General features: G+C 69.6%; 102 protein-coding genes, 2 pseudogenes and 2 riboswitches (1 of these 106 running past the window's edge). Of the genes and pseudogenes, 53 read left to right on the plus strand and 51 right to left on the minus strand.

Features of this window, described 5'->3' with window-relative positions; all coding sequences use genetic code 11:
- Positions 1-29 precede the first annotated feature (29 nt).
- Both sigJ and Vlu01_RS20975 read right to left on the minus strand, forming a co-directional pair.
- Positions 30-914, minus strand: a complete 885-nt coding sequence (gene sigJ / locus Vlu01_RS20970) for an RNA polymerase sigma factor SigJ (RefSeq protein ID WP_204002240.1) — start codon at positions 912-914, stop codon at positions 30-32.
- 177 nt (positions 915-1091) lie between these two features.
- Positions 1092-1820, minus strand: a complete 729-nt coding sequence (locus Vlu01_RS20975) for a CBS domain-containing protein (protein WP_204002242.1) — start codon at positions 1818-1820, stop codon at positions 1092-1094.
- Positions 1821-2004: 184 nt separating this feature from the next.
- Between Vlu01_RS20975 and Vlu01_RS20980 the strand changes: the two genes are divergently transcribed.
- The 4 genes from Vlu01_RS20980 to Vlu01_RS20995 are packed head-to-tail and all read left to right on the plus strand — an operon-like array spanning position 2005 to position 5408.
- Positions 2005-3015 carry a hypothetical protein gene (locus Vlu01_RS20980; RefSeq protein WP_239096030.1) on the plus strand — a complete coding sequence of 337 codons (1011 nt, stop codon included), beginning with the start codon at positions 2005-2007 and terminating at the stop codon, positions 3013-3015.
- Positions 3012-3467, plus strand: a complete 456-nt coding sequence (locus Vlu01_RS20985) for an ABA4-like family protein (protein ID WP_204002243.1) — start codon at positions 3012-3014, stop codon at positions 3465-3467. The genes Vlu01_RS20980 and Vlu01_RS20985 overlap by 4 nt, the downstream gene beginning before the upstream one ends.
- A 4-nt stretch (positions 3468-3471) precedes the next feature.
- Positions 3472-4785, plus strand: a complete 1314-nt coding sequence (locus Vlu01_RS20990) for a sensor histidine kinase (RefSeq protein WP_204002245.1) — start codon at positions 3472-3474, stop codon at positions 4783-4785.
- Complete coding sequence (locus tag Vlu01_RS20995) at positions 4782-5408, plus strand: response regulator (RefSeq protein ID WP_204002247.1); 627 nt, start codon at positions 4782-4784, stop codon at positions 5406-5408. Before Vlu01_RS20990 ends, Vlu01_RS20995 begins: the two co-directional genes overlap by 4 nt.
- Before the next feature lie 39 nt (positions 5409-5447).
- On the opposite strand, the gene Vlu01_RS21000 is transcribed toward Vlu01_RS20995, so the two are convergent.
- Entirely contained in the window at positions 5448-5750 is a 303-nt protein-coding gene (locus Vlu01_RS21000; protein ID WP_204002249.1) for a MoaD/ThiS family protein, read from the minus strand.
- Positions 5747-6862: a WD40/YVTN/BNR-like repeat-containing protein gene (locus tag Vlu01_RS21005; RefSeq protein WP_204002254.1), complete on the minus strand. Its 1116-nt coding sequence runs from the start codon at positions 6860-6862 to the stop codon at positions 5747-5749. Before Vlu01_RS21005 ends, Vlu01_RS21000 begins: the two co-directional genes overlap by 4 nt.
- Positions 6863-7087: 225 nt before the next feature.
- Here Vlu01_RS21005 and Vlu01_RS21010 point away from each other — a divergent pair, with 225 nt between their 5' ends.
- The gene (locus Vlu01_RS21010) at positions 7088-7513 is read left to right on the plus strand and encodes a hypothetical protein (RefSeq protein ID WP_204002256.1); all 426 of its coding nucleotides are present in this window, start codon (positions 7088-7090) and stop codon (positions 7511-7513) included.
- A 15-nt stretch (positions 7514-7528) separates the two neighbouring features.
- Entirely contained in the window at positions 7529-10126 is a 2598-nt protein-coding gene (locus Vlu01_RS21015) for a caspase, EACC1-associated type (protein WP_204002257.1), read from the plus strand.
- 63 nt (positions 10127-10189) lie between these two features.
- On the opposite strand, the gene Vlu01_RS21020 is transcribed toward Vlu01_RS21015, so the two are convergent.
- From Vlu01_RS21020 to Vlu01_RS21035, 4 genes and pseudogenes are all read right to left on the minus strand, one after another.
- A complete protein-coding gene (locus tag Vlu01_RS21020) occupies positions 10190-10696 on the minus strand; it encodes a hypothetical protein (protein ID WP_204002258.1) in 507 nt (168 codons plus the stop codon).
- Positions 10686-12488 carry a RyR domain-containing protein gene (locus tag Vlu01_RS21025; protein ID WP_204002259.1) on the minus strand — a complete coding sequence of 601 codons (1803 nt, stop codon included), beginning with the start codon at positions 12486-12488 and terminating at the stop codon, positions 10686-10688. Before Vlu01_RS21025 ends, Vlu01_RS21020 begins: the two co-directional genes overlap by 11 nt.
- Positions 12489-12784: 296 nt before the next feature.
- A pseudogene (locus Vlu01_RS21030) lies at positions 12785-12952 on the minus strand (arabinofuranosidase catalytic domain-containing protein); the annotation flags it as partial.
- A gap of 227 nt (positions 12953-13179) precedes the next feature.
- Positions 13180-14469, minus strand: coding sequence for a serpin family protein (locus tag Vlu01_RS21035; RefSeq protein WP_204002260.1), 1290 nt, complete (start codon positions 14467-14469; stop codon positions 13180-13182).
- Positions 14470-15014: 545 nt separating this feature from the next.
- Here Vlu01_RS21035 and Vlu01_RS21040 point away from each other — a divergent pair.
- Both Vlu01_RS21040 and Vlu01_RS21045 read left to right on the plus strand, forming a co-directional pair.
- Complete coding sequence (locus Vlu01_RS21040) at positions 15015-16043, plus strand: S1 family peptidase (protein ID WP_204002261.1); 1029 nt, start codon at positions 15015-15017, stop codon at positions 16041-16043.
- 200 nt (positions 16044-16243) lie between these two features.
- A complete protein-coding gene (locus Vlu01_RS21045; RefSeq protein ID WP_204002263.1) occupies positions 16244-16810 on the plus strand; it encodes a hypothetical protein in 567 nt (188 codons plus the stop codon).
- On the opposite strand, the gene Vlu01_RS21050 is transcribed toward Vlu01_RS21045, so the two are convergent.
- Complete coding sequence (locus tag Vlu01_RS21050; RefSeq protein ID WP_204002266.1) at positions 16706-17380, minus strand: PadR family transcriptional regulator; 675 nt, start codon at positions 17378-17380, stop codon at positions 16706-16708. The two genes, Vlu01_RS21045 and Vlu01_RS21050, sit on opposite strands and share 105 nt — an antisense overlap.
- Positions 17381-17434: 54 nt before the next feature.
- Here Vlu01_RS21050 and Vlu01_RS21055 point away from each other — a divergent pair, with 54 nt between their 5' ends.
- Positions 17435-18583, plus strand: coding sequence for a serine hydrolase domain-containing protein (locus tag Vlu01_RS21055; protein WP_204002270.1), 1149 nt, complete (start codon positions 17435-17437; stop codon positions 18581-18583).
- 63 nt (positions 18584-18646) lie between these two features.
- Here the strand turns inward: Vlu01_RS21055 and Vlu01_RS21060 are convergent, their stop codons facing one another.
- Entirely contained in the window at positions 18647-18904 is a 258-nt protein-coding gene (locus Vlu01_RS21060; protein WP_204002273.1) for a hypothetical protein, read from the minus strand.
- A 402-nt stretch (positions 18905-19306) separates the two neighbouring features.
- Here Vlu01_RS21060 and Vlu01_RS21065 point away from each other — a divergent pair, with 402 nt between their 5' ends.
- The 3 genes from Vlu01_RS21065 (at position 19307) to Vlu01_RS21075 (ending at position 21091) form a co-directional block, all read left to right on the plus strand.
- Positions 19307-20029: a hypothetical protein gene (locus tag Vlu01_RS21065; RefSeq protein ID WP_204002276.1), complete on the plus strand. Its 723-nt coding sequence runs from the start codon at positions 19307-19309 to the stop codon at positions 20027-20029.
- A gap of 131 nt (positions 20030-20160) precedes the next feature.
- Positions 20161-20886: a hypothetical protein gene (locus Vlu01_RS21070; protein ID WP_204002279.1), complete on the plus strand. Its 726-nt coding sequence runs from the start codon at positions 20161-20163 to the stop codon at positions 20884-20886.
- 58 nt (positions 20887-20944) lie between these two features.
- The gene (locus Vlu01_RS21075; protein ID WP_204002281.1) at positions 20945-21091 is read left to right on the plus strand and encodes a hypothetical protein; all 147 of its coding nucleotides are present in this window, start codon (positions 20945-20947) and stop codon (positions 21089-21091) included.
- A gap of 202 nt (positions 21092-21293) precedes the next feature.
- On the opposite strand, the gene Vlu01_RS21080 is transcribed toward Vlu01_RS21075, so the two are convergent.
- On the minus strand, positions 21294-21797 hold the full coding sequence (locus tag Vlu01_RS21080; RefSeq protein ID WP_239096031.1) for a MarR family winged helix-turn-helix transcriptional regulator: 504 nt from the start codon (positions 21795-21797) through the stop codon (positions 21294-21296).
- Positions 21798-21905: 108 nt separating this feature from the next.
- Between Vlu01_RS21080 and Vlu01_RS21085 the strand changes: the two genes are divergently transcribed.
- The gene (locus tag Vlu01_RS21085) at positions 21906-22346 is read left to right on the plus strand and encodes a MarR family winged helix-turn-helix transcriptional regulator (RefSeq protein ID WP_204002283.1); all 441 of its coding nucleotides are present in this window, start codon (positions 21906-21908) and stop codon (positions 22344-22346) included.
- Positions 22347-22874: 528 nt separating this feature from the next.
- Entirely contained in the window at positions 22875-23453 is a 579-nt protein-coding gene (locus Vlu01_RS21090; protein WP_204002285.1) for a hypothetical protein, read from the plus strand.
- Between the two features lie 27 nt (positions 23454-23480).
- Here Vlu01_RS21090 and Vlu01_RS21095 read toward each other — a convergent pair whose 3' ends face one another.
- From Vlu01_RS21095 to Vlu01_RS21105, 3 genes are read right to left on the minus strand one after another with little or no spacing between them, the layout of a single operon-like run.
- Positions 23481-24791, minus strand: coding sequence for a serine/threonine-protein kinase (locus tag Vlu01_RS21095; protein ID WP_204002286.1), 1311 nt, complete (start codon positions 24789-24791; stop codon positions 23481-23483).
- A 53-nt stretch (positions 24792-24844) separates the two neighbouring features.
- Entirely contained in the window at positions 24845-27004 is a 2160-nt protein-coding gene (locus Vlu01_RS21100) for a UvrD-helicase domain-containing protein (RefSeq protein WP_204002287.1), read from the minus strand.
- Positions 27004-33423: a DEAD/DEAH box helicase gene (locus Vlu01_RS21105; RefSeq protein ID WP_204002288.1), complete on the minus strand. Its 6420-nt coding sequence runs from the start codon at positions 33421-33423 to the stop codon at positions 27004-27006. The genes Vlu01_RS21100 and Vlu01_RS21105 overlap by 1 nt, the downstream gene beginning before the upstream one ends.
- Before the next feature lie 262 nt (positions 33424-33685).
- Here Vlu01_RS21105 and Vlu01_RS21110 point away from each other — a divergent pair, with 262 nt between their 5' ends.
- Complete coding sequence (locus Vlu01_RS21110) at positions 33686-36217, plus strand: GmrSD restriction endonuclease domain-containing protein (protein ID WP_204002289.1); 2532 nt, start codon at positions 33686-33688, stop codon at positions 36215-36217.
- A 22-nt stretch (positions 36218-36239) separates the two neighbouring features.
- On the opposite strand, the gene Vlu01_RS21115 is transcribed toward Vlu01_RS21110, so the two are convergent.
- Positions 36240-36632 carry a hypothetical protein gene (locus Vlu01_RS21115; RefSeq protein ID WP_204002291.1) on the minus strand — a complete coding sequence of 131 codons (393 nt, stop codon included), beginning with the start codon at positions 36630-36632 and terminating at the stop codon, positions 36240-36242.
- A 112-nt stretch (positions 36633-36744) separates the two neighbouring features.
- Here Vlu01_RS21115 and Vlu01_RS21120 point away from each other — a divergent pair, with 112 nt between their 5' ends.
- From Vlu01_RS21120 to Vlu01_RS21130, 3 genes are all read left to right on the plus strand, one after another.
- Positions 36745-37017 (plus strand): hypothetical protein, encoded by a 273-nt coding sequence (locus Vlu01_RS21120; RefSeq protein WP_204002293.1) that lies wholly within the window; start codon positions 36745-36747, stop codon positions 37015-37017.
- Positions 37010-37621 (plus strand): DUF6879 family protein, encoded by a 612-nt coding sequence (locus tag Vlu01_RS21125; protein ID WP_204002297.1) that lies wholly within the window; start codon positions 37010-37012, stop codon positions 37619-37621. Before Vlu01_RS21120 ends, Vlu01_RS21125 begins: the two co-directional genes overlap by 8 nt.
- A 153-nt stretch (positions 37622-37774) precedes the next feature.
- Entirely contained in the window at positions 37775-40078 is a 2304-nt protein-coding gene (locus tag Vlu01_RS21130) for an ATP-binding protein (RefSeq protein WP_204002300.1), read from the plus strand.
- Between the two features lie 25 nt (positions 40079-40103).
- Here Vlu01_RS21130 and Vlu01_RS21135 read toward each other — a convergent pair whose 3' ends face one another.
- The 3 genes from Vlu01_RS21135 to Vlu01_RS21145 all read right to left on the minus strand — a co-directional run bounded on the left by Vlu01_RS21135 (position 40104) and on the right by Vlu01_RS21145 (position 41811).
- Positions 40104-40571 (minus strand): hypothetical protein, encoded by a 468-nt coding sequence (locus Vlu01_RS21135; protein WP_204002303.1) that lies wholly within the window; start codon positions 40569-40571, stop codon positions 40104-40106.
- 365 nt (positions 40572-40936) lie between these two features.
- Complete coding sequence (locus tag Vlu01_RS21140; protein WP_204002305.1) at positions 40937-41311, minus strand: hypothetical protein; 375 nt, start codon at positions 41309-41311, stop codon at positions 40937-40939.
- A complete protein-coding gene (locus Vlu01_RS21145) occupies positions 41308-41811 on the minus strand; it encodes a hypothetical protein (protein ID WP_204002307.1) in 504 nt (167 codons plus the stop codon). The genes Vlu01_RS21140 and Vlu01_RS21145 overlap by 4 nt, the downstream gene beginning before the upstream one ends.
- Before the next feature lie 500 nt (positions 41812-42311).
- On the opposite strand from Vlu01_RS21145, the gene Vlu01_RS21150 reads away from it, so the two are divergent.
- The 6 genes from Vlu01_RS21150 to Vlu01_RS21175 all read left to right on the plus strand — a co-directional run bounded on the left by Vlu01_RS21150 (position 42312) and on the right by Vlu01_RS21175 (position 47823).
- On the plus strand, positions 42312-42950 hold the full coding sequence (locus Vlu01_RS21150; protein WP_239096032.1) for a G5 domain-containing protein: 639 nt from the start codon (positions 42312-42314) through the stop codon (positions 42948-42950).
- A 277-nt stretch (positions 42951-43227) separates the two neighbouring features.
- Positions 43228-43368, plus strand: coding sequence for a hypothetical protein (locus Vlu01_RS21155; protein ID WP_204002309.1), 141 nt, complete (start codon positions 43228-43230; stop codon positions 43366-43368).
- A 6-nt stretch (positions 43369-43374) separates the two neighbouring features.
- Complete coding sequence (locus Vlu01_RS21160; protein ID WP_204002311.1) at positions 43375-43788, plus strand: hypothetical protein; 414 nt, start codon at positions 43375-43377, stop codon at positions 43786-43788.
- 264 nt (positions 43789-44052) lie between these two features.
- Positions 44053-44934 carry a helix-turn-helix domain-containing protein gene (locus tag Vlu01_RS21165; RefSeq protein WP_204002313.1) on the plus strand — a complete coding sequence of 294 codons (882 nt, stop codon included), beginning with the start codon at positions 44053-44055 and terminating at the stop codon, positions 44932-44934.
- Positions 44927-45121, plus strand: coding sequence for a DUF397 domain-containing protein (locus Vlu01_RS21170; protein ID WP_204002315.1), 195 nt, complete (start codon positions 44927-44929; stop codon positions 45119-45121). The genes Vlu01_RS21165 and Vlu01_RS21170 overlap by 8 nt, the downstream gene beginning before the upstream one ends.
- 863 nt (positions 45122-45984) lie before the next feature.
- Positions 45985-47823, plus strand: a complete 1839-nt coding sequence (locus Vlu01_RS21175) for an AAA family ATPase (protein WP_204002318.1) — start codon at positions 45985-45987, stop codon at positions 47821-47823.
- 154 nt (positions 47824-47977) lie between these two features.
- Here the strand turns inward: Vlu01_RS21175 and Vlu01_RS21180 are convergent, their stop codons facing one another.
- The 4 genes from Vlu01_RS21180 to Vlu01_RS21195 form a co-directional block, all read right to left on the minus strand.
- On the minus strand, positions 47978-52882 hold the full coding sequence (locus Vlu01_RS21180) for a class I SAM-dependent DNA methyltransferase (protein ID WP_204002321.1): 4905 nt from the start codon (positions 52880-52882) through the stop codon (positions 47978-47980).
- On the minus strand, positions 52879-55680 hold the full coding sequence (locus Vlu01_RS21185; RefSeq protein ID WP_204002324.1) for an SNF2-related protein: 2802 nt from the start codon (positions 55678-55680) through the stop codon (positions 52879-52881). The genes Vlu01_RS21180 and Vlu01_RS21185 overlap by 4 nt, the downstream gene beginning before the upstream one ends.
- Before the next feature lie 13 nt (positions 55681-55693).
- Positions 55694-56761, minus strand: coding sequence for a serine/threonine-protein kinase (locus Vlu01_RS21190; protein WP_204002327.1), 1068 nt, complete (start codon positions 56759-56761; stop codon positions 55694-55696).
- Between the two features lie 136 nt (positions 56762-56897).
- On the minus strand, positions 56898-58811 hold the full coding sequence (locus Vlu01_RS21195; RefSeq protein ID WP_204002329.1) for an N-6 DNA methylase: 1914 nt from the start codon (positions 58809-58811) through the stop codon (positions 56898-56900).
- Between the two features lie 99 nt (positions 58812-58910).
- Between Vlu01_RS21195 and Vlu01_RS21200 the strand changes: the two genes are divergently transcribed.
- The 4 genes from Vlu01_RS21200 (at position 58911) to Vlu01_RS21215 (ending at position 62358) form a co-directional block, all read left to right on the plus strand.
- Positions 58911-59450 (plus strand): DUF4352 domain-containing protein, encoded by a 540-nt coding sequence (locus Vlu01_RS21200; protein WP_204002332.1) that lies wholly within the window; start codon positions 58911-58913, stop codon positions 59448-59450.
- Between the two features lie 90 nt (positions 59451-59540).
- A complete protein-coding gene (locus tag Vlu01_RS21205; protein WP_204002335.1) occupies positions 59541-61301 on the plus strand; it encodes a DUF6119 family protein in 1761 nt (586 codons plus the stop codon).
- A gap of 50 nt (positions 61302-61351) precedes the next feature.
- Positions 61352-61717 carry an MmcQ/YjbR family DNA-binding protein gene (locus tag Vlu01_RS21210; protein ID WP_239096033.1) on the plus strand — a complete coding sequence of 122 codons (366 nt, stop codon included), beginning with the start codon at positions 61352-61354 and terminating at the stop codon, positions 61715-61717.
- Between the two features lie 53 nt (positions 61718-61770).
- Positions 61771-62358 carry a dihydrofolate reductase family protein gene (locus Vlu01_RS21215; RefSeq protein WP_204002338.1) on the plus strand — a complete coding sequence of 196 codons (588 nt, stop codon included), beginning with the start codon at positions 61771-61773 and terminating at the stop codon, positions 62356-62358.
- Here the strand turns inward: Vlu01_RS21215 and Vlu01_RS21220 are convergent.
- Positions 62352-63971 (minus strand): YncE family protein, encoded by a 1620-nt coding sequence (locus Vlu01_RS21220; protein ID WP_204002341.1) that lies wholly within the window; start codon positions 63969-63971, stop codon positions 62352-62354. The two genes, Vlu01_RS21215 and Vlu01_RS21220, sit on opposite strands and share 7 nt — an antisense overlap.
- A gap of 95 nt (positions 63972-64066) precedes the next feature.
- Here Vlu01_RS21220 and Vlu01_RS21225 point away from each other — a divergent pair, with 95 nt between their 5' ends.
- From Vlu01_RS21225 to Vlu01_RS21255, 7 genes are all read left to right on the plus strand, one after another.
- Positions 64067-65143, plus strand: coding sequence for a sensor histidine kinase (locus Vlu01_RS21225; protein ID WP_204002343.1), 1077 nt, complete (start codon positions 64067-64069; stop codon positions 65141-65143).
- The gene (locus Vlu01_RS21230; RefSeq protein WP_204002345.1) at positions 65143-65841 is read left to right on the plus strand and encodes a LytR/AlgR family response regulator transcription factor; all 699 of its coding nucleotides are present in this window, start codon (positions 65143-65145) and stop codon (positions 65839-65841) included. The genes Vlu01_RS21225 and Vlu01_RS21230 overlap by 1 nt, the downstream gene beginning before the upstream one ends.
- Positions 65842-65922: 81 nt before the next feature.
- The gene (locus tag Vlu01_RS21235) at positions 65923-66801 is read left to right on the plus strand and encodes a TolB family protein (RefSeq protein ID WP_204002347.1); all 879 of its coding nucleotides are present in this window, start codon (positions 65923-65925) and stop codon (positions 66799-66801) included.
- Positions 66802-67094: 293 nt separating this feature from the next.
- Positions 67095-68024 (plus strand): ABC transporter ATP-binding protein, encoded by a 930-nt coding sequence (locus tag Vlu01_RS21240; protein ID WP_204002349.1) that lies wholly within the window; start codon positions 67095-67097, stop codon positions 68022-68024.
- A 21-nt stretch (positions 68025-68045) separates the two neighbouring features.
- The gene (locus tag Vlu01_RS21245) at positions 68046-68792 is read left to right on the plus strand and encodes an ABC transporter permease (RefSeq protein ID WP_204002351.1); all 747 of its coding nucleotides are present in this window, start codon (positions 68046-68048) and stop codon (positions 68790-68792) included.
- A 6-nt stretch (positions 68793-68798) separates the two neighbouring features.
- Entirely contained in the window at positions 68799-70145 is a 1347-nt protein-coding gene (locus Vlu01_RS21250; RefSeq protein WP_204002353.1) for a sensor histidine kinase, read from the plus strand.
- Positions 70142-70762 (plus strand): response regulator, encoded by a 621-nt coding sequence (locus tag Vlu01_RS21255; protein WP_204002356.1) that lies wholly within the window; start codon positions 70142-70144, stop codon positions 70760-70762. Before Vlu01_RS21250 ends, Vlu01_RS21255 begins: the two co-directional genes overlap by 4 nt.
- Positions 70763-70833: 71 nt before the next feature.
- On the opposite strand, the gene pdxY is transcribed toward Vlu01_RS21255, so the two are convergent.
- The 4 genes from pdxY to Vlu01_RS21275 form a co-directional block, all read right to left on the minus strand.
- Positions 70834-71685 carry a pyridoxal kinase PdxY gene (gene pdxY, locus Vlu01_RS21260; protein ID WP_204002357.1) on the minus strand — a complete coding sequence of 284 codons (852 nt, stop codon included), beginning with the start codon at positions 71683-71685 and terminating at the stop codon, positions 70834-70836.
- 49 nt (positions 71686-71734) lie between these two features.
- Positions 71735-72745, minus strand: a complete 1011-nt coding sequence (locus tag Vlu01_RS21265; RefSeq protein ID WP_204002358.1) for a MerR family transcriptional regulator — start codon at positions 72743-72745, stop codon at positions 71735-71737.
- Positions 72746-72751: 6 nt separating this feature from the next.
- Positions 72752-73420, minus strand: a complete 669-nt coding sequence (locus Vlu01_RS21270) for a HEAT repeat domain-containing protein (protein ID WP_204002359.1) — start codon at positions 73418-73420, stop codon at positions 72752-72754.
- A gap of 168 nt (positions 73421-73588) precedes the next feature.
- A complete protein-coding gene (locus Vlu01_RS21275) occupies positions 73589-76036 on the minus strand; it encodes a M14 family metallopeptidase (RefSeq protein WP_239096034.1) in 2448 nt (815 codons plus the stop codon).
- Between the two features lie 248 nt (positions 76037-76284).
- Between Vlu01_RS21275 and Vlu01_RS21280 the strand changes: the two genes are divergently transcribed.
- The 3 genes from Vlu01_RS21280 to Vlu01_RS21290 all read left to right on the plus strand — a co-directional run bounded on the left by Vlu01_RS21280 (position 76285) and on the right by Vlu01_RS21290 (position 78417).
- Entirely contained in the window at positions 76285-76608 is a 324-nt protein-coding gene (locus Vlu01_RS21280) for a hypothetical protein (RefSeq protein WP_204002360.1), read from the plus strand.
- Positions 76609-76665: 57 nt separating this feature from the next.
- A complete protein-coding gene (locus Vlu01_RS21285) occupies positions 76666-77145 on the plus strand; it encodes a hypothetical protein (RefSeq protein ID WP_204002361.1) in 480 nt (159 codons plus the stop codon).
- A 78-nt stretch (positions 77146-77223) separates the two neighbouring features.
- Complete coding sequence (locus Vlu01_RS21290; protein WP_204002362.1) at positions 77224-78417, plus strand: MFS transporter; 1194 nt, start codon at positions 77224-77226, stop codon at positions 78415-78417.
- 50 nt (positions 78418-78467) lie between these two features.
- On the opposite strand, the gene Vlu01_RS21295 is transcribed toward Vlu01_RS21290, so the two are convergent.
- On the minus strand, positions 78468-79652 hold the full coding sequence (locus tag Vlu01_RS21295) for a WD40 repeat domain-containing protein (RefSeq protein WP_204002365.1): 1185 nt from the start codon (positions 79650-79652) through the stop codon (positions 78468-78470).
- A 168-nt stretch (positions 79653-79820) separates the two neighbouring features.
- Positions 79821-80459 carry a GNAT family N-acetyltransferase gene (locus Vlu01_RS21300; protein WP_204002367.1) on the minus strand — a complete coding sequence of 213 codons (639 nt, stop codon included), beginning with the start codon at positions 80457-80459 and terminating at the stop codon, positions 79821-79823.
- Between the two features lie 21 nt (positions 80460-80480).
- A riboswitch (SAM riboswitch) is annotated at positions 80481-80597 on the minus strand.
- Between the two features lie 163 nt (positions 80598-80760).
- Here Vlu01_RS21300 and Vlu01_RS21305 point away from each other — a divergent pair.
- Positions 80761-81522 (plus strand): arginase family protein, encoded by a 762-nt coding sequence (locus Vlu01_RS21305; RefSeq protein ID WP_204002370.1) that lies wholly within the window; start codon positions 80761-80763, stop codon positions 81520-81522.
- Positions 81523-81557: 35 nt separating this feature from the next.
- Here Vlu01_RS21305 and Vlu01_RS21310 read toward each other — a convergent pair whose 3' ends face one another.
- Complete coding sequence (locus Vlu01_RS21310; RefSeq protein WP_204002372.1) at positions 81558-82535, minus strand: diacylglycerol/lipid kinase family protein; 978 nt, start codon at positions 82533-82535, stop codon at positions 81558-81560.
- Between the two features lie 213 nt (positions 82536-82748).
- Between Vlu01_RS21310 and Vlu01_RS21315 the strand changes: the two genes are divergently transcribed.
- From Vlu01_RS21315 to Vlu01_RS21325, 3 genes are all read left to right on the plus strand, one after another.
- Positions 82749-83939, plus strand: coding sequence for a helix-turn-helix domain-containing protein (locus tag Vlu01_RS21315; protein WP_204002374.1), 1191 nt, complete (start codon positions 82749-82751; stop codon positions 83937-83939).
- A 116-nt stretch (positions 83940-84055) separates the two neighbouring features.
- Complete coding sequence (locus tag Vlu01_RS21320; protein ID WP_204002376.1) at positions 84056-84229, plus strand: hypothetical protein; 174 nt, start codon at positions 84056-84058, stop codon at positions 84227-84229.
- Positions 84213-85439, plus strand: a complete 1227-nt coding sequence (locus Vlu01_RS21325; RefSeq protein WP_204002378.1) for a helix-turn-helix domain-containing protein — start codon at positions 84213-84215, stop codon at positions 85437-85439. The genes Vlu01_RS21320 and Vlu01_RS21325 overlap by 17 nt, the downstream gene beginning before the upstream one ends.
- Positions 85440-85554: 115 nt before the next feature.
- Here the strand turns inward: Vlu01_RS21325 and htpG are convergent, their stop codons facing one another.
- The 5 genes from htpG to Vlu01_RS21350 all read right to left on the minus strand — a co-directional run bounded on the left by htpG (position 85555) and on the right by Vlu01_RS21350 (position 90676).
- The gene (htpG, locus tag Vlu01_RS21330) at positions 85555-87471 is read right to left on the minus strand and encodes a molecular chaperone HtpG (RefSeq protein WP_204002381.1); all 1917 of its coding nucleotides are present in this window, start codon (positions 87469-87471) and stop codon (positions 85555-85557) included.
- A 168-nt stretch (positions 87472-87639) separates the two neighbouring features.
- The gene (locus Vlu01_RS21335) at positions 87640-87906 is read right to left on the minus strand and encodes a GlsB/YeaQ/YmgE family stress response membrane protein (protein WP_204002563.1); all 267 of its coding nucleotides are present in this window, start codon (positions 87904-87906) and stop codon (positions 87640-87642) included.
- Between the two features lie 138 nt (positions 87907-88044).
- Positions 88045-88611 (minus strand): GerMN domain-containing protein, encoded by a 567-nt coding sequence (locus Vlu01_RS21340; protein ID WP_204002566.1) that lies wholly within the window; start codon positions 88609-88611, stop codon positions 88045-88047.
- Positions 88612-88634: 23 nt separating this feature from the next.
- A complete protein-coding gene (locus Vlu01_RS21345) occupies positions 88635-89990 on the minus strand; it encodes a HAMP domain-containing sensor histidine kinase (RefSeq protein ID WP_204002383.1) in 1356 nt (451 codons plus the stop codon).
- Complete coding sequence (locus Vlu01_RS21350; protein WP_204002386.1) at positions 89987-90676, minus strand: response regulator transcription factor; 690 nt, start codon at positions 90674-90676, stop codon at positions 89987-89989. The genes Vlu01_RS21345 and Vlu01_RS21350 overlap by 4 nt, the downstream gene beginning before the upstream one ends.
- A gap of 153 nt (positions 90677-90829) precedes the next feature.
- Here Vlu01_RS21350 and Vlu01_RS21355 point away from each other — a divergent pair, with 153 nt between their 5' ends.
- From Vlu01_RS21355 to Vlu01_RS21380, 6 genes and pseudogenes are all read left to right on the plus strand, one after another.
- A complete protein-coding gene (locus Vlu01_RS21355) occupies positions 90830-91303 on the plus strand; it encodes an STAS domain-containing protein (RefSeq protein ID WP_204002388.1) in 474 nt (157 codons plus the stop codon).
- 43 nt (positions 91304-91346) lie between these two features.
- Entirely contained in the window at positions 91347-91616 is a 270-nt protein-coding gene (locus Vlu01_RS21360) for a GlsB/YeaQ/YmgE family stress response membrane protein (protein WP_204002390.1), read from the plus strand.
- 87 nt (positions 91617-91703) lie between these two features.
- Positions 91704-92246 (plus strand): annotated as a pseudogene (locus tag Vlu01_RS21365) (STAS domain-containing protein); the annotation flags it as partial.
- Positions 92247-92459: 213 nt separating this feature from the next.
- Positions 92460-93236 carry a hypothetical protein gene (locus tag Vlu01_RS21370; RefSeq protein ID WP_204002392.1) on the plus strand — a complete coding sequence of 259 codons (777 nt, stop codon included), beginning with the start codon at positions 92460-92462 and terminating at the stop codon, positions 93234-93236.
- Positions 93236-93868, plus strand: a complete 633-nt coding sequence (locus Vlu01_RS21375) for a DUF6529 family protein (RefSeq protein WP_204002393.1) — start codon at positions 93236-93238, stop codon at positions 93866-93868. The genes Vlu01_RS21370 and Vlu01_RS21375 overlap by 1 nt, the downstream gene beginning before the upstream one ends.
- Before the next feature lie 26 nt (positions 93869-93894).
- Positions 93895-94389 carry a Rieske (2Fe-2S) protein gene (locus Vlu01_RS21380; RefSeq protein WP_204002394.1) on the plus strand — a complete coding sequence of 165 codons (495 nt, stop codon included), beginning with the start codon at positions 93895-93897 and terminating at the stop codon, positions 94387-94389.
- A 138-nt stretch (positions 94390-94527) separates the two neighbouring features.
- Here Vlu01_RS21380 and Vlu01_RS21385 read toward each other — a convergent pair whose 3' ends face one another.
- The 7 genes from Vlu01_RS21385 to Vlu01_RS21415 all read right to left on the minus strand — a co-directional run bounded on the left by Vlu01_RS21385 (position 94528) and on the right by Vlu01_RS21415 (position 103038).
- Entirely contained in the window at positions 94528-96510 is a 1983-nt protein-coding gene (locus Vlu01_RS21385) for a cellulase family glycosylhydrolase (RefSeq protein WP_204002396.1), read from the minus strand.
- A gap of 111 nt (positions 96511-96621) precedes the next feature.
- The gene (urtE, locus tag Vlu01_RS21390) at positions 96622-97305 is read right to left on the minus strand and encodes an urea ABC transporter ATP-binding subunit UrtE (RefSeq protein WP_239096036.1); all 684 of its coding nucleotides are present in this window, start codon (positions 97303-97305) and stop codon (positions 96622-96624) included.
- Positions 97306-97313: 8 nt separating this feature from the next.
- Positions 97314-98087: an urea ABC transporter ATP-binding protein UrtD gene (urtD, locus tag Vlu01_RS21395; protein ID WP_204002400.1), complete on the minus strand. Its 774-nt coding sequence runs from the start codon at positions 98085-98087 to the stop codon at positions 97314-97316.
- Positions 98084-99253, minus strand: coding sequence for an urea ABC transporter permease subunit UrtC (gene urtC / locus Vlu01_RS21400; protein ID WP_204002403.1), 1170 nt, complete (start codon positions 99251-99253; stop codon positions 98084-98086). The genes urtD and urtC overlap by 4 nt, the downstream gene beginning before the upstream one ends.
- Entirely contained in the window at positions 99250-100137 is an 888-nt protein-coding gene (urtB, locus tag Vlu01_RS21405) for an urea ABC transporter permease subunit UrtB (RefSeq protein ID WP_204002406.1), read from the minus strand. Before urtB ends, urtC begins: the two co-directional genes overlap by 4 nt.
- Positions 100138-100208: 71 nt before the next feature.
- Positions 100209-101453 carry an urea ABC transporter substrate-binding protein gene (gene urtA, locus Vlu01_RS21410; protein WP_204002408.1) on the minus strand — a complete coding sequence of 415 codons (1245 nt, stop codon included), beginning with the start codon at positions 101451-101453 and terminating at the stop codon, positions 100209-100211.
- A 457-nt stretch (positions 101454-101910) separates the two neighbouring features.
- Complete coding sequence (locus Vlu01_RS21415) at positions 101911-103038, minus strand: substrate-binding domain-containing protein (protein ID WP_239096037.1); 1128 nt, start codon at positions 103036-103038, stop codon at positions 101911-101913.
- Positions 103039-103134: 96 nt separating this feature from the next.
- Between Vlu01_RS21415 and Vlu01_RS21420 the strand changes: the two genes are divergently transcribed.
- Positions 103135-103578, plus strand: coding sequence for a MarR family winged helix-turn-helix transcriptional regulator (locus Vlu01_RS21420; protein ID WP_204002411.1), 444 nt, complete (start codon positions 103135-103137; stop codon positions 103576-103578).
- Here Vlu01_RS21420 and Vlu01_RS21425 read toward each other — a convergent pair.
- The 6 genes from Vlu01_RS21425 to Vlu01_RS21450 are packed head-to-tail and all read right to left on the minus strand — an operon-like array spanning position 103538 to position 108109.
- Positions 103538-104320, minus strand: a complete 783-nt coding sequence (locus tag Vlu01_RS21425) for an urease accessory protein UreD (protein ID WP_204002413.1) — start codon at positions 104318-104320, stop codon at positions 103538-103540. The two genes, Vlu01_RS21420 and Vlu01_RS21425, sit on opposite strands and share 41 nt — an antisense overlap.
- Positions 104320-105057 (minus strand): urease accessory protein UreG, encoded by a 738-nt coding sequence (gene ureG, locus Vlu01_RS21430; RefSeq protein ID WP_308440968.1) that lies wholly within the window; start codon positions 105055-105057, stop codon positions 104320-104322. The genes Vlu01_RS21425 and ureG overlap by 1 nt, the downstream gene beginning before the upstream one ends.
- A complete protein-coding gene (locus Vlu01_RS21435) occupies positions 105047-105787 on the minus strand; it encodes an urease accessory protein UreF (RefSeq protein ID WP_204002417.1) in 741 nt (246 codons plus the stop codon). The genes ureG and Vlu01_RS21435 overlap by 11 nt, the downstream gene beginning before the upstream one ends.
- Positions 105787-107490, minus strand: coding sequence for an urease subunit alpha (locus Vlu01_RS21440; RefSeq protein ID WP_204002419.1), 1704 nt, complete (start codon positions 107488-107490; stop codon positions 105787-105789). Before Vlu01_RS21440 ends, Vlu01_RS21435 begins: the two co-directional genes overlap by 1 nt.
- A complete protein-coding gene (locus tag Vlu01_RS21445) occupies positions 107487-107810 on the minus strand; it encodes an urease subunit beta (protein ID WP_204002428.1) in 324 nt (107 codons plus the stop codon). The genes Vlu01_RS21440 and Vlu01_RS21445 overlap by 4 nt, the downstream gene beginning before the upstream one ends.
- Positions 107807-108109 carry an urease subunit gamma gene (locus Vlu01_RS21450; protein WP_164446929.1) on the minus strand — a complete coding sequence of 101 codons (303 nt, stop codon included), beginning with the start codon at positions 108107-108109 and terminating at the stop codon, positions 107807-107809. The genes Vlu01_RS21445 and Vlu01_RS21450 overlap by 4 nt, the downstream gene beginning before the upstream one ends.
- A gap of 320 nt (positions 108110-108429) precedes the next feature.
- A riboswitch (SAM riboswitch) is annotated at positions 108430-108542 on the plus strand.
- A gap of 267 nt (positions 108543-108809) precedes the next feature.
- On the opposite strand from Vlu01_RS21450, the gene Vlu01_RS21455 reads away from it, so the two are divergent.
- Genes Vlu01_RS21455 through Vlu01_RS21465 form a run of 3 tightly spaced genes read left to right on the plus strand, consistent with a single transcriptional unit; the run spans position 108810 to position 111204 of the window.
- A complete protein-coding gene (locus Vlu01_RS21455) occupies positions 108810-109658 on the plus strand; it encodes an ABC transporter substrate-binding protein (protein WP_204002430.1) in 849 nt (282 codons plus the stop codon).
- A gap of 35 nt (positions 109659-109693) precedes the next feature.
- Positions 109694-110476 (plus strand): amino acid ABC transporter permease, encoded by a 783-nt coding sequence (locus Vlu01_RS21460; protein ID WP_204002432.1) that lies wholly within the window; start codon positions 109694-109696, stop codon positions 110474-110476.
- Positions 110473-111204, plus strand: a complete 732-nt coding sequence (locus Vlu01_RS21465) for an amino acid ABC transporter ATP-binding protein (RefSeq protein WP_204002435.1) — start codon at positions 110473-110475, stop codon at positions 111202-111204. The genes Vlu01_RS21460 and Vlu01_RS21465 overlap by 4 nt, the downstream gene beginning before the upstream one ends.
- 17 nt (positions 111205-111221) lie before the next feature.
- Here the strand turns inward: Vlu01_RS21465 and Vlu01_RS21470 are convergent, their stop codons facing one another.
- The 3 genes from Vlu01_RS21470 to Vlu01_RS21480 all read right to left on the minus strand — a co-directional run bounded on the left by Vlu01_RS21470 (position 111222) and on the right by Vlu01_RS21480 (position 114879).
- Positions 111222-112157 carry a DUF559 domain-containing protein gene (locus Vlu01_RS21470; protein ID WP_204002438.1) on the minus strand — a complete coding sequence of 312 codons (936 nt, stop codon included), beginning with the start codon at positions 112155-112157 and terminating at the stop codon, positions 111222-111224.
- A 179-nt stretch (positions 112158-112336) separates the two neighbouring features.
- Entirely contained in the window at positions 112337-113962 is a 1626-nt protein-coding gene (locus tag Vlu01_RS21475) for an ABC transporter permease (RefSeq protein WP_204002441.1), read from the minus strand.
- On the minus strand, positions 113959-114879 hold the full coding sequence (locus tag Vlu01_RS21480; RefSeq protein ID WP_204002444.1) for an ABC transporter ATP-binding protein: 921 nt from the start codon (positions 114877-114879) through the stop codon (positions 113959-113961). Before Vlu01_RS21480 ends, Vlu01_RS21475 begins: the two co-directional genes overlap by 4 nt.
- A gap of 102 nt (positions 114880-114981) precedes the next feature.
- Between Vlu01_RS21480 and Vlu01_RS21485 the strand changes: the two genes are divergently transcribed.
- On the plus strand, positions 114982-115343 hold the beginning of the coding sequence (locus Vlu01_RS21485) for a TetR family transcriptional regulator (protein WP_204002446.1). It continues 436 nt past the right edge of the window; 362 of the gene's 798 nt are visible here — the first part of the coding sequence; the start codon lies at positions 114982-114984; its stop codon lies beyond the right edge, outside the window.

A 115343-nucleotide genomic window follows, 5' to 3' on the forward strand; every position in this document is an offset into this window, starting at 1 on the left:
CCCACCGACGCGAAAGCCCACCACGACGGTCAGTCGGCGAAGGCGGAGAGGTCGAAGCGGCCCAGGCGTTCCGGGTCGGCGATCACGTCGATCTCGGCGATGCGTCCGTCGTGGACGGTGAACGCCATGATCGACAGCGGGCGACCGGACGCCATGACCACCACTCCGGCGCCCCCGTTGATCACCGCGTGACGCGCGTACGGTGAGAATCGGCCGAAGGTCGTGGCCTGTTCGGCCACCTCCCGCGCACTGGTGATCACGGTGGTGTGGCGGGCGCGTGTCGCGCCGCCGTCGGAACGGAGCACCACGTCCGGGTGCAGCACGGCGACGAGCCCCTCGATGTCGCCGTCGCGGGCGGCGGCGAGGAACGCGGTGACGACCGCTCGCTGACGTACGAGGTCGGTGTCGACCGGCGGTGCCTGTCCGCGTACCCGACGGCGGGCCCGGCTGGCCAACTGTCGGGCGGTGGCCGGAGACCGGTCGACCATCGGGGCGATCTCGTCGAAGGGCACCCCGAACATGTCATGCAGTACGAACGCGAGCCGTTCGGGCGGGCTCAGCGTGTCGAGCACCACCAGCAGCGCCAACCCCACCGAGTCGGCCAGCACGGCGGAGTGCTCGGGATCGTCGGGACCGGCCGGTGTGATCACCGGATCGGGCACCCGGGTGTCCAGCGGCTCCTCACGCCGCCGCTGCCGGGTACGCAGGGTGTTCAGGCACACTCGGGCAACCACCGTGGTCAGCCAGGCGGCGAGATTGTCCACCTCGTCGGAGTCGGCGCGGGACAGCCGCAGCCAGGTCTCCTGCACGGCGTCCTCCGCCTCGCTCAGCGATCCGAGCATCCGATAGGCCACCGAATGCAGGTACGGCCGCTGCTGCTCGAAACGTTCGGCCAACCAGGCGGATTCCGCCATGCCACTCCCCTTCCAGAAGGTCCACTCCCTCGACCCCGGCCGGACCGTGGATGTGACATGGGTTCGCCGCCGGCGGAGAGCACCGTGTGCAGGTGGACGTCGCCCCGGTACCGACCAGGGCCCCGGTCCGCCGTGTGGCGGGCCGGGGCCCTCGTCTGGTCGGGATCAGGCTGGGCTTCAGTCACGCGAGGGCCGCAGGAAGTGCTCGGAGGTGTTGAACGTGTAGCCGCGCGAGGCGATCAGGTCGGAGTCGTCACGCTCCCAGGTCAGTTCGTCGATCACCTCGACGACGCCGGCCAGTCCGGCGGTGTGGTCGGCCACGATGCCGGCGAGACTGCGGCTCTCGACGGTGCCGGACAACGTCACCACGCCCTCCGCCACCGCTACCGTCACGCTGCTCGGGTCGATCCACAGGCGGCGCAGGACGTTGTCGGCGACGTCGGCGCTGATCTCCTCGTCCGGGCGGGTGTGGATCCGCAGCAGGTCCTGCCGTGACACGATGCCGACGAGCCGCCGTTCGGCGTCCACGACCGGCATCCGCTTGACCCGTTCCGCTTCCAGCCGCCGGGCCGCCCCGGCGACCGATGCCGCCGGGTCGATCACGATCGCCGGTGCGGTCATCAGGTCGGCGGCGACCTTGGCCTGCGCCTTCGCCGCCACCCGGCGTACGCCGATGAGCCGGCGCTGCCGCTCGTCCCCGGCGGCCTCAATCTTGTGCAAGAGGTCGGCCTCGGACACGACGCCGAGGACGTGCCCCTCCTCGTCCACCACGGGCGCCGCGCTCACGCCACGGCCCACCAGCGCGTCCACCACCTCGCGGTACGAGGTGTCCGGCCGCACCGACACGACGTCGCGGGTCATCACGTCGTCGACTGTCCATTGTGTTTTCTTCTTCGGGGTGGTCATTATGTCGCCTCCTTACTCTGGCCAGGCTGCCACCGTCGCCGACCAGCCACCAGAGGCGTTGGCCCTGATTGCGCGGGACAGTCCTCCTCTCCTACCCAGGTAGGAGGTGGCATCCAACCATCGGCCGCAACCGGGGCCCACGGGCGGGCGACCTCCACTGGCACACCGATCAGCATCTACAGGCATGACTGACAACCTGTCGCGGCGGTCGTACCGGCACCGCCCCCTGATGGTCTTCGTATCGGCGATGGCGGTGCTCGCCGTCGTCTGCGCGGTCGGCATCGTCGCCGACCAGCGGGTCCTGACCGGCGTGCCGATCTGGCTCAAGCCGTTCAAGTTCGCGGTGTCCTTCGTGCTGTACGCCGGCACCCTGGCCTGGCTGCTCTCCCTGCTGCCACGCCGCAGCCGGGTCGCGGAGTGGGCGGCCACCGTGGTGGTCGCCATGGGGGTGGTGGAGATCAGCATCATCGTCGGCCAGGTGCTCCGCGGCACGGCCAGCCACTACAACGAGACCAGCGCGTTCAACGCCGTGCTGTGGCAACTGATGGGTGCGGCGATCATGGTGCTGTTCGTCGCGCACGTCGTCATCGGCGTCGTGGTGCTGCGGTACTCGATCGTCGACCGGGCCGCCCGGTACGCGATCGGGCTGGGGCTCGCGTTAGCGGCGCTCGGCATGCTGGTGGCGCTGCCGATGACGATGCCGGCTCAGGCGCCCCTGATCGAGGGCATCGCCGGGGCACACAGCGTGGGAGTACCCGACGGTGGCCCGGGGCTGCCGCTGCTCGGCTGGAGCACCACCGGCGGTGATCTGCGCATCGGGCACTTCGTGGGGCTGCACGGGCTGCAGATGTTGCCGATCCTGGCGCTGCTGCTGAACCGCTTCGCCGGTGACCGACTGGACGCGCGCACCCGGGCGCGGCTGATGCTCGTCGCGGGCCTGAGCTACGGCGCGTCGACCATCCTGCTGACCTGGCAGGCCCTGCGCGCCCAACCGCTGCTGCGCCCCGACGCGCTCACCCTGACCGTCGCCGTGGCGCTGGCGGTCGCGACCGTCGCCGCCGCCGGTGCGGTGCTGGCGCGACGCCGGGTGCCGACGGCCGGGGCCGCAGACGAGGCTGCCCCGGGCGTACGGCAACCGGCGAGGTCGCACAGCGGCCAGGTCGACGCCGACGAGCCGGTGGAGATGACCGCGTGAGCGCCGTCCTGTTTCCGTTGACCTTCGCGGTGGCGGCGCCGTTCTGGATCCTGATGATCCTGCTGCCGAACTGGGCGGTGACCCAGCGGGTCGTCCGGTCACCGCTGATCGTGACTCCGGCCGTGGTGATCTACGCGATCCTGATCGTACCGGCGTTCGGGGAGGTCCTGCCGGCCGTGGCCTCCCCGACCCTCGACGGCGTACGGGAGTTGCTGGGCAGCGCCGACGGCGCGGCGGCGGGCTGGGCACACATGATCGCCTTCGATCTGTTCGTCGGTCGTTGGGCGTGGCTCGACAGCCGGGAACGGACGATCCCGCCACTGGTGATGGCACCGGTGCTGGTGCTGACCATCCTGCTGGGCCCGCTCGGACTGGCCGCCTATCTGGTGGTACGCACCCGATGGGCCCGCCCGCCGACCACTTCTGACCTCGATCCGCACCCCCTAGGGTGAGGGTGTGGGCTGGATAGGACGGCTGTTCGACGCGCGCGGCAGCTTCACGCGGATGGCGCTGCTCGCGCTCGCCGGCCTGAACTATCTGTTCTTCGGCGCTCAGGTCGCGCCGACGACAACGCAGTGGATCCTCGCGGTGCCTGCCTTCGGGGTCGGGCTGGCGCTGCACCACCGACCGCTGGCCAACCTGCTGGCGCAGACCGCGCTGCTGGCCGTCGCGATCTGGTTGGTCGACGATTTCATGATCAATCAGGTGGGTGCCAGCTGGGCCCTGCTCGAACTGACCATGGCCGCCCGCCGCGGCCGGACCATCTGGCTGGCGGCGGGGCTGTTGGCCTTGGTCGATCTGACCGATTCGATCGGCGATCCGCTGCCGAGGCTGCTCTCCGGCGTGTTCGGGCTGCTGCCGGAGGTCGGCGTGCCGCTGCTGCTCGGGCTGGTCATCCGGACCACCCGGGAGCTTGGCCAGCAGTCGCGGCGGCGGGCCGAGGAGGAGCAGCGACGGCGCGAGTCGGAGAGCCGCGCGGCCCGGGCCGACGAACGCAGCGCCATCGCCCGGGAACTGCACGACGTGGTCGCGCACCATGTCGCGTCGATAGTGCTGCGGGTCGGGGTGGCCCGGCATGTGCTGAGCGACCTTGACCCACGGGTGGGCGCGGTCTTCGACGACGTGCACGGCACCGGCACTGCGGCCCTCGCCGATCTGCGCCGGCTGGTCGCGGTGCTGCGGCACCCCGACGGCGTACGCGGAGATGCCGCGCTGACCGCGATCGAACCGTCGGCGCTGCCCGCCGCGCTCGGTGCCGCCGTCGACCGGGCCCGTCAGGCGGGTGTCAACGTGGTCGCCGACATCGACCCGGCGATCGGCGCCCTCGACGCGGTACGCGGCCTGGCGGTGCTGCGCCTCAGCCAGGAGGCGCTGACGAATGTGGCCAAGCACGCCGGTGCCGCCGCCGTGGCGCGCCTGACGGTCAGCGTGGTCGACGGGGCCGTCCACTGGGAGGTCACCGACAACGGGCATGGCTGGGTGCCCGCCACGGTGCCGGTCGGCGGCGGTCACGGCATCACCGGCATGCGTGAACGGGTCGCCGTTCTCGGCGGCACGTTGGCGGCCGGCCCGACCGACACCGGGTGGCGGGTGGCAACGGTGCTGCCCGCCGGCCACCAGGTGACCGGGCCACCCAGATCGGCGGCGGCACCGGCTGACGTTCCCGCCGCGCCGTCCGCGCCGGATGCATCCGCCGCGACGCCGAACGCCGCACCACCGGGCGGGATGGACCAGACCCGCACCGGGCCGCCGGCCAAGGAGAGCGCATGATCCGCGTCCTGCTGGTCGACGACCAGCACCTCATCCGGGCCGGCCTGCGCATGCTCTGCGACGCCCAGCCCGACATCGAGGTCATCGGCGAGGCCGACAACGGGCGTGACGCGATCACCCTCGCCGCCCGGCTGGTGCCCGACGTCGTGGTGATGGACCTGCGCATGCCGGGCGTCGACGGCATCTCCGCGACCAGTCGGATTCTCGCCGACCGCCCCGCTGCCCGCGTCCTGGTGCTCACCACGTTCGGCGACGACGACCACCTCTACCCGGCGTTGGCCGCCGGCGCCTGCGGCTTCCTGCTCAAGGACGCACCGCCGACCGATCTGCTCGACGGGGTGCGCCGGGCCGCGACGGGCGACAGCCCGTTCAGCCAGGAGGTGCTGCGCCGACTGGTGCAGCGCGCGGTGCACGCCCGCACCGGTACGCCGCCGACGGTCGCCGGGCTGACCGCCCGGGAACAGCAGGTGTTGGACCTGGTCGCCGACGGGCTGTCCAACGGCGAGATCGCGGCACGGCTGCACATCGGCCTCACCACGGTCAAATCCCATGTCACCAGCCTGATGACCAAGACGGGCAGCCCCAACCGGGTCCGCCTGGCGCTGTTCGCCCGTGGCCTGTGAACTGCTGGGTCGGCGGCCACCGCGACTCGCGTGCTCCGGTCAGCCTCCGGCCATCGCACCGAGCACGATGAGCGGCTCCTCGCCGGTGACCACCCGCTCGGGCAGGGGCGTGTCAGGTGAGCAGTTGGACAGATCCTCCTCGCAGGCGTAGAAGCGGACAAAGGCGCGGCGCTTACCGCTGTGCCGGTCACGGATGGTGCCGAGCAGCATCGGGTATCGCGCCTCGATGGCGTCGAGCACCAGGCGCTGGGTGGCCGGCCCGGGGCCGGCCACCTCGACACGCACCTCGCCGGTGACTCCGGCGAGGGTCTTCAGGTGAGCCGGGAGGACGACCCGGATCACGGCAGCACCTGAACTTCCACGGAGAGCACGGGCGGCAGGTCCCGGACGATCGGTGCCCAACTGTCGCCGCCGTCTGCGGAGCGGTAGACCTGGCCACCGGTGGTGCCGAAGTAGATGCCGCAGGGGTCGAGCGTGTCAACGGCCATCGCGTCGCGCAGGATGTTCACGTAGCAGTCCGACTGCGGTAGCCCGACGGTCAACGGCTCCCACTCGTCGCCGCCGGTACGGCTGCGGTAGACGCGCAGCCGACCCTCCGGCGGGTAGTGCTCGGAGTCGCTCTTGATCGGCACCACGTAGATGGTTTCCGGCTCGTGCGCGTGCACCGCGATCGGGAAGCCGAAGTCCGAGGGCAGGTTGCCGCTGACTTCGCGCCAGTTCGCGCCGGCGTCGTCACTGCGCATCACGTCCCAGTGCTTCTGCATGTACAGCGTGTCGGGCCGGGACGGGTGCTGGGTGATGTGGTGCACGCAGTGGCCGACCTCGCTGTCCTGGTCGGGGATCTCCCCCGACCGCAGCCCCTTGTTGATCGGCAGCCAACTGGTGCCGCCGTCGTCGCTGCGGAACGCGCCGGCCGCCGAGATGGCGGTGTAGATCCGACCTTTGTGTACCGGGTCCAGGATGATCGTGTGCAGGCACAGGCCACCCGCGCCGGGTTGCCAGGACGGCCCACTCGGGTGGGTACGCAGGCCGGTCAGCTCGGTCCACTTGCCGCCGCCGTCGGTGGACACGTAGAGCGCCGCGTCCTCCGCGCCCGCGTAGACGGTGTCCGGGTCGTCGCGGGACGGTTCGAGGTGCCAGATGCGCTTGAACTCCCACGGACGCGGGGTGCCGTCGTACCAGAGGTGGTCGCCGACGTCGCCGACGTAGGCGAAGTCGTTGTCGACCGTGTCCCAGGTCCGGCCGCCGTCGTCCGAACGCTGGATCAGCTGCCCGAACCAGCCGCCGGACTGGGAGGTGTAGAGCCGGTCCGGGTCGGCCGGCGACCCGGTGAGGTGGTAGATCTCCCAGCCCCCGAAGTGTGGCCCGTCGACCGTCCAGCTGTCGCGTCTGCCGTCCGAGGTCAGGATGAACGCACCCTTGCGCGTCCCCACCAGTACGCGTACACCACTCATCTGCGCTTCCTCTCGTCATCCGGGCGGCGGCGGTCCGATGTCCGCCGCACCGCCCCTGGTCGGTCTACTCCCTGGGTATGACGAACTGGGATCAGCGAAACGGACAGCACCCGGCGCTGGTCGGCCTCGCCCGGTTTCGGTCGGATATCCGTCACCCGCGGCCCGCACTCGCAATCCGTCGTGGCAGCCCTTGCACGCTGTAGTGACACCGACCACGATGGGATCATGATCGATGAATTGATCTTGCAGGTCGTGTCGGACGAGTCGGCCAGCCACGAGGAGCTGGTCGAGCAGGCGCGCCATCTGAAGGAGCACCTCAACCAGCTCCCGGGCGTCGAGGCGAGCGAGCTGACCACGCCGGCCGCGGCGGGTACCCGCGACACGGTGAGCTACGTCTTCGGCGTACTTGCCCTCGCCGTGTTCACCGTGCCGACCGTCAAGCGGGCGGCGGCGGACATCCGGCACCTGGCCGAGGTCATCAAGCGCTACCAGGAGCGCAACAAGGGCAAACGGCTGCGGATGACCCTCCCCGATGGCACCGAGATCGACGTACGGGACGTGTCGGAGAAGACCCTGGCCGAGCTGATCAAGTCGGTTTCGGCGCCCCGGCAGGGTACGGCGTCAGTGGCCGAGAAGGTCGACGGTGACTGATCCACAGGCGCTCCGGTGAAGCGGGCGCTGCTGATCGGGGTGGGCAGCTACGCCAACGAGGCGCTGCCCACACTCGACTCCCCCGCCAGTGACCTGAAGGACTGGTCCCGGCTGCTGCGAGATCCGACGCTCGGCGCCTTCGACGACGTACGCGATCTGTCGGACGCCGACTCGTACCGGCTCCAGATCGTCCTCTACGACTTCCTGACCAGCGCCGATCCGCACGATTTCCTGCTCGTCTACTACTCCGGCCACGGACGGCTGCATCACGACCACCGGCTCTACCTCACCGCGACCGACACCGACCCCGAGCGGCTTCCACCGACCTCGCTGCCGACCGACGAGCTTCGGCACTGGATCGACGAATGCCGGGCCGGCGAGCTGGTGCTGATCCTGGACTGCTGCCACGCGGGCGCCTTCGGCGACCTCAAGCAGCGCGGCGACCGCAGTCGCATCGTCGTGGTGTCCGCCGGGGCCACCGAGTTGGCGCACGAGGGCGACGGCCACAAGCAGCACGCGCTGCCGTCGGCGTTCTCCGGTCCGTTCCTGGAAGGACTGCGCACCGGGGACGCCGACCGGGACGGCAACGGGATCATCAGCGTCCGGGAGGCGTTCGAGTACGCGGCCGTGCGAATGGTCGACCGGGAACGACGGCAGACGCCCCAGATGCGCGCCGCCGGCGTCGGGGATCTCATCCTCAGCAACGCGCCACGCCGGCCCGAGTTGATCCCGGCGGAGCTGCTGGCGCTCACCCGCAGCCGGCTCGTGGCGGCGCGGGTGCTGGCCGTGGACGAGCTGAGCAACTGGGCGTACGGCCACCAGCGCAGCCGGGAACAGCTGGTTGCCGCCTTCGAGACGCTGGAGACCCTGGCACGGGACCCGGCGGAGCGGGTGGCCGAGCGGGCCCGCCAGGCCCTGTCGGGTCGGCTCCGGCTCACCCGGGCCGAGGTGACGGAGGATCCCGGGCCGCCGGAGCCGCCGGGTGAGCCAGGCTGGGCGGCCGGCAGCATCTTCTACGAGGTCAACGTCCGGTTCTTCTACGACTCTGACGGCGACGGTCACGGTGACCTGCGGGGCGTCACCGAGAAGCTGGACTACCTACGCCGGCTCGGCGTCGACTGCCTGCTGCTCAATCCGATCATGGCGGCGCCGACGCCGGGTGACGGTCGGGCGGCCGCCGACTTCGAGGCGATCGACGAGGGTCTCGGCGCGCCGTCGCACCTGCTGGAGCTGCTCAGCCTCGCCCACCGGCAGGGATTGCGGGTGGTGCTGGATCTGGTCCTGAACCACACCAGTGACCAGCATCCGTGGTTTCAGGCGGCCCGCGACGACCCGGCTGGACCGTACGGGAACTTCTACGTGTGGAGTGACAGCGGCGACGACTACGCCGAGGCCGACGACCCGCTCGACAGCCACGGCGCGGGATGGACCTACGACAACCGACGCCGCCAGTACTACTGGCACCGCTACAGCCGATCAGAGCCGGACCTGAACTACGATTCGCCCGAGGTGCGCGCGGCGATGCGCGACGTGATGGATTTCTGGCTGCGCCAGGGCGTCGACGGGCTGCGCCTGCTCACCGTCCCGTACCTGTTCGAGCGCAGCGGCACCTCCAGCAAGGGGCTCGACGAGACCCACACCTACCTGCGCGAGCTGCGGTCCTGGTTGGACGCCACCTACCCGGACCGGATCCTGATCGCCTGGAGCGAGGACTGGCCGGAGGGAGCCGGCGCCTACTTCGGCACCGTGGAGCACCCGGAGTGCCACCTGGTGATGTACGCCTCGCTGATGCCGAGCCTGCTGCTGGCCATGCGGCGGGAGGCGCACCGGCCGGTGTCCCGGGTGCTGGCGCAGATGGGCGACCAGCCGGCCGACCGCCACTGGGCGGTGTTCCTGCGCAACGGCGACGAGATGCCGCTGGGTCTGCTGCACGAGCGGGAACGCGACGATCTGCTGCACGCGTACGCCCCACTGGCCCGGATGCGGGGTGCGACGGGTATCCGGCGCCGCACGGCGACCCTGCTCAACGACGACCGCGGGCAGTTGGAACTCGCCTTCGCGCTGTTGCTGTCGATGCCCGGTGTCCCGGTGCTGTACTACGGCGACGAGATCGGCATGGGCGAGAACCTGGCGTTGCCCGGCCACCTGGCGTTCAACACGCCGATGCAGTGGGCGCCGGACCGCAATGGTGGCTTCTCGGTGGCCCAGCCGGAGAACCTGCCGGCGCCACCGATCCACGAGTCGATCTACGGCTACATGGCGGTGAACGTGGAGAACCAGCTCCGCTCGCGTTCATCCCTGCTGCACGTGCTCGAGAAGCTGATCGAGACCCGACACGCCTGGCCGGCTTTCTCCCGGCCCGGCTGCCGGATCGTCCGCTCCACCAATCCGGCAGTCCTGGCGTTCCTGCGCGGCGAACCCGGCGACGAGGTGCTCTGCCTGTTCAACTTCTCGCGGTACCCGCAGACCACGACCCTGGCCTTGACCTCGCACGTCGGCCGTCGGCCACGCGAACTGATGGGCGGCGCCGAGTTCCCGCGCGTGCCGGATTCGGGCGAGTACGACCTTGGCGTCGCCGGTCATGGTGTCTTCTGGCTCTCGGTGGCCGAATGAGTCGTCGGTCGCGCCCGGCTTCGCCCGCGCGATCTGGCGGTTGCCGGCATCCGCTGCGGGGCCTCAGGCCTCGCGGGTTCGTCGCGCGTCGGCGGGCCAGATGACGGTGGTGGGGATGCCTCGCTCGCGGGCCCAGCCGACCATCCGGTCGGTTGACGCGTCATGGCAGCCCGGTGCACCGTCCCAGACCGCCAGTAGCCGCTGCACCCGCAGCAGCAGTTGGCGGTTGGCGGCCACGTAGGCTGCCGTGCCGGACGTCCGGTGGCCGGTGTGGATCACCTCGGTCGCCCGGTCGAGCAGCTCGTCGAACGCGGCCCGGCGCGCAGCGGCGATCGTGTCCCGGTAGTCGGGGGCGGGCAGGATCACCTCGTACGTGCCGCCGCAGTCCACCAGCACGCGGGCGAAGATCTGGTCGGTGCCGGCCGCCAGGCAGGTGACACCGTGCACCGGCTGGTCGCTGATCCGGAGCAGTTCGACCCGGATCGCCTCGGCCACCAGCAGCTCGGTGGCCGAGGTCAGGTTGATGTGCCCGGTGATCCCGACGCGGACCGGCACCCGTTCAGACGGCACCGGCGGCTCCTTCCCGCTGGGCCGGCACCGTGGGACTCAGCCGGATCAGCTCGAACCCGCTGTCGGAGAGCACATGGGGCAGTGCCCGGATCTCCTCCCGGTTCTGTTCCTGCACGGCTGCGGGCAACTCGTCCCACGGCCGCAGCAGGTGGTGTCGCTGCCGTGCGTCGTCGCGCGGCTCGCCGTACGTCCAGCCTTCGGAGCGCCGTTCCCGGCACCACCGTTCGTGTTCGAGCCGGGCCAGCTGCTCGACCCGATCGTCGATGGCCCGACCGGCAGCCGAGGCGTCACCGGCACCACCGTGCCGGGGCGCCACCACGCAGCCCAGGTTCAGCAGCTTGGCGGCGATGTCCTGGACGTGGCTGCGGTTGGCGCGGCGCAGCGACTCCGGCAGCCGGGACCAGGGCACCATGGCGGGCGCGTCACCGAGGCGTACCCCGGCCCGTTGCTGGGCGTGCAGGTACCGGAGGTGGATCTGCTGGGCGAGCCGCTCGGTGAGATCCTCGGCGATCAGCCGGGCGTCGCAGGCCTGGGTCAGCACCGGATACAGCCGCAGCTTGCCGTGCACCTCGTCGAGCAGGTCGTGGCGGGCGTCGCCGTGGAACGCGGCGGCGAGCGCGGCCTGCCGGTAGACCGGCACGAAGACGATGCTGCGCGCCCCACGCCACAGCGCGGGGGTGTCCAGCGCGAAGCGCAGACCGCTGATCTCGTCGGTGGCGCAGATGTAGATACGGTCGTAGTTTCCGGCGGCGAACTGGTCCAGCCCGACCAGGCCGTCGATGGTCCGGTCGTACCCGGCCAGCCGGAAGACGTCGTTCAGGAACGGGTAACGGGCGGTGGCCAGGGCGAGTTCGGCGCGGGCGTCCGGTGCCACCAGGTCCACCCGCAGCCGGCGGTCGGATCCGCCCTGATCGACCTGGTGGGCCCGCCAGTGCCGGGCGGTCTCCACCAGCAGGGCTCGACGGAAGCTGCCGTCACCGGCGATGAGGACCGCCATCGGCCGGTCCATGGCAGCCGGTAGCGGATGGTGCCGGTGCAGCGCCCGGGCGGCGATGTCGTCGACGTGGAAGTAGTCCAACCGCAGCCGGCTGGACCCGGCGGCGCCGAGCCGTCGGGCCTGCAACGACAGGCACATCTCCGGGTCGTGGACCTGCACGTAGACCCGGGGCGGGTGCCGCCGGTCCTGGATCAGCCGGTTGGCGGTGTTGGCGATCGCGTGGTTGCGGTCGTCGTCGTCGGTGCAGGCGTAGACGGTGTGTGCCCGGGGCAGGCCGGCGCCGCGCAGCACCTCCTCGTTGGTCGGGTCGCCGACCACGCCGAGGTAGCGGCGTCGGCGGTACTCCAGCGGCCCGAAGGGCTCGGAGCGTACGACGACCACCCGGTTTCCGTCGGCGTGCAGCCGGTCGGCCAGCATGTGCGCGAACTGCGAGTCACCACAGACGACGGCGTGGCCGCTGGCCCGCCGGGCACGCCGTCGGCGGATCTCCGCGGCCAGCAGCAGGCGACCGGCCTCGGCCACCGCCAGCAGGGTGAACAGTGGAGCGACGAACCGGGCCACCTGCAGCTGCCACGGATAGGGGCCGGGTTCCTCGAAGAGCTCGGCGCTGAGGAAGAACAGTTGCAGGTCGTAGTAGATGATGTCGTAACGGTCACCGATGGTGTCGGGCCGGACCTGCGCCAGCCGTTCCAGGCCGACGTAGCCGAGCACCGAGGCGACCAGTCCGATCACCCCGAAGACGACCCGCAACCACCACGCGGCGGGACGGGTCGCAACGGGGGTCGGCTGGGTCATCGCCCGGCTGCCTCGACCGGCCGATGGTACGCACTCGGCCCGCGCCGACAACCAGGTCGGCGCCCCAGCCGCCAGAATATGACCATGGGCGTCATGCTATTGGACAAAGTCGATCACCAAGGTCGGTGACGTGCCCGTCGGCCGGCACTTTTCGCAGGTGCCGCCCCTTTCGCCGACACCGGGTTGTCGGAGTTCGGATCGACATCGTCCGGCGTACCGGTCGGACCGTCGCAACGGCGGTGACGCCCGCGCGTCGATCACCGGCCGGTGTGACCGGTGATCGACGCGGACCGCCGTCAGCGATAGCCGGCGGCGACGATGCTGGCGTGCACGGCGTTCTCGGTGGCGTCGGAGGGATAGCCGGCGACCATGGCGCCCTCGTAGAAGGTGCCGGCGCTGAGGTTGGCTCCGCCGTCTGGTTTACAGCAGTCCCCGCCGCTGCCCAGGATGATCGCGGCACTTTGACCAGGGACGATGGCCTCGGCGATCACCGCACCCGGTGCGGCGACCGCGACCCGGACCTGCGGGGCCAGGATGACCGCGACGGCGGCCCGCTCAGCCGCGTCCAGGCATTGACGGGCCGCCGGAAGGAACGCCTCGCCGGCCGGGGTCAGCCGCACCCGTACGCGACATCGCCGCCGGTGCAGCGGCCTGACGCGGAACGCCATGTCGCCGTCGGCTACTGATCGCGTCAGGCGGTGACCAGCGGGTCGTGCACCCGGCCGAGGAAGAGCGGCACGCCAGTGACCTGGTCGTGGATGATGTACAGGAACGGCCGGTTCACGAAGAACTGCGGTCCCACCGGGATCGACGGCGGCCGGATGATGACCGCCGACGCGGCCGCCGCCTCGACACCCTTCTCGTCCACCCCGATGAAGGTCTCATGCACCACGTCGTCGATGCAGAGATCAGGATCGGTGGTGCTCATCCCGGTGAAGTCGGCGTACGGGCTGAAGGCCGTGGTCATGCCGAGGCCACTGAGCGCGGCGCCCAACTGGGCCGGCAGGCGGAACGTCCACCGGGGCATCCGCAGTTGGATGTCGGTGTACCGGAAGCCGGCGAACAGGGCGCTCAGCCACGCCCCGTCGACGTGGGCCTCGACCGTGGCGAGATCGTCGCGGGTCGGCATGACGATGGCCATGGCCAACCCGTTGCCCGCGAGCGGCACGTCGACAGCCCGCCAACCGTCGCCCAGGAGGTGGCCCATCGGGTCGAACGGACCGCGCATCATCGGCACCTGGACGACGGTGCCGTCGTCCCGGGTGAACGGTTCCTCTGCCGTGGCCCTGGCATTGAACGGGTAGTACCAGGCCGCCTTGAGGTAGGCCGTGTTGGTCAGCATCAGACTGGTGTCGGCGCTCACGGTGCCGGACGCCAGCAGCTCCGGGATCTTCGCGTTGGTGCGATCGGACACCCAGGTGTTGATCTCCTGGCGGGCCGCCTCCGGCGCGCCCCGGAAGTCGACCGGGTGCGGGACGGCACCGTAGTAGCCGGCCAGAGTGTCCTGGAACCCGGATCGCAGCACCAGGTCGAGCCGGGTCCACACGGCGTTGGCCGTGGTCACCCGGGGCTGCCTGACTCCGTCGCCGTCCTGGAACCGGCCGGCGAGCGACTGGTCGACGGTGTTGAGGCCGCTGTCGAGAGTGCCGGGCCGCGGATGCGGCGCGTGCAGCACGGCGTCCATCTCGTCGGCGGTGGTCGATCCGGCGCCGGCCCGGGCCATCGCGAGCGCCAACTGGACCGAGTAGGGCGCGCACACCACGTTGCCACCGGCATGGGTGGACGCCAACGTGTGGTAGAGGTCGGCGGTGAAGCCGCACACCGCGCTCGCGGCGGCCTGCATCGTGGCCGGGTCGGGGGCTACGCGTGCCGGAACCGTCGACGTGGACGATCCGCTGAGCCAATGGGGATGAGCTGGGGCGGCGGTCAGGGCGGCGGTGGCGAGTGGCACCGTTCGGAGAATCGATCGACGCGAGACCATGTCTCGACCATAGAACAGCGCCACGGCGACGCGTAAGGCGAAGGTTCAGGTTTCATCGATGGTCGCCAATCACCGCTCCTTGCATGCGAGGCCCACCGACCCCTGCGGGCAGGTGCCGATCCTGGAGCCGGGCCACGGCACGACCCTGGCCGCCACAGCGCCGTACCGCCTCCTGCCGAGCCTTGGTACAGCAGGCTGCATAGCCGGTAACCGTGAACCTTTTTAGGCTCTTCACATCGGTACGGCGCCACATCCGGTGCGGTCAATTCCCGCGTCATTCACCTGCCAGCAAACACGTCCTGGATTGGACGAAATTTCACCGCACGCGTGCCGCAGGGATTGAGGGTTTCGATTCGCACAGTGGGATCAGCGCAAAGGTCAGGAAGAGGAGAAGGAGACCGTACGTGAAGTCACAAAGAAGGTTGTTCGTCGGTGGTGTCAGCGCACTGATGCTCGTCGGGACGTTCGCCGTCGCCCCGTCCGCTGTCGCGAGCGACGCGGCCGTGTCACTCGCCGCATCACCGGACGGTCCGCCGCCGGAGTTCGTGGCGGCGGAGACCGTCACTCGGCAAGAGACGCTGACCGCCGCGTACGAGGCCGCGGTCGCCGAGACCGACCCGTCCACATTCGCCGGCGGCTGGATCGATCACGCCAACAACACGGTCGTGGTCGCGGTCACCCGCCCTGGTGACGCACCGGAACAGGCCGCCGGCGCGACGGTGCGGGAGAAGGTCGTCACGCGCTCCGCCGCAGATCTGAAGGCGGTGCAGGACAAGGTCGACGCGATCGCCGCGCGGCACGAGGCCGGGGCCGGCTCCTGGTACGTGGACAGCCAGGCCAACGTCGTCAAGGTCGAGGTGGAGGCCGGCGGTTCGAGTCCGGAGTTCCTTGCCGCCGTACGCGCCCTGGGCGACGGGGTCCGCCTGTCGGAGGTACCCGCGGGCCCGGCCGCGATCGGCCGGGAAATCAACAGTGCCGACGAGGTACAGGCCAGCAACGGCATCAAGTGCTCGCACGGGTTCCGCGTCAAGACCTTTGACGGCAAATGGGTTCTGCTCACCGCCGGGCACTGCATTGGGAACGCCCAAGGCAAGACGTGGATACACAATGGCGTGTTGATGGGCACCAGCGGTGACTGGCGCTTCGACGCAAGCGGCGACTGGGGCATCATCCGCTACGACTACAATTCCCGTCAGCACCCCGAACCATGGGTCAATCGGTACGGCCCGTCGACGGTGCAGATCAAGGGGATGGGCCGCGTTCCGGGGCCTGGCTCGCACATCTGCAAGTCCGGGCGTAGCACCAAGACGACGTGCGGTGAAGTGCTACAGCACGACGTGTCGGTGAATTACGGCAGCCCCAAGCGGGTCGTCAAGCACCTGATCTCGACCGATCTCTGTGGCGACAGCGGTGACAGCGGCGGTCCGGTCTACAACTTCGTAACCCCTGCTCCCGGCGTCGTCAGGGCGCTCGGGATGTCGGTGGCCGCCAGCCGCAGCGGTGTCTGCACGCTCTTCTTCCAGCCGCTGGACCGGGCCCTGGCTGCTTCCGGCACCTACTGGGCCGACAACTGACCGCAAATCGGTAGACAGCGCCCGGGCCACGCGACCCGGGCGCACTGCCGGTATCAACCGCTCTGGCTGCTGATGGCACTCGCCGGGGACGCTTCTGTCGGATCGCCGTCAGAGCCACCCGAGACATGGATACATCTCTATATGTTTTCGGTGTTGCGGCACCTCGGTCATGCCATCCGTAGCACAGGGAAGGTGACCCCATGTCCGTCGACCACGTCCCGATCACGTCTCGCCCTCGCCGGCCATCGGCGCTGCTGCTGGTGCTCGGCCTGGTCGTCGGCCTGGTCGCCGCCACGGCACTGATCAGCCCCGCGAAAGCGCGGACCGTCACCCCGCTGTCCGCTGAACCCCTCTGCGCCACCGTAGGTTTCAGTCAGCCACCCGGCATCAGCAACCCGCTCGCCCTGACCTGGTCGCACATCGGCAACCGGACCAATGGCGGCGTCACCTACCGGTACTGGATGGTGCAGGAGTTACACGGCTCGACGCTGCTGTACCGAAACAGCTACGTGGCCCGATGCTCCGGCGTCACCCTGCTCTCCAGCGCCACGATCCCGACGAGCAGCGCCTTCGGCACACCATCCTGCACCAGCAGCGGCGACTACAGTCCGCCGACGTCGGCGAGCACCGAACGGTACGTCGGGCAACGCGCCTCCCGAGAATCATCGTTCATCGCGAACCTGACGTTCCGCTACTGGCACCGGGAACGACTCTCGATCGTCACCCTCACCTGGGTCTACGATTCCAGCTTCGTGGCCCGCTGCTGATTCACCACCACGACCTGATCGTGGGGCCGCGCACCCGTCCGGTGGTCCGCCGCGATCGGCGAGATCGCTGAACCAGGTGAGGGCGTGGCGTCCCGAGGCGATGCCGTAGTCCAGCGTCGCGCGCTGGTACGCCGCCACATCGCGGAACTCCGCAGGCACCTCCATCGCGTCGAGCTGCTTCTTGAGGGCGGTCAGGTTGGACAGGTCGGCTGCGGCCCGTTCCCGCATGCGTCGCAGCACCGGTGCGCGTTCCGCCGGGTCGAGCAGACCGAGGAAGAACAGTCGGGGAAGCGCCGCTGTCTCCAGGTCCGCTCCGCTGAGTTCACCGGCCATCCATCGGTGGAACTCCCGCCGTCCGGCCTCGGTCGCGCGATAGACCTTCTTGCCGCGTCCGCCCGGTTCGGTGCTGGCGACCTCGATGAGCCCCTTGCCGAGCAGCGTGTCGAGCGCCCGCTTGATGCTGCCGGAGCTGGCGCTGTAGAAGAGCGCGACACCCGCTTCGAAGCTCTTGATCAGGCCGTAGAGGCTCTGCGGGGCGAGGAGCAGCAGGCCCAGGATCACGTGTGCCACACCCGGGATCCTACCCGGTTGATTCTCTTAGACATGTCTAGTAGGCATGTTGCTATGCGAGCAGGTTCTCAGCGGCGTACGTTCACGGCAGCCGGCAACCGCATGACCGGCGCGGTCGACGCCGGCCTTACCGGCCTGGCGCGCAGGTTGGCCTCCCGACCCGGTCTGCACCACGTCAGCCTCGCCCTGTCCAGCACCGACGGGCAGCGCCACTGGTCGGGTGGGTCCGGGCCGGAGGGCGCCGACGAGCCGGAGGTGCGCCCCGAAACGCCCTTCTTCATCGCCTCGATCACGAAGCGGTTCATCATCACGCTGGTCCTGCAGGCCCACGAGCGCGGCGAACTCGACCTCGACGCCCCGATCACCACCTACCTGCCCGCGTCCGTCACCACCGGACTGCACGTGCGGCGCGGGGTGGATCAGACGCCACAGATCACCGTACGTCACCTGGCCAGCCACACCTCAGGGCTGCCGGACTTCTTCGAACGACGTCGCGGCGCACCCAGCCTCTACCGGCAGTTGCGCGCCGGGCACGACACGTCCTGGACATTCGACGACGTCATCGGCATCACCCGCGAGCAGCAGGGCCCCCACTTCAGCCCGCAGGACCTCGCCGCCGCGACGCAGCGGGCCCGCTACTCCGACACCGGCTTCCAATTGCTGATCCGGATCCTGGAGAGCGTCACCTCGTGCGGCTTTCCCGATCTCCTCGCCGAACGCCTCACCGGCCCGCTCGGCCTCAACCGCACCTGGCATCCCGCCGCCGAGCCCGCCGAGCCGGGTCTGCCCGCTCCCCTGCCCCTGTACGCCGGGCGGCGTCGGGTGGACGTGGGCGGAGTCATCGCATCGAGCAACGACCTCTACAGCACCACGAGCGATCTCCTCACCTTCGAGCGGGCGCTCCTGGCCGGCGAGCCCTTCGGTGACAGGAACACACGGTATCTGCTGACCGAGCGACGCAACCGGTTGCGTAACGCCCCGGTCCTCCGCTACGGGCTCGGCACCATGATCTTCACCGTCAACCGGCTGATGTCGCCGCTACGCGGGCCGGTGACCCTTGTGGGGCACTCGGGATCGACGGGCACCTGGCTGTTCACCTGCCCCGAACTCGACCTGCACCTGGCCGGCACCGTCGACCAGACCGAGGCGCGCGGCCTTCCCTTCCGGATCATGGCCGCCTGCCTGCGCATCTGGGCCGGCTAGAGCGTGGGTTTCAAACCCACACCCAGCCAGACGTCGCCGCCGCTGGCGCGGCTTCCCTTCGAGTTAGTTCAGCCCACCGAACTCGAAGGGCAGGGGAGGAACCAGACAGTTCTGCGCCACCATGATCGGCCGTATGATCTCCAGCTGCGCGAGGGCCCACGACCGCAGTGCCGGGTCCTGCGCCAGCCTCTCGTAGAAATGCCACTGCTCAGCCCACGCCGAGCACGTCGAGGCAAACGCCGGCTGTGGAACAGCAAGGCTCCCGCCGACCAGGGCAAACAGCGCGGCGAGCACGACGGCGGCTTTCCTGGTGCCGTTCACAATTCCTCCTCGAGAGTACCGACGAAAAAGTTGACCTGATTCTGCTGTCCAACCCCTCCGTTGTCGTTCCCGCTCACTGGCCGAATCTGTTACCACAGGCTGGATTGCGAAATTTCAGTCGCGGGGATAGGCCCAGCACGTCTCGGGTGGACGGGGTCTGGACAGGACGTAGCCACACCGACGAAAAACTCGACGAGCACGTGGTCGTCGAGCTGAGACGCCCGCTGAACCATGTGGTCGTCGGCACCACCCACACAACCGCCTGCGTGGGCGGCTACCCGAATGCAAAGCTCAGCCGGCTGTCCGGACCGCGCTTGACGTCGTGTGGATCAAGAAGGCAGTCTGTCCACAGTGGTCACAGTGTGGTGACGAAACGTGGTTACCGACAGTGGAGGTGTGCCGATGCGCGATGCGATTCGGCGATTCGGAGTGCTGGCAGCGATATCGGTGCTGTTCGGCGCGGGCATCCAGGTCATGATGCCATCACCGGCGGCAGCGAGCACCACCTCGATCTGCAAGTCGCAGCCGATTCCGGCCGGCTACGTCGCGGTGGCCGAAGGGTCGTCGCTCTCGTGCTCGGGCAACTTTCCCAACACCTGGACGATCACCCTGCCGGACAAGAACGGCACCGCGATGTGCCGGTTCGCGTCGCCGATTCCGTCGTCGGGCCGGTGGGTCATCGTGGCCGAGAACAACTCGCCGTTGTGCCCGGGCAGCTACCCCAACGTCTGGGAGATCAAGCAGGCACCGGTGAACGCCCCCATCGCCGTCTGCAAGATCTCCCCGATACCGCCAGCCTATGTGATCACCGCGCAGGGCACGTCGGCCCTGTGCCCCGGCACTTTCCCCAACACCTGGACCATCGAGGGGGCCACGGGGGCCAGCATCACGGTCTGCACGGTGTCCACTCTGCGCAGCTTCCACGTGATCACCGCGCAGGGGTATTCGCTGTCGTGCCCGGGTAGCTCCCCGAACACCTGGACCGTCCAGCGGCCGTTCAGCACCGGCACCACCGTGGCCTGCGCGGTGTCCCCGGTGCCGCAGTACTACGTGATGGTCGGCACCACCCACACGACCGCCTGCGTGGGCTCCTACCCGAACGCGAAGCTCATCCAGTCCGCCTGACCAGTGACATCACCGGGCGGGTCGCCTTCGTCGGCGGCCCGCCCGGTGATGTCAGGGCAGCGAGGTAAACTGTCCACAATGGTCACCAGGCGGTGGCGTACCGGGTTGATACGGACATTGGGGGTTTGTCGATGCGCGAGGCGATCCGGCGACTCGGGGTGCTGGCCGCGATATCGGTGCTGATCGGCGCGAGTGTCCAGCTCATGATGCCGGCACCGGCGGCGGCGAGCACCACGTCGATCTGCAAGTCGCAGCCGATCCCGGCCGGCTACGTCGTGACGGCCGAAGGGGTATCCCCCTCGTGCCCGGGCAACTACCCCAACACCTGGACGATCACCCTGCCGGACCCGAACGGCACCGCGATGTGCAAGGGGGTGACGGCGGTGCCGGACCGCTACGTGATCATCGCCGAAGGCAGCTCGGCCGAATGCCCGGGCAACTTCCCCAACACCTGGAGCATCCGCCAGGCACCGACCAACACCGCCATCTCGATCTGCAAGGTTTCTCCCCGGCCGGAGGGTTGGGTGATCACTGCCGAGGGCACCTCGGCCTCGTGCCCCGGCAGCTACCCCAACACCTGGACCATCGCGTACCCGGCAGTGGGCGCCACGGGGGGCATGACGGTCTGCTCGGTCTCCGACCTGCGCCCGCACTTCGTGATCACCGCGCAGGGCTATTCGCTGTCGTGCCCGGGTAACTCCCCCAACACCTGGTACATCCAGCGGGCCAACACTTCCGGCACCACCGTGATCTGCGCGATCTCGCCGTACCCGCCGCAGTTCGTGGTCGTCGGCACCACCAACACGTCCTCCTGCGTGACCGGATCCCCGAACGCAAAGATCATCCAGCGGGTCTGACGGCATTCGCCGGCACCCCCGACGGCACGGGGTCCGTCCGGGTGGTCCAAACCCGCCAATGCCCGTCTGGCTGATGTGGTACTTCGCCTCGCTGACCGTACTCGACCCGCTCGCAGCGCTGTTGCTGGCGCTGCGAGCAGGTCGAAGGACCGATGCTCGGCTGTGTCGTGCTGCCGCCGAAGGCACGCTGTTCCTCTCGACCTGACAGCGCAAACGAATCGGGCGACCGGCGGCTCATCGTCGGCGTGAGGGCTTCACGAGTGACAGCACCAACGGTTCAACTAGACAGGCCCCACACGAGGTATCAGCCGGCTCGCCGGTGGCCAGGCCACTCCACGCCCACCTTCCTGAACTCGCTGCCGTACCAGCTCGGGCATGCGCAGGCGGGCCACCGGCGTGGTGCCGGGTCAGGGGGCCGGCGGCTGGGGCATCTGCCGCGAGTGGTGGTCCAGTAGGCGGGTGAGTAGTTCCACGAACTGGTCGCGTTCGGCGGGGAGCAGCGGGGCGAGCAGCTCTTCGTGAAGGTCGTCCAGAACCTTGTCGAGGCGGCGCAGCTGCCGGCGGCCCTGGGTGGTGATCGTGATGACGTTGCGGCGGCGGTCACCGGCATCCGGCGCCCGTTCGACGAAGCCGCGCTCCGCCAGTTCATTGAGGACGCCGACCATGTCGCTGCGGTAGATGCCGGTACGTCGGCTCAGCGTCGCCTGGCTGGCCGGGCCGTACTCCTGCAACGAGGCGAGCACGGCGTAGTGCCACCGGCGGGCGTCGGCCTTGGCCAGCCCGCCGGTCACCAGCCGGTCCGACTGGGCGGTCAGCTGTGACAGCAGGCGGCTGGCGCGTCGGCGCAGCCGGTCCGGCGTCTGCATACCGCCGTGGTCGGGCATGTGCGCGGCTTCGGCTCTGCTGGTCATGACGCTGATCATACTCCTTGCGTTAGTTGGACTAACGGTCTACATTCGTTCTCACCCGAAACGTTAGATGAATAAACGTTAGAGCAGAAAACAGATTGGGAGGTCATCGTGACGACCCCGACCCCTGCCTTCGGCGCCGCGCTCATCGGCCAGACCGAAAAGGCGCTCAACGCGATCCTGGATCGGCAGCTCGCCGGGACCGGCATCACCGAAGCCCAGTGGGTGACCCTCACGCTGACCGTGGTCAGCGGCGACGACACCGAACGGGCCGAGCTCATCCACCGAGTCGGCGCTGCCACCCAGTTCAGCCCGGCGGCGGTGGCCGAACGCATCACCGAGCTGACCGCCGCAGGGCTCCTGCGCGACGGCGGCGACGGCCGCGTCCAGGTCACCGACGAAGGGCAGGCGCGCTGGACGCGAATCCGCACCGCGATCGGCCCGATCACCGAGCGGCTGTGGGGCGACCTGCCGGCCGAGGATCTGGCCACTGCGGGCCGTGTCCTGGGCATCGTCCTGGACAGGGCGAACGCGGTGCTGGTCTGCCGCTGAGCCCTCGGGGTTCGACTCCAGCACTTCCGCGACCCTTTGGACGTGGCACTACCGGGCCGACACCGAGAGGAATCCTGATCCACCGCGTTCTGGCCGCTGCCGCCGAAGGCACGCCGACCCTGTGAACCTGACAGCGCAAACGAATCGGGCGACCGGCGGCTCCTCCTGGAAACGGGACCTCGCCGGCGTGACAGCACGAACGGTTCAGCTCGACAGTTCTTACCCGATGCCACCTCGTCGAGGGGTCAGTTCTCGGATTCGTCAAGTCCCTCGTCGAGCAACAACTCACGATGCCGGGCCGGTGTCGGACTGGGCCGTGATCCGCGCGGCCGTGGGTCAACGCATTGTTTCCGCACCGTTAACGCTGCCGATCGGCATCGATTGAGGTCCGGCGTAGGGCATGAAGCGGCGCGGGCGCCTTCCGCCCGGAACGACCCCTGGTACGGACGGTCATCTCGAACTCACCGGGTCGAGCCAGCAGCCGGCCGCGCATTGCCACCAGCCCGACTGTGCTGGCACACTCCCGCTGTGATGATCTTGCCGTCCCGAGCAGCGCTGGTCGCAGCTATGAGCGCCATGGCATCCGTCCTGCTGCTGACCGGCTGTGCCAGCAACGATGAGCCGGCACCTGCGGTACCGGCCAGCGTGATCCACACCGTGCCGACCGACCTCTGCGACCGCATCGACTACACGATCGCCAACCCGGCCTTCCGCGAGGCGATGCCGATTCCGCCAAAGGATCTCGACCGGGGCCCCGATTTCCGGTGCGCCCAGGGATTCTTCGGCGGAGACGGGTACGCGGGCGGGTTCGTGACTGCGCGCGTGCAGACGTTCGGCAGCAGGGACGAGGCGCGCACCGGGTTCGAGCGGAGCGCCCCTGCTAGCACGGCCCAACCCTTCGAGGGCGGCTCCGACATCGTGGCGGATGCCGTCCGCTACCAAAACGTTTCCGAGGAGGATACAAAGGTTGAGGTGCTGGACGCCAACGTGATCGTGGAGGTCCGGTTGACTGCGCCGAACCCGGTGAGTGACGAGCAGGCCCCGCAGCTTCCGCCGGCATCAGTAAAGATCGCAATCCAGACGCTGGAACTCATACGCTCGTCGTAAGGCAACTCGAGATCCCTGGCCCTCGCATCATCGGGACGGCTGCTCACGCCGACGAGGTGGGTCTATGCGATCGTGTCTCAACCAGGGCGAAGGGGCGTTGCTTCGGTTCCCGTCAACCCCATCTCCAGCCGGCAGGCGGCTGCCTGCCGGCGGCACTCCTCGGCCAGGGCCCTGCTCGTCCTCTGACCGGTCTAGATCATGTGCCAGTGTCTTGAACGCTGCTTCTGCACACCGGAAGTAACCGGCAAGCATGTACAGGTTCGCGATATCCGTCCGTAAAGCGACCTTGTCTGGGGTGACCGTACCGGCATCAGGAGGCAGGGAGGACAGGAGACGCTCCAACACATCGGCCGCCTGCACGAACCGCTCCTGCTCGGCCAGTTCGTGCGCCTGCGCCCCCAACTCGGTCAGCTCCAGCGGCGTTCGCTGAGCTGGCACGGGGTCGGACGCGGGCCGAGGACCGAGCAGTGCTGGCATCACTGGAGGCATAGCGTTGTCGCTGACGAAGGGCGTCAGGAGGTGCTCGACTTCGAGGGCCGACGCCGGCCGCTCCGCGGGCTCCTTGGCGAGTAGGCAGAACACTAGATGCGCCAGGTCGTCCGGCACGTCCGACCGATACTCGGTGATGACGGGGATCGGCGAGTGCAGGTGTCGGCGCAGCATGTCGGGGGCGTTCGACGCCTCGTACGGCGGCTTACCGGCGAGCATCTCGAAGAGGATGCAACCCAGGGCGTAAAGGTCGGTGGCAGGTCCGATCGGGCCGCCTGCCGCCTGCTCAGGGGCGATGTAGGCCGGGGTGCCGACGGTGCGGCCGGTGGCGGTGAGTCGCGAAGCCTCGGGCGGGCCGAGCAGGGCAGCGACGCCAAAGTCCAAGACCTTCACCGCACCCGATTCCGCGATCATGATGTTCTGAGGCTTGAGGTCGCGGTGCACGAGGGATGCGGCGTGAGCGGTGGCGAGCACGGAGCAGATCTGCGCGCCGATGGCGGCCGCCTCACCCACGGACAGTTGCTCCTGCTCGGCGATGTGGTCGGCGAGGACGATTCCCCGGATGAGCTGCATGACGAGGTAGAGGTCGTCGCCGTGCTCACCGAGATCGTGGACGGCGGGTACGCCATGGTGCTCGAGACGGGCGGTGGCCCGCGCCTCGCGCCGGAACCGCTTGACCGCGACCTCGCGCTCGTCCTCCGGCACCTCCAGTTGCCGGAGGAACTTGATCGCCACCGGCCGGTCGAGTCGCTCGTCGAAGCCGGCCCAGACCTGGCCCATGCCGCCGCGCCCGATCGGGTAGGTCAACTCGTACCGGTCCCCGATGCGGTCCCCTGCCTGCACGCTCACCTCCCAAACGTTCGAGCCGCCCATCACTGCGACCGGATCGGTGCGAAGGGTCGCTATCGCTGGACGAGTCGGCTGGTGAGGAATGGGCTCGGCGTGCCGTGCCAGAACACCGCCAGTTCGTCTCGGGGGCGGGTGGCGGCGACGAACAAGAGGGACCTGTCCCGCTGGCGCTCACGCTGGTAACGCTTCGGATCGGTGTCCCGGTACCGATTGATCATTTGCCGGGGCACGAGACCGTCGCTGACCCCCGCGATGATCATGCGCTGGTATTCGAGACCCTTGAACCGGTGCATGGTGCCGACATGGACGCCGTCGGGCTGCTTCGGGCCGTCGGGGCCGATCTCAACGGCAGGCAGTCCGTCGGCCTCCAACCGGCTGATCACATCCGCCGCCAGTTCCCGTGTCGGTACACAGATCGCCACCGTGCCGTCGGTCGGATCGTCCCACGCCCGCAGTTGCTCAGCGATCAGATCCCGCTCCTGCGACCACGTCGGCGCGCCCCGGAACACCGGCCGGGCGCCCCTCAGCAGCGAGCGGTAACCGGCCAGGTCCTCCTCGCCGCCGTCCAGGTCGTCGTACACCTCACCGGTCATGATCTGCAGGGCGTCGGCCAGGATCTGCCGGGTCGTGCGGTAGCTCAGGGTGAGTCTGGACGAGCGGCCCCGGATGTTGATGCCGAGGCTGCCCAGCGTGACATGGTTGTCATAGATGCGCTGGTGGGTGTCGCCGGTGAGGAACATGTCGTCCGGCCCGGGGGCGACCATCGCCCGCAGCATCTTCCAGTGGGCGGCGCTGAGGTCCTGCGCCTCATCGACCACCACGTGCCGGTAGCGCGGCCGGTGGAAGCCTCCGGAGGATTCATCGCCGGCGGCGGCCCGGTCCATCTCAAGGCGCGCTGCTCGCTGGGCGACCTGTCGCCAGGTCCAGACGCCTCGCGCTTCGAGCCAGGTGGTGAAGCGTTCCGTCAGCTGCCAGATCTGGTCCCGCTCGACCCGGGTCAGGCTGCGACCCCGGTTGGGGCGCCGTGCCTTGAAATACTCGTTCCGTGAGTTGAGCACCTGGCCCAGAATCACCTGGTTCCACTCGGCGGCGAGGAACTCCGCGTCCCAGCCGGACTCACCGGTCTCGACCAGGAAATCGCTCCACAGGTCGGGGACCTGATTGTCGTCGACGACTCGCCGGCTGCCGCCCGCCTTCGCCTCGGTCACCACCCGGCTGGCCAGCCGGTCGATGTTGACGATGTCGACGCGGGCCACCAGTTCCTGGCCACCGAGGGCCAGCAGCCGGGTCCGCAGGTCGGCGGCGAGGTTGCGGTTGAAGGTGGTGAGCAGGATGGGTTTGTCCGTGCCGGACGGCAACTGCCGGGCGAGGTGCGCAACCCGGTGCAGCGCGACGATCGTCTTGCCGGTGCCGGGTCCGCCACCGACCCGGGCAGGGCCCTTGTACGGCTTCTCGACCAGCTTGCGCTGGGTCGGGTGCAGGAAGATCTGCCACCGCTCGAAGGCCTCGGCGATGACCGCTTGGAGCGCCTCGTCGTCCGAGGTCACCTGGGTGGCCGGGCGTTCCACGGCCGCCTCGAAGTCCTCCGGGTCGACCGGATCCTCGGCACGCACCGGATCGGTGACCTGCTTGAGCACCTCGTCGTAGGGGGTGCCGTCGAAGAGCGCGAAGAGCACGTCGGTGGTGAGCTGCGGTGCCCGGTCGAGCAGTTCGAGCAGCTCGACCTCGGTGGTGAGTTCGCGGATCTGCGGCAGCAGCGGCTCGGAGACGCCCAGTTCCAGCAGCTGCGCGTCGGTGTACGCCGCGAAGAGCGGCTTCTGCGCGGGCTCCGGCTCGACGTCCGGCGGCACCACCCGCCCGACGATGCTGTCCCCCATCGGTGCCAGGTCGACGACCTCGATGCCACCGGTGACCCGGTTGATCCGGTACGCGTACCGCGACAGGTCGTCGTACACCTCGCCCCGGTGCTTGACCGCGACGAGCAGGTAGTCACGTTCGGCGATGTGCAGGAGCAGTGCCCGGTAGTCCCTGTTCACCCGCGCTGACATCAGCCGGGAGTCGCCGCTCAGCGACTTGAGTTTGAGTCCCGGGTTCTCCGGGTTGTGCCGGAACTTGTGCATGAACTCGTAGACCGCGCCGATGTCGGCACGGTTGAGCTTCATGACCTCCTTGTCGGCCCGGTCCAGCATGCGCAGGGTGGCTCCGGTCCCCATCAGCTCACTCCCCCACTCGGCTGCACCAGCTGTGCTGCCAACTCCTGGACCGACCACTCCCGAGCGGTCCGCGCGTGCCAGCCCGCCTCGGCGTACGCCCGGTCACGGTCCTCGATCTCCGGATCCCCGGACGGCCCGGTGAGCACGATGGCGATCCGGTGCTCGGGCCAGGCCAGCTCGGCCTGCCAACCCTGGTCGCCGAGCTCGTAGCCGACCACCGGCGTGGGCAGGTTCTGTCCAGCGAGCTGCTGTACGAGCGCTTCCAGAGTGCCTTCGTCCGGGTCCACGTACCGCAGGACGTCGCGCCACGGCGACTCGTCGGCGACCGAAGCCGCCTCGGTCGGCGTCGGCTGCGGCGCGACACCGAGCCAGGTGGCCGTCTCATCGTCCAACGGCAGCGAGCGGCGGGTCGACACCAGTCCGGTGCCCTCGGTGACCGCCATCGAGGCCGGCTCGAAGGCATCGACCGCGGAGACCGCGAGCTGGCCGGCGTCCCCGCCGCCGTTGGCGAGGAACTGGATGACGTTGCCCCACGCCAGCCAGGCGGCCCAGCGCTCCCGGTGCCCCAAGCCGGCCACGGCGGCCGGCAGGTCGTCGAGAACGGCGAGCGCCGACATGGTCGGCAGCGGCTTGGTGCGCGCGTCCAGCACGACCGTCACCGGGCAGTCCGCGTTGTCGTGGGCACGGGCGACCATGATGTGCCCGGCTGTCGGCGCGGGTAGGGGCTCTCCGCGCAGGGCGGCGGTCACCCGTTCCGGAACCCCGGCGGAGTCGGTGGTGCTCTTGTCCCGGGCCTGCTTGAGCATGCCCCACAGAGTCGCCTCCGCCCGCCGCTGCCAGCGGGCGAGATCCGGGTCGGCGAGGAAGCGCATGAGCTGGTCGATGGGGTTGACCCAGATCGCCTCCTCCAGCTCCACCGGGTCCCCGCCGGGCAGCAGGGCGCGAAACTTGTCCCGGGCGGTCTGCTTGCTCAGCCCGCCGTACGGCATCCACCGCCCGTCGGAGCCGTTCCAGGTCTTGACGTCGTCCCAGGTGGCGGCGAAGACGAGATAGCCGTGGGCGCGCAGTCGCGCACGCTTCTCCGCATCGTCGGCGAGGCGGTTGTACTGGGACGAGGCGTGGTACTTGAAGCCGTCGAGGTAGACCGCCACGTCGGGCGAGGTTCCGTCGAGGCGTGTGAAGTGCACGTCCGGACGGGTGCCCTTGACGGTGTTCTGCAGTTTCATCTGCCAGTGCGTGACGTGCCGGCCACCGTCGCGGACGAATCTGAGGTCGGCGATGCGGGCCCCGTCGTGATCCGTCCGCCGGTCGATACGCAGCCCGGAGCCCGGCGTCTCGCCGAGGGCGAGCAGCTTGGTCAGGAACTGCAGCTCCAACTCGCTCTCCACCTGCTGGATCAGCGAGATCTCGTCGGTACGGGTGCCCTCCTCGACATCCCAGGTCTCGAGGAGCTTGTCGAGCATGCCGAGCGCCTCGTCGCGGCTCATCAACGCGAAGTGCTCGTTGCGGGCGTAGCGCAGCAGGCACCGGTGGCACACCGGCTTCGCCTCGTGCCGGCAGTCGCAGTCGGCGATGCGCTGCCGGGCCAGCTCCAGGACGGCGCGGAACTCCTCCGGCTTGGCCAAGCGATGGAGATAGCCGGTGCCCTGCGGTTGGGTGTCGTAGACGACCACGAAGTTGCGGGTCCCATCGCTCTGCCCGTCGGGCATCGTGGCGGAAACGGCTTGCAGGTGGGCGGGCTCACCGCCGTACTGGGCCGCGATGCCGAGCCGGATCGCGGCGGCGAAGGACAGCAGCCGCTCCTGCACCATCGCGGTCGCCGCCGGGATGAGGATGCGCAGTGCCTCGGTCTCCAGCTGGTGGGCCAGGATCAGGTCGACGTGGGTGTCGGGTGCCGCCGCCGAGCGCCGGTACGGGCACCAGGGCCGGTGGTGCTCCGCGCCCTGCACGACGGTCGCACCGGAGGCGTGCGCGGCGAGCTGTTGGCTGACCGCCGGGAGACCGTCCACGGTGGTGCCACCGCAGGAGGTGCAGGTGTGGAACTTGTTGATCCGCACCTCCTCGCCGGCGAAGAGCTCGGCGGCCCGGTCGTAGCGCTGGGCACCGAGGTTGAAGTGGCGGATCATGGCGTGCCGGCTGTAGTCGACGCCGAAGGTGTCGCGGGCGTGCCGCCAGGACGACTCGACCTTGGCCGGGTCGATGTCGACGGCCACCGTGGTGGCATAGAAGCGGCGGTCCCGGTCGTCGCTGTCGTCGCGGATCCGGGCGTCGTCGCGCTTGTCCCGGCTGTAGACCCGGGTGGGCGCAAGCACCTGGAAGAGCCGGCCGTGGTCGGCGATGCCGCGGTCCGCGCAACGCGGGCAGGCGCTGGTGTCCTCCTTGGCCAGGTGGGTGCGCACGTAACCGCACTGGGCGCAGACCCGCCACTGTTCGTACGCGGGCCGGTCGGGCGGGCCGACGTCGAGCCCGGAGATCTCGTGCCGGTAGCCACGCACGTAGTAACTGTTGCCGGGAGCGATCTCCACCAGGGCCGGGCGGGCAGGGCGGGCGTACTCGCGCAGCTCGCTGTGGAACCGCCGGTCACCGTCGGTCTGCTCCTCCCAGGTCAGGGTGGCTTCCAGGTCGGTACGGCTGTCGATGAGCGCGTAGTTCGGCAGCAGCCCGAACTCGACCAGGGTGCCGTGCGCGGCAGCCGCGCTCACCTCCCGCAGACGGCGGCGGACCGCGCCCTGCTCCGCCTTGAGCATCCTGATCTCGCGGGCGTGGTCCGGGTCGCTCGGCACGAGCGTGCCACGAGCGGTGTCGATCTCATGGAGTCGGCGTCGCAGGTCGGCCAGCCGCTCCTCCCAGGCCTCGTCGGCCTCCTTCACCCGGTGGGTGATCCCGTCGATCGCGAACTCGCGCAGCTGGTCGGCGGCGGTCGGTGAAACCTTGTCCCCGAAGAGCGCCAGGAACTCCTCGACCAGCCGGGCGCCGTCACGGCAACCGGCCTCGGCGAGGTGGATGAGCCAGCCGGTCGGGCCGAACAGGATGTGTGCCTTCCGGGGCATCGGCAGCACACCGGGCAGCCGCCCGCGGGCGGCCAGGTCGATCAGGTGCGCCAGGTACTGCCGGCGCAGGATCTCCACGGCGGAGAGGAAACAGCCGGGCGGCACGATCTGCCCAGCGATCATGTCCCGCGGCTCGGTCAGGTAGTAGCGGTCCCGCTCACTGCGGCCGACCAGGGTGAGCACGAACGCGTTGCCGCTCTGACGGCCGGCGCGACCGGCCCGCTGCACGTAGTTGGCCGGCCCGTGCGGGAGGGACGCCAGCACGACCGCGGAGAGCGCCCCGATGTCGATACCCATCTCCAGGGTGGGCGTGCAGGACAGCACGTTCGGGTCGGTGTAGCGCTGGCCCTCACGGAACTGCTTCTCCACGGTTTCCCGCTGGGCTCGGGTGAGCATGCCGGTGTGCTCGCCGGTGACGACACGGAAGACGGAGCTCTCCAGGTAGAGCCGGCGGTAGTAGTCGTCCGGTGCGGTGTCGTCGTAAGCGGCCCGCAGCCGGCCCCGGCAGCGATACTGCCGGCAGGGCTGACCGATCCAGTCGGCGACGCGCTCTGGGTGTTCGGTCTGCTGCCAGTGGCAGGTGTCGCAGCCGACTCCGGCGCGTACGGCCTGCCCGTCGTCGAGCCGGGTGACCCGCAGGTGGCCGGGCATCAGCCCGTACACCGTGTTGCCGTCCTCGGTGTCACCGGCGGCGACGATGCCGGCGGTGGCCAGGGCCGGCAGCAGGCGGGCCAGGTAGGGGCCGGCGTCGCCGGGGTCCAGGCCGAGGCACCGCGAGGTCCAGTCCTGGTACCAGTTGCCGCGCGCGTTGATCGCGTCGAACTCGGAGCGGGACTTCGACGTCGCCAGGAGGAACGCCGGTGCGGACAGGCCCTTCGGGAAGGCGGGCATGCCGGCCGGACGGCCACCCCAGACCTGCCACCGGGTGCCGCCACGCCTCAGGTACGGCACCAGCCACTCGTGGTAGACCGCGCCCCGGCTCCGCAGCCGTTCCAGCAGGCCGCGGAGGAAGGCGAGGTAGCGGGCGGCGTCCGGTGGCGCGGCACCGAGCTGGCCGGCACCGGTGAGGTGTACGTCCCGGCAGATCGCGGCGGCCGTGGCGGGATCGTCGAGGGCGACCTCGACGGCGACGCTGCGGGTCAGCTCCAGGGTACGACCCTGACGAGAACGCAGCCCGGTCTCCATCACGGTGGCGAAGACGAGCCGTTCGCTGATCAGCGACCAGGTCTCGCGGCTGCCGCTGTGCTCACCGGCGAGCAGGCTGTCGACCTCGGGCTGGTCGTGCAGGTCCGGTGGGACGACGGTGGAGAGGATTTCCGGCTGTGCCGCCTGCTTGACCATCTTCGCGACCAGGTCGTCCAGCCCGACGGGCTCGCCGGGCGAAAGCTGGTCAGCCAGCAGCGCGCGCAACGAGAAGGCGTACGACCGGTTGGCGACGAACCCGGCGCGATGCGCGGCATCCTGCACGGAGTCGTTGAACAGCAGCGTCTTCTTCTCGCGTTCGTCCAGTTCGCCGCCGGTGAAGAGCTGGGTGATCGCCACCGAGGCGAGGGTGGCCAGGCCGGCGCCGAGGAAGCGGATGCCGTGGTCCATCTGGCAGGAGGGGCAGCGATCCTTTTCCGCCGCGTCGATCGCGGAGAGGTCACCGAGCACGACGAACGTGTCATCGCCCGGTTCGGTGTCCCGCTGCGGGTCGAAGGGGCGCACCCGGCGGCCGTACTCCAGGACCAGCAGCCCAGCCGGCCGTTGGCGGATCTCGTCCCCGGTGGCGGCGATCAGCGCCCGGACCCGGCGCTTGTCCCGGCCGACGCTGGCCCGGTAGATCTTGTCCGGGTCGGTCTCCAGCTCCTGCGGGTCCTTCTCCGGCGACAGTGCCATCCAGCCGGAGCGACCGCAGTGCCGGCAGTAGACGGCGGGCAGCCGGGGGTAGCGGTTGTCAGCCACCACCACATCGGCGTCGGGCGCGTACGGATCCAGCTCGCGGGGCGGTTCGCCGTACCAGCCGAAGGCGGGCTGGTGGGAGGTGCCGCGCAGCAGCCGCGAGACGGCGCGTACCCAGAGGTGGGTTTCGATGTTGAGCAGCGGGCGACCCGGAGCGTCCGGGTTCTGCGCCATGGAGAGCAGCCCGACGAATCGGGCCAGCGCTTTCGCGGTGATCTCGGGGCGGGATCTCATTGCGCTGCCCCAGCCGGTGGCGTTCTTACGGGGCAGCACGTCGATGATCTCGCCGAGCGTGCCCGGTCGCGCCTGCAGCGAGTCGAGCACCGCCTTGGTCAGCGGGTGCTGGCGCAGCAGCTCACCGAGCCGGGTGGGGTCGTGCAGGCAGGGCTCGCCGACCACCAGCTCGGCGACCTCGGCCATCATCCGCTCGGGGTCCCGGTCGTCGACGGCGGCGAGTTGCTCCGGGCTGGGCAGCGGCAGGCTGAAGTCCTGCCGGATGATGAACTCGCCCGGCTCGTACCGGTCCTCCCCCACCAGCGACGCGGCATCGAAGGTGACGCCGAAGACCTGCTCGGCGACCTCCCGGATGGCGGTACGGCCGTCCCGGCCGCCGCCCTCACCGAGGGTGGCGGAGGTGGCGACCGGACAGATCGGGCCCAAGGGGCGTCCCGGCTCGGTGAGGCCGAGTGCGGCGGCGAGCCGGCGCAGCAGCATCGCCACGTCGGTGCCCTGCGCGCCGTCGTAGGTGTGGAACTCGTCCAGCACCACGTACGCCGGCTCGGCGCTCTCCCACAGCGGCAGGTCGTCGGCGCGCTGAAGCAGCAGGTCCAGCATCTTGTAGTTGGTGATCAGGATGTCCGGCGGGGTGCGGCGCATCTCCGACCGCTTGGTGAACACGTGCGGGTATTCGATGGCGGCGACGTCGCCGATGTAGAGGCCGGCGGTGACCCCGGCCAGCGCCGGGTCGGCGAGCAACTCGTTGATGCGGGACGTCTGGTCGGTGGCGAGGGCGTTCATCGGGTACAGCAGGATCGCCTTGATCCCGGGCTTCTCCTGCTGTCGCTGCCGCCGGCAGTGGTCGAGCACCGGGATCAGGAACGACTCCGTCTTGCCGGAGCCGGTGCCGGTGGTGATCAGCGTCGGCTCGGCCGCCTTCCCCTTGGTCGACAGCCGGGCGAACGCCTTCGCCTGGTGCAGGTAGGGGGTGAAGCCGGCCGGCGCCCAGTCCAGGCACGCCCGCCAGTCTCCCGCCGCCGGCCGGAAGGGGGTGCGGATCCGCAGGTACGGGCCACGGAAGATGCCCTGCTCCGGGTGGGAGAGGAAACCCTCCAGGCCCTGGCGTACGCCTTCCTCGGTCAAACCGAAGGTGGTCGTCAGGTACTGCGTGAGGCTCCGGCGCAGGGTGTCAGCGGCGATCGTCGGTCTCATGAGCGGATCACCCGGCGCATGCTACTTCACCCCCCACCTGCCCTGACCTGGCCGACAAGCCACGAAGCGGCCGAGTCGGATTCACGACAGCTCACAGTGCAAGCCACGCGGAGCACCGTGCAAACCGATCCAGAGGGAGCACGACCTCGGCCGATCCGGCAGACAGGCATGGTCAGCCGCCTCTTAGCGCCGCGTTGAGTGCTGCACTACCCTTTGTGACTTATCTTGATCACGTACCGAAGCGATGAGGTGACAGCTTCCGATGGTCGCAGCGGCAGAGACCACCCTTCAGGGCCTACTCGAAGGCGCGAAGCAGTACCAGGTGCCTCTCTACCAGCGCACATATTCTTGGCAGGACCATCAGCTGGAACGTCTCTGGGAGGACATTGCCCGGCTCGCCGATGATCGAGCCGAGAACCCCAAGACGACACACTTCATCGGCTCACTGGTGCTGGCACCCAGCCCGAACAACGGCCCCGCCGGCGTCGGCGACTTCCTCGTGGTCGACGGCCAGCAGCGGTTAACGACCTTGTCCATCCTGCTGTGCGCGATCCGTGATCACCGGGTCGCCACCGAGGGTGACGAGCATCGCGACCGGCTGAACGACCAATATCTGATCAACAAATGGACGCCGCACCGCCGGTTGAAGCTTGTCCCCACCCAGGCCGACCTTGACGCATATCTCGCCTGTGTGGACTCTTCAGCGCAGATCGGCGGGGGTGCCGTCGGAGCCGCCTACCAATACTTCCGCGACCGGCTCAAGCCAGCCGACCAGGCGCAGGTGCAGCGCCTGGAGGACGCGGTGATCTTCGGGCTGGCCGTGGTTTCGGTAGTCGCGCACGCCGACGACAACGTCTACCGGATCTTCGAGTCGCTGAACAACACCGGCCTCAAGCTCACCCAGGCCGATCTGCTGCGCAATTACCTGTTCATGCGCCTGCCCAATCGCAGCAAGACCGTCTACGACGCGCACTGGCTGCCGTTGCAGCGGCGACTCAGCTCGCCCGAGTTGGAAGTGCTGTTCTGGCTGGATCTCGTGCACACCGATCCACGGATCACTCAGGGCGACACGTACGCGCGACAGCAGGCCCGGCTCGACCGGCTCAGCACGGAGGACGAGATTGAGGCAGAGGTCCGCAGGTTCGCCCGCCTCGGCGCACTGCTGGAACTCATCCTGCGCCCCGAGAAGGAGCAGGACCCGGACGTAAGGCTCCGACTGCAACGGCTACACGCCTGGGGTACCACTACCGTCTACCCGATCCTGCTGCACCTGCTGGACCGTCGCAGCCTGGGCACCGCGACCAGTGCAGAGGTCGCGTCGGCGATGCGGTACGTGGAAAGCTTCCTCGTCCGGCGACTGCTGATCGGCAGGGCCACCGCGAACATCAATCGCAATCTGCTCTCGATCGTCACGGAGATGGACAAGAGCCAGCCGGTTGACCAGGCGGTGCACTCCTACCTGTCGGCCGGTCGCAAGTACTACGCGACTGACGCCGACGTACGTCACGCGGTGCGATCGCTACCTTTCTACACCAACGGCCGCGCGTCGCAGCGCACGCTGGTGCTGCGCTGGTTGGAGCAGTCGTACGGCAGCAAGGAACCGGTCCTGCCCGAGAAGCTGACCATCGAACACGTCCTGCCGCAGAAGATCGGGCCGGAGTGGCAACGGATGCTCGCCGCAGACCTCGAACCGCATGAGAACGTCAACGAGGTGCACGAGGCACTCAAGCACACCTTGGGCAATCTCACTCTGACCGGATACAACGTGGAACTGGGCAACAGCCCGTTCGCGGTCAAGCGGGTCGAACTCGCTAAGAGCGGCGTACGCCTGACCCAGGACATAGTCGCCTGTGAACGTTGGGGTCGACCCCAGATCCATGCACGCGCCGACGCTCTCGCCGAACGGATCATCAACGTCTGGCCAGGTCCCACCGGACAGGCGACCGACCAGTCCGAGGTGCGCTGGGATCTGATGGATAAGGCGCTATCCGCTCTACCGGCCGGGTCCTGGACGACCTACGGGGACCTTGCCGCCCTGGTCGGCACCGCACCGCAGCCTGTCGGCAACCGGCTGCGCAGCGTGCCAGCACCCAACGCACACCGGGTGTTGCAGGTCGAAGGAACAATGGCCGCTGGTTTCCGGTGGCCAGACGGACGCACGGACGACCCAGTCGCGGTACTGCAGGCTGAAGGGGTCATGTTCGACCAGCACGGTCGCGCTGACCAGACCCAGCGCATCGACCTTGACGAGCTGGCGCAGCTGGTCGGGTTGGCACCCGATGAACTGCCGCGACGGATGCCCCGGCCGCGGCCCGGTGAAGGGCAGTCACTTGCCGACCGCTTCGTTGAGCAACTGAGCCTATTGCAGGACAAGACAGTCGTCGAGGCCACGCTGACGCTGCTTGAACATTGGATCGAGTTGGGCGGCACGCTGCTTTACGGCGGTGCGGCGGAGACCTCCTGCTTCCTCATGGCCCGTGAGCGCGGCCACCGGAACGGCGATATCTGGCCGATGACGCTCTATCCGAGCGGGAAGGTCGAGGTGGTATTCCAGCACTTGGCCAACCGCCCCCCCTTCGGGGATGTCGCGCTGCGCGAGCAGTTCCGGCAACGACTCAACCAGCTCCCGGACGTGAACATCGCTGCAGCGAAGCTCGCTTTACGCCCTGGCTTTCCACTTTCGATCCTCGCCGACAGCACCACCACGACGGCACTCGTGGAACATCTGCAGTGGTTCTACGAGCAGGCGCATCTGTCCGACCAGCCAGACGAGACGCTCGCGGTTCAGCAATGAACGTAGCCGAGAGTGCCTGTCCTCAAGTGGGGCGGCCACCGAAGGTGATGCCGCCGTGGACGTCGCGTGCCTGCACAACCGGCCCGCCGACATCACCGGACACCGTGTTCGTCACGTCTCCATGGATGTCCGCGACGATGGCCTGGACCTCTGCGAAGCGTGCGCGGAACTCGGCACCGAAGGTGGCGTCACGGCGGGCCTCCTGGTGCAGGAGCGCTGCGAGTCGATGGACCGCGTCAGGGGTAGGTTGCCGTAGGGCGACCTCGACCGTTTCCCGCGATGCGGTCTCCCGTCGGAACCGGTGCCGAAGGAACTCAGTCAGCCCGGTCACGGCGGACCGGGCGCCCTCGGCGAGGTTGGTGGTCACCCAGGTGACAAGTGTGGTCGCCGCCGCGAGCATGAGTGGATCGTCCATACCGCACTCCCCGGTTCGCCGTGATGCTCGAAGTCAGACATTACCGAACGTAATTCAGGGCCCTGAATGTTACTCTGAGTATCCAAACCAGCACAGCTTCAAAGGAGGCGCCGTGAGCGGACGTCGGTGGGAGGCGGATCCGTCTGCCCAGCTCAGCCGTCGTTGGGGCAAGTCTTCACACGAGCTGGGCAACACGTCCGGGGACGGCAGTTGTCCCGACATCTGGGAGTTGAGCAACGGCGATGTTGCGGTGATCGGGCAGGACCTCACCGACAGCTACCGAGATCGCCTGCCAGAAGGGGTCTCCGTCGACCCCGGCGAGCGGCTAATCATCATCCCCCGATCGACCATGCTCGCCGCGAAGGTGGACATCCCTGATGCATGACCTCCTCGACGGAGACCCAGGCGAGTTGCTGCCCCTAAACGCCTATTGGGCCGACTTCGACAAGCGATTCTGGACGACCGGCCCGCCCGGCTTTTGGAAGCTCGAACGGCAACAAACGTTCAAGGAGCCCAATGACGAGAGCTGGCAGGCGTTCGCCGCAGGCCGGTGGGACGAGTCGCTGCGGATTCTCGACGCCCGACGTTCTGAGTTTGAGGACTACTACCGGCGCATAGCCGACGGCGGGTTCGCCACTCGACGGGTGCGGGTGGTGCAACAGCCGCTGACGCCGTACCTGCAATGGGAGCTGCATGTGCTGCGGCTCCGCCACGAATACGGCGGCCTGACCCGCGTGGTGGGGGCCGACCGCGTCGTCGCCGCGGAGGCCGAGGGCGCGCTGCCGGAGATCTACACCCTCGGCACCGACGTGATGTACGAGGCGATCTACGACGCCGACGGAGTACTCGAAGCTGCTCGGCGGTGGCGGAACCCACGTGTGGTGGCGCGCTGCCAAGATTTCATCGAGTCCCTCTACAACGACGGTGAGCCGCTCGACGAGTACTTCGCGCGAGCGGTGGCGCCGCTGGAGCCGCCACGCCTGGACTGAGCGATGACCAACCGGGGCGCGGACGCACAAGAACCGGACGCACAAGGACCGGCCGGACGAGGACTGGGCGGACAACCGTCGGACGAGCGAGGACCGCAGCATGTCAACAGGTCAACGCTGTCCGGGCCCGCCGATCTCGTCCAGGCTCGTGATGTGTACGGCGGGGTGCACTTCCACTCCGGCGACCCCTCGCCCACGCACCCGCCGCCCCGACAGTTGCCCGGCGACGTACGCGGCTTCGTCAACCGGGTCAAAGAACTGGACTCACTGGACCGGCTGCTCGCCGATGAATCCGTCCGGGCCGCCCTCGTCGTCATCTGCGGCACCGCCGGCGTGGGCAAGACGGCACTGGCGCTGCGTTGGGCGCACGCCGTACGCCAGCATTTTCCGGACGGCCAGCTCTACGCGAACCTTCGTGGCTACGATCCGGGTCAGCCCAGCCGGCCGGAGCAAGTGCTCGACCGCTTCCTGCGGGCGCTCGGCATACCGTCATCCGCCATCCCGGCCGATCCTGAGGACCGTGAGGCGCTGTATCGCTCAAGGATCGCTGACCGGCGCGTCCTGGTGGTCCTGGACAACGCCGCCACCGTCCGCCAGGTGCGCCCGCTGCTACCGGGTACGAGTAGCTGCCTGGTGATCGTCACCAGCCGGACCATGCTCTCCGGTCTGGTCAGCCGCGACGGCGGGCGACGCCTCACGCTGCGCATGCTGTCCGAGGGCGACGCGGTGACGTTGCTGCACGAGGTGACAACCGGGTACCGCGCCGACGACGATCCGGCCGAGCTGGTCGAGTTGGCCCGTCTGTGCGCGAGGCTGCCGCTGGCGCTGCGGATCGCCGCGGAGCGGGCGGCGAGCCGGCCGTTCATGCCGCTGGCCGAATTGATCCAGGACCTGCGCGACGAGTCGGCTCTGTGGGACGCCCTCACCACTGACGACGGCGAGGAGGCTGACGCCGTACGGACGGTCTTCGCGTGGTCGTACCGAGCCCTGAACACCTCGGCCGCCCTGCTGTTCCGGCTGCTCGGTCTGCATCCCGGCCCGGACTTCAGCGCACCGGCCGCCGCCACGCTCGCCGGTCTGCCGATGTCGGCCGTCCGGCAGCCACTCGACGCCCTGGTGAGAGCTCACCTCCTGGAGCAGAGCGCACCCGGGCGATACCAGTTGCACGACCTGCTGCGCGCGTACGCGGTGGACCAGGTCAGACATCTGGAAAGTGACCAGAGTCGCCGGGCAGCGCTGGGTCGCGTGCTCAGCTGGTACCTGCACACGTGCGACGCGGCGCTGGGCCGTAGCCTCCCGTTCTACCGGACGGTGCCGCTGGACCCGCCGGCTGACGTCACGCCGCTGAGCTTCGACACGGCAGTGGAGGCTGACGCCTGGTTCACCGCCGAGCAGGACAATCTCGTCGCCGCCACCCATGCTGCTGTGGACGCCGAGCTGCCACAGGTCGCCTGGCAGCTGGCGGTCCTGCTGCGGAGCGTATTCATGCACCGCAACGCTTTCGACGCGTGGTTCGCCACCGCGCGGACCGGTCTCGCTGCCGCCCGGTCCCTACAGGACCGGCGTGCTGAAGCGGAGGCGCTGGAAAGCCTCGGCAAGGCCCACTTCCAGGCCCGCCAGTTGGCCGAGGCGGAGGAGCACCACCGGGCCGCGCTGGCGATCCGACGGGAGATCGGCGACGAGCACGGCACAGCGGTGTCGATCAACGCCCTGGGACTGCTGGCGTTGCGGCACCGCCGGCTCGCCGACGCCCTGACCTGGTTCGGCGAGAGCCTCGACATCTTCACCGAGCGCGGCGACCGGCGTTGGCGAGCCCTGCTGTTGAGCAATCTCGCGGAAACCCGGTACGAGTTGGGTGACCTCGCCGACGCCGTGACGCTGCTGCGGCAGGCACTGGCGGTGCAGCATGACATCGACGACCGTGGGCAGGAGGGAAACTCCCTCTTCTTCCTCAGCATGGTCCTGCGCGAACTCGGGCGCATCGAAGACGCCCGCGCGGCGATCGAGGCGGCGCTCACCATCGCAGAAAGCGGCAGCCCGGTGTGGCTGGCGCACTGGCTGGTCGAGTACGCACGGGTGCTGCGCGGCTTGAGTCGGCCCGCCGAAGCGCTGGAGGCGGTGCATCGCGCGGCGACAATCCAGCGCCGGTTGGGCGACCGCAGCCGGGAGGCGATGGCGCTGGACGGTGCCGGTGAGGCGTACCGGGAGCTGGGACAGCCGGACCAGGCGATCGCCTTCCATGTGCGGGCGGCGGCCGTGCACCGACAACTCGGCGACGACTGGCAGCTCGCTCTGACGCTGGATCACCTCGCTGCAGCGTTGACCACCGCTGGACGTCCCGAGGAGGCACCCCGTTGGTGGGGCGAGGCGATCGAGCGACTGGCCGGGTTTCCTGACCCCCGGGCGATGGAACTCCGGCACCGCATCGAGTCAGACCTGGGAGGCACCGCCGACTGAGGACGAAGACGCACGCAGGCCCTTCTCAGCGGCCGGTGCTTCCGTACGTTCCCTGCACCGAGGGCTTGACCGGGAACTGCGCCAGGGCAGTCCAGTCCTCCATGGCGGCGAGAAGGAGCTTCTTGACCTGGGTCTTGGCTTCCTCAAGGGCAAGGTCGATGAAGCACTGGCATCGGGTCAGGTCATCACCGTTGACAAAGCACAACAGCACCCCGGTCACCTGAAGACCTCGCGCAGTGGCGACCAGCTTGGCGTCCGGAGGCAGCGGGATGTTCGACGCGAGTTGGCGGGCGAACGCCTGCACGATCCGGTCACCGCCGAGGAGAGCGGCAAGCCAGGCCGCGATGGTGCCAACCAAATCGTGCAGCAGCTTCTTTCCGGTCAGGATCGTTGCCGCCATCTGCGCCAGACGCCGGCACCGTCTACGCCTCCGGCGGCTGAACAACTGCCGCCAGGTTTCCTCGGTCACGTACTCGGCGGCGCGCTCGGACACGACGCTGGTCCACCCGTCGTTGAGTATCGCGACGCAGTACTCGGCAGCCTTCTCGACGCGCTCCTGGCGGCGACGCTCCTGTGCGGCTGTAGGACGCCGCCCGCCTCCGCCTTGTGACGCACTACGAGGAGCCGCCCGAGGGCGCGAAGACGTCGATCGGCGAGAGGTCCTTCGAACCTTGGGATGCCGCGGCCCCGCCTCGGGCATACCGACATGGCGGTAACAGCGCATCCCGAGCATCCGCACTCGCTCTCGACAAAGCGTGTTGTCCTTGCACCTGGCACGGCATTTGGGCACTGAGTAATCATCGCGTCACCCAAAGGTGAAGACAGTCGGGTATCAGCAGCTGACGATGCTTGCGAGCCTCACGGGGTCGCAGGTAGTTGGAGCTCTGCTGCCCGGGCCAGTACCGGCTGGAACGGGCCGTTCTGGTCGTCCGGTCCAACCTCGACGCCTTCGAGCCACACCCACTCGCCCTCGTACCATTCGCTGATGTCCGGCCGGATCCGGACGATCCTCAGCCGGAGCGGACCGGTGGCGTGCCGATGATCGGACTCGGCGAGTCGGACCACGTCCTCCGCAGCGACAGACACGCACGGACGACCGGCAGGCGGGCCGTCGCCGGTACCGGGCGGGCGCCGCGCTGGCTGCCGCCGCCGGTCGGCATCCAGTGCCGCCTGCCGGGCCCGCAGGATCAGCCGGTTGCGGATCTGCGCGGGCGACAGGTCGAAGGCGTTCATCGCAGGTACGCGCGCAGGCAGCGCATGAGGATCGCGTCGGCCCAGGTTGCGCGGGGGCAGGTGCCGTCCGCGCGGCACTGCGGGCACCTGCGGGTACGCGGATCCTCCGTGGGGCTGCGCCAATGCAGGTCAGCCAGGCGGTTTGCCTGTTCGAGCTGGGCGACGGTGGCGAGGAGATCGTCCGGAGGCGCGACGTCGACCGGCTCACCGTCGGACGGCGTCGCATGGGCCGGCGTCACGAACCTCCCCCGGTTCCCGCCGGAACGCCCCGGGTCGTAGCGGCTCGCACGCTGGTTCCGGCCCGGCACCGCCGACCGTTCCTCGGGCCACTCGTAGACGAGCGCGCCGTCGCAGCGCGAGGTTTCTCGCATCTCCGGTACGACATGCTCGACCGTCAGCTGCCGGAACCGCCCCGGCACGTCCCCGTCCGGCACCGCCTGCCCGGTCAGGTCCAGCGCGACCTTCCCGGGCCGCAGGAACCACTTCCACCGCCTGCCCATGTCCCCACACGCCTCCCCTACCGCCTCGAAGTCCTGTCCCGACTCCCGTGGCCGTCCCGCTCGGTCAGGCGCATCCGGCAGGCCGAAAACGGGGAGCGCGGCGGCCGGTTCGGGGGAAGACCCGGCCGCCGCGCTGCAGCCATCAAATGCCAGTACGCAGGAGAAACGCAACGTTTGGCGGCGCAATCGCGGGTAGTTTGGCGGACTTTCTTTATCGCGATCCCTGGATGTTGCAAGGATGGACCACGGAATGTTTCATGGCGGCCAACTCATCCCATTGCGCGCCAAGTAATCCGCATGGCATCTCACGGGCCGATGCCCGTTCCCCCATCCGGTGCGGGTCCGCGACGTTCGACGTGGGTAAGCGGACGGCCGACCATTGTCTGTTGTGGACCGCGGACGGGAATCGACATTCGTACGGTGCTCGTACCGAAGAACCGGTGAACATCCCGCCTGACCGGCCGGCGAGGAATCCTGGCTCGGCTCAGCAAAATCGAGGCGTGAAGAACCAGCCTCTGCGCATCATCTGGATCGGTGCCGTCGCCCTCGTACTCATGATCTGCGGGGTGGCGACCATCTCGGCGATCGTCGCACCCTCGTCTGAACCTCCGGGGCGGCAGGATCTCGTCGCCGAGCCGCTGCCGTCCGCCCTGGTCGACGACGGTTCCTCCCCGACCACGGCCGCAGCCCCGACCACGGCGGCGCCACCGACGCAGTCGCCGTCGCCGGTGGCGCAGACTCGCACCATCACCGTGACGAAGAAGGTCCCGTACAAGACGAGGACGGTCAACGACTCGTCCCTGGCCAAGGGCACCAAGAAGGTCAGCACCCGTGGGGTGCCGGGCGTCAGGACCCTGACGTACGAGGTCAGCGTGGTCGACGGCGTCCAGACGGAGAAGAAGCTGATCACATCGGAGATCACCACGCAGCCGGTGACACGGGTCGTCCGGGTCGGCACCAAGCAGGCTCGGCAATGTGACCCGAACTACGCCGGCGCCTGCGTACCCATCGCCAGCGACGTCGACTGCGCCGGTGGCAGCGGCAACGGCCCCGCGTACGTCAGCGGCCCCGTACGGGTGATCGGCTCCGACATCTACGACCTTGACCGGGACGGAGACGGCATCGGCTGCGACCGTTGATGTCGGCGCGGGCGCGGACATCACCTGCGCGGGCTGGCCTTCAGGTCACGCAGTATCGCCAGACCGAGGACGAGCAACCACAGGTCGCCCGGCCACAAGGCGAGTCTTTCCAGCAGGCCCCCGAGGTCGGCGCCCGGCGGGATGCTTCGGCAGAAGGCGCGCTGTTTCGCGGTCGCATCACCGGTCGGTCACCCAGAGCAGGTTTACCCACGTAGCGGGCGGGAAGGGCTCTGCAAAACGAATGAGGTTCCATCGGCGTCGAGCGAAGGATGATCTGATGGGTGGCGCACGCGGTACAGAGATTGTCAACGGTTGGCCGGAAGAATCCCGTGAGGCAGCTCAGCTGGTCATCGACGCGTACGGCGAGCCCCACGAGGCGACCGAGTCACTGCTCGTGTGGCACAACGTCGGCCCCTAGAAGCGGATGGTCGCCTCCCGCGACTTCTACGCCCACGAATTCCCCACGTCGCACACCGATTCGGTCGAGTCCTTCATCGACTACCGGGTGCCGGCAGACGTGGTCAGCCAGCTCGCCGAGTTCGACGGCAGTATGATCGTCGATCGCACCGCCGGCACGGTCTCCGCCCGCTGTCATGACGAGCAGGCGAACCTGCTGGCGCTCAACCTGATGCACGACATCGTCACCGGCCAGCGAACGGCTGACGAAGCGCGACAGTACTACGCCAAGGAGTTCCTGGACTACCGGCGCAAGAAGCCCACGCCGTACATGGAGAGGCTTCACTTCACGCCGGGCGACGGAGACACTGCCGACCCCGACCACCCGTTGCTGACAGAGCAGGATCTCCAGCAGGCCGTGGAGGAAGGCAAGGCCGCGTAGGCAGGGCGGGCGATTCGAAGGCGACAGCTACGACTCCGCCACGAGCGCCGCACCTCATGCCAGCTTTAGACCACCCTCAAACGGTACGCCAATTGCGCTGACGGGAATTGCACGGTTATGGCTCCTGTCGGAGGCGTCTTGTAAGGTCAGACGCATAATCACCTGCGCAAACGAAGCCCGGAAGAATCGTCTTCCGAGGTGACCGTTCCGCGTTTCACCGATGGCGTCCGGATGTAACAAAACGCAACACGAGAGGGGTGGCCGATGGCCGACGACATGGGCTCGACAGTCCCCAGGCGACAGCTCGGGCGGGCACTACGCGACCTGCGCACCGAAGCCCGCATGACCCTCGACGGCGCGGCCGAGGCCATGCAGTGCAGCCGCCAGAAGATGTGGCGCATCGAGACCGGCCTCGGCCCCACCCGCGCCGTCGACGTCAAGGCCATGTGCGAGCTGTACGCCGCCACCCCCGAGCTGACTACCGCCCTCGTCGCCCTGGCCAACGAGACCAAAGCCAAGGGCTGGTGGCACTCCTACGGCGACGCCATCCCCGACTGGTTCGAGCTGTACGTCGGCCTCGAATCCGCCGCCTCCCGTCTGCGTGGGTTCGACGAATCCCTGATCCCCGGTCTTCTTCAGACGGAGGCTTACGCCAGAGGCGTCTTCCAGAACCGCACCGACATGAGCGACGACGACTTGGAGCAGTTCATCGGCGTCCGGCTTCAGCGGCAAGGACTCTTGCGACGGCGGCTGCCGAAGGCACCCATGCTCAGCTCCGTGCTCGCCGAGTCGCTGCTGATCAAGCAGGTTGGCGATCGGACGGTGATGGCCGATCAACTGCGCCACCTGCTCGACCTCACCGAACTGCCGAACGTCTCCATCCGCATCCTGCCTCTGTCGGCTGGAGCGCACTATGGCGCGCTCGCCGGCACCTTCATGATGCTCGACTTCCCGCTGACCACCCGGACCACTCCGGAGCCGTCCGTCGTTTACAGCGAATCCCTCACCGGCGCGCTCTACCTGGATCGCCCGGACGAGATCGCGGCCTACGAAAAAGTGTGGGCAAGTCTCGATCTACTCGCCTTCGATGAGCAACAATCGAGGCATCTGATCAACAAGATCATCGGAGAGGTTCACCATGGCTAACCTGACCGACGCCCAGTGGCGCAAGAGCATCCACAGCGGCGACAACGGCGGCGCATGCGTCGAGGTCGCCGACAACCTCCCCGGCCTCGTTGCCGTACGCGACAGCAAGGACCCGGCCGGTCCTGCCCTCACCTTCTCCCTCACCGCCTGGACCAACTTTGTCCGGTCCACGAAACCGAGGCAGTAGACTGCGCCTCGGCCGGAGCGCGGTGGAACTTCCTGACGCTCCCGGCCATAAACCAGCAACCTCAGCGATTTTCCGCTCTCCCAGGGTTGCCTTTAGACCGATCGTCATCCCCGCCTCGAGGAAGAAGCATCTGCAGGAGCAAATTGGGGCCTGCAGACATCTGTCGTGCTGGCGACATAACAAGGCGGCCAGCTGAATCCTCAGGGAAGATGTTGGTTCCTTGTGCGGAGCGACAGTTCAAGCGCGAAGCAGACATGCAGCGTTACCGCACACAAATCGGGCATAATGCGCCCATCGAAGTGGAGAGGATCACACTTTGGCGCACTGCAATGTTTGCTGCCTACGGGTTCCCCTGACCAAAGATAAGAAGTTGCCCAAACACTACACCGAAGAGACATATGGCTTTTGGACAACCGGTCGGCAGAAGGAGTGCAGCGGGTCAGGCACAAAGAGCCACCGCCCTGATGGGGAACTGTCAGGCAGCTGTCGCCGGCCACGCAGCGGGCGGGCTTGCCCATCTTGTGGCAGAAGGCTCACCCTAAATAGAAACGGACAGTTTCCGAAGCATATGAGCCCTAGCGGCGAGACCTGCGACCTGTCGGAGGCAAATAACCGCCGCTAAGCGATCCGTCCTTCTCAGAGCCGACCGCAATCTCTGCGGCGAGAGCGGGAGACAGCAGTTGGCACTCAGTCAACCCCTGATCGGACAAAGTCCGGCTCTAGGAGGAGCGCTCTCCCGCTCGCAGTGCTCATCGCATACCGCCTTATGGCTATCGACGTTGCCTGAAGGTCCCGTGACGAGCGAGGCTGCTGTCCGTTAATTCAGATGCCAGTTTCTCGTCGCATCGACCGAAGGTACTGTCATGCGCTTGGTTAAATACTCCGTTCGTGGCCTGCGGTCCCTTGCAAACGTTGTCGACATCCCGGTGGGTCGACCGACGATCGTCGTCGGCAGTAACGATGGCGGCAAGACCAGTTGCCTGCTAGCGCTGCAGTTTCTCCTCACCGGCAAGCCCGAGATTGGGGAGGAGGATCGGACATACGCAGTCGACGACGAAGAGGCAGCCGTGCTCACCGCAGATGGTCTTCGGCATTATTGCATGAATGTCACTGGAACGTTCATGCCGACCACTTATGAGGAACGAACGCTTGGTCTGGTCGGGCCGATCCTCATCCGCCGGATCAGCTTGGAGGGCACGGCTTCACAACTGGAAGTGCAAAAGGCCGTTCCTGCTTCCGAGGACCTACGCAATCTGGCTGAGTTGAAGCGCGATGATTTGCGTTCTCGTGCGGAGGCACGGAACCTAGACCCAGAGGGCAGCAGATCGTCGAAGGACGCGTGGCTTCTTCCACTACAGCGTCTTGCTGACGACGAGATATCCTCGGGAAGTTGCGTCACTACGTGGATCCCCCTCGCTCGTGATCTTGCCGGCAGGTTACCCATCTACCTGCCATTTTCCTCGACCGATGAACCTGATCCTGAGGTCGAGATTAGGACGGCATTGCAGGCAGGATTTCGGCAACTGATTGACGAAGCAGGCGAACGACTATCGGTGATTCGCCGGCTTGAGGCCGACTTGCAAGACGACCTGGCACGCGAGGCTGATGACTTGCGACAGCTAATCAAGCAGCGATGTTCGCGAATCGGTGAGGTAGTCATTGTCCCTCATGTCAGCTTCGCCGAAGGGCTACGTAGCGTGGAGATTCAACGCGCTAAAGACGACGGCCGCCGGATCACGCTGCGCCGCGCCGGGGCGGGACGACGTCGACAAATCAGCCTGGCGGTGTGGGAGTGGACTAGCAAGCAGCTCAGGAATCCACCGCCCGATCACCCGGGATTTGTCATCGCTTACGATGAACCGGACACACACTTGGACTACGCGCATCAGCGACAGCTATTCGACCTCATCCTCGACCAGTGTGCACACGACGAAACGCAAATGATCGTTGCGACCCATAGCCTGAACTTCATCGACCGCGTTGACCCAGCCGATATCGTCCATCTGCGCCTTGACCATCAGGAACGCACGGCCCTCACGCGTCTACTCAGCCCGAATCACAGTGCCGTTGATGAGTATCTCGCGCAGATCGCAGCAGCGATGGGGCTACGCAACAGTGTCCTCTTGCACGAGAGATGCTTCCTCGGTGTTGAAGGCGAGACCGAAATGCAGTGTCTGCCGATTCTCTACAAACTCGCTATGGGTAAACCACTGCAGTCCGACGGCATTGCCTTAATTAATGGAGAGAGCAACGTTGGTGCCCTACAGGTCGCCAAGTACCTTCACGAGTCCGGCCGCAAGGTCTACTTCCTAGTGGATAATGATTCCACGTGCAACAGCGGTTCCAAGAGCCACTTCGTTGAGGAGAAGATCCGTCGGTCAGGAATTAGCCGGCAGCAGTGCATGTATGTAGGCACACGGGAGATTGAAGACTTGTTTACCGATGAGCAATGGTGCACCGCCGCGAACAAACTCTGGCCCCGTGTCGACGACCGGGCTTGGACCGAGGAGGACATCGCCGGCATGCGAAAGAACGGCAAGTTTAGCGCCGAACTCGACTCCGAAGTTCGTATGGCCTCCCTCAGTGCGCCTTCCGGAAAGGTTGGCTTGCTGTTCGAGCTATCCACCACACTCACCAGTTCAGAGGACGTGCCCGCCAAGCTCGTCGAGCACTTCAAGACGCTACAGGCTCAGAGCGGTTAGTTAGATCCTTTACGAGGATTACCAAGACGAGAAGGATCCAGTCGGCCGACCTCCGGCACCACTTTGTTATCCAAAGCGCTCACAAGGTTATACGTATTCCAGTTGTAGGACTCTCGGGCATGGGCAATATTAGAGTCACCGTCTACGATCGCCTTCAGCCTTCATCATTCGAATCCTGCAGCCGCTTGCTAAACACGGAATGGGCCTGTCGATATTCGTGTTCCCTATCCGCCCGGTAGAACGGTGCCGTGTAGCCGTCCGGCACGGCTTTCCCCTCGGGATCTTCCAGGAATGCCATCAGTTGGCCGTATGCCTCGTTAGGCTGGTTGACGCCGCGTGCGTAGTAGTCGCGGGTAATCCTGCGCCCGTTGCCGTCAAACCACATCGCGGACTCGTACTCGCGTAGCACCGGGAAGCGAGCCCTGTACATCGATAGCAACTCCTCGACACCGATCCCGAGCCACACGGCGACGAGTGCATCAAGCTCAACCAACGCGGACCGACGGGCCAGCTCGGTCCGGAGCGGGACATGCCAGGTCCACGAGCGTTCGACTTCGCCGAGGGCCTGCGCCTCGGGCAGCCCGGGCCAGGACACCGCCCAAGCCTCACCACTTCGCCACCGGTCTTCGTAGAGGCCGTGCCAGAGCGGGGCGTATGAGCGAGTGAGGCAATTCAGACGAAGCACACGCAGCAAAGCTGCAGGCGCAAGACGGTGGCCGGGATCGGGGGCGGGCATGAGTCCGGCATCGTTGACCTTCAAATGAGCGCGGCCCGTGATTCGAAGCAGGTAGTCCAATGGCAGCGAGGCCCAGAACGCTGCGTGCAGGGCGGTCTCGCGGTCCGTGGAGAGTGCCATTGAACGAACCGCATCGATGTGTGTCGGACCTGGCGGGATGATTGCTGCGAAAAGGCTACGCTCCGTGTTAAGCGGGATCATCTCTCGCCAGGCGACACGATAGTAATCGCTGTACGGCCGGCCTCTCCAAGAGTCCTGAGCCGACTGGTACGCGCTCGGATCAATCGATCGGCGATAGTTGGTCCTTGGTACTGCGTCTGCTGAAAGCCCCGTAAGATCCCACGGTTCGTAGTCCTTAGGACTCCGGCAGGGGATGTTCGGCTGCTTGGCGAGTGGCGTCGCGACGCCAAAGTGTGGACCTTGAAGGACTACCTCATGCCAATCACCGGGTTCCGAGCCTTGCCACTCGATAACCCCATCATTCTTGGCTCCCTTCTCATGAAATCCGGACGAGACCATGGGTTGCCGATCTGCTAGCCGTCGGCCGACGTTCGCCAAAGCAGAAATCACGGCTTGTTCGCCTATGGTGACAGGTTGAAGAAGCCTCGTCTGATCCGCAGGGGCGTTGAAATCGCCGATGACTAGGTGCCACTCCGCGAGAATCGTTTCGTCTACCGTGACAAGCCTGCCCCGGTGCGGACGCAGATCCCAGGTTCCCGCAGCCTTTATGCCCGGAAGTTCCCCTTGGCCGCCGTGTGTCAATGAACCTACCAACGTCTCGGGCGCGTACAACCAACTGGCGTGAGTGAAGGAGATACAGCCTCGCGGTGTTCCATATACGTGAATCCCGAACTCTCGGGTCCAGCTAATCTCCTTAAAAATCAGGCGCATGTTTTGGAAATGCCCGTGAAGGCGCAAGTGTCTATAAGCTGCCGAGCGCAATCGACCCTCCCGTGCGCCGCTGAAATGGCTATCCGGGTGGACCATCCCTGCCATGCCCGGCCCAGAGACGTTTGACCACACGCGACACATGAACGCTCGGTACAGATCCGGCTGCGTTCCGGCGAGTAACGGATATGTCGCCAACGATGAATAGTACGCGACGTAGCCGGAGCTGGCCGTGCGCTCTTGGAGGAAAAAATCGTCGGCTAGGGCAATCCGTGTTTTCCGGATCTGTCGAGTATGTTGCGGCGGATTTTCAGTCAGGACGAACCAGGGATCACGTTCGGCGAGCACGACGTTCTCTTCCCATACTGGGCGAACCCACGGGGGGTTTCCGACTTGGAGGTCGAAGCCGCCCCTGGCGAACGCCTGAGCGAACGTCAGTTCCCAGTGGAAGAAGCCCTGCTGTTCGGCGATTCGTTCGGCCGTCAGCAGCCACGGGAAGCGGTCGGCCAGCATCCACGGCGAGTCCACCCCGATGACCCCGTCGAGCTTCTGTTCGAAGTCGCTCATCTCGGCCAGGCTGTCGAGCTTGCGGCCGTAGAAGCGTTCGGTGTTCTCGTCCACGTCGCTGCGGCCGACCAGCGCCTCCGCGAACGTCAGCCAGTCGTCCAGGTTGGTCAGCGGGACCTGCTTGCGGAGCTGTTCGGCCACGGTCATCCGCCGGGTGCCGGTCGCCTTGGTCGGCAGGGTCATCTGGCGCGGTTCCACGTTGCCGAAGATGTCCGGCGTCTCGTAGACCACCTGCTCCTCGTACGCCGGCTCCTGCTTGATGTGCGCGACCTGGACGGGCGCGGCCGGGTAGGCGGGGTCGGAGCCGTCGAGGAGGCCGACCTTGTCCAGCGGCCAGAACCAGAGCGCGCACCAGACATCCATCAGGGTCTTGAGCCGCCAGTACGGCGTGCCGGGCGCGGTCAGGTCGGCGAGGATCTTCTCCCGGGGCACCGCCTCGGTGACCGGCGGCAGGTCGTCGGCGCCCCATACGGCGATGTCGCGGCGGATCTCCCGCTCGGAGATGGCGAGGCGCTGCTGCACCAGCCCCCACAGGAACTCGACCCGCCCGGCCAGCGCCTGCAAGCGTTTGACCTGCGAGTTCTTGCCCTTGGCGGACGGGGTGCGCTTCATCGCCGTACGCCAGGCTTTGAGTCTCGCGGTTTCGGCCGGGGCCAGCTCGCGGGCCTCCTTCTCCCCCGCTACCGCGCCCCAGCCGTCGGCGGGGAGCAGGAAGTGGTGGATGCTGCCAGCGTCGATCGGGCCGTCGCGGAACGGCTTCTCGGCCGGGGCGGTGGTCAGCCAGGATTTGTCGGCGAGCTGCGTCGGGTCGTAGGTCTTGCGTCCGCAGCCGATCAGCGAGTTGCCGCGTTGCAGGTGCAGGCCGAACCACGGCGCTTGCAGGCCGGCGTGCATGACGTTGAGCCAGAGGGAGACCTCGGCCAACTCGACGGCGGTGCGGTTGAGGTCGACGCCGTAGCAGTTGTGCAGCGCGATGTACGCCTTCACCCGCTGCAGTTCCAGGTGGTATTGCTCCGGGTCCAGCTCGACCTTCAGCTCGCGGGCGCGGCGGCGCAGGTATTCGGCGGCGACCTGGTTGATAGCTTCGTTGAGGAACGCACCGGAGCCGAGCGCCGGCTCGCAGATCGTCCAGTCCAGCAGCTCCCGGGCGGGCGTGATCGTGTCGTCCTGGTCGAGGCGGTACTTCAGGGCGAGTTGGACGGTGACCTCGGTCAGTGACTGGGGGGTGTAGTAGGAGGCGCTGGTCTGCCGGTCCCGGCCAGCGAGCCGGTAGACGAACGCGCCGGGGGCGTAGCTGACCCGGCTGCGCACGCCCGTGTACGGGTGCTCCTTGTAGACGAAGACGTTGTCGTCGTACTCGTCGGCCTTGGATGCCGGGATCATCCACGAGCCGTCCTTCGGGTCGCCGTTCTTCGCGACCTCGTAAAGCTGCTCGGTGGCGACGAAGCCGGTGTACGACATCAGGCCCTCGTAGACCGCGCCGAGCTGGTTGATGCCGAGCTGGGCGTACGAGATGAAACCGCCGCGGCGCTTGCGGCCGCCCTTGGTGAGCATCAGCCGGCGCAGCACCTGGTAGAGGACCTTGTTGCACAGCCGGGTGTCGATGGTCGGCGCGCCGGGGTCGTCCTCGTCGTCGCTGTCGGGCACGGGGATGAGCCGGCCGATGAGCCGGGTCTTCTCCGGCAGGAACAGGTCCGATTTCATGGGTTCGAAGCGCAGACCCTCACCTTCGCTGGCCAGGTCGTCGACCTCGGCGCCGCCGCGTGGGCGGTGGCCCTCGTTGACCATGCGGAACAGCAGGTCCAGCGACTCGTACAGGTGGAAGCCGCCCTCGGCCGACGGGGCGAGGCGGCGGGCGACCAGGTCACCGATGCGGGCCAGGCTGTAGCCCTCGACGTACTGCGGGTCGTTGACCGGCAGCACGCCCAGCTCGGGACGGGCCTCGGCGTAGAGCAGGAACAGGATCCGGTACAGGTAGCGCAGGGCCTCCCGGCCCAGTTCCTTCGCCAGCTCGTCCAGCTCCATCACCTGCTGCGGCTGGTAGCCGGCCTGCCGGATGCGGTCCAGGACCTCGTTGGCGATGAGTTCAACGGAGACCTTCAGCCCTTCGCGCAGTTCGCTGGAGACACCGACGGCGTGTTGGCGGGAGCCGGCGACCAGCTCGGCGAGGGGTTCGGTGTCGCCCTCGGCGGGTGGGCGCAGCGAGTCCGCGCCGAACAGGGCGGCGACGACGTCGTACTCCTTGTCGTCGTTGCGGGCGTAGAGGGTGTCGAGGCTGACGGCCAGATAGCGGCCCTCGCCCCAGGCGGCCCGGTCGGCGAGGGTGACCACGCCGCCGTTGAGGATCAGCACGTACCGTGGCGGGTTCTCGGCGGCGAAGAGCCAGGAAGCGAGCTTCGCGCCGGTGGTGATGATCTCGTTGCCGGGCAGGGTGACCGGGTCGAGCAGGCAGCCGGCAGCGTCCGGGTCCTGGGCGGCCTCGGTGTCCACGGCCCAGCCGCAGTCCAGCGCGACAATGCCGTGCGCGGTGTTCAGCTCGGCGTGGGCGACCGGGATCTGGTGTTCGTGGCCGGCGCGTTCGACGGTGACAATCTGCGGCTGCGACTCGAAGCCGAGCGCCTTCAGCAGTTCCTGGTGCAGCTTGCGCAACCGCTCCGGGTCGAAGAACTCGTCGTCGGCAAGCTCGGTCTTCGCGTCGAAGTAGGGGCGGCGCAGGCCCCGCAGGCCGGTGCGTGGGGTCTGCTCGCCGGCCTTCTCCCGCCCCGTCCACTGCTTGGCCAGGCCGCCCTTGACGGTGGTGGGCAGGATCTCGGCCAGGTAGTGCGCGGAGAGGTACTCGCCGCGGTTGGTCAGCGACTCGAAGCTCATGCGAGGTTCTCCGGGGACGGGACGAGGACGGCGAGCACCCGCAGCAGCGGGTCACCGTCGGTTTCCAGGCGGTCGAGCAGGTCGTGCTGCTCGGCGACGGTTGCGGTGATCCGCTGGCGGCGCTTCTCGCGCACCGGTACGGGCAGTTCGTCGAGAAGGCTGGCCTGCTCGAACGCGGTCAGCCGGTCGCGGTGGTGGCGCAGCGGCTCGGCGTTGGCCGCGTCGAACTCGGCGCGCTTGCCTGCCAGGTGCTCACGGGCGGCAGCGACGGCCGGGGTCAACAGCCGTTTCAGCGGCTCGGTGTCGACCGCCTCGGCGCGGTTGACCATGTCCGGGCCGACGTTGGCCGCGCGCAGCACCTCGTCCATCGGCCGGATCTCCGGCGCGGCGGGCAGGCCGGTGACGGCCATCCACTGCACCACGGTCGGCTGGCCGAGGCGGTTGGCGTAGACGCCCTGGATCAGGTAGGTCGGTGCGTCCACGTCGGCGGTCAGCACCGGCGCCTGCTGCCGGCCGAGCCGGATGAGCACCTTGTCGACCAGCCAGTCGACCATCGGGTGCACGTCGCTGAGGAAGGCGATCTCCGGCCACATCGGGGTGCGGCTCTGCCGGGCCTGGTCGAGTTTGCGCTGGGCGAGCCGACGGTCGAAGGTGACCTTGAGCCGCAGGTCGTCGCCCTCCCGGTGGGCGCGCAGGTAGGAGCGGGGCAGGTCGGTGAGCCGGTGCACCAGATCGTCGGGGGCGAGGAAGGTCAGCAGCTCCTCCTCGCGGCGCAGGTCGATGTGGTCCTCCGGCCGGTCGTCGTAGATCTCGTGCAGGGCGGCGTCGACAAAGTCCCGGGTCGAGTCGAAGAGCTTCGGCACCCGGGCCTGCGCGATGTCGGCGGCCACGGGTGCGGAGCCGATCTCACCGAACAGGTCGGCCATCACGTCGATCTCGGCGTGCGCGGCCTCGTAGGACTCGTCGACGGTCCGGCCGTTGAGCAGGTCACGGACCAGCCGGTCCTCCTCGGCCTTCGCGTCGTAGAGACCGGTCGCGGCCTCCACGCTGCCGAGGCTGCGGTGCGCGTTCTCCTCTCGCTGGAGCAGCTTCTCGGCCACCGTACGGTCGTCCTTGGCGTCCTCGCGGCCGGAGGTGAGGATCAGCGCCCGGAACTGCGGCTGGTGCCGCTGCCCGTACCGGTCGATGCGGCCGTTGCGCTGCTCGATGCGGATCAGGCTCCACGGGATGTCGTAGTGGATCAGGTGGTGGCACTGCTGGTGCAGGTTGACGCCCTCGGAGGCGACGTCGCCGGTGAACAACAGCCGCACCTCGCTGCCGGCCAGCTCGAACTCCTGCAGGATCCGCTGCTCGTCTTTGTCCGCGACGCCGCCGTGCAGCACCCGCACGGCGTTCGGCTTGAGCCCGAGCAGCCCGGGAACGACCTCGGCGAGCCACTTGATGGTGGGCACCCGCTCGGAGAAGACCACCGCCCGGATCTCGCTGCCCCGACCGACGCCGATCTTCTTCAGCTCCTCGACCAGCATCCGCAGCTTGCTGGAGTCCCGGTCGGTCATCGCGGAGGTCAGCTCCGCGAGCCGGTCCAGCGCCGCCCGTTCGGTGCCGGTGGCCTTCTTCTGCCGAATCTTCACCGTCTCGTGCAGCGCGCGGTGCGAGGAGAGGAAGGACTTCAACAGGGTGTACGGGAAGAGCCGGTGCTGCCCGGTGACCGCCTCGTCGCTCCACTTGCCGGCCAGCCACACGTCGGTCAGCTCGTCGAAGATCTGCTCCTCGATCGGGCTGGCCGCGCAGTGCACCGCCTGCGACGGGCCGCGGTCGGCCCAGCGGTCGCCCATCTGGTCGCGTACCTCGGGGCTGATCTTCGTGCGGCGCAGGTAGAGGTGGGCGATGTCCTTGGCCTCGTACTCCTTCTCGTTGGCGATGGCGGCCGGGTCGAGCAGGGAGATGAGCTGGGCGAAGGATTCCCGGTTGCCGTTGTGCGGGGTGGCGCTGGCCAGCAGCAGCGCATCGGTCTTCTCGGCCAGCCGGCGGGCCAGCTCGTTGCGCTTGGTGCCCTTGTTGATCAGGTTGTGCGACTCGTCGATGACCACCACGTCCCAGACGGTGGCGTCGAGGTGATGGCCGAACTGGCCGGCATCCTTGAGGGTGTCGACGGAGATGATGGCCCGCTTGAAGTAGGTGAACGGGTTGCGCCCGGCGGGGATCTCCTGCTGGATGCGCTGGATGCCGGTGGAGTCGAGCCGCACCAGTGGGATGGCGAAGCGGGTCCAGAGTTCCCGCTGGAACTGTTCGAGGACCTGCTGCGGCGACACGACGAGGATGCGCTCGCCCCGGCCCCGGCGGATCAGCTCGGCGAGGATCAGCCCGATCTCCAGGGTCTTGCCGAGGCCCACCACGTCGGCGAGCAGGATCCGGGGGCGCAGGCCGGCGAGCGCCAGCTCGACCGGACGCTGCTGGTAGGTCAGCGGGTCGAGCAGGAACCGGTCGGCCAGGGCCAGGCCGCGTTCGGTGCGCGGCAACGGCGTACGCCGCAGCACCGCCTCCAGAAACAGTCGGCTCTGCCGGAACCGCGAGGAGGTGTCCCGGACCAGCACGGTCTCCTCGGGACGCATCGCCTGGATGTCGTCCAGGGCGGTGAAGAAGGTGGCCTCTACGTCCTGCACGAACTCGGAGACCCCGACGGCCTTGATCATGGTGCCGTCCGCGGTGCCGGTCTTCACGCTGCGGACCAGCCACTCCTCATCGCGGACGACGATGCGGGAGCCCGGGGCGAACGTGGCCTCCTGGGAGGTGGTCATCGGTGGCGCCTTCCTACAGGGTCGAGCGGCGGGCGTACTGGCGACGGATCTTCTCGACCAGCCAGGTCACGTCGGGGCCTGGGCTGGCCGGCCGCTCGGGGTCGACCTTCGTCGGCGTCGGCTCGGGCACCTCGACCGTGCCTGCTTCCTCGACGAGGGGCAGGTCCTCCGGGTCCTCCGTCGGATCGGTCAGGTCCGGCGGCACCAACAACTCGGTCTCGCCGTCATAGGTGAGAGCGGCGACCTCCGAGCGCAGGTCGAGGGCCCTCCTGCCGCTGCTCGCGGTGGCCACCGCCAGCAGCCGGGCGCGGACGTCGTCGAGCCCGGGCCGGGCGGTCGGGTCGTGGGCCAGCATGGCGCCGAGCAACGGGACCAGCTCGGCCGGCACCCCGGAAAGGTCGGGCAGGTCGGTCGGGTCGGTGATCCGCAGCAGCAGGTTCCAGGAGTTGGTCGGCGGGTAGAGGCCGTGGCCGGTGAGGGCGAAGACCAGCGTGGCCGCCAGGCCGTAGATGTCGACCGCCGGCGTCAGATCCCGCTCGCCACGGACCTGCTCCGGCGACATGTAGGCGGGCGTACCGACCAGTGCGCCGGCTTCGGTCAGGTAGTGCTCGCGGTCGATCAGCACCGCCAGGCCGAAATCGATCAGCTTCGGGCCGTCCGGGCCGAGGATGATGTTCTGCGGCTTGAGGTCGCGGTGCAGGAGACCGACCTGGTGCACCCGGACCAGCCCGTCGGCGAGCATCGCCCCGACCATCGCGGCCAGCGGCAGCGACAGCGGACCTTTCGCGTCGACGTGCTGCCGCAGCGTGGCACCCGGCACGTACTCGACGGCCAGCCAGGCGGGATCGCCCGTGGCGTCGGCGTCCTCCAGGCGCGCGACCCGGGACCCGTACACCAGCTTGAGGCTCTCCACCTCGGCGGCGAACCGCTCCCGGATGCCGGAGTCCGCCAGCAGCTCCTTCTTGATGACCTTGAGCGCCACTCGATCGGCCGTGGGTGAAATCGCGAAGTAGACGGTCCCCATGCCGCCCGAGCCGAGCGGCCGGACCACGTCGTACCCGCCGATCCTGTCCAGCGCCATCAGACTCCCCACGCGGTGACACCCACCTGCACCGATGCGCCCGCCGCCGGCCCCACGCCCGGCGGACGCATGACCGTACAACGGCGGACGAGCGCGATGCCAGCAGCCAAACGGCGGTTCCTCCGCACCGCAGGTTTCATGCCTCGTCGTGCGGGCGGAGACTGCCCTGGGCCAGGCCGTCGGCGGCGAGTTGCGCCAGCTCAGCTCCCAGAAGCGCGGCCTGTCGGATAGCCGACTCGAACGCGTCGAGCCGGCGGAACGCCTCCCCGTACGCCCGTTGCTCCGCCAGCGGCAGCCGCCGTACCAGCGCCCGCCGGATGTCGAACCGCAGCGTGCCGGAGAGACTCGACGCCTGCTTTTCGTTGGCGGTGTTGCGCAGCTGCCCGGCCAGGAACCACGGGTCCAGTGCGGCCGGGTTGGGCCGCAGCAGGTACATGTTCGCCCCGAGCGACGCCTTCTCGTCGGTGACGACCCGGGCGGTGATGCGGCGGGCGACCACCGGCACGACGACATCCCCCGGCGCGAGCGGGATCGGCTCCCCCGCCGGCCGGTCGCCGCGCGAAGAAGGCCCAACTCCCTCGATGACGTCGCGCGCGTGCAGCACCGGAGTTTGCGGCCGACCGTCGTTGTCGCGGGTCGCCCGGAGCGGCCCGAGCAACTGCAACGCTCCACTACGGACCAGCTCGGCGACCGTGACGGCGAGGGCCGCGCCCGTCTGCGGTGCGGCGCTGACCTGCGGGATCAACGCCGGCAGGTCCCGCACGACGGCGGCGAGCCGTTCCCTTGTGCGGATCATCTGCTCCCCCGTCCGCGCGCTGACGCCGGCGGGTTGGCGGCGGGCGGGGGTGAGGTCGACCTCCTCGTCGAGCAGCTCGATGACGGGGGCCGCGCGGGCGAAGCCGGCCTCCTCGACGTCCGCGTCCGCAGCGGCGGTGAAGGCCTGCCAGGTGGCGAGGATCCGGGGGGCCAGCTCGGCGAGGTCGCCGTCGGCGGCGTCGACCAGCAGGGTCCGCGCCGGTGGCGGCGCGTCCGTGGCCGGGTGCCGCAGCACCCACAGATGCAGGGGTACGCCGTGCGGCGCGGCCACCCCGCTGGGCAGCGCGATGACGGCCCGGAGCGCGCCACGACGCAGCAGCTCGGCTCGGATGCGCCGGCCGGTGCGGCGTCCCGCCGCGGTCGGTGGCATGAGGAGCACGGCGTACCCGCCGACGTTCAGGTGTGCCAGGCAGTGCTGGGCCCAGGCCAGCTCCGGTTCGGTACGCGGCGGCGACCCGCCGTACTGCCAGCGCGGGTCGTAGCTGAGTTCCTCGTGCCCCCAGGTGGTGACGCCGAACGGCGGATGGCAGACCGCCGCGTCGAAGGTGCGGCCGGGGAAGGCGTCGGCGCGTAACGAGTCCCCGTGGTGGACCTCGCCGGGTACCCCGCGCAGCGCGAGCCAGAGCCCGGCGAGGGTGGCGAGGTCCTGGTCGAGCTCCTGCCCGTACGCCTCGGTGCAGCCGGCGCGGACCGCGGCCCGCAGGGTGGCTCCGGAGCCGGCGGCGGGGTCGAGGATGCTGCGGCCGTCCGCGCCGGCGAGCCGGACCATGAGGTCGGCCAGCTCGTTCGGGGTCGCCCATGGGCGGCCGGGGGCGGGCGCGGAGAAGCGTTGCCACAGCTCGTCGAAGGCGACCGGAGGCGTCAGCTCGTCGGCGAGGGCGTCGATCTCCGGCAGCAGCGGCTTGACGGCCGGGTCGATCGCCGGGCGCCTCGGGCGTTTGCCCGCCTGTCGGTTGAGGAGTCGGGCGCCGACGCTGGCGAGGGCGGCCGCTGGGCTGTCGGTGGCGGCGGCGAGATGCCGCCAGAGTCGGTCGGCGCGCGACAGTTCGGGAAGTTTGCCCTGCTCGCGGAGCCACGTCTCGACCTCGCCGAGGTCGAACTCGGGGCTGGCCGCGGTGCCGCCCACCGGCGTCGGGAAGCCCGGGTGGCGTTTGCGCCAGTTGCTGACGGCGGCGCGGCCCACCCCGGCGAGCCGGGCGATCTCCGCTGCCGTGATGGTCGGGTTCACCTGCACCGTCGAAGTGTGTCACACATGTCAAGCATCATGCTTGTTGACAGTGTTCACACGCCATGCTCTCATTGACGCCGCAACGTTCACGCCAGGAGGACAACCATGCGCAAGATGACCACGTTCGCCCTGTTCGCCACCGCCCTCGTCGCGCTCGGCTGCGGCGTCGGCGCCGCCGACGGGGCCGGCAGCTCCGGCGACGGCGACGACGCCGCCGCCGAAGACAAGCCCGCCAAGCCCGCCAAGCCCGCGAAGATCGGCCAAGCGGCCCGGGACGGGAAGTTCGAGTTCACGGTGAAGTCGACCAAGTGCGGCGTCAGCAAGGTCGGCAGCGACCTGCTCGGCACCACGGCCCAGGGCCAGTTCTGCCTGGTCACGGTCAAGGTCAAGAACATCGGCAAGGAGCCGCAGACGCTGATCGACAGCAGCCAGAAGGCGTACGACGCCGAAGGCACCGAGTACTCCACCGACTCGGCGGCCGCGATCTACGCCAACGAGGACCAGCAGACCCTGTTCAACGAGATCAACCCCGGCAACCAGGTGACCGGCGTCCTCGTCTTCGACATCCCGAAGAAGGTCAAGCTCACCACGCTCGAACTGCACGACTCGCCGTTCTCCGGCGGCGTCGAAGTCGCCCTGAACTGACCCCGTGCGTCGAGGGCGGGTCCCGCGAAACCCGCCCTCGACTCCCCAGCACCGCTGCCCGACCACGAATCTCTACGCGAGGAGATCGAGATGCGCAGTGCGACCAAGCGGATCCCGCCCACCTTCACCACCCGACCGCCGGGCCGGAAGGACCGCCGCCGGCCCGCCCACGAGCAGCCCACCCTCTTCGACGGTCCGCTCCCGCCGGGCCCGCCCGGCACCTACCCGACCACCCTCTACCGTCTTCGCGTCTCTCCTGACCTGGAGGGTCTGCGGCAGGCCATCCGGGGCCGTTATCTGGCCGACAACGGCTTCGAGCCGATGCCGCGACAGGTTGCGGGCGTGCCGGCGCTGCTGGTGCACGGCACGGTTCCCCGGCCACGCGCGGAATGGTGCGACGCCCTGGCCAGTCTCACCGGCGAGGACATCGACCTCGGCCACAGCAGCGGCGGTGGGGCTCTGCTGCTGGCCGTCGACGAGCGCGCCTACGCGCTGACCTATGGGACCCTGGGCCGGCACATGATCGACCAGGAGGTGTTCGATCGGACCTTCGGCGTGTCGTTCGCCGTCCGTGCGCTCATGCCTAGCGACATCCGGCAGATTCGCCGCCGCGTCATCGGTGCCGCCGGACGAGTCGACCGCAGCTTCGTCCCCGCAGGGCAGCCCATCTGGAAGTACGGCATCGACAAGTGGGGAGAGATCGTCGGCCAGGTGTGTGGGCGTACCGAGAACCCTCGACTGACGGTCTGCCGGCGTAGTGGCAGACCAGCCCGAATCGACGGCGGCGACGCCCTGCACATCCAGCTCTGCGTCGAGCCCGAAGGGCTCCTGGCGGATCTGCGGGAGATCGATCGCGTGTGCCGGGAGGAGTCACCGCCGGCCGATCTGGAGTTCATCACGCAGATCCGCCCGGTCCGGGCCTCGGACCCTCGCATGCCGAAGCTCATCGACACCATCGACGAGCGGTTGGGACTTGCCAATCCGCCTGCGCTCGGCGTGGCGGTGCCCGGCGATCTCATCAGCGACATCGAACACGTCCGGTCGTACCGGATTCAGATCCCCAAGTCCGGCCGCCGTCGGACCTTGACCGCGGAACTGGACCTGCCCGCCATCCTCGCCCACAGCAACGGGGCGCTGGACGGCGATCGGTGGAGTGGACTGCGCAACGGAACCATCACCCTCTGCACCGACACGCGCGGTGCAGAGGAGATGGACTCGACCCGGGCTTTCCGCTGGCTCACGGCTGAGGTGGCCGTCGGCACCAGCCACCTGCTGCTGCACGAGGGTGAGTGGTACGAGATCGGCGACCGGCACCGCGACTTCCTGGGCCAGGAGATCGCCGAGATCCTGGCCCGGCCATCGGCCATCGCGCTGCCACCCTGGACGGCGGACCTTGCCGACGAGGACGCCTACAACCGGGAGGCGGCCCGCTGCAACTCCGGCCTGGTGCTGCTGGACAAGAAGCTGCTGCGCACGACCCAGCACCGCCGTGGCATCGAGGCGTGTGACCTGCTCGGGCCGGGCGGCGAGCTGATTCACGTCAAACGTGCGAAGAGCAGCTCCCCACTGAGCCACCTCTTCGCCCAGGGCATCGTCTCCTACGAGGCGCTGCGCTACCAACAGGATGCCCGTGCCAGATTCCTCGACACGGTGCGGCGGCAGCCCAACGGACGTGACCTAGGCCCGGACTTCCGGCCCACCAAAGTCGTCTACGCCATTGCGCTCGGCACCAGCCGGAGGGTCAGCGTCAACTCACTCTTCACCTTCGCCCAGGTGGCGCTCTACCAGGCGATGAAGGCGCTGCGCAACGAGGGCGTGGAGGTCAGCGTCATCGGCATCCCGCAGACCTGATGCAGCGGCGCTCGCCGCGTTTCGTCAGACCGCTGTCGTAGCGTGGGCCGATGAGCGACATGGTGGCGATCGTCCGGCGGGCCTGCCTGCGTCTTCCCGAGGTCAGCGAGCGGCTGAGTCACGGCACCCCGACCTGGTTCGTCCGGGGCAAGAGGTCGTTCGCCACCGTCTGGCCGGACGGCCATCACCAGGACGATTTCGCCCACCTGTGGTGTGCCGCGCCGCCAGGCGCCGCGGTCGAGCTGATCGCGGAGGACCCGCGGACCTACTTTCGCCCGCCGTATGTGGGGCATCGCGGCTGGGTCGGGGTACGCCTCGACACCGGCATCGGTGAGGCCGAGTTGGCCGAGATCATCGAGGACGGCTACCGGGCGGTGGCGCCTCGGACCCTGCTCGCCCGGCTCGACGCACCCTGACGGTGCGTCGAGCCGGAAGCAGGTGCAGATAGGTACACCACTTGGGAGACATCGTGTCGGGTCGGTTCGTGTACTGGATGAACGTGTCGCTCGATCTGCGGATCGAGCACGCTCCGGGTGAGCAGGGCGGTGGCGACTGGCTGCGCATCGGGGAGTCGTTGCACCGGGAGTTCAACGCCCGGGCGCGGGCGTTGTCGCTGATGGTCGAGGGCCGCACCATCTACGAGACGATGGAGGCGTTCTGGCCGGGCGCACGGGACGACGAATCCCTGCCGGACTACCTGCGTGAGTACGGCGAGATCTGGACGTCGATGCCCAAGGTGCTCGTCTCGCGTACCCGCGCCAGCGCCGACCACAACACCCGCGTCATCGGCGGGGACGACGCGATCGAGCAGCTCGCACAGCTACGGGCACAGGTCGACGGGGACATCGGGGTCGGTGGCGCCACCCTCGCCACCGGCCTGCTGCGGGCCGGGCTGCTCGATGAACTCCTGCTCTTCACCCATCCCGTCGTACTCGGTGCCGGGCGGCTACTCTTCGACGCCCTCGACCTGCCGGTGGAGCTCGACCTGATCGAGCAGGCGTCGTTCGAGCGGGGCGTCACGATGCATCGGTACGCCGTGCGGGGCTCACGTCACTGAGGTGAGTCGGTCGGGGTGATGCCGAGGCTGGCCAGGATGGCGCCCTGGTAGATGGTGACCGGTTTGCCGGTGCCGTCGCGCCGGACGATCACCACGGCGTCGAGGTTTCCCGGTTTCTGCCCGCCTCTGGTCGCGCGCAACGAGATCAGCAGGTGTTCGGTGTCGGGGGTGAGGAGCACGGTGTCGACCCGCTGGTCGGGGCCGGCGCCGGTGGGCACCTCGGTCCGGTTGCCGGAGGCGTCGGTCACCAGCAGCCGGTCGGCCCGTTCGTTCCCGTTGTCGTCGGTGAGGGTGTGCAGCACCGCGCCGTGGCCGAGGGTCGCCCGGGGGGTGGCTGTCGGTGGGGCGCTGGTGACCGTGCCGTCGGGGCTGAGGGTGAGGGTCGTACCGTCCGGTCGGAACGACAGCGCCGTCACGGCCGTGGCGTTGGCGGGCGGAGCATCGTGCTCCAGCACCCGCACCGCCGCCGCCTCTGGCGTGTTCGGGTGGGAGGTCGCGGTCGCGGTGGACAGCCGTACCGACCAGGTGCGGCTGGGGCGGGGAGCCCGCAGGCCGGTGTCGGGCCCGGCCGCCAGCTCCACGACCAGGGCGGTGTCGCCGGAGGCCGTCGCTGTGACGGCGCCGGTGACCGGCGGCAACTGGGTTCCGGAGCGGTCGGCGCCGCCGTCGACCACCGGGGTGACCGTGCCTGTCTGCAGGTCGAGCACGGCGATCCGCCCGGTGCCGGAGCGGGTGTCGATCACGAGGGCGCGCCGCCCGTCGGGGGCGAAGGCGACCTCACCGACAGGGGTGAGCAGGGTACGCACGTCCTTGTCCGGGGTGACCAGGCTGATCGTCCGGACGTTGCCGACCCGGTGCAGCACGGCGAACCCGTCCTTGGTGAAGACTCCGGGAACATCCGTTCCGCTGACCGTCACCGTGGGTTCTGTCCGGCCGGTCCTGGTGTCGGCGATGACGAGTTGCCGGGGTCGGTCGGTGGTCAGCGCGGCGAGGTAGCGGCCGTCCGGTGAGGCGGCGATGGGATGTGACGGCAACGCGATGGCCCGGCTCGCCGCCCCGGTCGCCAGGTCGATCGCGCCGTAGCGGTCTTCCGACCGGTCCCGCCACACCACGCCGCCTCGGGCGATCGTGCAGGAGGACTCGACCGCAGGTTGCGTGATCGTGCCGTCGCCGGTCACCGCGAGGCATCGTGACGCCGTGACGGTCAGCGTGTCACCGACGCCGGTGGCCCGTCGGGCGAACACATGGTCGGGGAGCGTGATCTCGCGTAGTCGACCGTCGACGAGCAGGGCGTCCCGGCGATCGTCACCCAGTCCCCGGGCGACGGTCGGGTACCGGGGGTCACCGAAGGCGACCTCGGCGTGCCGCCGGGCGAGTTGCTGGCCGGCCAGGTCGTCACCGAACCGTTCCACGGCGAGCAGACCGACCAGGTCGGTACGACGATCGTCCGCGACGGGCACCGCCAGCACCGCCGGCCCGAGCCCTCGCACCTCGGCCGGTAGCGATACCGCCCGGGCCGGCAGCTCGGTTGATTCGGCTCCGGTGCCGGTGCAGCCCGTCACCACAGTCAGCACCAGCAACCCCGTCAACCCGGTCCAGCGTGTGCCCCTCATGCCCGCCATTGTGATCACCTGCGCAAGTCGAGGTCCAGGAAGAGGTTCTGGGACCGCACTTGTCCGACCGGCTGCGTTGCCCCTACGTTCTCGGTATGGCGCGCCGGCTGGCACTGTGGACGGTCTGCGCGACGGTCTGGTGGCTCGGGTACGGCTGGATCGCCGCCCGCAACTACCAGCAGATCACCGCGGAGTGGGGCATCTACGTTCCGTGGTCGGAGGTGCTCACCGCCGAGTTGATCACTGCCGGGTTGTGGATTCCACTGACCGTCCTCGCGCTCGCCCTGGCGGCCCGGTTCCCCCTCGGCCGACCGACCCCGCTCGTCCTGGGCGTGCACCTGGGCGGGCTGGCGGTGGCGGTTTTCGGACGCTGGTGGGTCGTGCACCGGCTCGACGAGTGGCTGGGCTGCTGGCCGGCCCTGCCGCTGCTCGCCGAACTGGCCGTCGACCAGCGCCCGCAGCACGCGTTCACGTACGCGTTGCTGACCGGTGTCGGTCACGCGCTGCACTACGCGTCGGCGCACCGGCGGCGCGAGGCCGAGTTGGCTCGCGCGGAGTTGGCCCGGCTGCGCGCGCAGATCCGGCCGCATTTCCTCTTCAACACGCTGAACACGATCGCGGCGGTGGTGCACGACGACCCGGACCGCGCCGAACGGATGGTCGTCGACCTGGGGACCCTGCTCCGGCAGGCTCTGGAGCACGGCGACGACCGGCCGGTGCCGCTTGCCGCCGAGGTGGACCTGACCCGCTGCTACCTCGACATCGAACAGCAGCGCTACGGCGACCGGCTCCGGGTGGTCTGGGATGTCTCCGCCGATGCGGCGGAGGCGCTGGTGCCGCCCCTGGTGCTCCAGCCGCTCGCCGAGAACGCCGTCCGGCACGGGCTGGCGCCCCGGGCCGGTGGCGGTCGGGTGCTCGTCGCCGCGCACCGTGACGGTGACACGCTGCGTCTGGTGGTCGAGGACGACGGTGTCGGTCCGCGTGCCGGCTCCGGCTCGGGCGGCATCGGGCTGGCGAGCGTCCGTTCGCGGCTGCGCGCCGCGTACGGTGTCCGGGCCGAGCTGACGGCCGGCGCGCGGCCGGGTGGCGGGTTCCGGGTGGTGCTGCGCGTTCCGTGGCGGTCGGCGGGCGCGCAGCGGGTGTCCGTGTCGTCGGCGGCGGGTGTGCGGTGATGCGGGTGCTGGTGGTCGACGACGAGCCGCCGGCCCGTCGGCGGCTGACCGCGCTGCTGGGCCATCATCCGGATGTCACCGTCGCCGGTTCGTGCGGCACCGCTGACGAGGCGGTACGCGCGATCGCCGCGAGCCGGCCGGACGCGGTCTTCCTCGACGTGGCGATGCCGGGCGCGGACGGCTTCGCCGTACTGGACGAACTCGCCGACCCACCGGCGGTGGTCTTCGTGACCGCGCACACCGGGTATGCCACGCGCGCCTTCGACGTCGCCGCGGTGGACTACCTCGTCAAGCCGTACCACCGGGAACGGTTGGCGATGGCGCTGGACCGGCTCCGCGTGCACCTGCGGCACCGTCGACCTGCCGTCGGCCGGATCGCGGTCGGCACCGGCGGACGCACCCGGCTGCTCGACCCGGAGGAGGTGGATTATCTGCGGGCCGACGGCAACTACGTGCGGGTGTACGTGGGCACCGCCAGCTATCCGGTGCGGGCCACCCTGACCGGGCTGCTGTCCACGCTGGACCGTAACGCCTTCCTGCGGGTGCACCGGTCGCTCGCGGTCCGCCTCGACCGGGTGCGTGACGTGCAGACCCTGCGCCACGGCGAGTTGGCGCTGCGGCTGCGCGACGGCGCGGTGCTGATCTCGGGTCGGGCCTACCGTGACGAGGTGCGGCGGGCGCTGGGCCTACCTCTCTGACCGCTCCCGTTCGTCCCACGCCCGCTCCCGTCCGTCACGCCGGTGCTCCGACGCCGTCGCACGCGGGGACACCATCGGCGCATGCGTGAATACCTGGCGTCGGTGGTGACAGTGGCAATTCTGGGATGTCCGGGCGGTCCCGGGCCGTGGGGCGACCCGCCGGGCACACCCGAACCGGTCGGGCCCGGCGTCATCTCGACCGACGCGTACGAGTGGCGGCTGGCCCTGTCACCGGACCGCAAGACGATGTACTTTCCGCGCAGCGAGGGCTTCTTCCCGGCCACCCGGCAGGCGACCATCATGGTGTCCGACTGGACGGGCAACGACTGGTCGACACCGAGGGTGGCGCCGTTCTCGGGGCGGTACCCGGACCTGGATCCGTTCTTCAGCCCCGACGGGCGGACCCTGCACTTCTCCTCGATCCGCCCGGTGAACGGGCAGGAGCGCACCGACGCGGATCTGTGGCGGGTGCGGCGTACGCCCGGTGGTGGGTGGGGTGAGCCGGAACACCTCGGGCCGGTCAACAGCCCGGCCGACGAGCTGTATTCGTCGGTCAGCGCGGATGGCACGCTCTACTTCGCCAGCGAGCGGGCCGGCGGTCTGGGCGGCTGGGACATCTACCGGGCACGACCACGACCGGGTGGTGGGTACGGCCCGGCGGAGAATCTGGGCGCGCCGGTCAACACGGCCGGCTGGGAGTTCAACCCGACGATCACCGCGAACGGTCGGATGCTGCTCTTCACCGGGTTGAACCGGGCCGGCGGCGCCGGCAATGGCGACATCTGGGCCAGTCGCCGGGTGGCGGGCGGGTGGTCGCAGCCGACGGGGGTCGGGCCGGTGGTGAACACGGCCGCCGACGAGTACCACCCGTCGCTGTCGCCGAACCAGGACCGTCTCTTCTACGTCGTCGACGGGGACATCCACCAGGTGGCGATCGACGCCCTGGAGCTACCCCGCTGATCATCCCGGTCGCGCCGAACCGATCGTCGCGGTTAGGCGACAAGTCGTCGATCCCACGGCTGCTTCCTGGAATCGGGGGTGGAAGCCGCCGCCGAGGCCCGCGGACAGGTGCCTGTCCGCGGGCCTCGGGTCGCTGGGCGGCGGATCGAGCGGGCTCAGGTGTCGGCGTGCTCGTGGCGCACGGGTGCTCCGAACGGTGTGCACAGATCCACCGAACGGTGGAGGCGCGAATCAACCCAGGCTCAGACACGACGGTCGACGTGGCAGGATGCGGTACGCCATAACTTCGCAGTGTGATCGCATTGGAAGTACGAAACCTCCATAAGCGCTACGGGTCGCACGTGGCCGTTGACGACGTCTCCTTCACCGTCGAGGAGGGGGAGATCTTCGGCATCATCGGACCCAACGGCGCCGGCAAGACGACAACCGTCGAGAGCGTCGCCGGCCTGCGAACGCCCGACTCGGGCTCGATCTCCGTGCTGGGACTCGACCCGATCAAGGACCGGGCACAGGTGCGTGAGCGACTCGGCGTTCAACTGCAGGAGAGCAGCTTCCCAGACGCGATCAAGGTCGCCGAAGCCCTGGAGCTCTACAGCTCCTTCTACCGGAACCCGGTCGATTGGCGCGAGCTCATGGAGCTCCTTGGTTTGACCGGGAAGCGCAACACGCGGTATAAGGCTCTCTCAGGCGGACAGAAGCAGCGGCTGTCGATCGCGCTCGCTCTGGTCGGCAATCCGAAGGTCGCGATTCTCGACGAGCTCACGACAGGGCTGGACCCGCAGGCGAGGCGCGACACCTGGAGCCTCATCGAGCAGGTTCGTGACACGGGCGTCACGATCCTTCTTGTCACGCACTTCATGGATGAAGCGGAGCGCCTCAGTGACCGGATCGCCGTCATCGACGGTGGTCGGGTCGCCGCTTTGGATACGCCGGCAGGGCTGATCGCACGTTCGAGTGTGGTGCAGCAGGTCCGGTTCCGCGTGGGGCAGCCGCTGGACAAGAGTGTCCTGGCGGAGCTTCCCGACGTGACCGGTGTCGAGATCACCGGGGATCGCTGGCTGGTCACCGGCCGAGGACAGCTTCTGAGCAGCGTCGCAGGGGCTCTCGCCCGAGCGCAGGTCGTGGCGGAGGATCTCCGCGTCGAGCAGCGCAATCTCGACGACGCGTTCGTGGCCTTCACGGGCCGCGCCCCGGAGTCTCCAGAACCCCTTCAGGAAGGCTGACCCATGTCTGCTCTCACGAACATGGTCAAGATCGAGACGAGGCTCTTCCTTCGGGACTCCGCCACCGTCATCTTCGGTGTGCTGTTCCCACCGGCACTCCTGCTCGGGCTGGGTGCCATCCCGGCGCTGCGCGAGGCGTCGCCGGAAACCGGCGGACTCCGGCCCATCGACATCTGGGCCCCGACCGCACTGGTGTTCGGGATGGTGATGATCGCCGTGCAGCACGTCCCGGGGGTGGTCGCGACGTATCGCGAGCGCGGCATCCTGCGCAGGCTGTCGACCACTCCTGCGCATCCGCGGGGGGTCCTGTTCGCGCAGATGATCGTCGCGTTCGCCTCCGTGATCGGCTCCGCGGCACTCATGATCTTCGTCGCGTGGGCGGTGTTGGACATCGCGCCGCCCGCGCAGCCCCTGGAGTTCGTCGTCGCCTTCATCGTCGGCTACGCGGCACTGCTCGGGATCGGCATGATCTCCGCGGCGGTGGTCCGCACGAGCAGCGCCGCAAACCAGATCGGTACCCTCCTGTTCGTTGCGCTGATGTTCTTCGGCGGGGCCTTCCTACCCCGTGTCCTCATGCCCGACGTGCTGCGCGAGATCGGCGAACTCATACCGCCCGGGCTGCAGGCTCTCACCACGGCATGGTCGGCAGAGGCAGGCGAGATCACCGCCACCGCCGGTGGGCAGCCGTTCTGGCTGCAGATTGCGGTGACGGCCGGTATCGCCGTGATCGCGAGCGGGATCGCCGCGAAGCTCTTCCGCTGGGAGTAGACGACGATGATGCGAGACGCCGGGGCCGGTGAGCGTCCGAGCTCCAGTACCCACGAGTCCGCCATCGCGGAACAAGCAGAGATCGCGAATCGCTCCCGGTTGGCCTGGAAAGCAGAGCAACTGCGGGTCTGGGACCTGCTGCAGCTGTTCACGCCGTGGCTGCTACTGACGATCTCGACGACCATCTACTTCTCGTGGGTGCTTCCGGCCTCCGGCGAACCCTTCTGGCCCGAGGGCGCACGCGTCCTCGGGCTGGTCGCGGTCTCGGTGCTGTGGATGCTGTTCGGGCACACGCTGCCCATCAAGAGGCGAACGCTTCGGCCCGTGCCGATGACCATCTACTTCGTTGGACTGCTGGCACTGTGCGTCGCCCTCATGACCTACTCCGATATCTTCCTCGTCTTCACCATTGCGGGCTTCTTCCACGCGTACCTGCTCAGGCCGTGGCCGGTGGGGGTGCTCGGCGTCCTGGCCACCTCCGTGGCCCTCAACGGCTCGGCGATGCACGTGTGGGCCAACCGGACCCCGGACCTGCTCGCGGAGTTCGTCCTGATCGTCGCCGTGCAGACCGCGGCGATCGGGGTGGGCATCCTGCTGACGGCGCGCAGCGAACCAGAGGAACGCAAACGGGAGGAACTCGTCGAGCGACTTGAGGCGGCCCTGCACGAGAACGCCGGGCTCCATGCGCAACTGGTCGCCCAGGCCCGGGAATCCGGGGCCCAGGATGAGCGACAGCGACTGGCCCGCGAAATCCACGACACGCTGGCCCAGGGTCTCGCCGGCATCATCACGCAGCTCCAGGTTGCGGAGCGTGCCGCGAGAATGCGGGGCGAGACGGAAGAGCACGTCGTGCGTGCTCTTCGGCTCGCGCGCAGCAGCCTGACCGAGGCCAGGCGGTCCGTGCGGGCGCTCGCTCCCCAGGAACTCGCCAGAGCGCACCTGCCCGACGCGCTTCGCGCGCTGACCGAGCGATGGTCGCAGGAGGAAGGGATAACAGCGCAGTTGGAGGTCACCGGCACCCGAGAACCACTGAGCCCGGCGATCGAGGTGTCGCTCTTCCGGGTCGCGCAGGAATCGCTGACCAACGTGGCGAAGCACGCGGAGGCCTCACGCGTCGGTGTGACGCTGTCGTACACAGGCACCGAGGTGCTGTTGGACGTGCGGGATGATGGACGCGGGTTCGTGGAAGGGGTCGGCACCGGCTTCGGCCTGACGAGCATGCGCCAGCGCATCAGAGGCGTCGGCGGTCACGTGGAGGTACAGAGCGCACCGGGTGAAGGGACATCCGTCAGTGCGCGCGTTCCGGCGATCGCCCCCGGGGGTACGACAGCGAAGGAGCAGCCCGACCGATGATCCGGCTATTGATCGTCGACGACCATCCGATCGTGCGGGGCGGCCTTCGCGACACCTTCGCGGACGCCGAGGACATCGTCGTGGTCGGCGAGGCCCGTGACGGCGCGGAGGGCGTCGAGCGTGCGAAGGCACTGGCAGCGGACGTCGTTCTCATGGACCTTCGGATGCCGGGGATGGACGGCGTCGCCGCGACCGCGACCCTGCGCGAGCAGGCCCCCGGTGCCCGGGTGCTCATCCTGACCACCTTCGACAGCGAGAGCGACGTCCTGCCGGCGATCGAAGCGGGTGCGATCGGTTATCTGCTGAAGGATGCGCTGCCGGAGGAACTGATGCGAGCGGTCCGTGCCGCCGCGCGTGGAGAGTCGGTGCTCGCCCCGTCGGTGACGCAGCACCTCATGGGGCAGGTTCGGAAGCCCAACGCCGGCACACTGACCGATCGCGAGAAGGAGGTGCTGCAACTGGTGGCCAACGGCAGTTCGAATCGAGAGGCCGCTGCGGCGTTGTTCATCGGCGAAGCGAGCATCAAGACCCATCTGCAACACATCTACGACAAACTCGGCGCTCGTGATCGAGCCTCGGCGGTGGCCGAGGGCTACCGCCGTCGCCTGCTCACGTGACGCCCGCCGCCGGCCACCGCACAGCAGGACCACCGAGATCGGGGTACCCGTCGGCTCGCGCGCGGGCCGGTCTATCGCAGGCGGCGGGCGGGGAAACGCCTCGGTGGGTCGGCGATCGCGGCCTGGGCGGCGACCAGCTGGAGTTCCCGGGTGCCGGCGGCCAGGGTGGCCTCCAGCACCGCGAAGATCGAGGCGGTGGTGCGTTCCAGCGCCGTGGCGGGTGACCCGGTGGTGGCCAGGTGCGCCAGGTACAGGGCGGCGGTGACGTCGCCACCACCGTTGGGGTTGATCGGCAGCAGCGGGGTGGTCACCGCCCAGGCGCCGGCGTCCGAGACGGCCACCACCTCCAGTAGGCCGGGCGGCAGGTCGCCGTGCAACACACTGGTCACCAGCATGTGCCGAGGTCCGGTGGCGCGTACCGCGTCGACGGCCGACAGCAGCTCGTCGATCGAGTTCGTCGGTCGGCCGGCGAGGAAATCCAGCTCGAACTGGTTGGGGGTGACGATGTCGGCACGGGGCACCACCACGTCGCGCAGGTACTCCGGGATGCCGGGCCGCACGAACATGCCCCGGCCGACATCGCCCATCACCGGGTCGCAGCAGTAAAGGGCGTCCGGGTTGGCGGTCTTCACCAGGGTCACCGCGTCGAGGATCACCGCGCCCATCTCCGGGTCCCCCTGGTAGCCGGAGAGCACCGCGTCGGCGTCGCCGAGCACACCACGGTCGGCGATGCCGGCGATCACCTCGGCGACGTCCGAGGGTGCCAGCAGCGGACCCCGCCACGCGCCGTACCCGGTGTGGTTGGAGAAGTGCACCGTCAGCACCGGCCAGACCTCGTGGCCGAGCCGTTGCAGGGGAAACACCGCCGCCGAGTTGCCGACGTGACCGTAGGCGACCGAGGACTGGATGGAGAGGATCCGCACCGTCCCATGATGGCCGTCGGCGTGCTCCGCCGGTGCGCCACTCAGGGCACTACGACTCCGTCGACCGCCGGTCGCGCAGCGTGAGGATATATGTCGCGGTGAGGGCCACGGCACGATCGGCGTCCCGGGACAGCTCGGTCAGCGCCCGGGTGGCCGTGGTCCCCGGGATGTCGGCGAGCGCCTGCGTCAGCCGGCGGCGGGCGGCCGGCTCGACCTCGCCGCCGGTCAGCTGCGCGACGAGACGGGTGGCGATCTGATCCGCCAACGCGGGCTCGACGGCCAACGCGGTCAGCGCGTCGGCCGCGTCGGCCTCGTGCGTCTCCTCCACGACCAGCTCGACGAGCGTCGGGATCGCCTCGACCACACCACGCGTCCCGAGCGCGACCGCCGCACACCTGCGCACGACCCGATCGGTGTTGCTGAGGGCGTCGCGCAACACCGCCGTCGCGTCGGCGTCCGGGATCTCGGCGATGGCCCGGACGGCGCGTTCGCGCACCTCGGCCACGGGCGAGTCGAGGCCCGAGGCCAGCAGCGTCGGCGCGCCGTCGACCGAATGCGCCAACGCCCAGCGCAGGGCGCCGGCGACATTCGGATCCGCCTCGCTCAACACCGCCTCGACCAGCGCTTCCACCGGCGCCTCCCGGGCCGAGGAGAGCGCGGCGCGCTGACGCCGGCCGGCCTGCTCTGATCCGAGTGCCTGGAGCAGGGCGACGATCTGGAGGACCTCAGTCCAGTCGGCGGGTTGCGTGGCGCTGATCCGACGCAGCCGCGTGAGCAACTCCGTCTCCACCGCGATGCGCTGCCGGGTCCGCTCGATCAGGTCGTCGACGAGTTGCGCGGGAGTGAAGCCGGGATCGTCGAGCGCCCGCCTGACCTCCCGCAACGTCAGCCCCAACGACCGCAGGCTCTCGACGAGGAAGATCCGCCGGATGTCGGCGTGGGAGTACTCCCGGTAGCCGGCGCCGGTGCGTCCGGTCGGCTCCACCAGGCCCAGCGATTCGTAGTGCCTGAGCATTCGGGCGCTCACGCCCGAGCGTCGGGCCACCTCACCGATCAGCACCGCCGGTCACCCATCCTGCCGGTCGCCCCCGAGAGCCACCACCCGCTTCGCCTCCTCGATCGCGTACTCGAAGGCGGCGTCCGGGTCGCGCAGCAGACGCTCCGTGGCGGCGGCGTGCTGGCGCACGACCGGGTCGGAATCGCGGACCGCGGCCCGCAGCACCGGCGTGATCACCTCACCGAGGGCGATCAGCGCCCGGCTGAGACTCAGCTGAACGTCGCGCGCGCCGCGCCCGAGCTGGGTCGCCAGCACCTCGGCCAGTGCCGGCTGCTCACCTTCGGGGACCAGGACCACCGCCGCTCGCCAGGCGCTGCGGGCCACCTCGTCGTCGGCGTCGGTCAGCAGCGTCCGGGTGATCGCCGGCCACGCCCGCCGGTCGGCGATCTTCGACAGGGTGTGCAGCGCCTGACTTCGTGCCTGGGCGCGCTCGCAGCGCAGTTCGTCGACCAGGCGGGGCACGGTCAGTGCGGCCGGGTGCCGGGTCAGGGCCCAGGTGAGCATCTCGCGTACGGAGAAATCGGGCTCGACGGCGCAGCGTCCGACGAGCAGGTCGACGAATCGGGGAGCCGGTGTGGTGCCGGCGGCCAGCGCGGCCCGCAGCCGCACCGACGCGTTGTCGTGCTCCAGCCCGCGGTGGATCCGCGCCGTCTCCGTGGCCTGCTCTGGCGTGTTCATCGCGACCACCTCCTCGGGCACCAGTGAAGACCTTGTCACTCTGTCAAGGTCAAGCCACCGGCACCCACGACATGGCCGGACCGCCGAGGCGAACGCCGGCCCACACAGTCAGGTGGACCGGCGTTCGTCGGCGCGAGGCGACCGCCTCCGTGGCGGGCGCTGCCCGCATCAGCGTTTCGGCAGCGTGACCTTCTGCTTGTTGTGGTTGTTGCCCCGGCCGTCGGGCTTGTAGTTCTTCTCCACGTTGCCGGCCGCGTCCACGGAGAACCAGTGCACGGTCGTGCCGACGGGAACGGTCAGCGTCTCCCCGCCCTCCCGGATGCCGGCCGAGCCGTAGAGCGGGGAGGCGTAGGTGGGCCGGCTCCGGTCGAGGGTGTAGAAGACCGCCGCCGGTTCGCTCGTGGAGAAGGTCACGTCCACCATGCCCGGGGTGGCGCTCGCCGTCACCGACAGCGAACTGGTCGGCCGCTTCCGGTCCGTGTCGAAGTCCCGGGCCACCCGCAGCAGCTCGACCAGGCCGTTGGAGAACTCCATCGTCTCGGCGTGCGCCTCGCTCCAGGCCGGCTGGAAGGAGGTGCCGACCTCGAAGTTCCAGGCGTAGATGCCGTACTTGTACCAGAGCATGTCACCGGAGTTGCCGGCCGCCGAGTACAGCACGTCGGCGATCGGTCCGGTCCGGGCCGGGGTGACCGCCAGGTTGCGGTGTCGTTTGATGGCGGTCAGGATCCGCGACGACGCACCCCAGAACAGCGACTCCTCGGCCAGCGTCGGCCGGGGCGCGGAGATCCGCCCGGGGGTGGCGTAGGCGCCGGGCGACCACATGAAGTAGTTGCCCGACGAGTGCAGGTTCATCGAGAACCTGACGTTCGGCCGAGCGGCCAGCCAGTCGACGTTGCGGTTCTCCGGCTCGGAAAGTTCACTCGGCCCGGCGTACGTGCCGCTGGTGCAGCTGGTCGACGCGCCCGCGTAGCCGTCGAAGAGGCTGTACTCGCTGTAGTTTCGGTTGTTGTCCACGCCCCACGAGTTGCGGCCGAGGAAGTCGCCGCCGGTGGCCGGGGCGCAGTGGTTGGTCATGTTCTTGCGCTGCGAGTTGAAGTCGTAAAACGAGTAGTGCCCGCCGTCCGGGTTGACCGAGGGGGCGATCCAGATGTCGAGGTTGTCGACCAGGTCGCGGGTCCGGCGATCATGCGCGTAGTTGCGCAGCAGCCGTTCGGCCGTCTCGATGGTGACCAGCGGCGGCACCCACTCACGGGCGTGTTCCTGGGCGTACGCCAGCACCCCGAGCCGGGAGCCGTCACGGTGCTTGCCGATCCGGATGGCGTACACCGGGTGGGGGTCGCGGGAGACCGACGCCGGAGCGGCGAGGCCGTCGGAGAGCGCGGTCCGCGCGACCGGCGCGACCGTGCCGGTGCCGGCGCTACCCCGATAGGTGTACGCCGTCAGCAGCGTCCCCGCCTGCGCGTTGAGCGCGGCGACGACCTGCGCGGCGGTGCTGGTGACGGTGCCGCTGCCGTCGGTGGCGAGATCGACGTGGACCTGGGTGCCGGTGACGGTCACCGTGAGGGGCGCGTCGGCGACGCCGGGATCGGCGAGTTCGACGGTGATGTCGTTGCCGCCATGGTGTCCCCAGGCCAGCGAGTCGACCCCGATCCGGCTGTCGTTGGCGGTGCCGAGCACGGCCTGTGCCTTGCGCCGGTAGCCGTTCGTCCGGTACGGCAGCTCGACGATCTCCGAGATCTTCGGGTACTGCGCGGACAGGGCCCGGATCCGGTCGTACAGTTCGGTCGGGGTCAGGTAGCTCGCCACGAAGTCCTTCATGTAGCCCGGCCCCTCGGGGTTCTGGTCCGGGACGGGCAGCCACTCGTTGACCTTGGCCACCGCCACGTCGCCGCTCGGGCTGGTGATCCGCACGTACGCCGGCCGGCTGGTCACCTCCGCCGCGCCCCGGTGGTAGAGGTAGACGCCGGCGTCGACGAAGCGGGAGATCGTCTGGGTGCCGCCGGAGCCGATCTCGGTGCCCGGCCCGCTGTCCCGCTCGACGGTCAACGGGCTGCTGTCGGTCTGGCCCTGCGCCCACTTCGCCTCGACCGAGAGCACCTGCGTGTCGCCGGAGGTGTAGTAGTCCGCCCTGATGATACGGACGTCGGAGACGGTGGACCGGGCGGAGAAGTCGGCCGCGGCGGCGTACTCCCGGTTCTCGGCCAGGTGGGCGGCGATGGTGGCTTCCCGTTCGGCCACCCGCTGCGCCGCGTCCGCCGGGGTGTGCAGGACCCGGCCGAAGGTGAAGCCGGCCCGGGTCAGCGTGGCTACCTCGTTGCCGGTCACCACGGCGTGCACGACGATGCCGTCCCCGGTGTGGGTGACGTGATGGTCGAGGTCGACGCCGGTGGCGACCAGGGCGTCCAGTTCAGCGCTGTCGGCGAGGATCACCTCGACCACGCTGGCCTGCTCGTCGGCGAGCCGGCCGAGGTCGGCGGGCACGGTGGCCGGGGCGGCGGCCTGCGGCACGATCGCGGCAGCCGGATCGACCAGCAGCAACACGGCCGTCACGGCGGCCAGGGCGGTGGCGGCGGGCAGCTGGGGTCGCCAGCGGAAGCCCGTACGGACCTTGGACATGAGGCGGTCGCCCCTTTCCTCGGCACGCGACGCTGCCCGCGTCACCGATCACGCAGCGTTGCGCGTCCGGGTCGATGGAGTGATCGAGATGCCGACATCCTTCGCCAGCAGATAGTTGTCTGTCAATGACTGGCGGCCCCGCACCCGGTGACCGCGCCCACCTCTGCCGACGGTCCCCGTTCCCGGGTTTGACCCGGGTGCAGACTGGAGATCAAGAGCGTGAGGCTCGACTACGAGGGGGATCACGCGTGTCCGAGAACGCCACCGACCGGCACCATCAGACAGCCGACCGTCCGGCCGGGGTCACCGACCCGCTGCTGTGGCGGCTCGCCCTGGACGTCGCCGACGCGCACGCGCCGAGCGAGGACGGCGGCTGCGTCCACCTGCTCTGCTCCGGCCAGGACTGGCCCTGCGAGCCGTGGCAGCAGGCCCAGCGGGCCCTGAACCTCGCCCAGGGTGACGCGGCCGACGAGGCGTCGGCACCCGCCACCTCACAGGACGACGCCTGGGCGGCCCCGCACGCCCGGCCGACCTGGTCGACGGAGCACTCCCGCCACCAGTCCGCCGCCTGAGCCGGCGACCACGAGGAGCCGAGCAGCGGTTCAGCGCTGTCAATGTAGCGTTGACGAATGCTCGACTCGCTCCACCGACTCGCCGACGTCCCCGGCGTCCGGGAACGGCTTGATGACACCGAACTCGACCTCATCGACCGGGCCCGGCAGGCCGGTGCGACCTGGAACCAGGTCGCCGAGGCTCTCGGCCTGGGCAGCCGGCAGGCCGCCGAGCAGCGCCGCCAGCGGCTGGCCGCCGCGCGACGAGCCCGCCGCGCGATGTCCGACCGAGGTTGGCCGGTTGAGGTGGCGGCAGTGCGCGGCCTGGTCACCGACCTGCGCCGCTGGATCGACGCCGACCGCCGCTGGGACACCCGCTTTCCCCGAGCCGCGCTGACCCGCCGCACCACGGTGCTCGCGCTGGAGGCCGAACCGGGCGCGTTGTACCACCTCGCCGCCCGGATCTGCGCCGACCTGCCCATCGGCGATCCCGACCTGCCGGCCCCGGTACGCGCCGTCGCCAGCGACCTCGCCGAGCGCCTGTCAACACGAAGTTGACGTCGCGCGCGGCTATTGCGTGGATGCGACTCAAGACACGAGGCTGGGAGCCACTCCTGACACCTGGAGGGGCGAGTCGTGCGGCGCAACGCGATCCTGTTCGTGGCGGTGTCCCTGCTGTCCGGCCTCGGCAGCACCACCATGGCGCTGGTGGTCGGGATCTGGATCCTCGACCTGACCGGCTCCCCTGGTCTGGCCGCCCTCGCCGGACTCTGCACGTACGCCCCGATCCTCGCCGGCCCGTGGCTCGGCGCCCTCGTCGACCGGCTGCCCCGGCATCCGCTCGCCATCGGGGCCCACCTGTCCGTCGCCGCCGCCCTGCCCAGTCTGCTGGCGGTCCGTGGCCCCGGCCAGGTGTGGCTGCTGTTCTGTGTGGCCACGGTCTACGGCATCGCCTACGTCCTCATCGACGCGGGCGAGAGCGCCCTGCTGCCGGCTGCCCTGCCGGCGACGTACCTCGGGCGGGTCAACGGGTGGCGTTCCAGCGCCCAGGAAGGTGTCAAGCTCGTCGCCCCGCTGGTCGGCGCCGGCCTCTACACCTGGCAGGGCGGTCATCTGGTCGCGCTGTTCGCCGCCGTACTGCCAGCCATCGCCGCGGCCGGCTATGCGGCGCTACGCCTGACCCGGACGCCGACTCCGGCCGCGTCCCCGGACCGGCGGGTCCGAGTCGGGCTGACCGTCCTGTTCGGCACGGCGTCGATCCGACGACCGGTGGTGCTCGCCGCCGTCGCCATCGGCATGGCCGGTTTCACCACCGCCGCCGGCTACGCCGTCGTCACCGACACACTCGCCCTGCCGGCGACGTTCCTCGGCGTCCTGCTCAGCGCTCAGGGGGTCGGCTCGGTCGCCGGTGGACTGGTGGTCGGTCGGTTGATCACCCGCTTCGAGTCGACGGCGGTGGCACTGGCCGGGGCCGGACTCTTCGCGGTCAGTTGCCTGGGCCGGTGCCTGCCCTGGTGGCCAGCGGTGGTCGCCTCGGCGGTGGTGACGGGCCTCGGGTTGCCCTGGGCGCTCGTCGCGGCGGTCACCGCCGTGCAGACACACAGCCCCGACGCGCTGCTCGGCCGGGTCGCCGCCACCGCCAACACGGTCATGTTCGGTTCGATCGCGGCGACCACCCCGCTCGGCTCCGCCGCCGTGCTGCTCGGTGCCCGGCCACCGCTCGTCCTCGCCGCCGCCGCCTGTCTGGCCGCCTGCGCGCTGACCTGGCGAGGTCAGCGCACCCGGACGCCGTCGTGCCCCTCCCCCGTGCCAGCCGGACGTCCCGGCTGACTCGCGGATCGATTCCAGCGCGAACGTCGGCGCAACGTCTCCCGTCGAGGTCAGGCGCGCCGGTTCATGGCCGCCACGATCCTCAGCCATGACGGGTCGCCGTCTGACGCGTCAGTGACCGTCTCCAGGTCGCCTGGCCGCCAGGTCCGATGTCCGTCGGTGAGGTCAAGTTGCTCCATGTCGATGACCGAAGCATCGGAGGTGCCGGCAAGGAACTCGGTCACCGCGTCAGTTGACGCCGCCGCTGGGCTGGTCCGTCCGTCCGACAGCACCAGAAGCGTGCCGTCGCCGGCGACGATCAGCTCGCCGGTGGCGGCGGCCGTCAGCGCGGTCACCGGCGAGCCCGGCAGCAACTCGTGCTCGGTCACCTGCCGCCCATCGATCGTCACCTCGATGAGGCGGCCCTCCGGCGTGCCGATCCAGAGCACACCCGGGCCGAACGCGACGTTCTGGCGTGACCAGGCACGCATCCCGTCCAGCCACTCCTGAGGGTACGGGTAACCCGGATTCGGCTCCCCCAGCGTCAGGCCGAGAACACGGCGCAGCGACGGAAACTCGAACACCTTCACCGAGTTGTCGTAGGCGTTGCCCCGTACCGCGACATGTCGTCCGTCCGGGCTGAAGATCGGCGTCTCGTAGCCGTCGCAGTCGAGGATCAACGCCCGTCGCATCGGCCGCAACACATGCTCGCCGGCGCGGCAGAAGAGCACCAGCGTGGCACCCTGATCGCTGTGCAGCGTGGCGACGAGGCCGCCGCCCGGGTGCGCCGCGACTCCGGTGTCCCAAGGCGGACCGGTTCCGGTAGCACCGGAGGCGAGATCGACAGTGATGGAGGAATTCCAGCCCTCCTCGCCGCCGCCGGGCGACAGCCAGAGCGTCTGACCGTCCGGGCTGAACGCCACATTGCGCGGGCGCTCGGCCGGCGGGAGGCCATCGATCGCTTCGACACCCGCAGGAGTCCAGCAGACCGTGCTGGTGTCATCCGCCATGACCAACCGCGGCTCGCTCGGATGCCAGGCGGCAGCAGGTGTCCGCTCGAACCGGTCACGGCCGCCAGCGTCGTAGACTGCCGAACCCGTACCGACGCCGCCGACCTCGCGCACCTGCCCGGCTGCGTACTCCCAGATTCGGATCGCGGGACGCTCGGCGTCCCAACCGGCTATCAACGGCAGCCTGGGATGACAGAGCAACCGCTCGACTGAGGCTCCGCAGCGGTTGCGCGCCAAGGGTTCCACCGGCACACCGTACCGGCACGAGTGACGGACCCCCAGTCACGGACGGCTCGGCCAGCGGCTCATCGTCCAGTGTCCACCGTCGAAGGTCATGGCGAACTCGCGGCAGACACCGCGTTCGTCCTGATCGAGCGCGACGAACCGATCGTTCGCGCCGTGCCCGACGCGTCGTCAACCAAGGTAGTGCGATGCGGGCCGGATGTTTCTCCCGACCCGCGCCTGCAACGCTGACCGGCAGGCCGGCCACTCCTGGGCGATGACGGAAAACATCGCAGAGTCCCGTAGGAGCCCCGACTCACCGGGCGCCCAGGACCGCGACCAGCATCGCAGAACGCCTTCGAATCGCGCTCCCGTACGCTCGATCGCGTTGCGGGAAACCGTGTTGCGGGCGTCGGTCTTGAGGTCGACCCGGTCAACTTTCCACACCTCGAACGCGTGGGTGAACAGCAGCAGCTTAGCCTCCGCGTTCACCCCCGTGCGCTGCGCCGACGCCGCCAGCCAGGTGAAACCCACCTCCACCGCGTACGGCGCGGCGCAGTCGGGCAGCGACCGGGGATCCCAGTACGCCGTCGCGCCCACCGCCCGTCCGCTGGCCTTTGCCACCTGCGCAAACGGCAACAGCGTCCGCTGCGCCGCCCGGGCCAGCTGTGCGGCGATGTAGTCGCCGACCTCGGCGGCGGTGGGCACCCACGTGAACCGGTACGAGCGTCGGTCCTCTTCGGCCGCTGCGGCGAGGTCGGCGGCGTGCCGGTGCTCCAATGGCTCCAGCCGAACGAGGTCGCCGTCGAGGACACCAACGGCGTGTGTCATGGGGAATGGCATCATCTCTCCATTCGCGGCTTGCCCGGTGCGGCGTGCAGCGGGCCAGGTCATCACCCGGGGCACCCCACCCACGAGATGGAGGGTTGCCGGCCAGCAAGCCGGGGCTTCGCGCTGGCGCTCATGACCTGGAACGACCCTAACAAGCAGCACGACCGCACCGCGATCCCGATCACCGGCACATCGCCGCCGTTTCTGTCGCCACCGGGGCAATCCGGCGACTGGAGCAAGCACCGAAACTCAGGCCACCGGTCTCCGAACCGGGTCGGCTCCACCGTGGATAAGGTGAGGCATGACAACGATCTTGGTGCCCTACCACCACGATGAGCGGCTGCCCGACGATGACATCCCGGTGTCGGCGGACGTCACGGTTCGATCGCAGGTGCGCGACGGGGATACCTGGCGGGGCGTGGCGGGGGTGTGCGCCGCTACCGCAGCGGCGGTGTCGCCGGTGGTGGCGGCCGGCGGCGTACCGGTGGTGCTCTCCGGCGACTGTCTGGTCGCCGGCGGAACGGTTGCCGGGGTGCAGGGAGCAGGGGTGGACCCGGCGGTAGTCTGGTTCGACGCCCACGGCGACGTGCACACCCTGCAGACGAGCACGTCGGGCTATCTGGGAGGTCTTGCGCTCCGGCTGCTCAACGGCGCGCATCCGGACAGGTACGCCGACGTGTTCGGGTTGCGGCCGGTGCTGCCGGAGCGCTCGGTGCTGGTCGACGCACGGGACCTGGATCCCGCCGAAGCGGAGCATCTGGCCGGCAGCGCGACGCGCCGGATTCCGGTCGCCGAGGTCGCTGCGGACACCGTGCCGTCGGGCCCGCTGGTCCTGCACATCGACGTGGACGTCATCGACTCGGGCGAGGTGCCCGGTCTGCGCTACCCGGTGCCGAACGGCCCGTCGACGGACGCCGTACTGGCCGCCTGCGCGCGGCTGTTCGCCACTGACCGGGTGGTGGCGTTGGACGTGGCCTGCCCGTGGTCGCGGACCGACGACGAGGGTCAGCTCGACGTCCGAGCGCGGCTGTTGTCCCGGCTGACGGCCCTTGCCGCACGCTGAAGTCCCAGGCTCGTTCGGGCGACCTCAGATTCGGCTCACTGCGACGCGGCGGCCGTCTGCCCAGCGGCCGTCTCCTCGGCGTCGGGATCCGGGCAGCAGACGGTCAGGGCGGCGGGCACGGACCGTACCTTCAGCTTCCGGGCCGTGGTGCGGGCGCCGCCGTCCAGCTCGTACGTCTTCGGCTCGGCGAAGCGCACCTTGACCTTGCGACCCCGGGTGATCCGCACGAACTTCGAATCGTCGGAGCGGCCGGTGGCCATCTTGCCGAGGGTACGCGCCCAGTCGACGGCGCCGCTGGCGGTGGAGACTCCGATCTCCAGCGCGCCGCTGTCGGGGCGGGCGTCGTCGAAGGCGGGGATGCCGCCGGTGATGGTGCCCACGTTGCCGAAGAGCACGCAACTGGCCTCACCGTCGAACCAGGTGGCACCATCGACGGTGATGCGGGTGCGGGTCAGTTCGCCACGCACGTGGCGCATCCCGGTCCACACGTAGGCGAGCCGCCCGAGACGTCCCTTCATCTCCCGGTCGGCCTCCCGGATGAGGTCGCCGTCGAAGCCGGCGCCGGCCATCACCGCGAAATGCTCACCGTTGAGCTTGCCCAGGTCGAGACGGCGACGCCGTCCATGCAGCCCGATCCGGACGGCCTCGCGCAAATCCTCGGGGATGCCGAGGTTGGTGGCGAACAGGTTGGCGGTGCCGGCGGGCAGGATCGCCATCGGGACGCGGGACCCGGCCAGGGTGTCGGCGCAGCGTTGGACCATGCCGTCACCGCCCCAGACGAAGACCAGCTCGGCCCCCTTGTCGAGAGCCTTCCGGACCTTCTTCGGGGCCTTGCGGCTCTTGGGCACCTCGTACCAGAGCAGATGCTCGACGCCCGCGCCGACCAGCACCGCGCGCAACTCGTCGAGGCCACCGCCGAGGTTCTTCTTCCGATGGGCCACCACCGCGACGGTCCCTACCGTCACAGCGGGGGCCGACGACCGGTCCGGGTCGACCACCACACTCGCGCTCATGTCGACGAGAGATACCCAGCCGCCAGGAGCCTCACGCCTGACGTACAACCACCCGCGTCCTCGGCTGTCGCCAATGGCCGCCAGTTCCACGGCATACGCGACTTCTGGCCGTTCCGGGCACGCGTGTTGAGGGCAACGAAGCGGGTACCGTCCAACGTGTGGCTTGGCGGGTGCCGCTGGCCAAGCCGGCTACTCGGAAGGTAGGCGGTCAGCATGGCGAAGAGTGCCGACACCGTAGGAGCGAGGGTCCGCTACTGGCGGATGCGTCGGGGTGGGATGTCGCAAGCCGTCCTCGCCGGGCTCGCCGGAGTCAGCCAGTCGTACGTCTCGCAGATCGAGTCGGGGCGAAAGACCATCGACCGGCGCTCCACTCTTGTCGCTTTCGCCGCCGCGCTCCAGGTAACCGTCGCCGACCTGCTCGGCCAGGGCATCGAGCCCGGCGACCCCGCCCGGGAGAGCGCGGCGGAGTGTGTGCCAGCTATCTGGTCGGCGCTGATCGAGATCGAAGACGGCGAGCGGCGGCCGTCTAGTCGTGCCCGCGAGCAGTTGGCCGGCGACATCGCGCGCAGCGACCAGCTCCGGATGACCTGCAACTACCCGGCCATGGCCCGGATCCTTCCCAGCCTGCTGGTGGAGGCCGCCGCCGTGGGCGGCTCGACCCTGACACAGGCTGCGTACCAGGCGTCGACGTGCCTGCGGCATCTCGGGTACCGGCATCTGGCCCTCAACGCGGCCCGGATAGCGGTGTCGGCGGCCGAAAGCGTCGAGGATTCGGCCTGGCTGGCGGCGGCCCGTTTCGCCTACGTGCAGAGTCTGCCGATCGAGTCGGCGGCGCTCGCGGCCAAGGCCGCTGACCGGTCGCTTACGGGGTTGCAGGCCGACGCGGGCGATGTGCGGGTGCGTCAGATGCTGGGCCAACTACACCTGTCGGCAGCGTTGACCTCGACCGTGGACGGCCGCCTGGATGTCGCTCGTGACCATCTCGCCGAGGCGGCCCGTGAGGCGACCAGTCTCGGCGATCCTGCCGACGGCGGTGGCTTCAACGGCTGCGGGTTCGGGCCGACCAACGTCGGGCTGTGGCAGATGTCCATTGCGGCGGAGCAGGGCGAAATGGGCAGGGTGATCGAGTTGTCCCGTACGGTCCGGCCGCAGGTGCTCGCGGCGACCATCCGACAGTTGTCCTACTGGCTCGACCTTGGCCGTGCCTTTGCCGACACCGGCCGTCGGGATGCGGAAGCGCTGGGCGCGTTCGTGCAGGCCGAACGGGCCGCACCCATTCCCTTCGCGCTGAACCCTCTCGCTCGCGACGCGGTGGTCTCCCTCGCCCAGCGGGCCAGGCGTCGGGCCGTTCCAGACGATCTCCGGCTACTCGCCGGACGAATGGGCATCCGCCTCGCCACATAACTGCCAGTAATCATTTAATCACCAAATCGCCCTACCGTCCCGTTTGGAGAGGGCAGCAGCTTTCTCCGACCTTGACGAGACCGGAGGTCTCGGGAGCCACGATCGGTGGAGGTGGGATGGGCGCGCAGGGCGACGCTACGTCGAGGAGCCGGGGCGAAGACATCGAGGCGGCTGAACGGGACGCCGCCCGACGCCGACTGCTGGAGCAGGCCGAGACGGAGCGTATTCCGGTGGAGGAGACGACCCGGGCGGTGCCGGACCGGCGGTGGCGGCGTGAGCGGCGGCGGTGAGCTGCCGATCGGGCGACGGGTGGCGCAGTGGCGGACGCGGCGACGGATGACCCAGCAGGCACTCGCAGACCGACTGGGCAAGTCGAAGAGCTGGGTTGACAAGGTGGAGCGGGGTGCCCGCCGGCTTGACCGGTACCCGACGATCCAGCAGATCGCCGACGTGCTGCGGATTGATCCGGCAGTACTGCTGGGCGAGCAGTCGTCGACGCTGGCCGGTGCCGTCCCCACGGACGGGCTTGACGGGGTGCGGGCGGCGTTGGCCCGGTACGGGGTGTTCCAACGGGCTCAGTGTCCGGTGTCGGCGATTGAGACACGCCGGCAGGTCGGGCACGCCTGGCTCACCTATCAACATGCCCGATATCCGCAGGTGGTTCGACTGCTGCCGGGGCTGTTGGCAGCCGCGCAGGGCATTCCTGACGCCGAGCCTGACCTGTTGGTGCAGGTGTACCGGATCGCCTCGTCGGTGCTGGTGAAGCTTGACGCGCCCGACCTCGCCTGGCTGGCCGCGGACCGAGCGGTGACGGCGGCGGGTGGGGACGCGCTGTTGGCCGGCACGGCAGCCGTTTCGCTCGGGCAGGCGTTGCGCGCCGCAGGCCGGGAGCGGCTCGCGTTGGCGGCGACCCTCGACGCCGCCGTACGGCTGGTGCCGTTGGCCAGGGCGCAGGGACGAGCACCGGGTGGGACCCGGGGAGAATCGGCGGTGGGCGGGGCCCTGCTGCTCCAGGCCGCGTTTGCCGCCGCGACCTGCGGCGAGGCTCAACGGGCGGGACAGTTGCTCGACCGGGCCGCCGACCTCGCGGCCGGGTTGCCGGACAGCGCCGGTGACGACTCGGGCGGCGAGCGTACGGCCGAGGCGCAGCGCACGTGCTTCGGGCCGGTCGCCGTGGAGTTGGCGCGAGTGGTGGTGGCGGTCGAGCGGGGCGACGCCACCGGGGCGGTGTGTCGGCACGAGATGGTGATCCGGCGGGACGGATGGCGGCGGCTGCCGGCCGAGTACCGGGGCGCCTACCTGGTGGACGCCGCGCGGGCGTACCTGCTCGCCGGTGACCTGGCCGGTGCCGGTCGCATGCTGGTCGCCGCCGACGCCGTGGCCCCGGCCGAGGTTCGGTCGCGGTCGTCGGCGCGTACGCTCCTCGCCGAGATCGCCCGGGGTCGACCCGCAGCGGCCGGCGTGGCCCGCCTGACCACCCTGGCCGGCCTCACGCGCTGACGCCGCAGGGGCCGACGGTCGACACCGCCCGGGATCCTGCTCGATCCGGGAGCGAGATGGTCTCGTCGCGACGCTGAGACCACTCGCTCCCGGATCGAGCTGACCAGGGCAGCGGCTACAGGGTGCGAGCGAGGCGGTCGGCGAGGATCCGGGCGAACCGCGAGGGGTCGGCCAGGTCACCACCCTCGGCGAGCAGCGCGGTGCCGTAGAGCAGCTCCGCGGTCTCGGCCAGGGAGTCGCCGGTGTCGCCCTGCTCGTGCGCCTTGCGCAGGCCGGTGACGAGCGGGTGGGTCGGGTTGAGTTCCAGGATCCGCTTCACCTTCGGCACCTCCTGCCCCATCGCCCGGTACATCTTCTCCAGCGTCGGGGTGAGGTCGTGCGCGTCTCCGACCACGCAGGCCGGCGAGGTGGTCAGCCGCGACGACAGCCGGACCTCCTTGACGCTGTCGGCGAGCACCTCCCCCATCCAGCCGAGCAGCTCGGCGTACTCGGTGCGCTGGCGTTCACGCTCGGCCTCCGCCTCGGTGCGCTCCTGCTCGGTGTCCAGGTCGACCTGCCCCTTGGCGACCGAGCGCAGCGTCTTGCCGGCGTAGCTGCCCACCCGCTCGACCCAGACCTCGTCGACCGGGTCGGTGAGCAGCAGCACCTCGTAACCCTTGGCGCGGAACGCCTCCATGTGCGGGGAGTTCTCGATGGTGGCGCGGTTCTCGCCGGTGGCGTAGTAGATGTCGTTCTGGCCCTCGCGCATCCGGTCGACGTAGCCGGCGAGGTCGGTCTGCTCGGTCGGGTCGTTGGTCGAGGCGACCGACAGGATCTCCAGCAGGGCGTCCTTGTTGTCGGTGTCCTCGAGCAGCCCTTCCTTGACCACCGGCCCGAACTCGGTCCAGAAGGTCCGGTACCGCTCCGGCTGGTCGGTCTTGAGGTCCTTGACCGTGGCGAGGACCTTCTTGACCAGGCGGCGGCGTACGGCGCGGATCTGCCGGTCCTGCTGGAGGATCTCCCGGGAGATGTTCAGCGACAGGTCGTGGGCGTCCACCACACCCTTGATGAAGCGCAGGTAGTTGGGCATCAGCGCGTCGCAGTCGTCCATGATGAACACGCGCTTGACGTACAGCTGCACGCCGCGACGCCCCTGCGGGGAGAAGAGGTCCAGCGGTGCGTGGCTGGGGATGAACAGCAGCGCCTCGTACTCGAAGGTCCCCTCCCCCCGCATGTGGATGGTGTCGAGCGGGTCCGCCCAGTCGTGGCTGACGTGCTTGTAGAACTCGTGGTACTCGGCTGGCTCGACCTCGCCGCGCGGACGGGCCCACAGCGCCTTCATCGAGTTGAGCGTCACCGTCTCGGTGGTGGCGGGAGCGTCGTCGACGCCGGGGCGTTCGACGGTCATCCGGATCGGGTGGGCGATGAAGTCGGAGTAGCGCTTGACGATCTCCCGGATCGTCCATTCGGCGGTGTAGTCGTGCAGGTTGTCCTCGGCGTCGGCGGGCTTGAGGTGCAGGGTGACCGCCGTGCCCTGGGGGGCGTCGTCGAGCTCGGTGATGGTGTAGGTGCCCTCGCCGGTGGACTCCCAGCGCGTACCGCCGGTCTCGCCGGCTCGTCGGGTGACCAGCTCGACCCGGTCGGCGACCATGAACGCGGCGTAGAAGCCGACACCGAACTGACCGATCAGCTCCTGGGACGCGCCGGCGTCCTTGGCCTCGCGCAGCTGCCGCAACAGCTCCGCGGTGCCGGACTTGGCGATCGTGCCGATGACGGAGACCACCTCGTCGCGGCTCATGCCGATGCCGTTGTCCCGCACGGTGAGGGTGCGGGCGTCCCGGTCGACCTCGACGGCGATGTGCAGGTCGCCGGTGTCGACGGCGAGATCCTTGTCGACCATCGACGCCAGGCGCAGCTTGTCCAGCGCGTCCGAGGCGTTCGAGATCAACTCGCGGAGGAAGACGTCCTTGTTCGAGTAGATCGAGTGCACCATCAGCCGGAGCAGCTGACGCGCCTCGGCCTGGAACTCCAACGTCTCGGCCCGGTCGTTCACACCAAGTCCTTTCCGGTCGTCGCCACGATTGCTCGCGGAAAGGATACGAGTCGTCGCGCTGCGCGTGCCTCGGGTGGTCGGTGGACGGGCGCCGACGATCGTCACGTGTGTCGCTGCCGGAACGACGCCGCCCGCCCCCGAGTCGGGGCGGGCGGCGTCCGGCGACGGTCAGCGGCGACGGCCGTAGGTGCCGGCGACCAGGGAGACGCCGACAGCGGCGAAGGCGATCTGGATGAACAGCTCGATCCAGTCCACGCCAGCGGTGTCGTCGACGCCGAGCACCCCGGCGAGCAACGTGCCGAGGATCGCGGCGACGATACCGATCAGGATGGTCAGCAGGATCGGGATGCGCTGGCGACCCGGCACGACGAGCCGACCGAGGGCGCCGATGACCAGACCGATGAGGATGGCGGTGAAGAAGCCACTGATTTCCACGAGAGCCGTCCCTCCGACGTCGAACATGAGCGCCCACCTGGTGCCCCGCCCGGCCGGGCCGTCAAACGCCACCATCTCTCGCCGCCGACTTTGTCACGCAACCGTCGCGTAACCGCGAAACTCCCGTCATCCGGGTGCTCAGCGTGGATTGATCAGCACCGCGTAGTCGCCCGCGGTGAGCGGCCCCGACGACAGTGAGCCGTCCGCCCGTGGGACGCTCAGCGGCGCGCCACCCTCCAGGAAGAGCACCGCGTTGACGTCGGTGCGAGCGCTGAGTGTGCAGACGATCTGGCCGTACGCCAGCCGTCCGTCGCTGCGACCGGTGTCCACGGCGGTCAGCACGACGGTGACCTGGGCCACCCCGTCGACGAGTTCGACCACCGCGCTGGTGAAGGCTCCCGGCAGGGCGCTGGTCAGCCCGTCGTCGCGCTCGGCGGGGGTCGGCCCGGCCAGCAGGCCGCGCAGTTGCGCGTCGACCGCGGACACCTGATCGACCCGTCGGATCACCGGCACCAGTCGGTCGTCGCTGGCGAAGTAGAGCATCTCGGTCACCGCGCCGGTCTCGGCCACCGTCGGGGCCGCCGAGGCGGTGGACGGGAAGGGGACGGGTGGCGGGGTGACCGGGCGAGGCTTGTCCTCCGCGGGTACGCCGCAGGCACCGAGCAGCAGAAGCACGGTGGCGGCCACCACGGCTGTGGCCGCCAGGGCGCGGCCGGTGACGCGACGGATCACGAGATGCTCCCGGGCAGTGTGACGCAGAACCGCGCGCCACCCTCGGGGCGGTCGCTGACCGAGGCGCTCCCGCCGTGCGCGGCGGCGTGCTGGGCCACCAGGGCCAGCCCCAGGCCGGTGCCGTCGCCGCCACCCCGGTAGTTGGCCGCCCGACCACGGACGAAACGGTCGAAGATCACCACGCGGTCCTCCATCGGCACTCCCGGACCCTCGTCGTCGACCTCGATCACGCCCGTGTCGGCGACGTGGGACAGCCGCACCGCGACCGGACCGGCGCCATAACGCTCGGCGTTGTCGAGCAGATTGGTCAACACCTGGGTGACCCGGCGGCGGTCCACCCGCCAACTGGGCGGTGTCCCCGCCGCCAGCTGCACCATCGACTCCGGCAGGCCCCGGTCCTGGCACGCCTGGCGCGCCAGCTCGGGCAGGTCGACCGGTTCCCGGTGCACCGGTTGATCGCCCCGGGCCAGATCCAGCAGGTCGTTCACCAGCTGCTGGAAGCGGTCGATCTCGTCGGCGACCAGCCGGGCCGCGGTGGCCGTCCGCTCGTCCTGATTCTCCCGACGACGGGAGAGCACACTGGCCGCCGCGGCGAGCGTCTGCAACGGCGAACGCAGCTCGTGACTGACGTCGGCGGCGAAGCGCCGGTCCCGGTCGATCCGCCCGGCCAGCTCGTCGACCATCCGGTTGAAGGAGGTGGAGAGGCGGGTCAGGTCCGGGTCGGTGTCCGGCGCGAGCCGGGTGGTGAAGTCGCCGGCCGCGATCCGCCCGGCGGCGTCGGCGACAGCGGTCAGCGGGCGCAGCCCGTGTCGGGTGGCGTACCAGCCGAGGGCCGCCCCCGATCCGGCCACCATGATCGCCACTGCGGTGAGCGCCAGCGCCAGGACCTGGAAGGTCTGCTCCAGTTCCCGCAGTGAGGCGATCTCGTAGAACGCGGTCGACTCGGACAGCGGCACGCCGACCAGCATCACCGGATGGTCGTTGACGCGGACCCGCTGCACCGCCGGTTCTCCCGCCGCGACCAGTTCCTGCAGCCGGGTCGGAACCACTGTGGTGAGCCCGTTGTCGGCGCTGCGGGCGTACCACTCGCCGTTGAGCAGCACCAGGGGTCGCCGCCCGGTGCCGGTGTCCAGCGCCCGGAGTGCCTCCGCGACGTCCGGATCCTCGGCGTTGAGTCCGGCGCGAACCACCGCCGCGTCGTAGTACGCCGCTCGCAGCAGGGTGCGTTCCCGCTCGTCGAGCAGGGTGCGGCGGGTCAGCTCGTACGACACCAGGGCCATCGAGGCGGACAGCAGCAACGCACCGATCGCGAACGCGGCGGTGACCCGGGCACGCAGTCCGAGGCGTCTCATCGTTGCAGCTTGTAGCCCAGGCCGCGCAGCGTCACCAGGTGCTGGGGGTTGGCCGGATCCGCTTCGATCTTCTGGCGCAGCCGACCGACGTGCACGTCGACCAGCCGTTCGTCGCCGCTGTCGTACCCCCAGACGCGGCTCAGCAGCTGTTGGCGGGAGAGCACCCGGCCGGCATGCTCGGCCAGCTCACACAGCAACCGGAACTCGGTGCGGGTGACCGCGACCGGCTCGCCTGACCGGCGTACCTCCCCCGCCTCGGGGCTGACCTCCAGATCACCGAAGGTGAGCACCGGCACCGGCTCCGGGCCGTCCGGGGTGGTCACGGTGCGGCCGCGTCGGCGCAGTGCGCGCAGCCGGGCGGTCAGCTCTTTTATGGCCACCGGCTTGACCACGTAGTCGTCGGCACCGGCCTCCAGGGCGGCGACGATGTCATGGGTGTCGTCGCGGGCGCTGACCACGACGATCGGCACGTCGTCGTCGCGGCGCAGCTGGCGGATGCCCTCGAAACCGTCGATGCCGGGCAGCATCAGGTCGACCAGGACGTAATCGGCGGGATCGCGGCGCTGCGTGCGCAGCCCCTCCTCGGCGGTGGCCGCTCCCCGGGCCTCGTAGCCCTCGTCCTCCAGAGCGAGCAGCAACGCCAGCCGGATCCGGTCGTCGTCCTCGATCACCAGTACCGCTGTCATACCGGAATCATCCCCAAGCCCTCACCACCGAGCCAACCACGACCGGCATCCGGGTGTTTTGTCACGCAACTGTCATCCGTCCGCGCAGTACCCGCCAACCCCGCTGGGCAGGGTGAGAGCCACTCGGAGACAGCAGGAGAGGGGGTCTTCGACGTGACCGCACCACGACGCCCCGAGTGCTCGGTGCCGTTGGTGGAGGTGTCCATCACCGAATTCGACCTGGCCTGCCTGCCGGAGACCGGGGCGGTCCTCGACCAGCTGCTGGCCCTGCGCCCCCAGCAGGTCGTGATCGACCTGGCCGGCTGCCGGCACATCGACGCCGCCGCCATCGGCCTGCTGCTCGACGTGCACCGCCGGATGATCCGCAGCGGCGGTGTCCTCGCGGTACGCAACCCGAATCCGCGCATCACCCGCATCCTGCAGACCGCCCGGCTGGACCAGATCCTGCCGGTGCACACCGACACCGGAGCCGCACCAGCCCCGGTCACCGAAGCGGGAGCCGCCCCGACGGCTGCCGTACCGGCTCCCGCCGCACCGGGTGGCCCGCCGGCCGGCGGGCCACCGCCACCGGGCGCGACGCCGCGCGCTGCCGCGTACGGCCGCGCCGCGGTCACCGCGCGCACCTGACCCACCGCAGCCGACGCATCAGCCCGCGAGCACAAGGAGCAGCATGACCAGCGCCGGGATCGTCACGGCCCTTGCCATCGGCCTCGCTGTCGGTGCGCTCGGCCGGTTGGTCCTGCCCGGCCGCCCGGGCGTGCCGCTCTGGCTCACCATGACCATCGGCACCGTTGCCGCGCTGCTCGGTGCCATCACCGCCTGGCTCGCCGGCGTGCAGGGGTTCAGCCTGGTAGGCCTGGTCGTGCAGACCGGGCTCGCGGCGGTGGCAGTGGTGATCGCAGTCGCCACCACCGGTAAGGAACGCTCCGACTCCCAGTGAGGAGTCCGCACGGCGACGGCGATTTTCACCCGCCGCCCCGAGTCCCGAACCCCGGCCGACCGGCCGTGGCGTCGGAGAGGAAGCAGGATGACCGTCGTACCGGACGACAACCTGATGACCCTGATCTGCGACGTCTGTGGTGAGACGACCACCGGCAGCGCCTGTGTGTTGCCCGACGCCGAGGTCGTCTGGACGCTGGTCTCCGACCACGGGTGGAGCGGCTCGCCCTTCGCCACCGGTCCGCACCGCTGCCCCCGGTGCAGTGCGCTGCCGCCGGGTACCCCATCCCCCGGCGACCGCGACGGCGATGGGGCCGGTGGCGCCGAGATCGCGACGGTCCCCGCCGACCTCGCCCAGGACACCGGCGACGCGTTGCGGGCCGCCCTGCGCGGCGCGTTCGACGTGAGCGGGACGGTGGTGGTGGACCTGACCCGCGTCCAGGTCATCGACTCGGTCGGGCTGGGCATGCTCGTCCGGGCGCACCGGGACGTACGCGAGCGGGGTGGACGGCTCTGCCTTGCCGCACCGTCGAGGTTCATCCGCACGGTGCTGCACACGATGAAGCTCGACGGGGTCTTCCCGATCTTCGACAGTTTCGACGCGGCCCTCGACCAACTGCGGGCGGCGGCGCCTCAGGACGACGCCTCCGCCGGGATCCATCCGATCGACGTGACGCCGACCGACGTCCCGAGGCCCACCACCGAGGTCCGGTCGACGCCCCGCCCTCGCCGCCGCCCGGCCAACCGCGTCACCGTCTGAACCTGATCGCCGGCACAGGTTCCCCGCGTCCCGATTGAACCGATCCGCCACGTCCTCCGTACCTCTGGGCGAAGGGAGTGGCCCATGAAGCGCCTGACCCCGTTGCTCACCCTCCTGTCGGGGGCGGTGACGGCTGCCGTGCTGTTCACGATGAGTGCACAGGCATCCCCGCCGGGCACCCAGCCTGCGGCCGGCGGAGCACCACCGGCTGCCGCGCCGGCTCCGCCCGCCGAGGTGGAGGCTGACACCGACGCCGAGGTGGACCCGGACGCGGCTCCGCCCGGGGAGGAACCGGGCGACGTCGACTCGTCGCCACCGACGGATTCCGACCCCTCGTCGGCCGGCACCGAGGTGACCACGGTCGAACAGAACTGGATCGGTCAACTCGAGAACGGGGCCACCATCGCCATCACCGTGAAGAACGGTAAAGCCGAGGCGTACGTCTGTGACGGCCGGAGCATGGAGTTGTGGCTGTCCGGCACGGTACGCGACGGCAAGATCGAACTGACCGGGCAGGACGCCAAGCTGACCGGTGTCATCCGGGGTGACCGCGCCAGCGGCGAGATGATCGTCGGCGTCCGGCGCTGGAAGTTCACCGCCCGACCCGACAACACCTCGGCCGACGAGGCGGTGGTGAAGTCCGGTCCTGGTACCGCTCCGGCGATCTACCGGGTGACCGACGAGACCCGCAAGGCGGGCTTCGACGGCGGCTGGATCATGTTGCGCGACGGCACCCAGATCGGCATCGTCACCTGGAACGGCCAGCCCATTCCGGCACCGCCGCTGGATCCCGCCTTCAACAGCACCGTGGTCAACGGAGTGACTCTCGTCGCCGAGCCGGTCATCCCCGGAGTGCGGTGATGTCCCAGCACCGGCAGGGCGGGGCACGCACGATGCCCCGCCGGGCGCCCGAGCCCATGGTCGAGGTGCTGCGTGACTTCGGCGACCCGCCATCGAGCGCACCGAGGCGGCGTCCCTCACTGCTGGTGCCGCTGGTCGTCGGGGCGGGGGTGGCGGTGGCGCTCGGCGTCTACGGGCGTACCCACACGCCCACCGGCATCGCGGTCAACGTGGCCGGCTTCTCCTCGCCGCTGACGGTGAAGGTGTGGCTCGGCACCGGGGCGGCGTTCTTCGCCGTGATCCAGCTGCTGTCCGCGCTGTCGATGTGGGGCCGGCTCGGCGGCTTCTCCCCGTCCTGGGCCGGCGCGGCGCACCGCTGGTCGGGGCGGGTCGCGTTCCTGCTCACCGTGCCGGTGGCGGTGCACTGCCTGTACGCGCTCGGCTTCGCCGACTACGACACCCGTACGCTGCTGCACTCCCTGCTGGGTTGCTTCTTCTTCGGCGCGTTCGCCACCAAGATGTTGACGCTGCCCAAGCGGGGCCTCGCCGGTTGGGTGCTTCCCACGGTCGGCGGGTTGGTGTTCGTCGCCCTGATCGGTGTCTTCCTGACCTCGTCGGTCTGGTACTTCACCACGTTCGGCATCCAGTTCTGATCCCTCGGAAAGGCAAGGCACCTCAGATGAACCACGAGCAGGCTGGCTGCTGCCGGTCGCGACGGACCTTGCTGGCCGGCACCGGCGCGGTGGGGGTGGCCGCGTTGACCGGTTGTGCGACGTACGGTCAGCCGACGGCGGCACCCGCGCCGCCGGCCGCGTCATCCGCTGGTGCCTCCGGCGCCGATCCGTCCGGCACCGCGACCCCGGGGGGCGACGGCGCGGACCCCGGAACCCCGGCACTGACCACGCTGGCCGACATCCCGGTGGGCGGTGGTGCGATCTTCGCCGATGCCGGCGTGGTGGTGACCCAACCGACCGAGGGGACCATCAAGGCGTACTCGGCGACCTGCACCCACCAGGGCTGCACGGTCACCTCGGTCTCCGACGGCACCATCGTCTGCGCCTGCCACAACAGTGTGTTCGACATCGCCGACGGCTCGGTGCGCAGCGGTCCGGCGCGGGCGCCGCTGCCGGCCGCGAACGTCACGGTCGACGGTGACGCCATCCGGCTGGCCTGACCGACGCTCGGCGATGCGAACGCGGTGACGCGGCCCACCCAGGCCCGGGCCGCGCGGGGCCGTCCGAGGTGGCGTGAGCCTCCCGGACGGCCCCTGCCCCACCCACCACGCCGGGTGGGGCAGGAACGAACCTCAGCGTCAGGACGCGGTGCAGGTCAGCCCGGACGGTGTGCCCGATCCGCTGCCGGTCAGCCCGAAGGTGGTGCTGGTGCCGGCGGCGAGTTGCCCGTTGTACGGCTCGTTGCGCACCGTCACCGTGGTGCCGGAGGTGGTGAGCCGGCCGTTCCACAGCGACGCGATCGTGGTGCCGGCGGGGGCGGTCCAGTTGACGGTCCAGCCGGTGATGGCTGCCGTGCCGGTATTGCGGACGGTCACCTCCGCCTGGTAGCCACCCTGCCAGGAACCGGTCACCCGGTACGTCGCGGAGCAGCCGGCGTCGCCGTTGCCGTTGTCGTTGCCGGCCGTAGTGGTGACGGTTCGTGGCGGCGAGGCCGCCGAGACGTTACCGGCGGCATCACGGGCCCGCACGGTGAAGGTGTAGCTGGTCGAGGCGGTCAGGCCGGTCGCCCGGTAACTGGTGCCGGAGACCGTGGCGACCACGGAGGCCGCCCCGGACCCGGTGGCCCGCAGCACCTCGTACGAGATGACACCCACGTTGTCCGTGGCGGCCGTCCAGTTCAGGGTGGCAGCGGTGGCGGTCACGTCGGTGGCGGTCGGCTGGCCGGGCGCGGTCGGGGCGGTGGTGTCACCGGGGCCGGGGCCACCGGCGTAGCGCTCGGCGAGGCTCATGCCGGTGGTGGAGTCGGCACCGCCGAGGCGCACCTGGTGGTCGAGGCCGACGAACGTGCCGTTGTGCTGCCACAGCGCGGGCTTGAGCATCTGGTTGTACTTCGTCTCGTCCCAACTGGCCCAGTCGTCGAGCAGCAGGCCCCCGGTGTCACCGGAGTTGGGGTTGAGGCACCAGAACGTGTGGTGGATGCCGTTCTCGATCATCAGGTCGCGGAGCGCGGCCATCCAACGGTCCTGCCGGGCGTCCTGGCCCAGCCGGCCGCCCCACTCCCCGATCAGCAGCGGCGCGATGTTCTGCTCGTGGATGTAGAACCAGTTCGGCCGCCACACGTCGTTGGTCAGCGAGTCCTTGTCGAAGTCCCCGGCGAACCACGGCTGCTCGTAGACCAGGGGTCCGTAGTCGTGCGGCGAGTAGACGAGCTGGTCCTGCTGGGCGCCGAGGTTGACCGGGTGTTCGGCGACACCGCGCAGGTTGCCGCCCCACCAGTTGTAGTGGTAGTTGGGGCTGCGGTCGGGGTTGGTGTCGGGCGAGTTCCAGGTGGCGCCGGCCCGGGGGTAGATCTCGATGCCCTCACAGAGGATCAGCAGGTTCGGGTTGATCGCCAGGATCCGCCGGCCCGCCGTCTCACAGGCGTACTTGAAGTTGTCCTGGTCGGTGCTGGAGTCCCACTTGGCCCGCTGCGGATCGTTCGGGGTGCCGTGCGGCTCGTTCTTGATGTCCATCGCGACGATGGTGTCGTTCGTCCGGTAGCGGGTGGTGATCCACTCCCAGCCCTGGAAGAACAGCTCCGGGGTGACGCTGCCCTTCCACCACACCGGATAGACGTGGCCGGAGTTGTCCGCCTCGGCGCTGTGCACGTCGAGCATGACCTTCAGACCGTACTTCTCGCACAGTGCCAGCCAGTGGTCGAAGACCTGGAGGTTGTTCAGGCCCTCCAGCTCCGGGTTGACGAACGTGTTGACGTTCGGCCGGATCGTCTGCCCGGCCTTCCACTCCAGCAGCAGCTGCGTGGAGATGGGCACCCGGACGATGTTGATGCCGCGCTGGGCCATCTGGCGGGTGATCGACTCCAGGTTGCCCGACCACAGGCCGTGGAAGACCCGCTCGCTGGCGTTGAAGCCGAACCAGTTCGCCCCGGTGAGCCAGACCTGGTTGCCGGCCTCGTCGACGATCCGGTTGCCGTCGGTGTGCAGCCAGTCGGCGGTGGGCGCGGCGGCGACAGCCGCTTCCCCGGGCGTCGGGGCCGCCGTCGCGGCGGGCGCGGCGGCGGCCACGCCGAACGCGACGACGGCCGCCGCCGCGACGGCCGTGAGTTTGGTACGTGCGGACATGCGACTTCCTCTGGTGGTGGTTGACGAGGAACGTCGACGACGACCCGTGCCCAAGGGTCGTGGGAGCGCTTCCATCGACACCCTAGGCGGTCTTGGCCACCAGGGGAAGTCTCACACCGCGAGCGCCTGCCGAACCGTGTGCTCCGCGGTGGCACCGCCCTCCCCGGCGGAGGTGACCCGACCGGACTCCAGAACGTGGTAACGGTCGGCCACCCGCAGCGCGAACCCGAGATGCTGCTCGACCAGCAGCACGCTGAACCCCGTCTGTGCGATCAGCGCCACGATCCGGTCCTGGATCTCGGTGACCACCGACGGCTGGATGCCCTCGGTCGGTTCGTCCAGCATCAACAGCCGGGGCCGGGTGATCAGTGCCCGGGCGATCGCCAGCTGTTGCCGCTGACCGCCGGAGAGCAGCCCGGCCCGCCGACGCAGCAACGGACCCAGCGCCGGGAACAGGTCCAACACCTCCGAGGTGACCGACGCGCCGTCACGCCGACCGTCGGCGACCAGGCGCAGGTTCTCCGCCGCCGTCAGGTGCGGAAAGCACTGCTGGCCCTGCGGCACGTACGCGATTCCCCGGGCGACCCGCTCGTGCGGGGCCAGTCGGGTGATGTCATCGCCGTCCAGTTCGACCCGTCCGGCGCTGGGGCGCAGCAGGCCGGCGGCCACCCGCAGCAGCGTGGACTTGCCCGCGCCGTTGTGGCCGAGCACCGTGGCGACCCCGTCTCCGGGCACCACCACGTCCACGCCGTGCAGCACCCGGCTGCGCCCGTAACCGGCGTGCACGCCGCGCATCGCGAGCATCATGCCTCCATGGACGTCGGGGCCAACCCGGCGTCGACCGGGTGACCGAGGTAGACCTCCTGCACGCGCGGATCGGCCTGCACCTGGGCGACGGTGCCCTCGCTGAGCACCCGACCGGCGTGCAGCACGGTGACGGTGCGCGCGAAGCGACGCAGGAAGTCCATGTCGTGCTCGATCACCACCACGGTGCGGTCCTGGCTCACCTTCTCCAGCAGGTGCCCGGTGGCGTCGCGTTCCTCATGACTCATCCCGGCGACCGGCTCGTCGAGCAGCAGCAGCCGGGTGTCCTGCACGAGCAGCATGCCGATCTCCAACCACTGTTTCTGCCCGTGGGCGAGGGTGCCGGCGAGGTGGTCGGCGCGACTCGTCAGGCCGATCACGTCGAGGGCCTCGGCCACCTCGTCGGGCACCCCGTGGCGACGGCGCAGCAGCGTCGCCCAGCCGCGTCGGGCACCGGCGGCGATGTCGAGGTTCTGCAGCACCGTCAACTCCTCGAACACCGTCGAGGTCTGGAAGGTGCGGCCGACACCCATCCGGCTGATCCGGTGCACCGGTCGACCGAGCAGCTCCCGGTCGCCGAAGCGTACCGACCCGGTGGCCCGGACCAACCCGGTGACCGCGTCCACCAGGGTGGTCTTGCCGGCCCCGTTGGGTCCGATCAGGAACCGGATGTCACCCGGGGCGACGTCGAGGGACACCCCGTCGACGGCGGTGAACCCGTCGAAGCTGACCCGCAGGTCACGCACGTAGAGCCCGTGCAGCTGCCCGGTCATGCCGTGCCCTCCCGTCGCCGTGGCCGAAGCCGGCCGAATCGGCCCGGGCGCGCTGCGTCGTCGTCGCGGCGGCGGACCAGGCCGATCAGCGACGCCAGGCCGCCGGGCAGGAACGCCACCACCACCACGAACAGCAGGCCCTGAAGGTACGTCCAGGTGCCCGGGAAACGCTCCGACAGGGCGGTACGCGCCCAGGCCACCGCCACCGCGCCGAGCACCGGCCCGAGCAGGGTGGCCCGGCCGCCGATGGCCACTCCGATGACGAACTCGATGGACGGCACGATCCCGATCAGCGCCGGGGAGATGATGCCCACCGCGGGCACGAACAGCGCGCCGGCCAGCCCGGCCATGCCGGCAGCGACCACGTACGCGACCAGCTTGACGGTGGCCGGGTCGTAGCCGAGGAATCGGACCCGTTCCTCCGAGTCCCGGACGGCCACCAGCAGTTCGCCGTAGCGGCTCTGCGTCAGGTGCCGGGCGACGGCCAGCAGCGCCAACAGGGTGCCGGCGATGACGAAGTAGACCATCCGCTGGTTGACCGGGTCGTCCAGGTCGTAGCCGAAGAAGCCCTGGATGTCGGTGAGCCCGTTGGTGCCGCCGGTGGTGCCCTGCTGTCCGATCAACAGGATCACCATGGCGGCGGCGAGCGCCTGGCTGAGGATGGCGAAGTAGGCGCCCCGCACCCGACGGCGGAAGACCAGCGACCCGAGTACGAAGGCGACCGCCATCGGCAGCAGCACCGTGGCGGGCAGGGCGAACCATGGGCTGGCGAACGGTCGCCACCACAGTGGCAACTCGTCGAGCTGCCCGTACAGCAGCATGAAGTCGGGCATGGCGCCCGGGCCCGCGTCGGCGAGCTTGAGATGCATGGCCATCGCGTAGCCACCGAGGCCGAAGAAGACCCCCTGACCGAGGGTGAGCATGCCGCCCCGGCCCCAGGCCAGGCCGATACCGACCGCGACCATGGCCACGCAGAGGTACTTCGCCAGCAGGGAGAGCCGGAAGTCCGACAGCACCAGCGGCGCGACGGCGAAGAGCAGAGCCGCGCCGAAGGCGAACCCGGCGGCGGCGCGGATCCGGTGCCGGGTTGGGCTGGCCGCCGGGCTGGTCGGCGGTTCCGGGGCGGGGTCGGCGGCGGTGACGGGATCTCGGACGACGGTGGTCATGCCAGACTCCTGGTACGCAGCGTGAACAGACCCTGGGGTCGCCACTGGAGGAACGCGACGATGGCGATGAAGACCATCACCTTGGCGACGCTGAGGGTGGTGAGGTACTCGCCGGTGGCCTGGAGCACGCCCAGGGCGAAGGCGACGATGACGGTGCCCCTGAGCTGGCCGATCCCGCCGACCACGACGACCAGGAAGGCGTCAATGATCAGGTTGGTGCCCATGGTGGGACCGATCGGCCCGAGCAGGGTGAGCGCCACTCCGGCGATGCCGGCCAGGCCGGATCCGACGAAGAAGGTCGTCCGGTCGACCCGGGCGGTGGCGATGCCGGAGACCGCGGCCAGGTCCCGGTTCTGGACGACGGCCCGGATCCGGCGGCCCAGCGGGCTGAACCGCAGGGCGACGGTCAGCGCGACGACCGCGCCACCGGCCAGGGCGAGGATGAACAGGCGGTTGTTGGCCACCGTGATGCCGCCGGGTAGTCCGATGTTGCCGGTCAGCAGGTCCGGGGCGCGGGTCTGCACGTTCGGGCTGCCGAAGATGTCCCGGGCGAGCTGTTGCAGGATCAGTGACACCCCCCAGGTGACCAGCAGGGTGTCCAGCGGGCGGGCGTAGAGGCGGCGGATCAGCAGGGTCTCCAGCAGCACGCCCATCGCGCCGGCCACCACGAAGGCGACCGGCAGAGCGATCAGCAGCGACCAGCCGGCCGCGGTGATGACCTGTTGCAGGACGTAGGTGGTGTAGGCCCCGGCCATGATGAACTCGCCGTGAGCCATGTTGATCACGCCCATCTGGCCGAAGGTGAGGGCCAGGCCGAGCGCGATGAGCAGCAGCACCGCTCCGATGCTGACGCCGGTGAAGAGTTGACCGAAGAGAACTGTCACGGTGCGTACTCCGAACTGGTGGTGGGGCGGTTCGGGCGGAACCGGGGGTTCCGCCCGAACCGGGTGACGCCCTAGCTCAGGCCACCGGCCCACGGGTAGCTCTTGAGGAACGGGTCGGGGGTGATCGGTTGGCCGGAGTTCCAGACCTCGGTGATCAGTCCGTCCGCGCCGACCTTGCCGACGCGCGCCGTCTTGGCGATGTGCTGGGTGGCACCGTCCACGGTGACCAGTCCTTCGGGCGCCTCGAAGGTGATGCCGTCGGCGGCCCCACGGACCTTCTCCACGTCGAAGGCGCCGGCCTTCTCCACCATCGCCTTCCACAGGTGGACCGAGACGTACGCGGCCTCCATCGGGTCGCTGGTCGGCTTGTCCGCCCCGAACTTGGCCTTGTACGCCGCGACGAACTTCTCGTTCGTCGCCCCGGGCGTGGTCTGGTAGTAGTTCCAGGCGGTCAACTGGCCCTCCAGGTACTGGGTGCCGATGCTCTTGACCTCCTCCTCGGCGATCGACACCGACACCACCGGCATGCTGGCGGCGGTCAACCCGGCGGACTTGTACTCCTTGAAGAACGCCACGTTGCTGTCACCGTTGAGGGTGTTGAAGACCGCGTCCGCGCCGGAGGACTTCACCTTGTTGGTGATGGTGCCGAATTCGGTGGAGCCCAGCGGGGCGTAGTCCTCCCCCAACACCTTCATCCCGTTGGCCTCCGCGTACGCCTTGATGATCTTGTTTGCGGTACGCGGGAAGACGTAGTCGGAGCCGACGAGGTAGAGCGAGGTGGCGCCCTGGGCCTTGAGGTAGTCCAGGCCGGGGACGATCTGCTGGTTCGTGGTGGCCCCGGTGTAGAAGATGTACGGCGACTGCTCCAGCCCCTCGTACTGCACCGGGTAGAACAGCAGCGCCTTGTTCTTCTCGAACACCGGCTTCACGGCCTTGCGGCTGGCCGAGGTCCAGCAGCCGAAGACCGCCGCCACCCGGTCCTCCCGGATCAGCTTCTCGGCCTTCTCCGCGAAGGTCGGCCAGTCCGAGGCGCCGTCCTCGCCGACGGGTTCGATCTTCTTGCCGAGCACGCCGCCGGCCGCGTTGATCTCCTCGATCGCCAGCATGATGGAATCCCGGACGGTCACCTCGCTGATGGCCATCGTGCCGGAGAGGGAGTTCAGCAGGCCCACCTTCACGGTGTCGCCGGAGATGTCGGCGCTGACGCCCGCTGCGGTGTTGCCGTCGGTGGTCTTGCTGCCGCACGCGGCCATCGCGGCCACGGCGACCAGGGTCAAGGCACCCGCCAGGATGCGGCGGCCCCGGATCGATGTCATCAAGTCTCCCTGCGTCGCGCGTACGTCATCAGTGCCGGGAACGGTCGTCGGCCCCGGTTCGGAATGCGGATCTGTCCAGCTGCGGTGCGGTCCGTCGAACATTGCGCACTGCCCGACACGGCGGGTGGACACCGATCGGGTGGCGATTCGGATATCGGGCAGGGAAAGCTTCGATCCGCTTCATTACGCGGGTGTTTCCCGGTCCTCAATAGGCTGTTTCCGCTGGCCGCAGTCTGGCCACAGTCGCCGATCGGGAACAGAAAATGCCGGCACCCCGCCGGGGAAAATCGGCGGAATGGCACCGGCAAACGATTTCAGGCCGCGGTCCGCAGCACTTTCCGTCCTTCGTCGGACGGTTGGTGATATCCGGCTCGACAGCCGGATCCTTCACGCAGGAAGCATCTTATGGGTCGGGTCGGTCGACCTGTCAAGGCACGGTCCGATCACACCGGAGGGATCACAGTTCGGTCAGGACGCTGAAGTCCAGGCCGACGGCCTCGGCCAGATAGATGCGTTGGCGCACGTGCCGGCGGCGCAGCCGCAACTCGCCCCTCGGCCCGTCGTACGACACCACGTCGGCGGAGGCCTCCACCGCCCGTACGTCCAGCGTGCCGGCCTTGGCGATCAACGCGGCCAGGAGCATCACACCCTCGTAACAGGACTCGCCGAGGCTGCCCAGTGGGGGCGCCTCCAACCCGAAGCGGCGGCCGAAACTCCCGTGGAAGTCCAGGTTCTCCTGAGTCACCAGGCCGGCGAAGAAACCCGCCGTGCTGAACAGCCCACGGGTGCTGGCGGCGCCGCTGGCGAGCAGCATGTTCTCGTCCATCAGGGTGCTCAGGCGCAGGCACCGTTGGTCCAGTCCGGCAGCCGCGAACGCCCGGTTGAACCGCACCGCGTCCGCCCCCACGAGCAGCACGAGCACCGCGTCGGCGTCGCTGTGTTCGATGCGGCGCAGCACCTCGACGTAATCGTGCGTCTCCAACGGCAGGAAATGCTGACCGACGACGCGACCACCGCTGCGCAGCGCGTACCGGTGCGCCGCCCGGGTCGTCCGGCGCGGCCACACGTAGTCGTTGCCGACCACGAACCAGCGCCGCACCCCGAGATCCCCGGCCAGCACCCGCATCGCCGGCCACAGCTGCGCGTCCGGTGTCTCGCTGGTCAGGAAGACACCCTCGGTACGCTCACCCCCCTCGTACAGGGCGGTGTAGACGTACGGCACCCGATGCGCGACGCGCGGGGCCACCGCCTGGCGTACCGAGGAGATGTGCCAGCCGGTGACGCCCTGCACCGCGCCCACCGACACCAGCGCCTCCACCTCGGCGGCCACCTCGGCCGGCGGCGCTCCACCGTCGACGGGCACCAGCCGCAGTTCGCGGCCGAGCACCCCGCCCCGCCGATTGATCTCCTCCACCGCCAGTTGGGCGCAGAGTTCACAGCTCGGGCCGAACATGCCAGCCGGCCCGCGCATCGGGTACACCAGGGCGACACTGACCACGCCGCGGTCGACGGTCAACCAGGACGCCCCGGCGGTGATGCTCTCCCCCGCCTGCGGACGCCCGGACCCCGGTGCCGGCGCGGACATGAACACATGGTGGCCAACGCCGCTGGTGAAGACCAGCACTCCCCAGCCAGCGGGACATCTCGTTACGATGACCGCAACTCGCGAGGCGGGAGTGCCATGTCAGACCTGCCCCATTCCGCAGCCGACCTGCTACCCCTGCTGACCCGCGCCGAGCGGCTGCTCTCGCGCCGGGTCGGCGCAGTGCTCGCCACCGAGTCGCTCAGCATCGAGGCGTGGCGGGTGCTCTGCCTGCTCGCCGACGGCCTCGGGCACCCGATGAGCGAGGTCGCCGCCGAAACGTCGCTGCCGCCCGGCACCCTGACCAAGCTGGTCGACCAGCTCGTCGACCGCAACCTCGTGTTCCGCCGGGTCGACCCGCTCGACCGCCGTCGCATCCGCGCCTACCTCACCGCCCGGGGCCGCCGCGAGCACGAGCGGATCGACGCGGACATCCGCACCGACCTGGCCGAGTTCGACACGTCGAGAGACGGCGACCTGGCCGGGCTGCTCGATGCCCTGATCACCCGTCTGCACAGTCGCCGCGCCCCGACTCCGGTCTGACACCGAGCAGTTCCGCGGTCCTGGTATCCGGTTCGAGGTACCGCCGGAGGGTGTGCGCGTCCGGTGCGGTGGCGCTCCACAGGGTCGCCGGGCCACCGGCCAGCGGCAGCCGGGCGTGGGTCGGCCACACCGCCGGTGGCTCGGGTGGCCGGGTCGGGTCCACGACCAGCAGCGAGCCGGTGGCCGGTGCACCGGCCAGCACCGCCGGACCGGCCCAGCCGGGCGCGTTCGGCCCGACCGCCAGGGACTGCCGCAGCAATGGCCGGCCGGCCAGATCGACCCACGTGTTGATCTCGACGTCGCCCGGCTGCTCGCCGTGCCGGCCGCAGATCAGCTCGTCGCGCCAGTGCAGCGTGCCGCCCGCCGCAACGTCGACTTGCGCGTCGGCCACATGCGCGCAGCCCGCCGCCGCGACCAGTTGCTCGGGTAGCCAGTGCAGGACGGCCTGCTCCGACACGCTCGCCCGGACCAGCATCCGGGACACCGCGCCGGGGCGACCGGGCAGCGCGATCGAGGCGGCCACGGTGTGCACCCGGACGCGCGCGCCCTGGTCGACCTCGATCTCCAGCCGCAGGTCGTCGCCGGCGAGCGGCCCGGCCGCACCGCCGACGACGTACACCGTGACGCCACCGTCCGACGCCGGGACCTGGCGCAGCAGCAGCGGGCTCTCCCCGCGCAGCTCGGCCAGGGTGGTGCGGCCGTGCCGGTCGGCGCGGGCCACCAGCCGGGCGGTGGCCCGCATCAGGCCTGCCCGGCGGGTACCGGGTGGTCCGCGTGCGCGGTCGCGGACCGGTGGTGGGCCAGTTCGTGACGGATCCAGCCGGCGACCCGGGTCGCCAGCGGGTCCTCGGTGATCGACTGGAACACCGTGGGCAGGTCGCCCCGGCGGGCACGCGCGTCGCGGTCCATCACCGACAGGTCGGCACCGACCATCGATGCCAGGTCCGTCTTGTTGATGACCAGCAGGTCGGCGGCGGTCACCCCGGGGCCGCCCTTGCGGGGCACCTTGTCACCGCCGGCCACGTCCACCACGAAGATCTGCCGGTCGACCAACCCTCGGCTGAACGTGGCGGTCAGGTTGTCGCCGCCACTCTCCACCAGCACCAGATCCAGTGGTCCCAGCGCCTCGATCAGTTCGTCGATGGCGTCGAGGTTCGCGCCGATGTCGTCGCGGATGGCGGTGTGCGGGCAGCAGCCCGTCTCGACCGCCCGGATCCGAGCGGGGTCGAGCACCCCGGCCCGCTTGAGGAAGTCGGCGTCCTCGGTGGTGTAGATGTCGTTGGTCACCACACCGAGCCGCAGCTCGTCGGCGAAGGCCCGGCACAGCGCCGCGACCAGTGCGGTCTTGCCGGAGCCGACCGGCCCTCCGATGCCGACCCGCAGCGCCCGCGCCGCGGCGGGCAGCGGGGCGTGCGGGTCGACCCCCGGCTCGGGGTGGGTGTGGGGAACGGACTCGTCGTGGTCGAATTCAGGACGCAAAGAGACGCACCTCCCAGGTGACATGCGCTTCGGCATGGATGTCGGCGAGCGGAGCGGCGGCGGCCGGCAGCCGTTCCGGTGGTTGTTCGGCGGCCCGCGCCGCCCGCGCCGCGACGGCGTCGCAGTCTCCGGCGAGCCGCACCAGCAGTGCCTGGACCTGGTACGGGTCCAGGCCGAGCAGACGTACGGCGGCGCTGGCCGAACCGGTCACCGTCGCGTAGGCGGCGACCGTGGCCACCTGTCCCGGTTCGAGACCGGCGGCGACGCCGACCAGCCCCAGCACCAGCGGCTGGTGCGGACCGTCCGAGGTGGCGGGCAGGTCGTCGAAGGTCGCCTGCGGCCAGATCTCCCGGCCCGCCCGGCGCAGCGCCCGGCCCTGCCGGCGGGAGACCGTCCGCTGGGCCGGCGAGGCGGTCCGGGCGTCCAACTCGGCGTCGAGCCGGGCGAGCGCGGCGCGACGCGCGACACCGAGGTGGGTGAGCTCCGCCGGTCGGTGGCCGTCGACCGCCGACGGGCCCGGGGAGCCGCTGGCCGCCCGGCAGGATGCCGCGGCGAAGGCCGCCGCGACCAGGCCGGCGGTGGCGAGCCGCCCGCGCAGGTACTCCCCCAGCGTGGCGAGATCCCTGACCCGACCGGCGGCGACGGCCGCCTCCAACCCGGCGGAGTGGGCGTGCGCCCCGGCCGGGAAGCGCCCATCGGCGAGGAGCAGCAGCATCGTCGGGGTGGCCATCAGAACAGGAAGTAGCGCTGGGCCATGGGCAGTTCGGCCACCGGGTCGGGTTCGACCACCACGCCGTCGATGCGGACGGTGAAGGTGTCCGGGTCGACCTCGATCCGCGGCAGCGCGCCGTTCTCCGGCAGATCCGTCTTGCCCCGGGACCGCACGTCGGTCACCGGCACCACCCGGCGTCGCACGTCCAGCCGCAGTCCGGCCTCCAGCGCGGCGGGGGCCACGAAGGCCAGGCTGGTGGCGGCGGCCGCACCGCCGTACGCGCCGAACATCGGCCGGGGCAGCATCGGCTGCGGGGTCGGGATCGAGGCGTTCGCGTCACCCAGCTGGGCGTACGCGATCATGCCGCCCTTGATGACCAGGTGCGGGCGTACGCCGAAGAAGGCCGGCTCCCACAGCACCAGGTCGGCGAGCTTACCCGGCTCCACCGACCCGATCTCGTGGTCGAGACCGTTGGCCATCGCCGCGCAGATGGTGTACTTCGCGACGTACCGGCGGGCCCGGTGGTTGTCGGCGGCGCCGTCGCCGGGCAGCGTGCCCACCCTGGCCTTCATCACGTGCGCGCTCTGCCAGGTACGCAGCACGATCTCCCCGATCCGGCCCATCGCCTGCGAGTCGGAGCCGATGATGGAGATCGCGCCGAGGTCGTGCAGCAGGTCCTCGGCGGCCATCGTGGATGGCCGGATCCGGCTTTCGGCGAAGGCCAGATCCTCCGGCACCGCCGGGTTGAGGTGGTGGCAGACCATCAGCATGTCGAGGTGCTCGGCGAGGGTGTTGCGGGTGTACGGGCGGGTCGGGTTGGTCGACGAGGGCAGCACGTTCGGCTCACCGGCGACGGTGATGATGTCCGGCGCGTGCCCGCCACCGGCACCCTCGGTGTGGTACGAGTGGATCGCCCGACCGCCGATCGCGCGCAGCGTGTCGGCGACGAACCCGGCCTCGTTCAGGGTGTCGGTGTGGATGGAGACCTGCACGCCGGAGGCGTCCGCCACCCGCAGGCAGGCGTCGATCGCCGCTGGGGTGGTGCCCCAGTCCTCGTGCAGCTTGAAGCCGCCCGCCCCGGCTCGCAGCTGCTCCCACAGCGCCTCCTCGGAGACGGTGTTGCCCTTGCCGAGCAGCAGGACGTTGACCGGAAACGTGTCAAGGGCCTCGTGCATCCGGGCCAGGTGCCAGGCGTTCGGGGTGACGGTGGTGGCCCGGGTACCCTCGGCCGGGCCGGTGCCACCGCCGACCAGCGTGGTGACCCCGCTGGCGAGGGCCTCGGTGACGATCTGTGGGCAGATGAAGTGCACGTGGGTGTCGACCGCCCCGGCGGTGAGGATCCGGCCGTTGCCGGCAATCACCTCGGTGGCCGGGCCGATGACCAGCTCCGGATGGACACCGTCCATGGTGTCCGGATTGCCGGCCCGACCCAGCGCCACGATCCGGCCGTCCCGCAAGCCCACGTCGGCCTTCACCACCCCCCAGTGGTCGAGGACGACCGCCCCGGTGATGACGGTGTCCAGCGCGCCTTCGGCGCGGGTCGCCCGGGACTGGCCCATCGACTCGCGGATCACCTTGCCGCCGCCGAAGACCGCCTCGTCGCCGCCGGCACAGTGGTCGTGCTCGACCTCGATCAACAGGTTGGTGTCGGCCAGCCGGATCCGGTCGCCGGTGCTGGGTCCGTACAGGGCGACGTACCGGTCCCGGTCCACGGTGCTCATGCCGTCCGTCCTTCGTCCAGCGCTCCCGCGCACTCGCCACGCAGACCCGGCACGATCCGTGCGCCACCCAGCGGCACCAGATCCACCGGGCGGCTCACGCCCGGCTCGAAACGCACCGAGGTCCCGGCCGGTACGGCGAGCCGCTGCCCCCAGGCGGCGTCCCGATCGAAGTCCAGCGCCGGGTTGGCCTCGGCGAAGTGGTAGTGCGACCCGACCTGCACCGGCCGGTCACCAGTGTTGACCACCGTCACCACCGTCACCGGCCGCCCGGCGTTGATCTCGACGGGTCCGGTCGCCGGCAGGATCTCCCCGGGGATCACGGGATCGGGTGGTGCACCGTCACCAACTTGGTGCCGTCCGGGAACGTCGCCTCCACCTGCACCTCCCTCAGCAACTCGGGGATGCCGTCCTGCACGTCGTCGCGGCTGAGCACGGTACGGCCGGCGGCCATCAGATCGACCACGGACGCACCGTCGCGCGCCCCTTCGAGCAGGAAAGCGGTGATCACCGCGACGGCTTCCGGATAGTTGAGGCGCAGGCCGCGCTCGCGGCGACGCCGGGCGACATCGGCCGCCACATGAACGAGCAGGCGGTCCTGCTCGTGGGGGGTGAGATACACGGGTGCTCCCGGTGGATGTCCGCGCCCGCCGGCTCGACGCCTCGACGCGCCGCCACACGGTTCGGGGTTCGCCCGCCGGTACCCCACCACGCGCGTCGAGCCTGGGAGTTCCACCCTCCCGGCCCACGTGGTGAACCACCGGCGGTGTCTTCGGATGCGGACCGCACCGCCCACCGCTGACCAGACCGTAAGGGATCACGCGGTTCGTCGGCAACACCCTCGACGGGTGTACGCACCCGATTCCGCCTGGGTTGCCCCAGAGTGAGGCCGGTCATAACGGGTGGACGTTGGCCCATCACGGGCTGCTAGCCTCGGCGGCAGGTCATGAGCGCCAGCGTCAAGCCCCGGCTCGCTGGCCGGCAACCCTCCACCGCGCAGGGGTGCCCCGGGTGAGGACCAGGCATCGGAGCGACCACCGGTGCAAGCGTGGCCTGGATCCCCAGGTCATCACGACCTTGAGGAGAGCCATGTCGTACCGTAGTCGATCCGCTCCCGTGGCGATCCGCCTCGACCTGACGGAGCGCCGGCACATCGACATGATGCGGATTTGTACCGCCGCGTGTAGCTGACCGCGTCGCCGGTCGCCGGACCCTGACGGTTCGGCGGCCTCCCTGTCATCGATCCATCCCAGCGGTCCGCCCACCGGCGGACCGTCGGTGCGGCACGTCCGTGCCCACCGTCGCTCATCCAGGAGAGACCTGTGCGATTCCTTCCTACCCTGAGCCGGGCCGCCGCCGTCGGCGTCGCCGCGATCCTCGCTGCCACCACCCTGACCGCCTGCGGCTCGGACTCCGCCGGCGACGCCGCCGACAACCCGTACCAGCTGCTCCAGCCGGGAGTGCTGCGGGCCGGCACGCTCACCGACGCCCCGCCGAACGTGTACCTCAAGGACGGCAAGTTCACCGGCTTCGACAACGACCTGCTGGTCGCCGTCGCTGACAAGCTCGGCCTGAAGGTTGAGTTCGTCGGCACCGACTTCTCGGGGCTGCTCGCCCAGGTCAACAACCGCAAGTTCGACGTCGGCAGCTCCTCGATCACCATCACCGAGGCGCGCAAGAAGACCGTCGACTTCGGCAACGGGTACGACTTCGGCTACTTCGGGCTCGACGTACCCGCCGGGTCGGCGTTGCGCAGCTTCGACGAGCTGCCCGGCAAGCGGGTGGTGGTCGTGCAGGGCACCGTCCAGGACGACTACGCCACCGGCAAGGGCCTGGACCCGGTACGGGTGGCCGACTACAACGGCGCGATCAACCAGCTCAAGGCCGGCACCGCGGACGCGTGGATCGCCCCCGCGGAGATCGGTGAGAAGACCGCCGCGGACAGCGGCGGCAAGATCACGGTCGCCGCGAAGGAACTCAGCCCGGCACCCACCGCGTACGCCTTCGCCAAGGGCAACGACGCGCTGCGCGAGGCGCTGAACAAGGCCCTCGACGAGGTGATCGCCGACGGCACCTGGACCCGCCTTCAGCAGCAGTACTACCCGGGCCGACCGATCCCGGCCGACTTCACCCCGGGCAGCGGTGACGTGACGGTGCCGGCTACCTCCTGAGGTAGGACGACCAGCGAGCAGGGCGGAGGTTGACCGTGGATCCGTTGCGCACCCTGTGGGAGACGTTCTTCGACTGGGAGTCGATGCGTGAGGCGCTCCCCGAGATGATCACCGTCGGGTTGCCGAACACGCTGATCCTGGCGGTCACCGCCGCCCTGCTCGGCTCGGCGATGGGCATCGTCCTGGCGGTGGCGGGGATCTCGCGTACCCGCTGGTTGCGCTGGCCGGCGCGGGTGTACACCGACGTGTTCCGGGGCCTGCCAGCGGCGGCGACGATCCTGCTGATCGGGGTCGGGCTGGCGCCCCTGGGCATGCAGGTGTGGGGACCCAACCCGTACCCGCTGGGCATCCTGGCGCTGTCCCTGATCGCCTCGGCGTACCTCGGGGAGATCTTCCGCTCCGGCATCCAGTCGGTGGAGGCCACCCAGTTGGAGGCGGCCCGCGCGTTGGGGTTCTCCTGGCGTGAGGCGATGCGGAGGGTGATCATCCCGCAGGGGATCCGGCGGATCCTGCCGGCCTGGGTGAACCAGCTGATCGCCCTGATCAAGGACTCCAGTCTGGTCTACTTCCTCGGCCTGCTGGCCAGCCAGCGGGAGCTGTTCCGGATCGGGCAGGACTACGCGGCCAACACCGGCAACCAGTCGGCGCTGCTGCTGGCGGGCCTGTTCTACCTCGTGCTGACGGTGCCGCTGACCCACGTCGTCAACTGGATCGACAGGCGTCTGCGGCAGGGTCGACCGGCGACCGCGCCGACCAACGACGACCCCGACGACCTTGACCTGGCGCTGCCCGGCGCCGCCGGAGGCAACCAACGATGAGTACCTCGGTCAGTCTGAGCCTGCGCGACGTGCACCTGGCCTTCGGGCGTCACCAGGTGCTGCGCGGGGTGGATCTGGACGTCACGCGCGGCGGCACCGCGTGTGTGATCGGCCCCTCCGGCTCGGGCAAGTCAACCCTGCTGCGCACCATCAACCGGCTGCTCGAACCGGACCGTGGCGACGTGCTGCTGGACGGGCGCAGCGTGCTGCGCGACGACCCGGACGCCCTGCGCCAGCGCATCGGCATGGTGTTCCAGCAGTTCAACCTCTTCCCCCACATGAGCGTGCTGCGCAACATCACCCTGCCGTTGCGCCGCATCCGCAAACTCGGCGAGGACGAGGCCGTGACCCGGGCCCGGACCGAACTCGACCGGGTCGGGCTGGCCGCCAAGGCCGACGCCCGGCCCGCGCAGCTCTCCGGTGGGCAGCAGCAGCGGGTGGCCATCGCCCGCGCGCTGGCCATGCAGCCGCAGGTGATGCTCTTCGACGAGGCCACCTCGGCGCTGGACCCGGAACTGGTCAAGGGGGTGCTGGCGCTGATGGCGGAGCTCTCCGCCCAGGGCATGACCATGGTGGTCGTCACCCACGAGATGGGTTTCGCCCGTCAGGTCGCCGACACCGTCGCCTTCATGGACGCCGGACGGGTGCTGGAGGCCGGCGAACCGCAGGCCGTCTTCGAGTCGCCGCAGCACCCCCGCCTGCGCCGCTTCCTCTCCCAGGTGCTGTGACCTCTGACCGTCGTTGATCAGCGACGGCGGCCGGCGAGGATCGCGGAGGTCTCCCGGCGCACCTCGTCGGGCTCCCGCACGAGGCGTCGCTGGCTGAACCTGACCACCAGGATGCCGACCGTGGCGAGCAACGCGTCGCGCCGCAGGTCGATCTCGCGCTGGCGGGGATCGCCGTGTGAGGTGGCACCGTCCAGTTCGATGTTGACCCGCTCCTCCTCGGCGAACAGGTCCAGGTACATGGTCCGCTTGCCCACCCGGACACGTACCTGACGCATCAGCACCGGCAGCTCCGGGCCGGTGAAGACGCGGTCATGTCCCCAGATCTCCAACGGGCTGCGGCAGCCGACGTCGAGCCGGTCGACGAGTGCGGACAGCGCCGCCCGCCCGGTCAGCTTCGGAGCGATCGCGCTGCGGAGCCGGGACGCCGTGGTCATCCGGTCGTTCACCGCCCGAACGATCGGCCCGATGCGGCTCTCCTCGGGCAGCAACGGCCACGAGTGCGCCAGCGCCTCCTCCAGCCGGACAACCGGCACGCCCCGTCGCACCACGACGTGTGGTGGTCCCGCCGCGAATCCGGTGCGATGCCGCACCACCAAGTTCGTCCTGCTGCGTAGTCCCACACCGGCCGGCACGTCGAGGTACACCGGCTCACCGGCTGGTTGAGGCCGAAGACCGTACACGTCCAACGCGGTCAACGCGCTCAAGGCCGCCCGGCCGTCGGCGTATGCGAGTGCCGCCCGCCGAGCGACCTCGGGTGTCACCCTTGCGAGCAGACTGGCCGATTCCGGGCCGGCGAGCAACGAGTCTTCGACATAGACCGCCGGCAACACGCGACGCAGCCAACCGTTGCGGTACGCCCGCCGCAGCGTCCATGGCGGTACCACCTCAAGTGCCCGAGCACGGGTCACCACACCCCCATGAGCCTCGACGAGTGATCGGAGCAGAGCGTCCACAGCGATCGAGCCTGCCCCAGAGCAGGCACACCCCGCCGCCCCCTGTGGACAGCCCTGCCCACTGTGGACAACCCCGCGCGCCCCTCGCGCGTGTGGTAGGCGTTCCTGATCGTCTGCAATCGAGTGACCGGAACAGCGGCGTGTCGGGTCACCCGATCGCAGACGATCAAGGTTGCACCTCAGGTGGGGGTGTCGCGGCGGCGGAAGGTAATGAGGCCGATGGCCAGCAGGGCGGCGGCTGCGGCGGTGAGGAGCACCAACGGCAGCACGGTGACGTCGACGGCGGGCACCGACGGCACGTGGGTGTACGGGGAGAGGTTCAGCGCGGCCTGCGGCAGGTCCAGCGCAGCGCCCAACTGGCCGAGCAGCAGGAACGCGATCAGCACCGCCCAGCTCAACGCGACCGACCAGCGCGGCAGCGCTCCGAACAGCGCGGTCACCACCCCGGCGACGACCAGCAGGGCCGGCAGCCACAGCAGCGCGGCACCGGTCAGCTCGACGGTCCAACCGACCGGGTCACCGGCGGCCAGCCCGTACCCGAGGCCGGTGGTGACGCCGGCCAGCAACATCAACGCCAGCGCGCCGAGCACCGCGCCGACCACCTGCGTGCCCAGCCACCGGTGGCGGCTGATCGCGGTGGCGAGCAGCGGTTCGAGGATGCCGTCGGACTCGTCGCCGCGTACCCGCAGCAGGGCCTGCACGACGTACGCCCCGATGGTCAGGGCGAACAGTCCGAGCATCGCCGCCAGGAAGGCGTCGACCAGCTCGTCTCCGCCACCGAGTTGGGCGATCGCCTCGGCGGCGGCCGGGTTGTCGGCGATCATGTCGTCCACCTCGTGGCCGGCCAGTCCCATGGCCAGGCCGAGCACCGCCACCCCGACCGCCCAGCCGATCAACGCGCCCCGGTGCAGTCGCCAGGTCAGTCCGGCCGGACTGAGCAGGCCGGCGGCGGCGCGGGCCGGGCCGCGCCGCGCGGCGAGCAGGCCAGCGCCGACGTCACGGCGTTCGGCCAGCGCGTACGCGGCGGCGACCCCGGCGATGAGCAGGACGGCCGGTAACGCGAGCACCCACCACCGTTCGTCGCCGAAGGCACGGATCTGGGTGCCCCAGCCCAGCGGCGACAACCAGGTGGGCCAGGCACTGTCCAGTCGCAACCCGTCTGTGGAACGCTGACCCAGCACGTCACCGGTGGCCCGGAGCAGGAACGCCACCCCGACGGCGGCGGCGGCGAGGGCGTTGGCGCCCCGGGAGGTCACCGAGAGCTGCGCGGTGACGGCGGCCACGCCGGTGAAGGCGAGACCGACGCCGACGATCGCCGCGGCGGCGGCCACCGAGCCGGCGGCGGGTAGCCCGGCGCCGATGAAGGCGACCGCGAGCAGCGCCCCGGCCAGCGCGTTGGCACCGACGACGACGACCAGCGCAGCGGTGAGCAGCGCGTACCGGCCGACGGCGGCGGCACCGAGCAGCTCGGCGCGTCCGGTCTCCTCGTTCTGGCGGGTGTGCCGGATCACGGCGAAGGTGCTGAGCAGCGCGGTGAGCACAGCCAGGGTCAGGTAGGTCTCAGTGACCACCACGGCACCGAGATCGCTGCTGGCGACCGGCCCGTTGAAGGCGCGGGCGACGACACTGCTGTTGGCCACCTCGACGTAGCCGAGACGGTTCTGCTCCTCGGGGTAGATGCTGGCCACGCTCTCGGCGAGGGCGTAGCCGATCAGGGGGCTGCCCAGCGTCCAGATGGCCAGCCGGACCCGGTCGCGACGCAGCGCGAGCCGGGCGAGCCGGCCGGTGCCGGTGAAGGCGCTCATCGGGTACCTCCGGCCGCCGGTCGCTGCTCACTGTCGGTGGCCTCGCCGTAGTGCCGTAGGAACAACTCCTCCAGGGTGGGCGGGGTACTGGTCAGCGCGCGGACCTCGAAGCGGACCAGGTGGGCCAGGAGGGTGTCGAGGTGTTCGGGTTCGACCTCCAGCCGGACGCGACCGTCGACCGGGCGGACCTCGTGCACGCCGGGCAGTTCCGCCAGGCCGGTCACCGGACGTCCGGTCTCGACGGTGACGGTGGTACGCGCCAGGTGCCGCAGCTCGGCGAGGGTGCCGGATTCGACGATCCGTCCCTCCCGGATGATGCTGACCCGGTCGCAGAGCGCCTCGACCTCGGCGAGGACGTGGCTGGAGAGCAGGACACTCGCGCCGGCCTGGGTGAGCTGGCGGACCTCCTCCTGGAACACCGCCTCCATCAGCGGGTCGAGCCCGGACGTGGGCTCGTCCAGCACGTACAGCTCGACGTCCGAGGCGAAGGCGGCGACGATGGCGACCTTCTGTCGGTTGCCCTTCGAGTAGGTGCGGCACTTCTTCGTCGGGTCCAGATCGAAGCGTCGCAGCAGTTCGTCGCGACGACGCCCGTCCAGTCCGCCACGCAGCGCACCGAACAGGTCGATCGCCTCTCCTCCGGATAGGTTGGGCCAGAGGTTGACGTCGCCCGGCACGTACGCCAGACGTCGGTGCAACGCGACCGCATCGCGCCACGGGTCGCCGTCGAGGACGCGGACCTGCCCGGAGTCGCGGCGCAACAGCCCGAGCAGGATCCGGATGGTGGTGGACTTGCCCGACCCGTTGGGTCCCAGGAACCCGTGCACCTCCCCCGGTTCCACCCTCAGGTCGAGCCCGTCGAGCGCGCGTACGCCGCCGAAGGTCTTGACGAGGTTCTCGATGGAGATCACGGACATGGGTGCCTCCCGCCATTGTCTGCCGCACCGCTGCACTGACCGATGGTAAGGGATCGGCGCGAGCGGCACCGTACGGCGGTCAGGACCGACTACGCTGTCGCCATGACCTGGGAGGAGGCCGACAGCACCCGCGGCCGGATCCTGCGCACCGCGTCGACCCTCTTCTCCGAGCAGGGCTACCAACGCACCTCGTTGCGGCAGATCGCCGAGCGGCTGCGGCTGACCAAGGCTGCCATCCTCTATCACTTCCCCAGCAAGGCACACCTGCTCGCCGCACTGGCCGAGCCCCTGGTTCGCGACCTGGAGACACTGCTCGACGTCGCTGGGCAGCTACCCGGTCGTCGGGCGAGATGGACGCTGCTGGAGGGGTGGGTGGACACGATGCTCGCGCACCGCGGCCCGCTGGGCATGCTCTTCCACGATCTCGCACTTGTCGACCGGGGCAGCACCTACCACCGGCTGAT

Origin of the sequence: Micromonospora lutea (genome assembly GCF_016863535.1) — a bacterium.
Lineage (GTDB): Bacteria > Actinomycetota > Actinomycetes > Mycobacteriales > Micromonosporaceae > Micromonospora > Micromonospora lutea.

Excerpts from the sequence above, each read along its gene's own strand:
- sigJ (WP_204002240.1), bottom strand. The coding sequence starts at position 914 with ATGGCGGAATCCGCCTGGTTGGCCGAACGTTTCGAGCAGCAGCGGCCG.
- Vlu01_RS20975 (WP_204002242.1), bottom strand. The coding sequence starts at position 1,820 with ATGACCACCCCGAAGAAGAAAACACAATGGACAGTCGACGACGTGATG.
- Vlu01_RS20980 (WP_239096030.1), top strand. The coding sequence starts at position 2,005 with ATGACTGACAACCTGTCGCGGCGGTCGTACCGGCACCGCCCCCTGATG.
- Vlu01_RS20995 (WP_204002247.1), top strand. The coding sequence starts at position 4,782 with ATGATCCGCGTCCTGCTGGTCGACGACCAGCACCTCATCCGGGCCGGC.
- Vlu01_RS21005 (WP_204002254.1), bottom strand. The coding sequence starts at position 6,862 with ATGAGTGGTGTACGCGTACTGGTGGGGACGCGCAAGGGTGCGTTCATC.
- Vlu01_RS21010 (WP_204002256.1), top strand. The coding sequence starts at position 7,088 with ATGATCGATGAATTGATCTTGCAGGTCGTGTCGGACGAGTCGGCCAGC.
- Vlu01_RS21025 (WP_204002259.1), bottom strand. The coding sequence starts at position 12,488 with ATGACCCAGCCGACCCCCGTTGCGACCCGTCCCGCCGCGTGGTGGTTG.
- Vlu01_RS21035 (WP_204002260.1), bottom strand. The coding sequence starts at position 14,469 with ATGGTCTCGCGTCGATCGATTCTCCGAACGGTGCCACTCGCCACCGCC.
- Vlu01_RS21045 (WP_204002263.1), top strand. The coding sequence starts at position 16,244 with ATGTCCGTCGACCACGTCCCGATCACGTCTCGCCCTCGCCGGCCATCG.
- Vlu01_RS21055 (WP_204002270.1), top strand. The coding sequence starts at position 17,435 with ATGCGAGCAGGTTCTCAGCGGCGTACGTTCACGGCAGCCGGCAACCGC.
- Vlu01_RS21065 (WP_204002276.1), top strand. The coding sequence starts at position 19,307 with ATGCGCGATGCGATTCGGCGATTCGGAGTGCTGGCAGCGATATCGGTG.
- Vlu01_RS21070 (WP_204002279.1), top strand. The coding sequence starts at position 20,161 with ATGCGCGAGGCGATCCGGCGACTCGGGGTGCTGGCCGCGATATCGGTG.
- Vlu01_RS21075 (WP_204002281.1), top strand. The coding sequence starts at position 20,945 with ATGCCCGTCTGGCTGATGTGGTACTTCGCCTCGCTGACCGTACTCGAC.
- Vlu01_RS21080 (WP_239096031.1), bottom strand. The coding sequence starts at position 21,797 with ATGACCAGCAGAGCCGAAGCCGCGCACATGCCCGACCACGGCGGTATG.
- Vlu01_RS21100 (WP_204002287.1), bottom strand. The coding sequence starts at position 27,004 with ATGGGGACCGGAGCCACCCTGCGCATGCTGGACCGGGCCGACAAGGAG.
- Vlu01_RS21105 (WP_204002288.1), bottom strand. The coding sequence starts at position 33,423 with ATGAGACCGACGATCGCCGCTGACACCCTGCGCCGGAGCCTCACGCAG.
- Vlu01_RS21110 (WP_204002289.1), top strand. The coding sequence starts at position 33,686 with ATGGTCGCAGCGGCAGAGACCACCCTTCAGGGCCTACTCGAAGGCGCG.
- Vlu01_RS21115 (WP_204002291.1), bottom strand. The coding sequence starts at position 36,632 with ATGGACGATCCACTCATGCTCGCGGCGGCGACCACACTTGTCACCTGG.
- Vlu01_RS21125 (WP_204002297.1), top strand. The coding sequence starts at position 37,010 with ATGCATGACCTCCTCGACGGAGACCCAGGCGAGTTGCTGCCCCTAAAC.
- Vlu01_RS21140 (WP_204002305.1), bottom strand. The coding sequence starts at position 41,311 with ATGAACGCCTTCGACCTGTCGCCCGCGCAGATCCGCAACCGGCTGATC.
- Vlu01_RS21145 (WP_204002307.1), bottom strand. The coding sequence starts at position 41,811 with ATGGGCAGGCGGTGGAAGTGGTTCCTGCGGCCCGGGAAGGTCGCGCTG.
- Vlu01_RS21155 (WP_204002309.1), top strand. The coding sequence starts at position 43,228 with ATGGGTGGCGCACGCGGTACAGAGATTGTCAACGGTTGGCCGGAAGAA.
- Vlu01_RS21160 (WP_204002311.1), top strand. The coding sequence starts at position 43,375 with ATGGTCGCCTCCCGCGACTTCTACGCCCACGAATTCCCCACGTCGCAC.
- Vlu01_RS21165 (WP_204002313.1), top strand. The coding sequence starts at position 44,053 with ATGGCCGACGACATGGGCTCGACAGTCCCCAGGCGACAGCTCGGGCGG.
- Vlu01_RS21170 (WP_204002315.1), top strand. The coding sequence starts at position 44,927 with ATGGCTAACCTGACCGACGCCCAGTGGCGCAAGAGCATCCACAGCGGC.
- Vlu01_RS21175 (WP_204002318.1), top strand. The coding sequence starts at position 45,985 with ATGCGCTTGGTTAAATACTCCGTTCGTGGCCTGCGGTCCCTTGCAAAC.
- Vlu01_RS21180 (WP_204002321.1), bottom strand. The coding sequence starts at position 52,882 with ATGAGCTTCGAGTCGCTGACCAACCGCGGCGAGTACCTCTCCGCGCAC.
- Vlu01_RS21185 (WP_204002324.1), bottom strand. The coding sequence starts at position 55,680 with ATGACCACCTCCCAGGAGGCCACGTTCGCCCCGGGCTCCCGCATCGTC.
- Vlu01_RS21190 (WP_204002327.1), bottom strand. The coding sequence starts at position 56,761 with ATGGCGCTGGACAGGATCGGCGGGTACGACGTGGTCCGGCCGCTCGGC.
- Vlu01_RS21200 (WP_204002332.1), top strand. The coding sequence starts at position 58,911 with ATGCGCAAGATGACCACGTTCGCCCTGTTCGCCACCGCCCTCGTCGCG.
- Vlu01_RS21205 (WP_204002335.1), top strand. The coding sequence starts at position 59,541 with ATGCGCAGTGCGACCAAGCGGATCCCGCCCACCTTCACCACCCGACCG.
- Vlu01_RS21210 (WP_239096033.1), top strand. The coding sequence starts at position 61,352 with ATGAGCGACATGGTGGCGATCGTCCGGCGGGCCTGCCTGCGTCTTCCC.
- Vlu01_RS21220 (WP_204002341.1), bottom strand. The coding sequence starts at position 63,971 with ATGAGGGGCACACGCTGGACCGGGTTGACGGGGTTGCTGGTGCTGACT.
- Vlu01_RS21225 (WP_204002343.1), top strand. The coding sequence starts at position 64,067 with ATGGCGCGCCGGCTGGCACTGTGGACGGTCTGCGCGACGGTCTGGTGG.
- Vlu01_RS21230 (WP_204002345.1), top strand. The coding sequence starts at position 65,143 with ATGCGGGTGCTGGTGGTCGACGACGAGCCGCCGGCCCGTCGGCGGCTG.
- Vlu01_RS21235 (WP_204002347.1), top strand. The coding sequence starts at position 65,923 with ATGCGTGAATACCTGGCGTCGGTGGTGACAGTGGCAATTCTGGGATGT.
- Vlu01_RS21245 (WP_204002351.1), top strand. The coding sequence starts at position 68,046 with ATGGTCAAGATCGAGACGAGGCTCTTCCTTCGGGACTCCGCCACCGTC.
- Vlu01_RS21250 (WP_204002353.1), top strand. The coding sequence starts at position 68,799 with ATGATGCGAGACGCCGGGGCCGGTGAGCGTCCGAGCTCCAGTACCCAC.
- Vlu01_RS21255 (WP_204002356.1), top strand. The coding sequence starts at position 70,142 with ATGATCCGGCTATTGATCGTCGACGACCATCCGATCGTGCGGGGCGGC.
- Vlu01_RS21270 (WP_204002359.1), bottom strand. The coding sequence starts at position 73,420 with ATGAACACGCCAGAGCAGGCCACGGAGACGGCGCGGATCCACCGCGGG.
- Vlu01_RS21275 (WP_239096034.1), bottom strand. The coding sequence starts at position 76,036 with ATGTCCAAGGTCCGTACGGGCTTCCGCTGGCGACCCCAGCTGCCCGCC.
- Vlu01_RS21285 (WP_204002361.1), top strand. The coding sequence starts at position 76,666 with ATGCTCGACTCGCTCCACCGACTCGCCGACGTCCCCGGCGTCCGGGAA.
- Vlu01_RS21300 (WP_204002367.1), bottom strand. The coding sequence starts at position 80,459 with ATGACACACGCCGTTGGTGTCCTCGACGGCGACCTCGTTCGGCTGGAG.
- Vlu01_RS21305 (WP_204002370.1), top strand. The coding sequence starts at position 80,761 with ATGACAACGATCTTGGTGCCCTACCACCACGATGAGCGGCTGCCCGAC.
- Vlu01_RS21310 (WP_204002372.1), bottom strand. The coding sequence starts at position 82,535 with ATGAGCGCGAGTGTGGTGGTCGACCCGGACCGGTCGTCGGCCCCCGCT.
- Vlu01_RS21315 (WP_204002374.1), top strand. The coding sequence starts at position 82,749 with ATGGCGAAGAGTGCCGACACCGTAGGAGCGAGGGTCCGCTACTGGCGG.
- Vlu01_RS21320 (WP_204002376.1), top strand. The coding sequence starts at position 84,056 with ATGGGCGCGCAGGGCGACGCTACGTCGAGGAGCCGGGGCGAAGACATC.
- Vlu01_RS21345 (WP_204002383.1), bottom strand. The coding sequence starts at position 89,990 with ATGAGACGCCTCGGACTGCGTGCCCGGGTCACCGCCGCGTTCGCGATC.
- Vlu01_RS21350 (WP_204002386.1), bottom strand. The coding sequence starts at position 90,676 with ATGACAGCGGTACTGGTGATCGAGGACGACGACCGGATCCGGCTGGCG.
- Vlu01_RS21360 (WP_204002390.1), top strand. The coding sequence starts at position 91,347 with ATGACCAGCGCCGGGATCGTCACGGCCCTTGCCATCGGCCTCGCTGTC.
- Vlu01_RS21370 (WP_204002392.1), top strand. The coding sequence starts at position 92,460 with ATGAAGCGCCTGACCCCGTTGCTCACCCTCCTGTCGGGGGCGGTGACG.
- Vlu01_RS21375 (WP_204002393.1), top strand. The coding sequence starts at position 93,236 with ATGTCCCAGCACCGGCAGGGCGGGGCACGCACGATGCCCCGCCGGGCG.
- Vlu01_RS21380 (WP_204002394.1), top strand. The coding sequence starts at position 93,895 with ATGAACCACGAGCAGGCTGGCTGCTGCCGGTCGCGACGGACCTTGCTG.
- Vlu01_RS21385 (WP_204002396.1), bottom strand. The coding sequence starts at position 96,510 with ATGTCCGCACGTACCAAACTCACGGCCGTCGCGGCGGCGGCCGTCGTC.
- urtE (WP_239096036.1), bottom strand. The coding sequence starts at position 97,305 with ATGCGCGGCGTGCACGCCGGTTACGGGCGCAGCCGGGTGCTGCACGGC.
- urtD (WP_204002400.1), bottom strand. The coding sequence starts at position 98,087 with ATGACCGGGCAGCTGCACGGGCTCTACGTGCGTGACCTGCGGGTCAGC.
- urtC (WP_204002403.1), bottom strand. The coding sequence starts at position 99,253 with ATGACCACCGTCGTCCGAGATCCCGTCACCGCCGCCGACCCCGCCCCG.
- urtA (WP_204002408.1), bottom strand. The coding sequence starts at position 101,453 with ATGACATCGATCCGGGGCCGCCGCATCCTGGCGGGTGCCTTGACCCTG.
- Vlu01_RS21415 (WP_239096037.1), bottom strand. The coding sequence starts at position 103,038 with ATGTCCGCGCCGGCACCGGGGTCCGGGCGTCCGCAGGCGGGGGAGAGC.
- Vlu01_RS21420 (WP_204002411.1), top strand. The coding sequence starts at position 103,135 with ATGTCAGACCTGCCCCATTCCGCAGCCGACCTGCTACCCCTGCTGACC.
- Vlu01_RS21425 (WP_204002413.1), bottom strand. The coding sequence starts at position 104,320 with ATGCGGGCCACCGCCCGGCTGGTGGCCCGCGCCGACCGGCACGGCCGC.
- Vlu01_RS21435 (WP_204002417.1), bottom strand. The coding sequence starts at position 105,787 with ATGGCCACCCCGACGATGCTGCTGCTCCTCGCCGATGGGCGCTTCCCG.
- Vlu01_RS21440 (WP_204002419.1), bottom strand. The coding sequence starts at position 107,490 with ATGAGCACCGTGGACCGGGACCGGTACGTCGCCCTGTACGGACCCAGC.
- Vlu01_RS21465 (WP_204002435.1), top strand. The coding sequence starts at position 110,473 with ATGAGTACCTCGGTCAGTCTGAGCCTGCGCGACGTGCACCTGGCCTTC.
- Vlu01_RS21475 (WP_204002441.1), bottom strand. The coding sequence starts at position 113,962 with ATGAGCGCCTTCACCGGCACCGGCCGGCTCGCCCGGCTCGCGCTGCGT.
- Vlu01_RS21480 (WP_204002444.1), bottom strand. The coding sequence starts at position 114,879 with ATGTCCGTGATCTCCATCGAGAACCTCGTCAAGACCTTCGGCGGCGTA.